Origin of the sequence: Novosphingobium oxfordense (assembly GCF_044029435.1) — a bacterium.
GTDB lineage: Bacteria > Pseudomonadota > Alphaproteobacteria > Sphingomonadales > Sphingomonadaceae > Novosphingobium.
Window position 1 is genome coordinate 2,078,472 of the sequence record NZ_CP147008.1, and the last position, 115,343, is coordinate 2,193,814.

89 protein-coding genes and 1 pseudogene (2 of these 90 cut by a window edge) are annotated in these 115,343 nt (G+C 64.6%); 35 read left to right on the plus strand and 55 right to left on the minus strand.

Features of this window, described 5'->3' with window-relative positions:
• The 9 genes from WBP07_RS31655 to WBP07_RS31695 all read right to left on the minus strand — a co-directional run.
• Window positions 1–311, minus strand: the 5' portion of a protein-coding gene (locus tag WBP07_RS31655; RefSeq protein ID WP_395397218.1) for a sugar phosphate isomerase/epimerase family protein. The gene continues 703 nt to the left of window position 1, outside the view; only the first 311 of its 1,014 coding nucleotides appear in the window; its start codon is at window positions 309–311; its stop codon lies beyond the left edge, outside the window.
• A 111-nt stretch (window positions 312–422) separates the two neighbouring features.
• Window positions 423–1,766 (minus strand): family 1 glycosylhydrolase, encoded by a 1,344-nt coding sequence (locus tag WBP07_RS31660; protein WP_395397219.1) that lies wholly within the window; start codon window positions 1,764–1,766, stop codon window positions 423–425.
• 62 nt (window positions 1,767–1,828) lie between these two features.
• Window positions 1,829–2,839, minus strand: coding sequence for a phosphatase PAP2 family protein (locus tag WBP07_RS31665; RefSeq protein WP_395397220.1), 1,011 nt, complete (start codon window positions 2,837–2,839; stop codon window positions 1,829–1,831).
• A gap of 181 nt (window positions 2,840–3,020) precedes the next feature.
• A complete protein-coding gene (locus WBP07_RS31670; RefSeq protein ID WP_395397221.1) occupies window positions 3,021–7,151 on the minus strand; it encodes a molybdopterin-dependent oxidoreductase in 4,131 nt (1,376 codons plus the stop codon).
• A 237-nt stretch (window positions 7,152–7,388) separates the two neighbouring features.
• Window positions 7,389–8,891: a tryptophan halogenase family protein gene (locus WBP07_RS31675; protein WP_395397222.1), complete on the minus strand. Its 1,503-nt coding sequence runs from the start codon at window positions 8,889–8,891 to the stop codon at window positions 7,389–7,391.
• A complete protein-coding gene (locus tag WBP07_RS31680; protein ID WP_395397223.1) occupies window positions 8,888–9,907 on the minus strand; it encodes a cupin-like domain-containing protein in 1,020 nt (339 codons plus the stop codon). Before WBP07_RS31680 ends, WBP07_RS31675 begins: the two co-directional genes overlap by 4 nt.
• A 25-nt stretch (window positions 9,908–9,932) precedes the next feature.
• Window positions 9,933–10,649, minus strand: coding sequence for a SapC family protein (locus WBP07_RS31685; protein WP_395397224.1), 717 nt, complete (start codon window positions 10,647–10,649; stop codon window positions 9,933–9,935).
• Between the two features lie 90 nt (window positions 10,650–10,739).
• Window positions 10,740–13,880 (minus strand): TonB-dependent receptor, encoded by a 3,141-nt coding sequence (locus WBP07_RS31690; protein WP_395397225.1) that lies wholly within the window; start codon window positions 13,878–13,880, stop codon window positions 10,740–10,742.
• Between the two features lie 137 nt (window positions 13,881–14,017).
• Complete coding sequence (locus WBP07_RS31695; RefSeq protein ID WP_395398290.1) at window positions 14,018–16,333, minus strand: beta-glucosidase; 2,316 nt, start codon at window positions 16,331–16,333, stop codon at window positions 14,018–14,020.
• A 332-nt stretch (window positions 16,334–16,665) separates the two neighbouring features.
• On the opposite strand from WBP07_RS31695, the gene WBP07_RS31700 reads away from it, so the two are divergent.
• A complete protein-coding gene (locus WBP07_RS31700; protein ID WP_395397226.1) occupies window positions 16,666–17,865 on the plus strand; it encodes an MFS transporter in 1,200 nt (399 codons plus the stop codon).
• Window positions 17,862–18,881 carry a LacI family DNA-binding transcriptional regulator gene (locus WBP07_RS31705; protein WP_395397227.1) on the plus strand — a complete coding sequence of 340 codons (1,020 nt, stop codon included), beginning with the start codon at window positions 17,862–17,864 and terminating at the stop codon, window positions 18,879–18,881. Before WBP07_RS31700 ends, WBP07_RS31705 begins: the two co-directional genes overlap by 4 nt.
• 57 nt (window positions 18,882–18,938) lie before the next feature.
• On the opposite strand, the gene WBP07_RS31710 is transcribed toward WBP07_RS31705, so the two are convergent.
• Window positions 18,939–20,834, minus strand: coding sequence for a putative bifunctional diguanylate cyclase/phosphodiesterase (locus WBP07_RS31710; protein ID WP_395397228.1), 1,896 nt, complete (start codon window positions 20,832–20,834; stop codon window positions 18,939–18,941).
• A 420-nt stretch (window positions 20,835–21,254) separates the two neighbouring features.
• Here WBP07_RS31710 and WBP07_RS31715 point away from each other — a divergent pair, with 420 nt between their 5' ends.
• The 6 genes and pseudogenes from WBP07_RS31715 to WBP07_RS31740 all read left to right on the plus strand — a co-directional run bounded on the left by WBP07_RS31715 (window position 21,255) and on the right by WBP07_RS31740 (window position 31,843).
• Entirely contained in the window at window positions 21,255–21,644 is a 390-nt protein-coding gene (locus WBP07_RS31715; protein ID WP_395397229.1) for a hypothetical protein, read from the plus strand.
• Window positions 21,644–22,378 carry a cellulose synthase operon protein YhjQ/BcsQ gene (locus WBP07_RS31720; protein ID WP_395397230.1) on the plus strand — a complete coding sequence of 245 codons (735 nt, stop codon included), beginning with the start codon at window positions 21,644–21,646 and terminating at the stop codon, window positions 22,376–22,378. The genes WBP07_RS31715 and WBP07_RS31720 overlap by 1 nt, the downstream gene beginning before the upstream one ends.
• Window positions 22,375–26,876, plus strand: a pseudogene (gene bcsA, locus WBP07_RS31725) (UDP-forming cellulose synthase catalytic subunit). The gene WBP07_RS31720 and the pseudogene bcsA overlap by 4 nt, the downstream one beginning before the upstream one ends.
• Window positions 26,873–30,334 (plus strand): cellulose synthase subunit BcsC-related outer membrane protein, encoded by a 3,462-nt coding sequence (locus tag WBP07_RS31730; RefSeq protein WP_395397231.1) that lies wholly within the window; start codon window positions 26,873–26,875, stop codon window positions 30,332–30,334. The pseudogene bcsA and the gene WBP07_RS31730 overlap by 4 nt, the downstream one beginning before the upstream one ends.
• The gene (bcsD, locus tag WBP07_RS31735; RefSeq protein ID WP_395397232.1) at window positions 30,331–30,792 is read left to right on the plus strand and encodes a cellulose biosynthesis protein BcsD; all 462 of its coding nucleotides are present in this window, start codon (window positions 30,331–30,333) and stop codon (window positions 30,790–30,792) included. Before WBP07_RS31730 ends, bcsD begins: the two co-directional genes overlap by 4 nt.
• Window positions 30,793–30,811: 19 nt before the next feature.
• Window positions 30,812–31,843, plus strand: a complete 1,032-nt coding sequence (locus WBP07_RS31740) for a glycosyl hydrolase family 8 (protein ID WP_395397233.1) — start codon at window positions 30,812–30,814, stop codon at window positions 31,841–31,843.
• A 76-nt stretch (window positions 31,844–31,919) separates the two neighbouring features.
• Here WBP07_RS31740 and WBP07_RS31745 read toward each other — a convergent pair whose 3' ends face one another.
• Window positions 31,920–32,348 carry an organic hydroperoxide resistance protein gene (locus tag WBP07_RS31745; protein ID WP_395397234.1) on the minus strand — a complete coding sequence of 143 codons (429 nt, stop codon included), beginning with the start codon at window positions 32,346–32,348 and terminating at the stop codon, window positions 31,920–31,922.
• A 129-nt stretch (window positions 32,349–32,477) separates the two neighbouring features.
• On the opposite strand from WBP07_RS31745, the gene WBP07_RS31750 reads away from it, so the two are divergent.
• Window positions 32,478–32,945 (plus strand): MarR family winged helix-turn-helix transcriptional regulator, encoded by a 468-nt coding sequence (locus WBP07_RS31750; protein WP_395397236.1) that lies wholly within the window; start codon window positions 32,478–32,480, stop codon window positions 32,943–32,945.
• A gap of 12 nt (window positions 32,946–32,957) precedes the next feature.
• Here WBP07_RS31750 and WBP07_RS31755 read toward each other — a convergent pair whose 3' ends face one another.
• From WBP07_RS31755 to WBP07_RS31775, 5 genes are all read right to left on the minus strand, one after another.
• The gene (locus WBP07_RS31755; protein WP_395397237.1) at window positions 32,958–33,575 is read right to left on the minus strand and encodes a TetR/AcrR family transcriptional regulator; all 618 of its coding nucleotides are present in this window, start codon (window positions 33,573–33,575) and stop codon (window positions 32,958–32,960) included.
• A 38-nt stretch (window positions 33,576–33,613) separates the two neighbouring features.
• Entirely contained in the window at window positions 33,614–34,960 is a 1,347-nt protein-coding gene (locus tag WBP07_RS31760; protein WP_395397238.1) for a carbohydrate porin, read from the minus strand.
• 125 nt (window positions 34,961–35,085) lie between these two features.
• A complete protein-coding gene (locus tag WBP07_RS31765; protein WP_395397239.1) occupies window positions 35,086–37,515 on the minus strand; it encodes a glucose/quinate/shikimate family membrane-bound PQQ-dependent dehydrogenase in 2,430 nt (809 codons plus the stop codon).
• Window positions 37,516–37,800: 285 nt separating this feature from the next.
• Window positions 37,801–39,372: an EAL domain-containing protein gene (locus tag WBP07_RS31770; RefSeq protein ID WP_395397240.1), complete on the minus strand. Its 1,572-nt coding sequence runs from the start codon at window positions 39,370–39,372 to the stop codon at window positions 37,801–37,803.
• Window positions 39,373–39,460: 88 nt separating this feature from the next.
• Window positions 39,461–41,269: a diguanylate cyclase gene (locus WBP07_RS31775; RefSeq protein ID WP_395397241.1), complete on the minus strand. Its 1,809-nt coding sequence runs from the start codon at window positions 41,267–41,269 to the stop codon at window positions 39,461–39,463.
• A gap of 298 nt (window positions 41,270–41,567) precedes the next feature.
• On the opposite strand from WBP07_RS31775, the gene poxB reads away from it, so the two are divergent.
• Window positions 41,568–43,307 carry a ubiquinone-dependent pyruvate dehydrogenase gene (poxB, locus tag WBP07_RS31780; RefSeq protein ID WP_395397242.1) on the plus strand — a complete coding sequence of 580 codons (1,740 nt, stop codon included), beginning with the start codon at window positions 41,568–41,570 and terminating at the stop codon, window positions 43,305–43,307.
• Here poxB and WBP07_RS31785 read toward each other — a convergent pair.
• Entirely contained in the window at window positions 43,302–43,817 is a 516-nt protein-coding gene (locus WBP07_RS31785) for a hypothetical protein (protein ID WP_395397243.1), read from the minus strand. The genes poxB and WBP07_RS31785 overlap by 6 nt on opposite strands.
• The gene (locus tag WBP07_RS31790) at window positions 43,814–44,731 is read right to left on the minus strand and encodes a LysR family transcriptional regulator (RefSeq protein ID WP_395397244.1); all 918 of its coding nucleotides are present in this window, start codon (window positions 44,729–44,731) and stop codon (window positions 43,814–43,816) included. The genes WBP07_RS31785 and WBP07_RS31790 overlap by 4 nt, the downstream gene beginning before the upstream one ends.
• Window positions 44,732–44,831: 100 nt before the next feature.
• Between WBP07_RS31790 and WBP07_RS31795 the strand changes: the two genes are divergently transcribed.
• Window positions 44,832–45,707 carry an aldo/keto reductase family oxidoreductase gene (locus tag WBP07_RS31795; RefSeq protein ID WP_395397245.1) on the plus strand — a complete coding sequence of 292 codons (876 nt, stop codon included), beginning with the start codon at window positions 44,832–44,834 and terminating at the stop codon, window positions 45,705–45,707.
• Between the two features lie 57 nt (window positions 45,708–45,764).
• Here the strand turns inward: WBP07_RS31795 and WBP07_RS31800 are convergent, their stop codons facing one another.
• Window positions 45,765–46,562, minus strand: a complete 798-nt coding sequence (locus WBP07_RS31800) for an SDR family NAD(P)-dependent oxidoreductase (RefSeq protein WP_395397246.1) — start codon at window positions 46,560–46,562, stop codon at window positions 45,765–45,767.
• A 124-nt stretch (window positions 46,563–46,686) separates the two neighbouring features.
• Between WBP07_RS31800 and WBP07_RS31805 the strand changes: the two genes are divergently transcribed.
• A complete protein-coding gene (locus tag WBP07_RS31805; RefSeq protein ID WP_395397247.1) occupies window positions 46,687–47,580 on the plus strand; it encodes a LysR family transcriptional regulator in 894 nt (297 codons plus the stop codon).
• Window positions 47,581–47,635: 55 nt separating this feature from the next.
• Here the strand turns inward: WBP07_RS31805 and WBP07_RS31810 are convergent, their stop codons facing one another.
• The gene (locus WBP07_RS31810) at window positions 47,636–49,999 is read right to left on the minus strand and encodes a TonB-dependent receptor (protein WP_395397248.1); all 2,364 of its coding nucleotides are present in this window, start codon (window positions 49,997–49,999) and stop codon (window positions 47,636–47,638) included.
• Between the two features lie 600 nt (window positions 50,000–50,599).
• On the opposite strand from WBP07_RS31810, the gene WBP07_RS31815 reads away from it, so the two are divergent.
• From WBP07_RS31815 to WBP07_RS31825, 3 genes are all read left to right on the plus strand, one after another.
• Complete coding sequence (locus tag WBP07_RS31815) at window positions 50,600–52,855, plus strand: fused MFS/spermidine synthase (RefSeq protein ID WP_395397249.1); 2,256 nt, start codon at window positions 50,600–50,602, stop codon at window positions 52,853–52,855.
• A 320-nt stretch (window positions 52,856–53,175) separates the two neighbouring features.
• Window positions 53,176–53,409: a hypothetical protein gene (locus tag WBP07_RS31820; RefSeq protein WP_395397250.1), complete on the plus strand. Its 234-nt coding sequence runs from the start codon at window positions 53,176–53,178 to the stop codon at window positions 53,407–53,409.
• Between the two features lie 45 nt (window positions 53,410–53,454).
• Window positions 53,455–53,823: a DUF6356 family protein gene (locus tag WBP07_RS31825; protein ID WP_395397251.1), complete on the plus strand. Its 369-nt coding sequence runs from the start codon at window positions 53,455–53,457 to the stop codon at window positions 53,821–53,823.
• Between the two features lie 25 nt (window positions 53,824–53,848).
• Here the strand turns inward: WBP07_RS31825 and WBP07_RS31830 are convergent, their stop codons facing one another.
• The 9 genes from WBP07_RS31830 to WBP07_RS31870 form a co-directional block, all read right to left on the minus strand.
• Window positions 53,849–54,769: a diguanylate cyclase gene (locus WBP07_RS31830; protein WP_395397252.1), complete on the minus strand. Its 921-nt coding sequence runs from the start codon at window positions 54,767–54,769 to the stop codon at window positions 53,849–53,851.
• Entirely contained in the window at window positions 54,766–57,672 is a 2,907-nt protein-coding gene (locus tag WBP07_RS31835; protein WP_395397253.1) for a response regulator, read from the minus strand. The genes WBP07_RS31830 and WBP07_RS31835 overlap by 4 nt, the downstream gene beginning before the upstream one ends.
• On the minus strand, window positions 57,669–57,989 hold the full coding sequence (locus WBP07_RS31840; protein WP_395397254.1) for a hypothetical protein: 321 nt from the start codon (window positions 57,987–57,989) through the stop codon (window positions 57,669–57,671). The genes WBP07_RS31835 and WBP07_RS31840 overlap by 4 nt, the downstream gene beginning before the upstream one ends.
• Before the next feature lie 209 nt (window positions 57,990–58,198).
• Window positions 58,199–59,458 (minus strand): MFS transporter, encoded by a 1,260-nt coding sequence (locus WBP07_RS31845; RefSeq protein WP_395397255.1) that lies wholly within the window; start codon window positions 59,456–59,458, stop codon window positions 58,199–58,201.
• 150 nt (window positions 59,459–59,608) lie between these two features.
• On the minus strand, window positions 59,609–61,030 hold the full coding sequence (locus tag WBP07_RS31850) for a methyl-accepting chemotaxis protein (RefSeq protein ID WP_395397256.1): 1,422 nt from the start codon (window positions 61,028–61,030) through the stop codon (window positions 59,609–59,611).
• 142 nt (window positions 61,031–61,172) lie between these two features.
• Window positions 61,173–61,586, minus strand: a complete 414-nt coding sequence (locus WBP07_RS31855; RefSeq protein WP_395397257.1) for a nuclear transport factor 2 family protein — start codon at window positions 61,584–61,586, stop codon at window positions 61,173–61,175.
• Window positions 61,583–62,152 carry a CoxG family protein gene (locus WBP07_RS31860; protein WP_395397258.1) on the minus strand — a complete coding sequence of 190 codons (570 nt, stop codon included), beginning with the start codon at window positions 62,150–62,152 and terminating at the stop codon, window positions 61,583–61,585. Before WBP07_RS31860 ends, WBP07_RS31855 begins: the two co-directional genes overlap by 4 nt.
• On the minus strand, window positions 62,149–63,864 hold the full coding sequence (locus WBP07_RS31865) for an FAD-binding protein (RefSeq protein ID WP_395397259.1): 1,716 nt from the start codon (window positions 63,862–63,864) through the stop codon (window positions 62,149–62,151). The genes WBP07_RS31860 and WBP07_RS31865 overlap by 4 nt, the downstream gene beginning before the upstream one ends.
• 213 nt (window positions 63,865–64,077) lie before the next feature.
• Window positions 64,078–64,728, minus strand: a complete 651-nt coding sequence (locus WBP07_RS31870) for a TetR/AcrR family transcriptional regulator (RefSeq protein ID WP_395397260.1) — start codon at window positions 64,726–64,728, stop codon at window positions 64,078–64,080.
• Between the two features lie 230 nt (window positions 64,729–64,958).
• On the opposite strand from WBP07_RS31870, the gene WBP07_RS31875 reads away from it, so the two are divergent.
• Window positions 64,959–67,253, plus strand: coding sequence for a TonB-dependent receptor (locus WBP07_RS31875; protein ID WP_395397261.1), 2,295 nt, complete (start codon window positions 64,959–64,961; stop codon window positions 67,251–67,253).
• Between the two features lie 106 nt (window positions 67,254–67,359).
• On the plus strand, window positions 67,360–68,247 hold the full coding sequence (locus tag WBP07_RS31880; RefSeq protein ID WP_395397262.1) for an exonuclease domain-containing protein: 888 nt from the start codon (window positions 67,360–67,362) through the stop codon (window positions 68,245–68,247).
• A 45-nt stretch (window positions 68,248–68,292) separates the two neighbouring features.
• Here WBP07_RS31880 and WBP07_RS31885 read toward each other — a convergent pair whose 3' ends face one another.
• Complete coding sequence (locus WBP07_RS31885; RefSeq protein ID WP_395397263.1) at window positions 68,293–68,748, minus strand: pyridoxamine 5'-phosphate oxidase family protein; 456 nt, start codon at window positions 68,746–68,748, stop codon at window positions 68,293–68,295.
• 201 nt (window positions 68,749–68,949) lie between these two features.
• Here WBP07_RS31885 and WBP07_RS31890 point away from each other — a divergent pair, with 201 nt between their 5' ends.
• A complete protein-coding gene (locus WBP07_RS31890; RefSeq protein ID WP_395397264.1) occupies window positions 68,950–69,156 on the plus strand; it encodes a DUF2945 domain-containing protein in 207 nt (68 codons plus the stop codon).
• Window positions 69,157–69,210: 54 nt separating this feature from the next.
• On the opposite strand, the gene WBP07_RS31895 is transcribed toward WBP07_RS31890, so the two are convergent.
• The 6 genes from WBP07_RS31895 to WBP07_RS31920 form a co-directional block, all read right to left on the minus strand.
• A complete protein-coding gene (locus WBP07_RS31895) occupies window positions 69,211–69,582 on the minus strand; it encodes a response regulator (RefSeq protein WP_395397265.1) in 372 nt (123 codons plus the stop codon).
• Window positions 69,582–70,856, minus strand: a complete 1,275-nt coding sequence (locus WBP07_RS31900; RefSeq protein WP_395397266.1) for a sensor histidine kinase — start codon at window positions 70,854–70,856, stop codon at window positions 69,582–69,584. The genes WBP07_RS31895 and WBP07_RS31900 overlap by 1 nt, the downstream gene beginning before the upstream one ends.
• Window positions 70,857–71,239: 383 nt before the next feature.
• The gene (locus WBP07_RS31905) at window positions 71,240–71,443 is read right to left on the minus strand and encodes a hypothetical protein (RefSeq protein WP_395398291.1); all 204 of its coding nucleotides are present in this window, start codon (window positions 71,441–71,443) and stop codon (window positions 71,240–71,242) included.
• Between the two features lie 124 nt (window positions 71,444–71,567).
• The gene (locus WBP07_RS31910) at window positions 71,568–72,809 is read right to left on the minus strand and encodes an NAD(P)/FAD-dependent oxidoreductase (protein WP_395397267.1); all 1,242 of its coding nucleotides are present in this window, start codon (window positions 72,807–72,809) and stop codon (window positions 71,568–71,570) included.
• Window positions 72,806–74,968 carry a catalase gene (locus WBP07_RS31915; RefSeq protein ID WP_395397268.1) on the minus strand — a complete coding sequence of 721 codons (2,163 nt, stop codon included), beginning with the start codon at window positions 74,966–74,968 and terminating at the stop codon, window positions 72,806–72,808. Before WBP07_RS31915 ends, WBP07_RS31910 begins: the two co-directional genes overlap by 4 nt.
• A 175-nt stretch (window positions 74,969–75,143) precedes the next feature.
• A complete protein-coding gene (locus tag WBP07_RS31920) occupies window positions 75,144–75,902 on the minus strand; it encodes an SDR family oxidoreductase (protein ID WP_395397269.1) in 759 nt (252 codons plus the stop codon).
• 252 nt (window positions 75,903–76,154) lie between these two features.
• On the opposite strand from WBP07_RS31920, the gene WBP07_RS31925 reads away from it, so the two are divergent.
• Window positions 76,155–77,093 (plus strand): magnesium transporter CorA family protein, encoded by a 939-nt coding sequence (locus tag WBP07_RS31925; RefSeq protein ID WP_395397270.1) that lies wholly within the window; start codon window positions 76,155–76,157, stop codon window positions 77,091–77,093.
• Between the two features lie 98 nt (window positions 77,094–77,191).
• Here WBP07_RS31925 and WBP07_RS31930 read toward each other — a convergent pair whose 3' ends face one another.
• Window positions 77,192–78,475 (minus strand): hypothetical protein, encoded by a 1,284-nt coding sequence (locus WBP07_RS31930; protein WP_395397271.1) that lies wholly within the window; start codon window positions 78,473–78,475, stop codon window positions 77,192–77,194.
• A 300-nt stretch (window positions 78,476–78,775) separates the two neighbouring features.
• Between WBP07_RS31930 and WBP07_RS31935 the strand changes: the two genes are divergently transcribed.
• Window positions 78,776–80,308, plus strand: a complete 1,533-nt coding sequence (locus WBP07_RS31935; protein WP_395398292.1) for a catalase — start codon at window positions 78,776–78,778, stop codon at window positions 80,306–80,308.
• 138 nt (window positions 80,309–80,446) lie between these two features.
• Window positions 80,447–80,884, plus strand: coding sequence for a hypothetical protein (locus tag WBP07_RS31940; protein WP_395397272.1), 438 nt, complete (start codon window positions 80,447–80,449; stop codon window positions 80,882–80,884).
• A 127-nt stretch (window positions 80,885–81,011) separates the two neighbouring features.
• Here the strand turns inward: WBP07_RS31940 and gor are convergent, their stop codons facing one another.
• From gor to WBP07_RS31955, 3 genes are all read right to left on the minus strand, one after another.
• Window positions 81,012–82,358, minus strand: a complete 1,347-nt coding sequence (gene gor, locus WBP07_RS31945; RefSeq protein ID WP_395397273.1) for a glutathione-disulfide reductase — start codon at window positions 82,356–82,358, stop codon at window positions 81,012–81,014.
• Window positions 82,359–82,495: 137 nt separating this feature from the next.
• Window positions 82,496–83,389 (minus strand): SDR family NAD(P)-dependent oxidoreductase, encoded by an 894-nt coding sequence (locus tag WBP07_RS31950; RefSeq protein ID WP_395397274.1) that lies wholly within the window; start codon window positions 83,387–83,389, stop codon window positions 82,496–82,498.
• Window positions 83,390–83,399: 10 nt separating this feature from the next.
• Window positions 83,400–84,326: an SDR family NAD(P)-dependent oxidoreductase gene (locus tag WBP07_RS31955; protein ID WP_395397275.1), complete on the minus strand. Its 927-nt coding sequence runs from the start codon at window positions 84,324–84,326 to the stop codon at window positions 83,400–83,402.
• A 147-nt stretch (window positions 84,327–84,473) separates the two neighbouring features.
• On the opposite strand from WBP07_RS31955, the gene WBP07_RS31960 reads away from it, so the two are divergent.
• The 5 genes from WBP07_RS31960 (at window position 84,474) to WBP07_RS31980 (ending at window position 90,922) form a co-directional block, all read left to right on the plus strand.
• Entirely contained in the window at window positions 84,474–85,889 is a 1,416-nt protein-coding gene (locus WBP07_RS31960; protein WP_395397276.1) for an MFS transporter, read from the plus strand.
• Window positions 85,890–85,934: 45 nt separating this feature from the next.
• Complete coding sequence (locus WBP07_RS31965; protein ID WP_395397277.1) at window positions 85,935–86,699, plus strand: nuclear transport factor 2 family protein; 765 nt, start codon at window positions 85,935–85,937, stop codon at window positions 86,697–86,699.
• An 82-nt stretch (window positions 86,700–86,781) separates the two neighbouring features.
• Window positions 86,782–88,212, plus strand: coding sequence for an NAD-dependent succinate-semialdehyde dehydrogenase (locus WBP07_RS31970; RefSeq protein WP_395397278.1), 1,431 nt, complete (start codon window positions 86,782–86,784; stop codon window positions 88,210–88,212).
• A gap of 17 nt (window positions 88,213–88,229) precedes the next feature.
• Window positions 88,230–89,315 (plus strand): amidohydrolase family protein, encoded by a 1,086-nt coding sequence (locus WBP07_RS31975; RefSeq protein WP_395397279.1) that lies wholly within the window; start codon window positions 88,230–88,232, stop codon window positions 89,313–89,315.
• Window positions 89,312–90,922, plus strand: a complete 1,611-nt coding sequence (locus tag WBP07_RS31980; protein ID WP_395397280.1) for an MFS transporter — start codon at window positions 89,312–89,314, stop codon at window positions 90,920–90,922. The genes WBP07_RS31975 and WBP07_RS31980 overlap by 4 nt, the downstream gene beginning before the upstream one ends.
• A 102-nt stretch (window positions 90,923–91,024) precedes the next feature.
• On the opposite strand, the gene WBP07_RS31985 is transcribed toward WBP07_RS31980, so the two are convergent.
• Window positions 91,025–92,494 (minus strand): carotenoid oxygenase family protein, encoded by a 1,470-nt coding sequence (locus WBP07_RS31985; protein ID WP_395397281.1) that lies wholly within the window; start codon window positions 92,492–92,494, stop codon window positions 91,025–91,027.
• Window positions 92,495–92,599: 105 nt separating this feature from the next.
• Between WBP07_RS31985 and WBP07_RS31990 the strand changes: the two genes are divergently transcribed.
• Window positions 92,600–93,067 (plus strand): MarR family winged helix-turn-helix transcriptional regulator, encoded by a 468-nt coding sequence (locus WBP07_RS31990; protein WP_395397282.1) that lies wholly within the window; start codon window positions 92,600–92,602, stop codon window positions 93,065–93,067.
• 25 nt (window positions 93,068–93,092) lie between these two features.
• Here the strand turns inward: WBP07_RS31990 and WBP07_RS31995 are convergent, their stop codons facing one another.
• Genes WBP07_RS31995 through WBP07_RS32005 form a run of 3 tightly spaced genes read right to left on the minus strand, consistent with a single transcriptional unit; the run spans window position 93,093 to window position 96,882 of the window.
• The gene (locus WBP07_RS31995) at window positions 93,093–94,790 is read right to left on the minus strand and encodes an acyl-CoA dehydrogenase family protein (protein WP_395397283.1); all 1,698 of its coding nucleotides are present in this window, start codon (window positions 94,788–94,790) and stop codon (window positions 93,093–93,095) included.
• Between the two features lie 13 nt (window positions 94,791–94,803).
• A complete protein-coding gene (locus tag WBP07_RS32000) occupies window positions 94,804–96,111 on the minus strand; it encodes an MFS transporter (protein WP_395397284.1) in 1,308 nt (435 codons plus the stop codon).
• 45 nt (window positions 96,112–96,156) lie between these two features.
• Window positions 96,157–96,882: a nuclear transport factor 2 family protein gene (locus WBP07_RS32005; protein ID WP_395397285.1), complete on the minus strand. Its 726-nt coding sequence runs from the start codon at window positions 96,880–96,882 to the stop codon at window positions 96,157–96,159.
• 66 nt (window positions 96,883–96,948) lie between these two features.
• On the opposite strand from WBP07_RS32005, the gene WBP07_RS32010 reads away from it, so the two are divergent.
• Entirely contained in the window at window positions 96,949–97,863 is a 915-nt protein-coding gene (locus WBP07_RS32010) for an SDR family NAD(P)-dependent oxidoreductase (protein WP_395397286.1), read from the plus strand.
• 199 nt (window positions 97,864–98,062) lie between these two features.
• On the opposite strand, the gene WBP07_RS32015 is transcribed toward WBP07_RS32010, so the two are convergent.
• Genes WBP07_RS32015 through WBP07_RS32030 form a run of 4 tightly spaced genes read right to left on the minus strand, consistent with a single transcriptional unit; the run spans window position 98,063 to window position 101,964 of the window.
• A complete protein-coding gene (locus WBP07_RS32015) occupies window positions 98,063–99,499 on the minus strand; it encodes an aldehyde dehydrogenase family protein (RefSeq protein WP_395397287.1) in 1,437 nt (478 codons plus the stop codon).
• 40 nt (window positions 99,500–99,539) lie between these two features.
• Window positions 99,540–100,361, minus strand: coding sequence for a glutathione S-transferase family protein (locus WBP07_RS32020; RefSeq protein ID WP_395397288.1), 822 nt, complete (start codon window positions 100,359–100,361; stop codon window positions 99,540–99,542).
• A 14-nt stretch (window positions 100,362–100,375) separates the two neighbouring features.
• A complete protein-coding gene (locus tag WBP07_RS32025) occupies window positions 100,376–101,197 on the minus strand; it encodes a beta-etherase (protein WP_395397289.1) in 822 nt (273 codons plus the stop codon).
• A gap of 14 nt (window positions 101,198–101,211) precedes the next feature.
• Window positions 101,212–101,964: a glutathione S-transferase family protein gene (locus WBP07_RS32030; protein ID WP_395397290.1), complete on the minus strand. Its 753-nt coding sequence runs from the start codon at window positions 101,962–101,964 to the stop codon at window positions 101,212–101,214.
• A 514-nt stretch (window positions 101,965–102,478) separates the two neighbouring features.
• On the opposite strand from WBP07_RS32030, the gene WBP07_RS32035 reads away from it, so the two are divergent.
• The 4 genes from WBP07_RS32035 (at window position 102,479) to WBP07_RS32050 (ending at window position 106,227) form a co-directional block, all read left to right on the plus strand.
• The gene (locus WBP07_RS32035; protein ID WP_395397291.1) at window positions 102,479–103,159 is read left to right on the plus strand and encodes a glutathione S-transferase family protein; all 681 of its coding nucleotides are present in this window, start codon (window positions 102,479–102,481) and stop codon (window positions 103,157–103,159) included.
• A 3-nt stretch (window positions 103,160–103,162) separates the two neighbouring features.
• A complete protein-coding gene (locus WBP07_RS32040) occupies window positions 103,163–103,585 on the plus strand; it encodes an acyl-CoA thioesterase (RefSeq protein ID WP_395397292.1) in 423 nt (140 codons plus the stop codon).
• A 55-nt stretch (window positions 103,586–103,640) separates the two neighbouring features.
• Window positions 103,641–104,510 carry a CmcJ/NvfI family oxidoreductase gene (locus WBP07_RS32045; RefSeq protein WP_395397293.1) on the plus strand — a complete coding sequence of 290 codons (870 nt, stop codon included), beginning with the start codon at window positions 103,641–103,643 and terminating at the stop codon, window positions 104,508–104,510.
• Between the two features lie 238 nt (window positions 104,511–104,748).
• The gene (locus WBP07_RS32050) at window positions 104,749–106,227 is read left to right on the plus strand and encodes an MFS transporter (RefSeq protein ID WP_395397294.1); all 1,479 of its coding nucleotides are present in this window, start codon (window positions 104,749–104,751) and stop codon (window positions 106,225–106,227) included.
• On the opposite strand, the gene WBP07_RS32055 is transcribed toward WBP07_RS32050, so the two are convergent.
• Complete coding sequence (locus WBP07_RS32055) at window positions 106,187–107,038, minus strand: helix-turn-helix transcriptional regulator (RefSeq protein WP_395397295.1); 852 nt, start codon at window positions 107,036–107,038, stop codon at window positions 106,187–106,189. The two genes, WBP07_RS32050 and WBP07_RS32055, sit on opposite strands and share 41 nt — an antisense overlap.
• Before the next feature lie 147 nt (window positions 107,039–107,185).
• On the opposite strand from WBP07_RS32055, the gene WBP07_RS32060 reads away from it, so the two are divergent.
• Genes WBP07_RS32060 through WBP07_RS32070 form a run of 3 tightly spaced genes read left to right on the plus strand, consistent with a single transcriptional unit; the run spans window position 107,186 to window position 109,437 of the window.
• Window positions 107,186–108,073, plus strand: coding sequence for a 3-keto-5-aminohexanoate cleavage protein (locus tag WBP07_RS32060; protein ID WP_395397296.1), 888 nt, complete (start codon window positions 107,186–107,188; stop codon window positions 108,071–108,073).
• A gap of 36 nt (window positions 108,074–108,109) precedes the next feature.
• Entirely contained in the window at window positions 108,110–109,003 is an 894-nt protein-coding gene (locus tag WBP07_RS32065) for an SDR family NAD(P)-dependent oxidoreductase (RefSeq protein ID WP_395397297.1), read from the plus strand.
• Window positions 109,000–109,437 (plus strand): VOC family protein, encoded by a 438-nt coding sequence (locus WBP07_RS32070; RefSeq protein WP_395397298.1) that lies wholly within the window; start codon window positions 109,000–109,002, stop codon window positions 109,435–109,437. The genes WBP07_RS32065 and WBP07_RS32070 overlap by 4 nt, the downstream gene beginning before the upstream one ends.
• 200 nt (window positions 109,438–109,637) lie before the next feature.
• Here the strand turns inward: WBP07_RS32070 and WBP07_RS32075 are convergent, their stop codons facing one another.
• The 6 genes from WBP07_RS32075 to WBP07_RS32100 form a co-directional block, all read right to left on the minus strand.
• Complete coding sequence (locus WBP07_RS32075; RefSeq protein ID WP_395397299.1) at window positions 109,638–110,384, minus strand: SDR family NAD(P)-dependent oxidoreductase; 747 nt, start codon at window positions 110,382–110,384, stop codon at window positions 109,638–109,640.
• Between the two features lie 11 nt (window positions 110,385–110,395).
• On the minus strand, window positions 110,396–111,268 hold the full coding sequence (locus tag WBP07_RS32080) for an amidohydrolase family protein (RefSeq protein WP_395397300.1): 873 nt from the start codon (window positions 111,266–111,268) through the stop codon (window positions 110,396–110,398).
• Entirely contained in the window at window positions 111,265–113,409 is a 2,145-nt protein-coding gene (locus WBP07_RS32085; RefSeq protein ID WP_395397301.1) for a PQQ-dependent dehydrogenase, methanol/ethanol family, read from the minus strand. The genes WBP07_RS32080 and WBP07_RS32085 overlap by 4 nt, the downstream gene beginning before the upstream one ends.
• 74 nt (window positions 113,410–113,483) lie before the next feature.
• Window positions 113,484–114,266, minus strand: a complete 783-nt coding sequence (locus WBP07_RS32090) for a glutathione S-transferase family protein (protein ID WP_395397302.1) — start codon at window positions 114,264–114,266, stop codon at window positions 113,484–113,486.
• Window positions 114,266–115,033 (minus strand): glutathione S-transferase family protein, encoded by a 768-nt coding sequence (locus WBP07_RS32095; RefSeq protein WP_395397303.1) that lies wholly within the window; start codon window positions 115,031–115,033, stop codon window positions 114,266–114,268. Before WBP07_RS32095 ends, WBP07_RS32090 begins: the two co-directional genes overlap by 1 nt.
• A gap of 85 nt (window positions 115,034–115,118) precedes the next feature.
• On the minus strand, window positions 115,119–115,343 hold the 3' end of the coding sequence (locus tag WBP07_RS32100) for a TonB-dependent receptor (protein WP_395397304.1). 2,154 nt of this gene lie beyond the right edge of the window; the window shows 225 of its 2,379 coding nt (coding positions 2,155–2,379); its start codon lies beyond the right edge, outside the window; the stop codon is at window positions 115,119–115,121.

A 115,343-nucleotide genomic window follows, 5' to 3' on the forward strand; every position in this document is an offset into this window, starting at 1 on the left:
AGCACCAGATCGCGGCGGATGCTTTCCACCTGCTCCTCATCCGACATGGTCTCGCCCTTGCGCAGCTTGGTGTCGAGGAACATGTCGTAGCAGGTGAAATGCGCGCCATGGCGTGCCAGCATGTCCTGCCAGCGGGCTACTTCGGCATCGTCGATATGCGGGAAGCACGGCATGTTCTGCTCGGGCAGGATCTCGATGCCTTTGGCGCCGATGGAGCTGGCAAAGGCCACGCAATCCTCCACCGACATCTGCCCCAGGAACATCTCCTCCTGAAAACTGTAGAGGCTGACGCCGCGCTGAATCTTCGACATGGAAACCCTTCTCCCCGGTCGTCCAAGCGGACGACCATTATTAGAATTACAATTCTTGTTTATGAGATCGCGGGCGCCGCTGTCAACGGTCTTGCGGCGCCCCTTGAAGGGTTAGAGGGAATTGCGTCGGGCGATGCCGCCAAGCACGGCGGCGCTGGGTTTGGCGGTGCGGGCGAAGGTGGTGCGGTCCAGCGTATGCAGGCCGAACTGCGGCTTGTAGCCGAACACCCATTCGAAGTTGTCGACCAGCGACCAGTGGCAGTAGCCCAGCACCGGCACGCCGTCCTCCATCGCCAACCGCAGGTCGGCAAGGGCAGCGGGGATCAGGCGGGCGCGCTTGGTGTCGTCGGCCGAGTTGATGCCATGCTCGGTCACGATCACCGGCACGCCGCTGACCTCATGCGCATGGCGCACTGCCCCGGCGAGCGAGGCCGGATAGACTTCCGAACCCACGTCGTTGATTTCGGCGCTGGCAGGGGCGGGCAGGCGGCCCTTGTCGTTCCACACCGCACGCTCGTAGTTCTGCACGCCGACGAATTCGTTGCCGCGCGCTGCTTCCAGCCAGGGCCGATAGAGCTTGGCGCGCATCGCATCGCGCAGGCTGTTCTTGCCCACGGCCTGATCGTCGATGATCGCCAGGCTTACGCCGACCGGCAGATCGCTGCGGACGGCCTTGATCGCCTCTCGCCCCGCCTTGTGCCCCGCCAGCAGATGCCCCTGAACCACATCCGGATCGGCGACGTAGAGCGGATTGCCGGGCAGGAAGCGCGCTACCCCATGTTCGCGCGCGGCAGCCTCCTGCATCGCCTTGTCCGCATCGAGCAGGCGCTTGCCGATATCTCCGGGCAGCACGATGTCGAGCAGGCCGCTGAGGTTCGGCTCGTTCAGCGTGGTGGCATAGCCGATCCCGCCGGCAAGATGGCGCGCCGCCCTGTCGCAATAGCGCGCGAAGAGGGAGGGCGCTTCCGCATTAGACCAGCCGCCTTGTGCCGCGAACCAGGCCGGCGTGGTGAAGTGGTTGAACGTCACCATCGGCACCAGTCCACGCGCGTGGCAGCCGTCGATCATCGCCTTGTAGTGATCGAGCATCGCCAGGGAGAACAGGCCCTTCGCCGGCTCGATCCGCGCCCATTCCAGGCTGAAGCGGTAGGTGTTCAGCCCCATGCCCTTCACCAGATCCAGGTCGGTGGGCCAGAGCGCGAAGCTGTTGGCCGCATCGCCGGAAGGCTCGGCATAGACCGTGGGATTGGCGTGCTCCATGGCCCAGACGTCGCTGTTGACGTTGTTGCCTTCCACCTGATGTGCGGCCGTGGCGGCGCCCCACAGGAAGCCTTGCGGGAACTTCGGATCGGCGGGCCTGCGTGAAGCAGCCAAGGCCGGGCTGACAAGCGCGGATCCCGCCAGCGCGGCGGCAGTCATGCCGGCGGCTGCCAGTACGGAACGGCGATCGGTCATGCGTCTCTCCCACAATGCCGGCTGCGGTTTACCGGCTTGCGGGATTTATTGGAATTTATGTTCTAAATGTAAAGGCCGGTCCGGGCATCGGTGTGTCGCAGCGCCAGAACGCGGTCGTAGGCGCGGATCAGCGCCAGCGAGACGGTCGCCACCGAGGCGCCGAGGATCATGTCGATGAAGTAATGCGTGCCTTCCACCGGCGTGGAGAGCAGCATCGCCGCATCGAGAGCAACGATAGGCCACCGCAGCAAGGGCGTGCGCCATGCCGCGACAATGTAGAGAACCGCCGCAGCAGTATGGAAACTGGGCGCGGAGACGATGCCCCGCAACTGGCCCAGATCGACCACATGCACTGCATGCGCGCGGAGCGCCGGAATCAGGCCGGGCTGCCACAGTTCGCTTTCCGGCATATAGGGGATCGATCCATGCCAGAGGTGCGAGAAGGGGCCGACGGCCGGCATCAGGCTGAACAGGGCCAGTGTGATGAGCGCGGCCACCAGAAAAGCGGCAAGGAAGCGATACGCCCGGTCATGTTCACCGGCGCGGGCGGCGGACCACAGCAGGATCGCGGGCGTGAGGTAGATGCTGCGATAGGCGGTCGTGCCCAGCACCTGAAGCACCGGATGCGCCGCCACCAGTCGATACCAGGCCAGCCAGTCGAACCCCAGCGCGACATCGACGCGTTGAAGGGTCGCATCGGCATAGCCATGGGTCAGCGCGGCAACGGGATAGCTGGCGGTGGCGCCCATCAGCGAAATGATCGTGAACAGCGCGGCATATTCGCTGAAATGCGCAACCGCTGCCGCGTGCCGCCAGGTCGTGCGCGGCAGGCCGAACCGCAGGGCCAATGCCAGCAGGCCCGCAGCGTAGAACGGCAGGTTGCTCGCCCGCAAGGGATCGACGTGCAGCCCGGCCCGATGCATCAGCGCGGAGAGCGCGCAAAGGCACAGCAGCAGTGCCGCCAGCATGTGCCGTCGGATCAGCGGGCCGGACTTCTGTACTGTAACAAGCGCGGGAGAAATCAGCTCGTCGGCCAGTGCCGATCCGGCCGCCATGCCGGATGAAGACGGCATGGGCCAGGACGGCTGCATTTGTGTCATTACGGTATTTCCAAGCGTGGGCGAGAATCAGGTAGGATGGCGAACAGCCAGATTCTCGCTTAAGCACGGATGAACTGGAAAGCCAAAGGGTGGGACGTTCAACCTTGAACCGTGGCGCCTGCGCGCCCCGCCGATCGTCGCTGCCGTGCCTGGCTCAATATACGTCCCGAAGATATCGCCGATCGGCCTGCATCTGGGCGACGTAGTCCGCCGCCTTGTCCGCGCTCATCCCGCCGTGTGTGGCCACGATCTGGCGCAGTGTGCCTTCGACATCGCGCGCCATGCGCTTGGCATCGCCGCAGACGTAGAAATTCGCGCCTCCGTCGATCCAGCGCCACAGGTCGGCCCCTTCCTCCATCATGCGGTGCTGGACATAGACCTTTTCCGCCTGATCGCGCGAAAATGCCAGGCTCAAGCGGTCCAGGTGCCCACCGCGCCGCCACCCCTCGATCTCATCACGATAGTAGAAGTCGCTGGCTTGATGCTGATCGCCAAAGAAAAGCCAGTTAGCGCCGGTTGCTCCAGTTTCGCGCCGATCGTGCAGGAAGCCGCGGAATGGCGCCACTCCGGTTCCCGGGCCCACCATGATGATCGGCCGCTCAGGATCGACCGGCGGACGGAAGTGGGACGAGGCTTGCAGGAAAATGCCGATATCTCCCGCCTCCCCTCGGTCCGCCAGAAACGCGGAACAGACGCCATGCCGCCGCCTTTCGCCGCAATCGTAGCGGACGACCGAAACGGTCAGTTGCACTTCATCGGGCTGAGCGTGCGGGCTGGACGCGATCGAATAGAAGCGCGGCTGCAGTGGTCGCATGACCTGGGCCAGGTCGCCGGGGCTGAGCCGAACCGCGCTCTCATGCAGCACATCCGCAATCTGCCGCCCCCACATCCACCGGTCGAGTTCACTCTTGCGATCGGGATCGAGCAGCAGGGCAAAGGGCGCATCCGGCCGGCGTCCCGCGATCAGTTCCAGAATGCTTCGGTTCAGCCGCGCGATGTCCCAATGGTGGATGAGGGCCTCGGAAATGGCCATTTCTCCCGCCTGCTTGACGGCGACGGGCGCATCCGGAGAGAGGTCCAGCACATCCAGGATCTCGGTGGCGAGCGCCGGGCAGTTGATCGGCCAGACGCCCAGCGAATCCCCGGCACGATACGCGAAATCATGCCCGGCGATGTCGAACCCGAATTGCCGCACTTCCTTGTGCCTGCCGCCGCCCAGCAGGATGTTGCGCGTCATCGCCGTGCGAAGCGGTGCCTTGCGGCTATAGGGTGCGCCTTCCGCCGTCTGCTGATTGGTAGCAGGCACGGCGGCCGGAACTGAAACAGGCACCTCCGGTGCCGCTGCCGGACGCATTTCGCCGGCAAGCGCCGTTATGACGGCACCCAGCCATGACGCCACGGGCTCTTCGTAATCCGGCTCGCAATCGATGCGCGGTGCAATCCGCGTGGCACCCAGTTCTTCCAGGCGGGCATCGAGTTTACGACCGAAACCGCAGAACTGATCGTAACTGGAATCGCCGAAGGCCAGCACTGAATAGCGCGTCCCTTCAAGGCGTGGTGCTGCCGCATCCGTCAGGGCAGACCAGAATTGGCCGCCATTGTCGGGCGCATCGCCATCGCCGAACGTGCTGGCGAAGAACAGGACGTCTCCCGCCTCGGCCAGATCGCCGGGCCCGGCGGCATCCATCGCCACGATCCTGACGCCGTGGGACTGGCCTGTCAGCGCCTTGGCGCATTGCCCGGCGACTTCCTCCGCATTGCCGGTCTGCGAGGCCCAGAGCAGGAGAATGTCCCGCTTTTGCTCCTCCGGCTGCTCTATCGCGGAAAGGGCTGGTGCGGCGGCTACCTGTTCGCGCGCGAAAAGCCCGGCGAGCAGGCCGTTCACATAGTGCCGGATCTGCGGCTCAAACGGCGCGGCATGCGGCAGCAGCGGAACTCCGCCCGCCTGCCGCCCTTCGGGGGAGCGCAGCGCGGTGGTGAAGCCGGCCAGATAGGCCTGCTCGTCACCCGAAAGTGAGGGAGGCTGGCCGCCCTGCAATCCCATGACCCGGGCGAAGGCATCGATCGCGGCCAGTTGAAGCGGCGAACAATCGGAAAATGCCGGAGTGACGGATGGCGATGAAGGCACGATTTCTTCCTGAACGGGCGCTGGGTCGGGTTCGGTGATCGGGCCCGAAACACGGGTGACCGCCACGGCGGAGAACTTGAATTCGGGCTGCATCGAAAGCGGGTCGACCGCGTCGCTGGTCACGGCATTGACGGCCAGATCGTCACCGAACACGTCGTTCCAGTGGAACGGCGCAAAGCAGTTGCCCGGGCGGACGCGGTCGGTGACGACCGCCGGCAGGACGGCGCGCCCCCGGCGTGAGCGTACCTCCACGCGGTCCTTGTCCGCGATGCCCAGCGCCTGCGCGTCCTCATCATGGATTTCCAAAAATGGGCCGGGGTTGAGCTTGTTGAGCGTCGGCACTTTCCCGGTCTTGGTCAGCGTGTGCCATTGGTGCTGAAGCCGGCCGGTATTGAGTACCATCGGGAAGTCCGCATCGGGCATTTCGGCCGGCGGCATGTGCGGGCGCGGCAGGAAGTATGCCTTTCCCTGCGCGGTGGGGAAGCGGATGGCCGGGCCGTCATCAAGATAGCGGATCGGATTGCGGTCTGACGCGGCCTCAGGCGGGCAGGGCCATTGCAGCGGGGTTTCACGCAGGCGTTCATGGCTGGCGCCGCGAATGTCGTAGCCGGTGCGGGGGTTGGAGAACCGGCGGATTTCCTCGAACACTTCGGCGGCGGAGCCGTAAGTGAAGGCAGGGGCGTATCCCATTTCGCAGGCGACGCGGGCGATGATCTCCCAATCGGCCATGGCTTCGCCGGGCGGTGCCACCGCCTGCTGCATCAGCGTCAGGTTGCGTTCCGAATTGATCATCACGCCTTCCGCTTCGGACCACAAGGCGCCGGGCAGGATCACATCGGCATAGCGGTTGGTTTCGGTATCGACATAGGCGTCCTGCGCAATCACCAGTTCGGCAGCTTCGAGCCCGGCGATCACGGTTTTCCGATTGGACACGCTGGCGACCGGATTGGTGCAGATGATCCAGCAGGCCTTGATCGTGCCGGCGGCCATCTCCTCGAACATGGCGATGGTGCCGCCGCCGGCCTCGGCACGCAGGGTTCCAAGCGGAATGCCCCAGATATCTTCCACGAAGGCGCGGTCCGCCTCGCTACTGGTGGCGCGCTGCCCGGGGAGGCCGGGGCCCATGTAGCCCATCTCGCGCCCGCCCATGGCATTGGGCTGTCCGGTCAGGGAAAACGGCCCGCTGCCGGGGCGGCAGATCGCGCCGGTGGCCAGGTGCAGGTTGCAGATCGCGTTGGTGTTCCAGGTTCCGTGGGTGCTTTGGTTCAGCCCCATGGTCCAGCAGCTCATCCATTCAGGCGCGGCGGCGATCCACTGCGCCGCCTTGCGCAGATCGGCTTCGGCCAGCCCGGTGATCTCCGCCACTTTTGCCGGCGGGTAGTCCTCCAGAAAGGCGGGCATGGCGTCCCAACCCTCGGTATGGGCGGCGATGAAGTCGGCATCGATGGCGCCTTCCATCACCAGCAGGTGGAGCAGGCCATTGAGCAGGGCAAGATCGGTGCCCGGGTTCACCTGAAGAAACAGGTCCGCCTTGTCCGCCGTGGCATTGCGCCGCGGATCGACCACGATCAGACGGGCGCCGGCCTTCACCCGGTCCATCATCCGCAGGAACAGGATCGGATGGCAATCCGCCATGTTGGCGCCGATCACGAAGAACAAGTCGGCCTTGTCGAAGTCCTGATAGGAGCCGGGCGGCCCGTCCGCTCCTAGCGAGAGCTTGTATCCCGTCGCCGCGCTGGCCATGCAGAGCCGGGAATTGCTTTCGATGTTGTTGGTGCCGATGAAGCCCTTGCACAGCTTGTTGGCCAGATATTGCGCCTCCAGCGACATCTGGCCGGACACGTAGAAGGAAACGGCATCGGGGCCATCGCGGTCGATGATCGTCCGCAGGCCGGCGGCGGTCCGGCTGATCGCCTCTGCCATGGGAATGCACCCCTGATCGCGGCTGCCGGGAATTCGCGCATAGGCGGTTTCGGCACGGCCGGGCGCGGTGACCGGAACGTGACAACTGCTGCCCTTTGTGCAGAGGCGGCCGAAGTTCGTGGGGTGTGACTTGTCGCCCGTCACTTTGACGATCGTGTTGTCGGCCACTTCCATCACGATGCCGCATCCGACGCCGCAGTAGGGACACACGCTCTTGACGGTTCGTTTCGTCACGCCGGTCTTTCCAAACAAAAAACGGCGCCATCAGCCGGACCCTTGCGAGTCCGGCTGATGGCGCCGTTGCCAATTCCTTCAGGCTCTGGTGAGCCGGGTTAGCCCTTCCGCTGCGTTGCGGACCGGGCGCGATTTCGAACTACATCCTGTCAAATCGCCTCATGTTGCGCAAGTCGCGATTTTGCGATGCAACATGGCTTAGCGATGGACGGTATGGAGGGCGCGGCCGCAGCGCGCTCAGATGGTTTCCCGGATGCGCGCGGCGTTGGCGATCTGCGCCAGGCGTTGGGCATGCGATGGCATTTGCCCAACCGCACCGGCAATGTTGCGCCGCAAATCGCCCAGGGCACCTTGCAACTGCTGGGGCGGCAGCGTCGCGGGAAGCAGATGATGCGCGCGCGGCATTAGTCCTTGGCCGATCAGAACCGATACCCAGGAATCCACGCGGAACAGATCGTCCTGCCCTTGATAGGCGATGGCCGCTTCGCGGAACAACTCGATCCGCGCAGCCAGACTATCGGGAATGCCGGCTTCCGCGCGGGCCCGCCAGAAGGCGGTGTCGTCACGCTCGGTCGCGGCATAGTGCAGGACGATGAAATCGCGCACATGCTCCCATTCGTGGCGGGAACGGGCGTTGAACCATTCGGCGACTGCTGTGTTGTCCGGGCCGAACGGGAAGTTCTGGATCAGCCAGGTGACGGCGATCATCACCAGATGGATGCTGGTCGATTCCAGCGGCTCCACAAACCCGCTGGCAAGGCCGAGCGAGATGCAATTGCGGTTCCACACGCGCTTGCGCATGCCGGCGGTAAACCGCAACAGGCGCGGCTCGAACAGGGCAGGGCCGTCCAGCGCGTCGACCAGCCGATCGCGCGCTTCGTCGTCGGACAGGAAGGCGCTGGAATAGACGATGCCATTGCCGGCACGGTGCTGGAGCGGGATGCGCCAACGCCAGCCTTCGCCATGCGCAATGGCGCGGGTATAGGGAACGGGCTCGCTCGTCGCTTCGCTCTGTACCGCGAAGGCGCGATCGGTTGGCAGCCAGTGGCTCCAGTCGTCAAAGCCGGTTTTCAGGGTCTGTTCGATCAGCAGCGCGCCGAAGCCGGTGCAGTCGATGAACAGGTCACCTTCAACGCGCGTGCCCGATTCCAGCACGAGCGCGGCGATATCTCCGCTTTCCGCATGCTGCTCGACGCTGACGATGCGCCCTTCGACGCGGCGCGCACCCGCCTGCTCTGCCACGCCGCGCAGGAAGCGGACATAGGCAGTGGCGTCGAGATGATAGGCGTAGGCGAGCGAGGCATCGCCGGCGGCGGCAAACCGGCCGGCCATCGCCGCATGCTGCTCCAGCGAGTAGTCGCCATAGTCCCCGCCGAAACCCCGCTTGCGCGCTTCGAGCCAGAAATGCTGGAAATCGGCCACGAAAGTGGATCGGCCTACCGATCCGAACGGGTGGAAATAGCGATCGTCGATCCGCCCCCAGTTCTCGAACGAAATGCCCAGCTTGAACGTCGCGTTGGTGGCGCGAATGAAATCGTCCTCCGCCACGCCGATGAACTCGTGAAAAGTGCGGATAGTCGGGATCGTCGATTCCCCGACGCCGACGGTGCCGATCTCGTCGGATTCCACCAGGGTAACGTCCACCAGCCCTGTCAATTGGCGGATGATGGCAGTGGCGGCGATCCACCCGGCCGTACCGCCACCTGCCACGACAACCCGTTTACGCGTAGGAGCGTTCATCGATTGATCCTGTTGCCGATCAGCGCGCGGAGACGACGCGCTATCATGGGGTCTAGCGGCGCCAGCGGCCCGCGAACGGCCGGGGGCAGATGGGCGGCGGCGTTTTCCGCCGGTCCAAAGATGTAGTGTTCGAACATGCTGCGCCAGGCTTCCTTCTCGTGCACGGGGCGGTCCCGAAGGCTGAGCAGGGCATGCAGCAGCGTGGTCATCGGATCGTCCAGGAAGTTCGGAGCCGCGTTCCACCAGAAGTTGATCAGGATATTGAAATCGTCCAGCGCTTCCACCCGGTGCCACCACAGCGCGGGATAGATCAGCACATCGCCGGGTTCGAGTTCGGCCGCCTCGCCCGCTTCCAACGCTTGGGCAAAGCGCGGAAAACGCGCAAGATCCGGATGGCTGGCATCGACCATGCTGACGATCTGTCCGGCCGGTGTCGGCTCGATGGGGCCGGGGTAAAGGTTGCCGGTCTGATCGGGCGGGAAAAGCGTGAACCGGCGCCTGCCGGCAACGCAGACGGCCAGATTGTTGGACATGTCCCAATGCGCTTCGGCAATGGTGCGGTTGCCGATCCAGATACTTGCGATCGGGGCATGGCGTTCGAAAGTTCCGTCAGCCGGCGTTACATCGTGCAAGGTGCGCAGGCCGGGAAGATACGTGCCCAGATCGGTCGATCCGAGGTAGATCGACTGCGCTTCGGGATCGTCGCGCAATGCCAGCAACCGGTCGAGGAAATCGGAAAGCGTGCCGCGTTCCGCCCGGAAGTTCAGCCCGGTGAGATCGGAATTGTAGTGGAAGCGCCCGTTGATGGCCGGTTCGCCGACATAGGCGACGGCGGGCAGGCCAGCGTCATGCCGGCGAAGCAGGTCCACCGCTGCATCCGCCGAGGCAAGGCCGGCTTGGACGAGCGGCCAATGGGCTGCGGCGCCCTTCAATATCGCTGGCCGTCCCGCTTCGATCAGGGCGGTCAGGGGTAATGTGTCGAGCGTGTGGCCGTCCAGAACCTGGGTGCATCGCATCGACCGCGCGCTGCCGATAGCTTGGTCAGCTTCCGCCATCGCGCGCCAGCTTGCGGTCCAGAAGCGTCGAAAGATTGCCGAGCGAGGACATCAGCCAGACCGCGCAGCGCAGGAAATCCCCCTCGTTAAGGCGTGCCAGTTGCGCGCCATCCAACGCCGCGAACCGCGCCTGCGAGATGACCCAAACATCCGGAACGGTGAAGCTGCGCCCATCGGGCGCATCGAGCTGCAAGGTTGCAGGCTCCAGCAAATCGGCGGCGTCGAACGCTTCGATCATGGCTGGGCCGATCTTGGTTCCCGCGTAGATCGATCGCAGCATTCCGGCCACGTAATCGAGGTAAGGCGCATTGCCGCCGTGATCGAGGAAGATACGCCGGCCTTTATCCCGCGAAACGCGTGGATGATCCAGCGCAACATGGATCATCGGCTCTCCGGCATCGCCGGACTTGGGCACTCCGATGGAAAACGGCCCACGCGCGACAAGCGCGGGGATCGTCCGCGCGTCCCACGACTGGCCCTGAAGATAGAGATTTTCGTCGCGCGCAAATCCCAGCAGGACAACCGCGCGAAAGGCGCCCGCGGCATCGCGGCGGAATACGATGACATATTCGCGGGATAGGGCCTCGAACTCGGTGACGAATACCGTCATCTGGTTGACGGCATCACCCAGCTCCGGACCGTATTCCGTGGATATACGCAGATCGTGATGATCAACATTGTTGAGAAGTACAGGGTCGGACATGTGAGTTGCCAGCATCGTGTAAAGAAATTCCATCCCACACGAAGAAGACCGTAGCAAGGCGGCCTTCCTCGCGGGGATGGGTTTTCAGTCTTAGAACTTGTAGCTGGCGCCCAGCAGATAGCGGGCAGAGCCCTCGGCTTCGTACCAGGTGTTCATCTTGTCGCGGCCGTAAGTCCTGACGCCTTCTTCGAAGATGTTGATACCTTCGAAGCTGACCGTGATCTTCGGCGTGATGTCATAGCTCACACTCAAGTCCACCTGGCTGTAAGGCGCAGTGAAGACCGGGTTGTGATAGCTATCACGGTTCAGCTGGCTCAGGAACTTGTCGCGCCAGTTCCACGCCACACGGGCCGAAACGCCGTACTTTTCGTAGATCAGCGTAACGTTGGCAGTGTCCGAAAGACCGACCAGCGCGAACTGATCGACGCTCGGATCGGCCGCCACGTCGATGCCGACGTTACCGCGCACCATCGTGTAGCTGCCAGCGATGCCGAAGCCCGTCTCGCCCAGGAAGTACTGGCCGGCGAGTTCGAAGCCATAGATTTCGGCATCCTTGTTGTTGATCGGCGTGTTGACGGAGAAGTTGAACGCCGGATCGTTCGCATCCGCTACGATATCCACGGCCGCCAGCGTGCTGTCGACGAAGCCCTGATCCAGAGCACGCGTCTGCGTGTTGTAGTGCTGCGCGAACTGCGCGTTGGCTGCGTTGACGTCACCATTGTTCTGCTGAAGCAGCGCCGTGTACGTGAACAGGTTCACGTCGGTGATGTCCGCCCCGAAGGTGGACTGCAACTGCGTCTTGGCCGTGCCCGAACGGGATCCGGCAGCGCCCGAGGTGGGATCAGCCAATCCGAACAGCGGACGGTTCACCAGCGTATTGCCGATGAAGTTGTGGACGCGCTTGTCGAAGAACCCGACCGAAAGATAGACATCCTTGTGCGGATACCATTCGAGCGAGAGATCGAAGTTGTCCGAGCTCAACGGATCCAGATCGGTGTCGTTCGCGTTGCCGGTTGCGACGCCGCCGATTGCGGTGGGGCGCGGCGGCGGGCCGACCGTCGTGGAGGCGAAGAGGTTGCTGTACGGTGCACGTGCGATCGACTTGCCGTAGGAGAAGCGGCCCTTCAGCTTCGGCGTGAAATCGATCGAGAAGTCGAACGCCGGCAGCAGGTTGGTATACTTGCCGCGATCCTTAACTTCCTGACGGTCCGCCGAATACTGGACGTTGAAGTCGTTGTCCGCCTGCCACACGATCGCCAGCGGGATCTGCTGCAGCGAGACCGCCTTGACCTTGGTGCTTTCGAAGCGGGCGCCGGCCACCAGTTGCGCATCGAAATTACCGATCTGGCCGTTCCAGGTCACCTGACCGTAGACGGACCAGATGTCTTCCTGAACGCGGTTGTCGGCGTTCGAATCGATGTTGAGGTTATGCTTTACGCCATCCGTCGTGATGCCGCTGTAGTAGTCATAAAGCGAGTTGTAGAGCTTCGTTGCATCCTCCGTGCGCCATGCGACTTGCGTGTTGGCATCGGCGTTCGGATTGTTGTGATGGAACTGACAGGCCGTGCAGAACTGGAAGACCTGGCCCGGTGCAACCGCGGCGATTTCCGGCGGCAGCGAGTTGCCCCAGTCGCCCAGCACCTGACGCGTGTTGTACTGTGTCTGGCGCGTCTTCGTGGTGCGATAGTTCGCACCGAAGTCGAAGTGGCTATCGCCGCCCAGATCGTACTTGCCGTCGAGGCGAAGTTCCTTGACCCGCTGGGTCTGGGCAGAGTCGAACTGGCGCTGAACGGCACCGGCCAGATCGCCTTCGTCCAGCTTGCCGTCGCAGTTGCCCTTGGTGAAGGCCACTCCAGTGGGGGTGGTGCTGCCGACGCAGTCGTTGAAGGTGAAGGCCTGCTGCGGGAAGCCGCCCTTGGTCCAGTTGAGCGACTGCGACGTCACCACCGGCATGTTGAAGGCAACCGTGGTCGAGGTCTGGCCGTTCGGGTTGTCACCGAAGCTTTCGGCCTTGCCGAAGTGGCCGTCCAGCGTGAACGACAGCTCGTCAGTCGCCTGCCAGGCGACATTGGCGCCAATGTCATAGAGGCGGTTCTTCTGGGCGCGATAGGCCTGTTCGAACGCGGTATCCTTGGCGCCGTTGATCGTCTCATGCAGGAACTGCGTGGTAGCGATGCCGTCCGAAGCGTCGTCGAAGCCCACCTGGTCGAACGGACGGTTGAACCAGTTCGACTGGGTGGAGCGGCGTTCAGATTCCCGCATCTGCGCGAACAGACCATCCACCGTCAGCGACAGGGTGTCGGTGGGCCTGTACTGGATCACGGCCTGGCCGTTGATGCGTTCGCGGCTGTCTTCCGAGAAGTGATAGCGGCTGTCGTTGGGAACAGCCACCAGCACGTTCGGATCGCTCGGCAGGTTGGTATACTTGGTATTGGCGTTGACGAAGCCATTGGCTGGATTGAGGAAATCCGAAAGAGTGCGGATATTCCAGTCGTCGTTCGCCTGGCTCGGCATGCTGAAATTACGCTTCTGATAGCTGCCCAGCAACGTCACGCCGAAACGCTGTTCCGGATCGCTCCAGCTGGCGATGCCGGAAAATTCCGGCGTCACGTGCGCGCCGCAGCTGATGCAATCGTCCGCACTGGTATCGTAGTTGGCCTTGGCGCCGATCGAACCCTTGAAGCCGCTTTCATTGTTGTCCAGCGGACGGCGGCTGCGGATGTCGATCGTTGCGCCGATACCGCCCGAGGGCACCGCCGCGCGGGCGGTCTTGTAGACCAGAAGCGTCTGGACGCCTTCCGATGCCAGATTCGAAAAGTCGAACGAACGGGAGGTGCCGATAGCGCCGTCGCCGCCCTGGTCGCCGCCGACCACCACGATGTTTGAAGTCGCCAACTGGCGGCCGTTCAGCGTTACGAGGTTGTACTGCGCGCCGAAGCCGCGCACCGTGACGGTCGAACCTTCACCGTTCCTGCGGTCGATCGAGACGCCGGGAATACGCTGGAGCAATTCGGCAAGGTTGCTGTTCGGGAACTTGCCGATATCCTCGGCCGAAATGGCGTCGACGACGCCGTTCGAATTGCGCTTGATTTCAGCCGAACGCTCCAGCGATGCACGTACGCCGGTAACGATGATTTCGTTGGTTTCGGCACTGTCCGGCGCCGCAGACGGCGTGGCGGCATCTTGTGCAACGGCGATCCCTGGTGCGACCAGACCCGCCAGCAATGCCATTGCAGATGTCGATCGCGCAAACGACGACACTAGGCGTGAACCCCTCATCATACTCTCCCTGTTACTGCGATTGTTCAGCAGTCATCGCGGCATTCACGCCGTCTGATGACCGATAGCTATCATTACCGACATCGATGTCAATGTGTCTTCTTTTTTGCAGCTTTATTGCCGCGTATTTCATTCGAGTTAGACGCGGCCACCGAGCCGACCAAATTAACATTTGTTTCGGCAATGGCATGTTCGGCATCGGTCGCCAGCGTCAGCTTGTAGCTGCCGGCGGGGATGCGCCATCCTTGCGCAGTCCACCGGGCGAGCAGGCGCGGGTCCGCGTCGATCGTCAGCGAAGCGGATTCGCCGGGCTTCAATTCACGGCGCGCCCAGCCGACAAGGCGGGGGGTCTGCGTGCCAGGAACCGTTGCGTAAAGCTGCGGAACTACGGTCACCGTCCGCTTCCCATCGTTGCGGACCTGCACGCTTGAACGCGCACTGTCACCGCCGGTGAAGTGTGCGCCGGCGAATGTGGCGTGGCCGTAGCTGAGGCCGTAACCGAACGGGAAAAGCGGCTTTTGCTTGCTGGCTGCATACCAGCGGTAGCCGACATCGGCACCTTCCCGATAGTTTACCGGATAAGGCGGAAGCTTTGCGGCATCGCCGAGCGCGGCATTGGCTGCAGCACCTTCAGTAGAGGCGCCGGAAGCGGCCTGAACGGGTTCCGATCGGGGCAATTGGCTTGCCGAGCGGGGGAAGCTGATCGGCAGGCGGCCCGAAGCGTCGACCTCACCGAACAAAACGCGCGCAATGGCCTGCCCGCCGCGTTGGCCGGGATACCAGGCTGCAACGACAGCCGGCACGCGATCGATCCAGGGCATCAGCACCGGTCCGCCGGTTTCAAGGACCACGACGGTGCGGGGATTGGCCCCGGCCACCGCGCCGACCAGCGCGTCCTGCCCATCCGGCAGCGACAGCGAAGGCGCGTCCTGCGCTTCGGTTTGCCACTGAGTGGCGAAAACGATGGCGATATCGGCCTTTTTCGCGGCTTCCGCAGCGACTGCCGGGTTCGTGCCGTCCACGAAGGTCACACTGGCCTGCGGCGCCATCGCCTGGATCGCGCGCAGCGGTGACGACGCATGATAGGTCACCCGCGCAAACGATGCCGCCGCGCCGCTGGTGAGGGGGATTTCGACCGGAGCCCCGCCCACGGACCGTACTTGCGACGATCCGCCGCCCGACAGCACGCCGACATCCGCATGGCCGCCGATCACGACGATGGATTTCGCCTCGCGCGCCAGTGGAAGCAGATTGCTCTCGTTCTTCAGAAGGACGATCCCCGCTTCGGCTACACGCTGCGCGACATCGGCGTGGGCGTTGTAGTCGATGGGAAGGGCGGCGGTCGGCGTGGGGTGGTCATAAGTGCCGGTGGCGATCATGCCGGTCAGTATCCGGTGCACCATCTCGTCAAGCCGCGCATTCGAGACGCGGCCGGCTGCGACCGCATCGGCCAGGGGCGCGCCGAAGAAGATGCTGGAATCCAGTTCTTGTCCCGATTCCTGGTCCAGGCCGGCGTTGGCCGCCTTTTCGGTCGAATGGACGGCGCCCCAGTCGGACATCACGAAGCCCGGGTAGTGCCATTCTCCACGCAGGACGTCGGTCAGCAGGAAGCGGTTCTCGCACGCGTAGTCACCGTTGATCCGGTTGTACGCGCACATCACCGAGCCGGGCTTTCCTTCGGCAATGGCGATTTCGAAGGCGAGCAGGTCGCTTTCGCGCAGCGCCGTCTCGTCAATCCGTGCATCCAGGATCGTGCGCCCGGTCTCCTGGCTGTTGAGCGCATAGTGCTTCACGGTCGCCACGATGTTGTTCGATTGAACGCCGCGCACTGCCGCGCCAGCCATGCGGCCCGAAAGCAGCGGATCCTCACCGAAATATTCGAAATTGCGGCCGTTCCAGGCATCGCGCGTCAGATTCACGCCGCCTGCCAGCAGGACGTTGAAAGTCTTTGCGCGCGCTTCCGCGCCGATCATCGCGCCGCCGGCATAAGCCAGGTCAGGGTCGAACCCGGCGGCCATGGCGAGGGCCGAAGGCAGGGCCGTCGCCACGTCGCCCTTGCGCTGCTCCACCTGATTGGCGACGCCCAGCGAGGCATCGCTTTCGCGCAGGGTTGGAATGCCAAGGCGCGGCACGCCGGGAACGTATCCTGCTGATGGGATCATGTCCGCCGGTGGGGATTTGGTCTGCGGCGGGAAAAGGCCGTGAACCAGGGCCAGCTTCTCTTCCAGCGTCATCGCCTTGACCAGAGCGTCGGCCCGCTCGCTGGCGGAGCGCGCAGTGTCCCGCCAGACTTCCGTTCCGCTCGACCGCGCGCCGGCCTGTTCGGTTGCGGGAGCGGACTGTGCCGCCGCCGGCGACGACACTGCCGCTGCCGTCAGGGCAAGGACGAAACCGTCCAGCAGCATGGATTGACGGATGGCACGCAGGCGGGCGCGCCGCTGCCGGGCTTGTGATGACGTTTTCATGATCCTCCCCGCCGTATCCTCGTCGGCTTGCGACGCTGATCGCAAAGTCTGACATCGATGTCAATTCGGGTCAGGATGATAATTTGGCATGCGAGCGAATTATGTCGATAGTGCGGGAAGGGGGCGCGCGGCGGCGCGCAAAATTGGTTATGATCGGCGGAAAATAATAAATCGAGGGTGCCACCATGATTTCACGGTCCCGCGTTGCAGGGGAATTCGCGCAGACCCAAGTTCAGACGGAGCTATTGACCGCGCGTTCGCGCGCCACGCGGATGTTCAACCTTTCGATCGGAACCTACTTCATGGGTGGTTTCGTCGTATCGCTGGTCAGTCTGCTCGTGCCGCGACTCAAGCTATTGATGGGGCTGGATTATACGCAGGCATCGCTGGTGCAGGCGGCGTTTCATTCCAGTTACCTGCTTTTCGCCTTGCCGGTGACGGCATGGCTCGTGCGAATCGGCTACATGCGATTGATTGCCGCCGGATGTGCGGTGATGGCTGCGGGCAGCCTGGGCGTTGTCGGCGCCGCAGCCCTGCATAACTATCCGCTCGTGCTGGTGGCCTTGCTTACGTTGGCGGGCGGCATCACGTTTCTTCAGATCGCCGGCAATATCGTCATCACCCTGGTGGAATGCACCGAACGGGCGATTCCCAGGATGACCTTGCTTCAGGGCTTCAACTCCTGCGGCACTGTGCTGGCCCCGCTGCTTTGCGCGTCCTTCCTGCTCAGCGATCGCAGCGTCGGCAACGGCGCGGAGGCCTGGCTGATGGTCGCGCTGCCGTTCATCGCCTGCGTAGCCGTTCTGGTGCCGATGGCGTGGTCCTATGCACGCAACCGCAACCTTCTGGACGGGACCACTCCGCCGCAACGGGTGCCGCTGTCCGGCCTGCTGGATGTCCTGAGCACGCCGCGCCTGATGACGGGCTGCATCGCGATGTTCGGCTATGTCGGCGCGGAAGTCACGATCGGCACGTTGCTGACGAACTACCTCGTGCTTCCGGAAACCATCGGCGCAACACCGGTAGTCGCCGGCCGTCTGGTCAGCCTCTACTGGGGAGGGGCGATGGCAGGGCGCTTTGCCGGCTCGCTGGCATTGAGCCGCTGGCCCGCATCGCGCGTGCTGGCGGCAACCGCGCTGGTGGCGACGGTTCTGGTGGCCTTTGCCGCGCTTGGAAACGGGATGGCAGGGGCGGCAGCGCTGATCGCGGTCGGCCTGTTCAACTCGATCATGTATCCGACCCTGTTCGCGCTGTCGCTGCCGGACGATCAGTCTTCGGTACCCTATGCATCGATGGCCTTGTGCATGGCGGTGGTGGGCGGCGCGGTCGTTCCGATGGTGACGGCGACGCTTGCAGACGGTATCGGCCTCTTGCCGTCGCTTGCGGTTCCCGGCATCTGCTACGTCGTGATCGCAATGTTCGCCCTGGTTCGTGGCGGCTATCCTGCGGCGTTGGCGTGGAGAATGGCTTGAAGGCGATTACGATCAAGGACGTTGCAGCGCGGGCAGGGGTATCGCCCAAGACGGTTTCGCGCGTGATCAATGGCGAACAGCACGTCCGCAGCGAAATTCGAGAGCATGTGCTGCGCATCGTCGAGGAAATGGCCTACAAGCCGAATGCCTTCGCGCGCGGATTGTCCAGTTCGCGGTCATTCCTGATCGGCCTGTTCGTGGACGATCCGGTTTCCGGCTATGCCGCCGGCCTTCAGCGCGGCGCGCTCGAACAATGCCGCACGTACAGCCACCACCTTGTGGTTGAGGCCGTGGAGCGGGATCGGCCGGACTGGCTGGCCCAGATCGACGCGACGCTGCGCGAACTCTCGCTGTCGGGCGCGATCGTGGCGTCGCCGGTCTGCGACTGGAGCGAATTGCTGGATCTCTTCGACAGCCATGGCATTCCGGTGGTGCGACTGGCGCCGGCCACGGAGCCTGACCGGCAGATGCAGGTCCGGATCGACGACCGCGCGGCCGCCCGCGAAATGACCGAGCGCCTGATCGCGCTGGGCCATCGCGACATTGCGTTCGTGCTGGGGCATCCCGGCCACGGTGCTTCGGCATTGCGCTGGCAGGGCTTTGCAGAGGCCTGTGCCGCCGCCGGCATCGACGTTCCCACGCGGCGCGTTCTGCAGGGCGACTTCAGTTTCAAATCGGGCCTTGCCGCCGCAGAGGCGATCTTTGCCGATAAGAAACGGCCTACCGCGATCTTCGCCAGCAACGACAAGATGGCGTTCGCCGTGCTCGTCGTTGCCATGCGCCACGGTATTTCCGTTCCGGGCGAACTGTCGATCTGCGGTTTCGACGATGACGAGATCTCGCGCATGGCTTGGCCGCAGCTGACGACGGTGAACCAGCCCAACGCGGAGATGGCGGCGACGGCGGTTGACCTGCTGGTGGGAAACAATCCGCGGGAGCGAGCGGAGGCGGATGAAAGCGTAGAGCTGGCCTATTCGCTGATCGAGCGGGAAAGTTCGGGGGCGGCGGCAAGGTGATCCGGCCCCGCCGGGCCTGAAGGAGTGGAGTGATAATATATCTTATGTTAAATTAAATCAAACCTCGACGAGCCCCGCCACATCCCCAAGCGGAATTGGCGGCGCAAGATGGAAACCCTGCACGAACCGAAATCCCAGCGCGCGCACAGCGCGGAGCTGCTCCTCGTTCTCGACGCCTTCGATCACGCAATTGAGCGACATCGATGCCGCCAGCGAGCGGATGCCGTTGAGCACCCGCCGGCAGGCAAGATCCGTGACCCGATCGGCAAAGCTCTTGTCGATCTTCAGAATGTCCAAAGGAAGCCGCTGCAACGAATTGAAGGTTGAGAAGCCGGTGCCGAAATCGTCCAGCGCGATCCTGGCGCCGCAATCGCGAAGGCGCTGCAGCTCGCGCACGGCAGCATCGAAATTGGAGATCAGCGAATTCTCCGTGACTTCGAAGACCAGTCTGTGCGGATCGATCCCGCTTTGGTCGATCCGTTCGAGAATGCCGCTTACGGTCTGCGGATTGGTCAGATCCCCGGCGGACAAATTGAAGGACATGCGCAAGTGCCGTGGCAGGACATCGGCCGACGCCACAGCCTGATCGAACAAGTGCAGCGTCAGCAGGCGCAGGATGCCCAGCTTCTCCGCGCAGGACATCAGGACCTCTGGCGTGACCCTGCCAGCAACGGGCGAACGCCACCGTGCCAGTGCCTCCACGGCCACCGGTACCATCTGCTCGATGTCGTAGATCGGTTGGAACGCCAGCGTTACTTCGGATTGCAGGTCTGCCGTCTGCAAGGCGGCGGCAACCAGATGGTCCGCACGAATAAGCTTTTCGAATTCCTGCGAAAACTTCAGGCAGTTGCCACGTGCATGGCGTTTGGCGTGATAGAGCGCGAAATCTGCCCGATCGAACAGGTCGTTCGCGTTCTGGCCGGACTCCGGATAGGCCGCAACGCCGGCCGAGGCGCCTACGGAAACGACTGTATCGCCCAGTTCGACCGGCTCCTGAACGGCAAGGCAGACCTGCTGCATAAGCGTCTGGGCCATGTCGATCCCGGCAGGAACGATGACGCCGAATTCGTCGCCCCCCAGGCGTGAGACGGCCCCCTTCCCTTCGCAGACCGCCGCTATGCGCGTGCCGATCGCCTGCAGCAGACGGTCCCCCTGCGCATGGCCGTGCGTGTCGTTGATCGGCTTGAATCCGTCCAGATCGAGCAGTCCGATCGAAAACGGCGATGCCTGGCCGGGGCTTTCGAGGCGGCGGGCCATGTCTTCGAAGAACTGCCGGCGATTAGGCAACTGCGTAAGTGCATCGGTGCGGGCGAGGCTGGCGCTTTCGGCCTCAAGCCGCTCCGCCTGATATCTCCCCACGATCAGGGCGCTGCGCGATTCCTCAAGATGGACGAAGGACGCGAAGGAATCGCGGATGACGAACAGGATCAGCGCCGTTACCGGAGCGATCGAAAACGCCATCGCGATCCGCTCTTCGCCGCCCTCCGCCACGCAATAGAGCGTGAACAGGCCGACCACGACAACGCCGATCGCGGTGGCCGCGCTTGGCAGGTGGGTCAGGCAGAAAATGCAGGCGAGGACGGTCGCAGCGATGAAGACGACCACGTGCCCCTTCTGCTCCGCCGTGCCGTACTGGTCCAGCACGAGCGCCCATATCAGGAATCCCAGTGCCATCGCGATGCCCAGCCAGGTGGTTCGCCGCATGATCCGCCGCGCGTAAGCCACGGGAATCGCTTCCGGGTCCATCGGGCGTGCCCAGACATGGATTCGCTGCAGGCAGGCCAGCACCAGCAGGCAGGGAATCGTAAGCGTCAGGAACAGAGGCGCGGTATGGCGATGGGTGAAGGCCAGCGCGGCGGCATTGACGGCAAGCACGCCGTAGAGCGGCGGAATGTGCCGTCTCAGGCGCAGATACTGCGCTACCGGAAATTCGACCTGTTCGTCCTGCTCCACCAGCCCGATCCTCTGCCGCGGCGGGTTATGCCCTGGCCTGCGTGTTCGGCGCTTTCTTTTATCAGTCCAGTTCGGGATTGTTCCAGTTATAGGAACCGCCCCGGTTGTTGGAACCGCAACGAGAACACTGCGTTGCCAGTTGGCTCACAATATGATCGAAAAGGCAAATTGCGATCCGTGAGCGGGGAGAATCGAGGGGAGGCAAGTCCGCCATGAGGGTGCGGAAGGCTCGCATGAATGCGCTGGCAAACCGGGCGGAGCGGGCTTCGCCCGTGCGATACGTACTTTTCCTTAATCGTACTTATGCTGCAATGCACAAGAAATCGCCGGGCATCGGCGATTTCAACTTTCCGTTATATGCAAACTCGATATTAACTATTTTTAATCACGCTGCCGAACGGAAAAACTAGGAATCGCATTATGCGCATCGATGCCCGCAACTTGCTGGACCGCCTCGGCAGAAGCGATTTCGCGTACAAGGAATTCGAGGATCGCTTCACCGACCTCGAACTCTGGCCTATCATGGAAGCCTTGCTGCGCGATCCGCGTCTTCAGGCGCTGGATCCTGCGCTTCGGCAGAAAGCGCAGGCGGTGAACACCCCATCGGCAGAGCGTTCGGCGCCGGATCCCACGGGTGAGCCTTCGGCCGAACCGCTCAAGGCGCTGTTCAGCCGGTACGAGCAGGACGTTAGCCCTGCCGTCGAGCCCGAAGTTTCGCCAGCCAGCCCGCCGTCGCCGAATGTTCGCGGGCTGCTGCGCCGGCTATCGGGGCAAGACGGGACCGGAACGGAAGGGCAGGGAGAAGACTGATGCCGATGGTCCTTTGCCATGCCCCGAAAGGCGGCACCGGAACCACGTTCGTTGCCGCCCATGTCGCAATGGGGCTGGCTGCCGAAGGTGCTGACGTCACCGTGCTGACGATGGCACCGCGCGACACGATGGCGCTCCATTTCGGTCTGTCGCAGGCGATCTCGCTTCCCTCGCTGACCGCGCCGGCGGACGAAGCGGTGCTGGTTGGCGGTATCAACCTGCGTCACTGGCACCGATCGCCGGAAGACGTCGATCTCATCCCGATGCTGGACGATCTCGGCTATCTCACGCCGGGGCGCGACCGGGTCATGGTGATCGACATGCCTTCGGGCGAGTACCGCGCCGCGCTGCGCCTCGGTGAACGCGCCTGCGCCCATGTCTGCACGCTGACGGCCCAGCCGGACACGCTGGCGCTACTGCCGCAGATGTTCGGTGAAACCGGCAGCGACGGCCTGCTGCGCACGGCGTTCGTCATCAATGCACTGGACGAGACGCGGCGCCTTTCGCGGCACGGCGCCGCCTTCGTGCGCGAACTGGCGGGCCCCCGCCTGATCGGCCGCATCCGACTGGACGAGGCGGTTCCCGAAGCGATGGCGATGTTGCAGCCGCTGTCCCGCTATGCCCCCGCGAGTGCGGCGCTGCACGATGCGCGCGCGATCGCCACGGCATTGCTGCCCGCGCTCGAGTCCACCGCCGCCTCCTGGATCGCCCCGATTGCGAGCCGCGCTGCATGATCGCTGACGGTTTGCCCCGTAGGGCCTTCAAATACCTTGCCATCGTGCCGATCGTGCTGGTGGCGGGGATGGTCGTCGGCGTCCCGCTCGACACCAATGCGCAATGGATTTTCGCGGCGGTGACCATCGCCGGTACGCTGGTGCTGCGCCGCTGGGCGGGCCGCAAGGGCGCGCTGGCGCTTGGCCTGCTGGCGGTGCTGATATCGACCCGCTATCTGTTCTGGCGGACCACGCAGACGCTGGCTTTCGGCTCGCTTCCCGAACTGCTGCTGGGCGGCGGCCTCTATCTGGCAGAGCTTTACGCCTGGGTTATCCTGATCCTGGGCTTCATCCAGACAAGCTGGCCGCTCGACCGGCCGGTGATCGAACCGGTCGGCCCGGCGGAAAACTGGCCGACGGTCGACATCTACATCCCGACGTATAACGAGAGCCTGGACATCGTGCGCAACACGGTGTTCGCGGCGATGGACCTCGACTATCCGGCGGACCGCTACCGCGTTTTCATCCTGGACGATGGCAAACGCGCCGAATTCCGGGCTTTCGCGCGGGAAGCCGGCTGCGGCTACATCACGCGCGACAACAACCTGCACGCCAAGGCGGGCAACCTGAACGCGGCGATGGGCAAGACCGATGGCGAACTGATCGCCATCTTCGACTGCGACCACGTGCCCACCCGCGCCTTCCTGCAATTGACCGTGGGCTGGTTCCAGAAGGACCCCCGCCTCGCCCTGCTGCAAACGCCGCATCACATGTATTCGCCCGACCCCGTGCAGCGCAATCTCGCCGGCGTGATCGAGGGTATGCCTGGCGAGGGCGACCTGTTCTACGGCCCGTCCAAGGCGGCAACGACTTGTGGAATGCCGCTTTCTTCTGCGGCTCCTGCGCGATCATCCGCCGCGAAGCACTGATGGAAACCAACGGTTTCGCCGGCGAAACGGTGACGGAGGACGCGCACACCGCATTGAAGCTTCAGCGTACCGGGTGGAACACCGCCTATGTCAGCGCGCGCCTTTCGGCGGGCCTCGCCACGGAGCGCCTTGTCCTCCACGTCGGGCAGCGCATCCGCTGGGCGCGCGGGATGACGCAGATCCTGCGCATCGACAATCCGCTGTTCGGGCCCGGACTGACCTGGCAGCAGCGGCTTTGCTACCTGAACGCGATGCTGCACTTCCAGTATCCGCTGCCACGCATCGCGTTCCTGACCAGCCCGCTTGCCTATCTGATCTTCGGTTTGAACATCATCCAGGCCTCGGCATCGCTGATCTTCGCCTATGCCATGCCGCACCTGTTCTGCGCCGCCGCCGCGAACCTGCGCACGCAAGGCGGCGATCGCCGGCCGTTCTGGGGCGAAGTCTACGAGACTATCCTGGCGTTCCATCTGGTGAAGCCGACGATCGTGACACTGTTCCAGCCCCGCAAGGGCAAGTTCAACGTCACCGACAAGGGCAGCCTGCTGGACCGCACGTATTTCGACTGGGCGATCGTGCGGCCGCACCTGATCTGCATCGGCATTCTGGTGCTGGGCATCGCACTGTCGGTCGTGAAATGGCTGTTCTTTCCCTACATGTTCAACGTCCAGACCGATACGCTGGTGCTGAACGTAGCCTGGGCTTGCTTCAGCCTGGTGATCCTTGTTGCCGCCGTATCCGTGGCGCGAGAGACGCGTCAGGCGCGCAAGGACATCCGCATCCCGGTGGAATTGCCGGTGACCGCCTATCTGGCATCCGGTCACGTGCTGTCCGCGCGCACCATCGATATCTCGATGGGTGGCGCGGCGCTTTCGCTGCCGGCTGGGCAGCCGGTGCGCGACCTAGACGTCAGCCACATCACGATGGCGATGGGCGACGAAGTCCTGTCTATCCCGGTCGAGACGGTGCGCACCAGCGGCACCAACGTCTATTGCCGCTTCGATCAACTCGACGTCCTGGCCGGACGTCACCTCGTCCGCGCGGTCATGGGCCGTGCCGATGCCTGGCAACCCACCGGACCGCATGAGCAGGTCCAGGGGATCCGCTCTCTCGCCGATATCATTCTTGTCGACATGGTGACCATCAAGCGCATGCTCCGCCTCAACTTCGCCGAGCGACGCGCCATGCGCGATCAGGCCGCCCTCCTCGCCCCGGTGGCGCCCACCGATCCGTTCCTGCCAACGCCGAATGGCCCCGGAAAGGACTCCATGTCCGGAAAGCTGTCCTTCGGGCGCGCTGCCAAGGCGGCGGCGCTGATCGGCGCCTTGGCGCTGGGCCTTGCCACCATGGTAATCGGCACGCGCGAAGTTCACGCGGCAACGGTGCCGGCAGCCGCCGCGCGGCCAGCCAAGGCTGCCACGCCGGCCGCCGCAAGCCCCGCCGCCAATGCGCCCGCTCCGGCCGGCGGGATTGGTGAGCGCATCACCCTGAAGGACATGCGCATCAATCGCCCGATCCGCCTGCAAGGCACGTCGGGTGAAATCGGCATTCCCTTCGGCATCCGGCAGGACCGCGTCGTCACTTCGGCCGTGCTGACCCTGCAGCTTTCCTGGTCGCCGCAGATGCTGGACGATCTCAGCCAGCTGGTCGTGATCGTCAATGGAGAGGCGGTACAGGCCGTCCAGCTTACCCGCGGCGACGCGGGCGGTCAGGCGCTGCGCATCCCGATCAACCCCGCACTGTTCCTGCCGGGCGACAACCAGCTCAACATCCGGTTCCTGGGCCACTACGCACACGATTGCGAAGATCCGTTCAATTCGGTGCTCTGGGCCAATATCAGCAACGTGCGGTCCTGGATCGACTTCGAATACCAGCCCCTGCCCTTCGCGCCCGACCTCGCTCGCTTGCCGCTGCCGTTCTTCGACAAGGGCCAGAACGCGCAGTTGAAAGTGCCGTTCGTCTTCGCCGGTCAGCCCCGCAAGGGCGAACTGGAGGCGGCCGCCGCCACGGCATCGTGGCTGGGCGCGATGGCCAGCTATCGCGGTTTCTCGTTCAAACCGGTCTATGCGGCGCTGCCCAAGGGCAATGCCGTGGTCTTCCTGAAGGCAGGCCAATCGATCCCGGGCCTTTCCATGGGCCCGATGTCCGGTCCTTCCGCCGCCGTCGTCCGCAACCCCATCGATCCAACGGGAACGCTGCTGGTGCTGATGGGCCGCAGCGACGGTGAGCTTCGCCTGGCGGCCGGCGCGGTGGCACTGGGCCGCGGCGTCTTCGGAGGCCAGCGTATGGGCTTCGACGATGTGCGCATCCCCGCATGGCCGCGCTACGGCGCGCTGCGCTGGGTCACGACCGATCAACCGGTGAAGCTGGGCAAGATCATGCCGGCCTATGCGCTGGAGGGCATGGGATTCCGCCCCGGACCACTCAGCGCCAGCTTCCGCGTCGCGCCGGACTTGTTCTTCTGGCCCCGTGAAGGCGGGAAGCTGAGCCTGGGCTATCGCTACCCCGTCGCCCAATGGCTGGACAAGCGGGCCTCGCGGCTCGACGTGTCGCTGAACGGGCAGTACCTCAAGTCCCTGCCGATGGGCTCCAAGTGGTGGGAGGAACTGTTCGGCCAAAGCGGCGCGAAAAGCCAGGATTCGACCGCAAGCATCATCCTGCCGCGCTATAACCTGTTCGGTCAGAACGAACTGACGTTCGACTACAACATGGTCATTGCCGACAAGAAGAAGTGCACCGGCACCCTGCCCGAAAACGTGCGCACGTCGATCGATCCGGAAAGCACGATCGACTTCTCGTCCGCCTATCACGCGATCCTGATGCCGGACCTTGCCACTTTCGCCGGCGCCGGCTTCCCCTTCACGGTGGCGCCTGACCTGGCGGAGACCACCGTGGTGATGGCGCAGAACCCCTCGCCCTCCTCGGTCGAGGCGTTTCTTGACCTGATGGGCCGCTTCGGGGATTCCACCGGTGTGCCGGTCACCGCCGTCACCGTCACCTCCTCGGTCGATGCCGGGCAACTGGCGGATCAGGACGTGCTCGTCGTCGGCGGCGTCGAACTGGCAGGCGCCGGATCGCTGTTCAACCGGGCGCCCGTCCGTTACGTGAACGGGCACCTCGAAGTGGCCGAACGCTCTCCGCTTCAGTACCTGACCGCGTTCTTCGGCGGCACCCAGCGTGACGATCCGATGGCCGCCGCGCCGCTGGTGTACAATTCGCGCGGTTTTTCGGGCATCGTCAGCTTCCGTTCGCCCTTCGCTTCAGACCGGACAGTGGTGGCCCTGCTGTCGGACAATGGCGCCGCCCTGCCCGAACTGGTCGAAGGCATGGCCGACGTGAAGGTCAACGCATCGATCCAGGGCGACCTTGCCGTGACGCGCGGTGACGGCATGAGCAGCTTTGCCATCGGCGATCGCTACTGGACCGGATCCTTGCCGATCTGGATGAAGCTGGCCTACTGGTTCAGCCAGCGGCCGATGCTGATGGCGCTGGGCGCACTGGCGCTGGCGGTGATCCTTGCCGGGCCGACCTACCTCTACTTCCGCCGGCAGGCCAAGCGCCGCCTCGGCAACCTGGACGAAACGGCATGACCATCGCGACCAAGCGCCTTCGCCTGGCCGGCCTCGCCCTGCTGCTGACCGCCGCGCCGATCGGGTTGAGCGTGGGGGCCGGCACAGCCGTTGCCCAAGCCGCGGGCGTCGATGCCCTGCTGCAGCAGGCGCGGTACTGGCGCTCCAAGGGGCGTGAGGATCTGGCCCAGCAAGCCCTGCGCCGCGCCCGCGCGCTCGATCCCAACAACGCAGCAGTGAACGCCGCGCTTCGGGGCGCGCCGGCCCGTCCGGCGCCGGCAACCCAACCCGCTGCGCCTCCCAAGGCGGCCATTCCGACGCCGCCGCGCGCGACGCCCGCGACGGCGAAGCCCGCCACGCCGCCCCCGGCGCCACGCAAGCCCGCTCCCGCCCAGCCCAGCGCCGTCACCACGGCCTCCAACCGCGGCGGGCAGGCCCGCGTCGCTGGTTATTCGGCACTGAACCGCGGCGATCTTGCCGAGGCGTCCAGCCAGTTCGAACGCGCGCTGGGCATCAACGCGCGCGACCCCGATGCCCTCGGCGGCCTTGGCATCGTCCGCCTGCGGCAGAGTCGCTTTGCCGAATCCGCCAATCTTCTGGATCAGGCCTCGCGCCTTGGCCGTGCCGACCAGTGGGCCGAAGGGCTTGCCTCGGCGCGGTTCTTCGCCGGCATGGACGATGCGCGTACGGCGCTGGCGCAAGGCCAACTCGCCGTTGCACAGCAGAAGGCGGAGGCTCTGGTCCGCTCGGGTTACTCGCAGACCGGCCCCGCGCTGGAACTGCTGGCCGATATCTATGAGCGGCAGGGCCGCCACGCGGACGCGGCCGATCTCTACCGGCAGGCCGGCCAGAGCCCGGGAACCAGCGGTGCCGCGCAGGACAAGCGCCTGCAGATGCGCGCCGCGCGCAGCCGGGCGCTCGCCGCCGCCGCCAATGGCGACGATCTGGGTGCCACGCGGGAGTTTCAGCAAGGCCTCGTGCTCGATCCCGAAGACCCGTGGATCCGTTACGAATTCGCCGAATTCAATCTGAAGCGCGGCCGCATTCCGGAAACGGAGGCGCTGCTGCGCTCGCTGGTCGCCAAGGGCCAGCCCGATGCGCTTTACGCCGCGGCGCTGATCAATGCCGATCTCGGGCGCCCGGGCGACGCTTCCCGCCTGATCGACATGATCCCGGAAACCCAGCGCACCGCACCGATGCGCAGTTTCGCCGTGGGAGTGAAGACGGACGAAGCGATCGCGCGGGCCAAGGCACTGGCCGCCACCGGCCAGACTGCGCAGGCCCTTGCGGCATTGCGCCAATTGGGCACGATGAGCGGCATCCCGGTCAGCAAGCAGGCGGCGATCGCCAATGCGCTCTACGATCTGGGAGACACGGCCGGGGCCGGCGCCATGGCGGAGAATGCGCTGCATGGCGAAGTGGCCGGCATCGGCGACTACGAAAGCCTGATCGGCACACTGGCCCGCGTGGGGCGTGACGATCTGGCGCAGGAAACGCTCCAGCGCGCCAGCGCGATGGCCGGCACTTCGCCCGAAGGGCAGCAGGCCTATGCACGGATGAACGCGGCGCTGATGGTGTCGCAAGCGGATCGTGCGCGGCTTGAGGGCCGCTATGCCGATTCGTTCGACATGCTCCAGTCGGCATGGACTTCCTCGCCCGACAATATGGACGTGCTTGCCGGTCTTGCCCGGCTCTACCAGAGCGGCGGGATGTCCGCGCGCGCGGCGCAGACCTGGCAACTGGTGCTGGCCCGCAAGCCGGGCGATCGCGACGCGCTGCTCGGGCTGGCCGAAACCGCGCAGGCGGCGGGCGATTCCGAGCTTTCGCGCAAGGCCCAGGCCGATGTGCTGCGCGCTTTCCCGCAGGACTACGAAGTACGCATGACCTTGGCCCGCGTGGAGCAATCGCGCGGCAACGATCGCGCCGCCGCGCGGCTGCTGCGGGACGCACGCGATCTTTACGCCGCGCGTCAGGGCGGCACCTCGATCGACGGTCTGGCCGGCGACAATCCCTTCGCCGCCATGAGCCCGGCGGGCGGTGCCAATCCGTTCCGCAATCAGGCGGTGGCGGCGCCGCAGCCGGTCAACCCCTTCGCGCTGGGATCGGGTACGCGCCTGCCGTACGCTTCGCGAACGGCCGCTCAGGCTGCGGTTTCGCAAGCGCCGATGTCGCAGCAGCCGATGGCTCAGCCGTCGGTCGCCGGCGTGGCCTATGCGGCCCCGTCCTACGGAGCGGGCTCGGCCCCCAGCGCGCCTTCGGCCTATCCGGTGACGGCAATGCCGTCCGACGCGCCCAGCACGCGCTATTCGGCCGATCCGGTCATGGCGCAGATCCAGTCCCAATTGGCCAGCCTGACGCAGGAAACCGGCCCCCGCGTCGACGTGGAAACGGGCTATCGCCAGCGGACCGGCGAAAAGGGCCTCAGCCAGTTGGACGAGATCAAGGGATCGGTTCGCGTCTCCACCGATGCCCCCGGCGGCCGCGTCTTCGCCAGGGCGGAAGCGGTGGTGATCGATGCCGGCGCGCCCAACAAGTCCGGCCAGGCCCGCTTCGGCCAGAACGCCACGATCGAGGCGAACAATATCGTCGCCCAGACCGAAGCGCAGTTCAGCGGCCCGGGCAGCGTCAACGCATCGGGCGTCGCATTCTCCGGCGGGTATGAGAGCGACACGGTGCAGGCCGAAGTCGGCACCACCCCGATCGGCATGGGCAAGACCAACGTCGCCTTCCACGGCGCGGTTACGCCCAAGGTGACGGAGCACTTGCGCGCCACCGCCATGGTGGAGCGCAAGCCGGTAACGGACAGTGTCATCTCCTATGCCGGCGCGCGGGATCCTGTCAGCGGGCGGACCTGGGGCCAGGTGATGCGCACGGCGGGCGGCGCCGGCCTTTCCTATGACGAGGATGGCAGCGGCGTTTACGGCGAAGGCCGCTACTATCGCTTCCGCGGCACCAATGTCGCGCATAATAACGGGTTCGAGGCCAATGTCGGCGGCTATCTGCGCGCCTATGCCACCCCGCATGCCACGCTGACGGTGGGCCTGAACGTCAACTATCAGGCCTATGACAAGAGCCAGAACTACTTCACCTGGGGCAACGGCGGCTACTTCAGCCCGCAGAGCTTCATTTCGGTAGGGTTCCCGGTCAACTACGCCATGCAGGACGATCGTTTCGACCTGCACGCCACCTTCACACCGGGCTTCCAGAGCTACAGCCAGGATGCCAGCCCGCTCTACCCGATCGACCCCGTGCTTCAGGCCCAGCTCGACGCGGACAAGCTGGCCGATAACGACGTGCGTTCCTACTACGACGAAACCAGCAAGACAGGCTTCGCGCTTTCGGCGCTGCTCTCGCTCTACTACAAGATTACGCCCTCCACGCGGATCGGCGGCGAAGCGAGCTATAATACGTTCGGCAACTATAATGAGTTTCGCAGCTTGTTCGGCGTAAGGCAGAACTTCGGGAGCACGGGCAGATGAAGTTCCAGGCATTTCCACCGCCCCGTAACGAGGGGGACCTGACCGGCGCCGGGGGCATCGCCCTGATGGCGACGATGACGGCCGCCGAAATCGGCGAAAACCTTCCCCCTGATCAGGCGCGCGGGTTTTTCGGCGCGATCGGGCGGCGCATGGCCACGCTGGTGCCGCTGGAGGATGTGAACGAAGCCAGCGCGCTTCAGGATCGGATCAACGGTTTCTGGCAGGATCTCGACTGGGGCGATATCGAGCTTGCCGTGGGCGAGGATGCCATTACCGTGCGCCATCATCGCCTGCCGGAGCCGGTAGTGCCGGATTTGCGCAGTTCCTGGCAGGCCATGTTGCTTGGCGTGCTGGAAGGGGCGTATGACGCATGGTTCCGCGCGCTTGGCAGCGGCCCTGCGCTGCGCACCGTCGCGCAGTGGAAGGACGATCTTCTGGAAGTCCGCCACGGACGCTGAACTGGGATTTGATGCAAAGATGACGAGCGACGGAGCAGGTATCGATCGCCGGAAATTCACCCTTGGTGCCGCCATTCTGGCCATGACCACAGCCTGCAACGGCGGCGCCCAGAGCAGGACGCCCGGCCGCGCCGTCACCTGGAACAACTATCGCGAACTCTACCTCGCGCAGGACGGCCGCATCGTCGATACCGGCAACAAGGGCGTCAGCCACAGCGAAGGGCAGAGCTATGGCCTGATCTTCGCGCTCGATGCCGGGGACCGTCAGGCCTTCGACCGCATCGCCCGCTGGACGCGCGAGAAGATCGCGCGCAGCGACATGGCGCTCCACGCCTGGCGCTACGATCCCAGCGCGTCCGATCCCGTTGCAGATCACAACAATGCCACCGATGGCGATATCGTCATCGCCTGGGCCCTTGGCCTTGCCGGCCAGCGTTGGAACCGGCCCGACTATCTGGCCCGCGCTGCGGAAATTCGCGCCGCGATCCGCAAGCAATGCGTGCAGGACCGCTATGGCCGGCAACTTCTGCTGCCCGGCGTGCAGGGTTTCGTGACCGATGCCGGGGTGACGCTGAACCTCTCCTACTACGTCTGGCCCGCGCTTGATGCGTTCGCCAGGCTCGACGGGCAGCAGGTCTGGGGCAAAGTGATCGAGGATGGGCAGACCTTCGCCGGTCTCGCCCGTTTCGGCGCGCGTCATCTGCCGGTGGACTGGATGGCGGTTTCCGGACCGTCACAAGTCGCGCCTGCGCCCGACAAGCCGCCGCGCTTCGGCTACGACGCCATCCGCGTGCCGCTCTGGGCCGCTCTGGCCGGAAAGCAGGTGCTGGCCGCAGATGTTGCAGCCTACTGGCGATCGTGCATTTCGGCCGGGAAGGCGATCCCGGCCTGGGTGGACGTCAACACCGGGCAGGAGGCGGACTACGCGCTATCCAGCGGCGGCGCGGCTGTCGCGGGCCTTTTACTGGGCACGCAGCAGCCCGGCCTGCTGGCGGACGACTACTACGCCGCCTCGCTCCAGCTTCTGGCGCGGCTGCGCCTCAACGGCTGAAAAGTTCAGGCCAATTGGGAAAAAGGGCGCAGACTCGATTGAGTCCGCGCCCTTTTTCGTTGTGCAGATCGCCCGGTCAGGCGACCGAGAGCGAAACCTCCACATTGCCGCGGATCGCGTGGCTGTAGGGGCAGATGGTGTCCGCTTCGGCCACCAGCGCTTCCGCCGCATCACGATCGACGCCGGGCAACGTGACCTGCAGGGCGACGGTCAGGCCAAAGCCCTTGTCGCTGCGCGCACCGATGCCGACCGTGGCATTGACGCTGGCATCGGCGGGAACGCGGGGCAGCGCCTTGTCCTGCGATGCGGCGAACTTCATCGCGCCCAGGAAGCAGGCTGCATAGCCCGAAGCAAAGAGCTGCTCAGGGTTGTTACCCTGCCCGTTGCCGCCAAGTTCGGTGGGCGTGCCCAGCGTAACGGCGAAGCTGCCATCATCGGTCTTGGCCTGGCCGTCGCGGCCGCCGGTTGCCGTTGCGCTGGTCTTATAGAGGGGCTTGATGGACATGATGCTTTCCTTTCGTGGCTTGGACTGATTTTGTATCGTTAGTGATTAAATCGTGTGCGATCTAAATGCATCGAGTTTGAGTCGGAGTCAACCCTTGCGATTAAATCGCGTGCGATTTATATTCCTGACATGACCGAGACTGCTCCCCTTCCTTCTGACCTGCCCGCTTCCGCATCCGTCGATCCCTTCGCGGATTTGCTTTGCTTTTCGGTCTATTCGACCGGGCTGGCGTTCAACCGGATCTACAAGCCGCTGCTGGACAAGCTGGGTCTGACATATGTGCAGTATCTGGCGCTGATCGCCCTCACCCGGCGCGACGATCAGACGGTGAGCGAACTGGGGGAGAGCCTGTTCCTCGAATCGAACACGCTGACGCCGCTGATCAAGAGGCTTGAGGCAGCCGGGTTCGTTACCCGCAGGCGTGATACCGCCGACGAGCGCGTGGTGCGCGTGGCCCTGACCGAGAAGGGTCGCGAGACGATGAAGGAAGCTCGCTGCGTGCCGCAGGAAGTGCTGGCGGCAACCGGGATGACGATTCCCGAACTTAAGCACCTGAACGAAACGATGAAGGCGCTTCGCGGCAACTTGCGTGCCTGATTGCCCGCTGGCCTACACCGCCTGACAGTAGGCTCGCACGATGGCCACCGCCTGATCCCGGCGGTGCGCAGCGGCGGCCTCGCTCGTCATGTCGACATCGAAGATCGCGCTGAAGGTATAGCGGTTGGAGATGAAATAGAACGCCAGCGCGCTGATCGTCATGTGCAGGTCCACCGGATCGATGCCCGCGCGGAACGTGCCTTCGGCAACCCCGCGTTCGATCAGGGCGGCCGTCTTGGGCAGGACCAGTTCGTTGCGCGCTTCCACAACCATGGCGATATGCGGGCCGTGGCGCATGTTCTCATCCATCACCAGTCGCACCAGTTCGGGGTGGCGGAAGTGATAGTCGAACGTCAGCGCAGTCAGTCGCTCCAGCGCGTCGAGCGGTGACAACCGGTCCAGCCCAGCGTCGAGTTCGGCGGAGCGAATGCCGCGATAGGCTTCGGTCAGGACGGCGCGATAGAGGCCCTCCTTGCTCCCGAAGTGGTAATAGATCATCCGCTTCGAGGTAGCCGTGGCAGCCGCAATCTCATCCACGCGCGCGCCGGCAAAGCCCTTGTCCGAGAAATGGGCGGTGGCGATTCCAATGATCTCGCGCCGATTGCGCTCGGTGAAGCCGGTATCCTGCATGGCCCGCGCTATGGGCGGTCGGCTTCCCGAGGGCAACGTCAGAACTGCATCCTGACTTGCGCGCCGATCGCCAGCGCATTGGGCGTGCGGCGATAGCTGAAGGCGCCCGGGTCGATGATGTACTGCACATCGGGCCGGATCAGCAGCCAGCGGTTGGCCTGGAAGCCGTAGCTCATTTCGATCGCCGTCTCGCCCACCGGCAGCGAGGCATAGCTGCCCGGCACCGGCGCGACATCGACATGGGCACGGCGCAGGCGCGGATCGACTTCGGCATAGACGAAGCCCAGCCCCACCGTATCGGTGTCACGGCCCTTGAACGTGCCGTTCTTGACCAGGCCGGCCGCGTACCAGCGGGTGATCTGGCCCGTCTCCTGCGGATTGAACGTAGCCTGCCCGAACAGGGACAGTCCGCGCGGTCCCTTGCCGTCGCGCCAGATCATCTGGTCCGCCAGCAGGTAGACCCCGTGGCGCCCCTTCACGGTGCCGCCGCCACCCTGCATGGTGACGCGCGAGGTATCGTAATAGAAGCCCAGCTTGTAATGGCCGGGCAGCACGCGGCTGTCCTTCCCGGCACCGGGATCGTATTCCACCTCCAGCGGCAGCACCACGCCGGTCGTCCCACCGGCAAAGGGATGCCAGGCATTGTCCTCATCATTCAGGCGCGGGTTCACCTGATAGACGCCGGTGCGGATCGTCACGTCCGGCCGCAGCTTGAAGCGCACCGCCGCGCCCCAGCGGGCGTTGGGGTAGTTGTACCAGCCACTGTCGCCGGACATCGAGAGCGGATGGGCGCAGAATGCCGCATTCACGAATGTGCAGCCGATCGCCATGCCGCCCAGATCGTTGCCCATCGCGAAGTAGCCGAGCCGCAAGTTGAGGCGCCCGGCCATCAGGCTCTGTTCCCAGCTGAACTCCGTCAGCCGCGCATAGTAGCCGCCGGCCGCTTCCTGGATCGGCAGGCGATTGCCCACGAAATCGGACGAGAGGCCGATCCCGCGCCGGTCGTTGACGGTGACGTGGATCGTCGCCCCATCCACCCCGGCCAGTCGATCCATGTCGAAATCCGCGCCGAGGCGCACTTGCTGGACGTAGGTCGTACCCTTGCGCAACCCGCCGTCCACGGCGGACAGCGTTTCCGAAACGTAGTCGCCCCGAAACGTCACGCCCGCCTGCTTCAGATCCGTGCGCAGCCCGCCCCAGTCGCCGGTGAGCGTATCCCTGCCCCCGGACGGAGCAGGCGCAGCGGCCTGGGGTTTCGCAGGTTCAGATGCAGCCGTCGTCGCAGCGGCCTGTTCTTCGGCCGCTTCACCGTCTTCCGCACGAGCGTCGGTGGCCGCGAACGGCGCAGCGATCATCAGGCCATATCCCGTCAGTCGGGCGGTCATGCGCGTGATATTTCGAATGCGTTGGGCCAAGGCCCCCTCCTCCCCGGCGCCTTCACGGGCCCGGGTTTGCTATCTGTTGAAAGGAATGTCCGGGGGCGGAGTTGGGAATCCGCCCCCGGAGGCCGTCACGGCAAAGTGTAAGCGATCACGTAATCGCCACGGTCGGGCGACTGGCGCGCGCCGCCGGCGGTGATCACCACATATTGCTTGCCGGTTTTCGGCGATTTGTAGCTCATCGGGCCGCCCTGGCTGCCCACCGGCAGGCGGGCCTTCCAGACTTCCTTGCCGTTCGCCGAGTTGAACGCGCGCAGGTAGTAATCCTGCGTGCCGGCGATGAAGACCAGGCCGCCCTGCGTCGCCAGCGTGCCACCCAGCGTGGGCAGGCCGATCGGGATCGGTAGACCCATCTTGATGCCCATCGGACCAGTATCGCGCACGGTGCCGACCGGGACCTGCCACTTGATCTGGCGGGTCTTCATGTCGATCGCCGTCAGTGTGCCGAACGGCGGGGCCTGACAGGGAACGCCCAGCGCGGAGAGGAAGCGGTCCTTCACCACCGAATAGGGCGTGCCCTTCAGCGGAACGCTGCCCATGCCGGTGTTCACCGCTTCACCCGCTGCGCCAGATTTACCCAGCTGAGCCTTGGTCTGCGGGAACATCTGCACCCAAAGGCCCAGGCGCATGTCGTTGGCGAAGATCGTGCCGGTGGTCGGGTCGGTCGAAAGGCCGCCCCAGTTCATGCCGCCCAGCGATCCGGGGAAGCTCAGCGACTTGTCCGTGCCGGGCGCGGTGTAGAGCCCTTCGTAGCGCATGCCCTTGAAGGCGATACGGCACAGCAGCTGGTCGAACGGCGTCGCGCCCCACATGTCCGCCTCGGTCAGCGGGCCGACACCGATCTGCGGCATGCCGACGGAGCGCGGCTGCGTGAGCGAATAGGGCTCGTTCGGGATGTTCGCCGCCTTCACCTTGACGTTCGCCACTTCGGTCAGCGGCTTGCCGGTCGCGCGGTCCAGCACGTAGAGCTGGCCTGCCTTGGTGCCGAAGACCAGCGCGGGCACGGTCTTTCCGCCGCCCACCGCGAAGTCCACGAAGCTGGGCTGCATCGGCAGGTCGAAGTCCCACAGGTCGTTATGGACCGTCTGGAAGTGCCACTTCTCCTTGCCCGTCGTCGCATCCAGCGCGAGCATGGAGGCGCCGTACTTGTGGTCGAGTTCGCTGCGGGTAACGCCGTAAAGGTCGACCGAGGCGCTGCCCACCGGCATGAACACGGTGTTGGAAGCGGGATCGTAGGACATGGCCGCCCAGACGTTCGGGGTCGACCGCGTATAGGTCTGGCCCGGCGCCGGCATCTGGGTGATCGCCGGATTGCCCGGATCGAAAGCCCAGCGCAGCTTGCCGGTGATCACATCGAAGCCGCGCATCACGCCGCCCGGCATGTCCACCTGGACATTGTCCGCCACGCGCCCGCCGACGACCACGGTGGTCCCCGCCATCGTCGGTGCCGAGGTCAACTGGTACTGCGGATCGGGCGCATTGCCGAGCCCGGCCTTCAGATCCACGCGGCCGCCATTGCCGAAGTCCGTGCAGAACTTGCCGGTATCGGCATCCAGCGCGATCAGTTCGGCATTGATCGTGTTCATCAGGATGCGGCGCTGGCACGGCGCACCGTCAGGCACGGTTGCGGCCGTGACCGGCGTGGAGCCCGGCATGTTCGGCTGCTGGAGCGGTGCCTTCGCATCGAAATAGGCAAGACCGCGGCAACGCATCCATACCGACGCGCGCGCATTGATCCGGGCCTTCCATTTCTCACGCCCGCTATCGGCATTCAGCGCGATGACGTTGTTGTGCGGAGTGCAGATGTAGACGGTGTCGCCCACCTGCAGCGGGGTATCCTGATCCTCTGCGCCGTTGCCATCGCTGACCGCGATGTCCCCGGTGCGGTAGGTCCAGGCGACCTTCAAATTCTTCACATTGTCGCGCGTGATCTGGTCCAGCGCGACGAAGCGGCTGCCGCCCGGCGTATTGCCATAGGCTTCCCAGTTCTTCTGCTCATGCGCGGGATCGACCGGGGTCAGCCCCGCCATCTGGCCGGAAAACGCCACGGTCGGGTGCGGCACGAACATGCCCGCGAAACCGATGGCGGAAGCCAGGCCCACCACGGCGGCCACCGCCAGGGAGGGCCTCCAGGCCGGATTGCGGCCGACGGCGCGGCGCAGCAGCGGATAGGACAGCGCGATCACGGTCGCGCCGACGCCCATCGCCAGCAGGCGGGAAATCAGCGGCCAGAAGGCCAGGCCCACTTCCCACAGCGCCCAGACGATCGTCAGCAGGAAGGTTGCCCCGAACAATAGGGCGCCCGCCGGGCGCTGGCGAACGATCAGGAAACCGGACACCAGCAAGGCAAGGCCGGCAATCGCGAAGTAGAGGCTGCCGCCAAGACTGGCGAGCTTCACGCCGCCCAGCGTGAAGAACAGGCCGGCCAGCAGCACGACGGCCCCGATCAGGACGAGCCAGGCCTTGGCCAGAAAGCCATTTGCGTTTTTCGTGCCGGGCATGCGGCACCTCCTTTATCGTCTTCAGTTGCGCCGGATTTGCCCCGGCTCGCAAAGTCGGAGCGCTCAGGTCCGCGCAGAATGCAATGGAAACGAAGCGGCAGCAATGCCGCTCCAAACCTGTGTACCAACTAGTACATAGCTTTGCGCAGGGCAAGCCATGGCGTTATCGCCCGGCAGTCACGGATATTCCGCTTATGATCAGTGGGATAATGCGCCAGCTTCAGAAAGCGTGCGAAGAAAAGGAATACGCAATCGGACTTGAGATAAATGGACGACTCTTCGCGGTCAGGCGGTAACCGGCCGGAAGGACGGCGACACGCGGCCACGGTTCGTCTTTTCGAAGAATGCCCTGAATTCCGGTGCAGAAAGCGCCCGGGCGTAAAGCCATCCCTGCACGTACTCGACGCCAGCCTCGCGCAGATAGGCTTCCTGTTCCTTCGTCTCCACGCCTTCGGCGATGATGTGCAGGCCCAGTCCGTGCGCCATCTCGATCACATGGGGCACCACCACGCTGGTCGCGGCGCCCTTGCCGATGGCCTCCACGAACGACTTGTCGATCTTGAGGGCATCGAGAGGAAGCCGTTCCAGCAGCGAAAGACTGGAATAGCCGGTGCCGAAATCGTCGATGGCGACCAGATGTCCCCTTGCCCTTGCGGCATCGACGGTCCGCCGTGCGGCGGATGCATTCATGAATCCGCGTTCGGTCGCCTCCAGCCAGATCTGGGCCGGCGACACCCCGGTCACGGCGATGGCGCGATCCAGCACGGGCAGGAAACGCCCGCTTTGCATGTCGGCCGCGGATATGTTGATGGCGATATGCAGGCCCTGCTCACGCCGCAGCATCTCTGCAAGATCGGTCACCACGCCGTCGATCATCAGGTCGGTCAACCGGTCCATGACACCGTGATATTCCGCCAGCGGAATGAAGAAGTCCGGATGCACCGCGGATCCGTCCGGCCGCTGCCAGCGCAGCAGCGCCTCCGCGCCTACGCACAATCCGGACGAAAGCTCGATGATCGGCTGATAGAACACGCGGAATTCCCGCTGCCGGATGCTGAGGGACAGTTCCCGTTCCAGCGAAAGGCGCTGCTGGGAAACCCAGAAGATCAGCCCCAACAGGATCGCGGAGATCACCAGACCGAACGGGATCAGCAACCACACCTCGCGATCGACGCGCGCCTCCACCAGCGACCGGTCCGTTATCGCAAAGGCGCGCAGCATCGCGTCGCGCTTCGAAGCGGAGACATAGGGTTCCGACCGGGCGAACTTGCCGCCCCGCGCGATCCTGTCGGCAATGCCCGGATCGAGATGCCCGTTGATGGCGATCACCCGGCCATCCAGCGTCGCCACGCCAATGATCATGGAAGTGTCGGTCAGCACGTCGACAAGCCGCTCCGGCCTCATCAGCACCTGATAGTCGCCCCGCGAAACCGCCAGCATGCGTGAGGCACCCGCCACGGCGGGACGCACGTCGAGATGGAGGCCGAGGCCACCCGGCAGGATCGTATCGGGAACGCCTTTGGGAACGCGAAATTGCGCCGCGACCGGGCCCGATCCGGTGCAGGCCAGCCTGCCGTCGATGAAAAAGCCGATATCGTCTACGGAAGCCGCCTCGATAGTGAGCAGCCGCAGCCGGGCGACATGCGCCGGAGAGCAATCGTGCCAACCTTCCGATTGCAACTTGCCCAACACGTCACGCGCCTGATCGATACTGTGATCGGCCCGCTTCAGCGTCCAGTCGCCATATTCCAGCAGATGGGCCTGCTCGGCCTTCATCGCCCGGATTCGTGCATATCCCGCAATCGCGACGAGCGGAACCAGGGCAGCCAGAACCGCCAGAAGACCTGCGATAATCACGATCCGGCGGCGTTGCATAATCGGCACTATGTCAGAATTGCCGCGCCTTGCTACATGGAGTTTCGTTAGCTATTTCGCGCGGACATTTTTACGCATCGACAAAGGCTTCGCCTTGCCGGTCGGCAGCGATGACGACGCGGTCCCGCCCGGTCGCTTTCGCTCGCAAAAGGGCGGCATCGGCAGTTGGAATCAGGCTGCGCGCGTTGCCCTGACGGGGATAGATCGCCAACCCGATGGAAAGGGTCACCGCCTCCACGGAATGGCCGTGGTCCACCGGATTCATCTGGGCCAGCCTGTCCTGGATCAGCGCGACGCGTTCGAGGGCCTGCGCTTCGTCCAGGCCGGGCAGCAGCATCAGGAATTCCTCTCCGCCATAGCGGAACACAAGGTCCTCGTCGCGCAGCACCCCTGCCAGCACACCGGCCACCGACCGGATTACGAGATCGCCGGTATCATGGCCAAACTTGTCGTTCAGGCGTTTGAAATGGTCGATATCCAGCATCATGCAGCACAGCGTGCTGCCCGCGGCGTCCGCCTCAGCGATCAGGCGCGCGAGGGTTTCGTCCAGGTCATGACGGTTGCGCAGGCCGGTCAGCGGGTCGAACAGCGCCTTGGCGCGCAGTTCCTGACGTAGATTGAGGTTGGCCAGCGCCAGGCCGATCGTTTCCGACATCAGTTCGATGTAGGTCAGCATGGCCTCGTCCGGCTCATGTGCGCCGGTGAGATTCTGGAGAACCAGCAGCCCGATGGTTTCACCCTGCGCGGCCAGCGGCACGCAGATCGTCGCGCTCACGGCTTCCGGCGCGACGTGCCGGCAAGGCACATCGGTAAGCTTGCTGCCCGGAATGTGCACTTGCCCGCGCCGCAGCGCCCAGCAATCGTCCGGAACGAAGCTGGTTTCTCCCTTCAGCGGCCCCTGCCATTCGGCGGCGCAGACCATGACCGCGCGGCGCATATCCAGAACATGGAGGCGGCCGGCGAATTCCGGCGCGATTTTGGGAACGAACAGGCGAACGATGTCGAGCAAATCGTTGACCGACTCGCAGCCCTGCAACCGCTGGGCCATGCGGGCCAGCAGTTCGCGCACGGCCCAGTCGGCATCGCGCTGCTTTTCAAGCTTCTGCCGCTCCAGCCCGTTTTCCCGGAAGATGCGGATGGCGTGGGCCATGTCGCCGATCTCGTCCACTTGCGAGAACAGCGGCGGTTCCACTTCGTAATCCTGTTCGGCCAGTCTGTTCACCACGTCGCTCAGACTGACGACGGGCTTTAGGATGCGCCGCTTCAGGATGAACCACAGGACGAACAGGAACAGCGCGGCGGTGATCCCGACCATGATCTCGGAGAAAGTCCGCAGGCGCTGTGAGGCCACGGCCGCCTGATCGACCGCCTGATCAGACCGTTGATCGAGCAAATAGCGGAATCGGCCCAGCTGGAAATGCGTGCGTTCTAGTTCGCGCTCGTACTCCGGCCCGAACACGATCTTGCGGGCGGTCTCGTTGTCGCCGGTTTTGGTGGCCGTGATCGCGGCCCGCTGCTCATCCTCCAGGCTTGCCGCCTGAATGAGCGCGTCCTTCAGGGCGTGAAGCTCCTGCTCGTTGGCGCCGTTGTCCCGCAGGCGGCGAACGCGCTGCTCCACCGGGCCAATGCTCTCAAGCGTCCGGTTGTAGACGATTTCGTGGCTGGGATCGCCGGAGACGGCATAGAGCCGGGCCTGATCGGTCTGCTCCGAAAGGTCCGTCTCTATCTCGGCGGCAAGTTCGTCGAACAGGCCCCGCTGCCGTACCGCATCGCGTTCGACGCGGTCGGCATTGGAGGCCAGGATCATCGTGACACCCGCTGCAAGAGTCAGGCAGACCGTTGCGGCATAAGCCCAGTTCGTGATCGTCGCGATACGCATGGCCCGAGGCTAAACGCACATGGTTATCAATTCGTGCCCATTTATGGTGTACGATCACGCAAGTTCATGAGTTTCTCGGGTAAAGGGAGCAGCGCCATCGCCGAAGTTCCGCCCGGCAGGCAATCCCGACCGTGGCGATGAACTTCGACCCGGCTCATGCGTTAGGGTCGGCACGGCGCCCGGTGAAGCGTCGCCCGGCCAACGAACCGTCCTTTACCGGCAGAGGCCGTGATGTCCTCGCCCTGGACCTAAGACTACTGGCCCCGAATCTGCCGTCCCTGCATCTGGAGACTCGTGCATGCCCAACATGACCGCCAACATGACCATCGCCGATCTGATCGCCCGAACGCTTGCCGCCGCCGGGGTGGAACGCATCTGGGGCGTTACCGGGGACAGTCTCAACGGCCTGAACGAAAGCCTGCGCAAACTCGGCAGCATCCGCTGGATGATGACCCGTCATGAAGAAGTCGCCGCTTTCGCCGCCGGGGCCGATGCGTCAATGACGGGCCGGCTTGGCGTCTGCGCGGGATCGTGCGGGCCGGGCAACCTCCACCTGATCAACGGCCTGTTCGATTGCCACCGCAACCGCACCCCGGTTCTGGCCATCGCCGCGCATATCCCCTCATCGGAGATCGGGCTAGGCTACTTTCAGGAGACCCACCCGCAGGAACTGTTCCGCGAATGCAGTCACTTCGTGGAACTTGTTACCAATCCAAGGCAAATGCCTGAAATTCTTCATAGAGCAATGCGCGCTGCGATCGGACAGCAAGGTGTCGCGGTTGTGGTAGTGCCGGGCGATGTGGCACTGGCAGATGCACCCGCCGGCGCGAACGCGGCCTTTCCGGCGCTCCATCCCCCGCGCATCGTCCCGCGTGATGAGGGGATCGACCGGCTCGTCTCCGGCTTGGCCGAAGCGAAGGCGGTCACCCTGCTGTGCGGCGCAGGCTGCGCCGGCGCACATGAGGAAGTGATCGCGTTAGCTGAAACCCTAGGCGCGCCCATCGTCCACGCCCTGCGCGGCAAGGAGCATGTCGAGTGGGACAATCCCTTCGACGTCGGCATGACCGGCCTGATCGGCTTCTCCTCCGGCTATCACGCGATGGAGAATTGCGACACGCTGCTGATGCTGGGCACCGACTTTCCCTATCGCAACTTCTATCCCGCCGGCGCCCGGATCATCCAGGTGGACCGCGATCCCGGGCAGCTTGGCAAGCGCGCGCCGCTGATGCTGGGCATTGTGGGAGACGTGCGCGAGACGCTGGCCGCGGCCCTGCCCCGCATCGCCCGAAAGGAAGACCGGCGCTTTGTGAATGCGGCGCGCAAGCACTACCTCGATACCCGCAAGAGCCTTGACGAACTGGCCGTGCCGGACAAGCCCGGCCGCCCGGTCCATCCGCAATATCTGGCCAGCCTCATCAGCGAGTTGGCGGATGAGGACGCGATCTTTTCCGCCGATGTCGGCACCCCCACGGTCTGGGCGGCACGCTACCTGAAGATGACCGGCAAGCGGCGCCTGCTGTTCTCCGCCAACCATGGATCGATGGCCAACGCGATGCCGCAAGCGCTGGGCGCACAGGCGGCGAACCCCGGCCGTCAGGTAATCTCCCTCTCCGGCGATGGCGGTTTCGCGATGTCGATGGGGGATCTGCTGTCGGTCCGCCAACTCGACCTGCCGATCAAGATCGTGATCTTCAACAATAGCCTGCTCGGGTTTGTTGCGCTGGAGCAGAAGGCCGGCGGCTTCCTCGACGTCAACGTACAACTGGAAAATCCGGACTTTGCCGCCATTGCAGAAGCCTCTGGAATCAAGGGCTTTGACGTACAAAGTTCAGAAACCCTGCGAGATACGCTGATCGCCGCCTTTGCCCATGCCGGGCCTGCCCTCATCAACGTGCGCACCGCCGCGCAGGAACTGGTCATGCCGCCCGCGATCAAGCTGGAACAGGCCAAGGGCTTCAGCCTTTACATGCTCAAGGCCGTGCTCAATGGCAGAGGCGACGAAGTGGCCGAACTCGCCCGAACCAACCTGAGGTTATAGGGCGCGCTGGACCGGGGCCGCCTGCCGCTTTCGATCCTTCGCGAAGTATTCCTCAATGACACGCCGGAATTCAAATTCTTCAGGCGTCCAGCAACGGCCGTTCGAAAGCACGTTTCTGCCCCATACGATTTTCAACCGGGGCACGCTGGATACAGGCATCAATTCATCGCACCCGCCCTTGTGCGTGTGCCCGCCTTTCCATGTGGAGATCGTTCTGGCGGCAATCGAGCGAATGCGTTGGAGCATCTCGCCCGTCAGAACGCCGTCCTCGGGTGGAGGCACGGGTACGCCGGCCGGGAGACCTCCCGCGCGCCAGATCTTCGAGTAACGCCCCGATCGCGTGTCCAATCGCAAAGTCGACGATGCCGCCCACTCGTACATATCGACATCGGTGATGATGATCGGCTGGATAGCTCCCCCGGACGAAGCGGTAGCAGGTGCCACGCCAACCAGAGCGCCCCCGATCATGGACGCCAACAACGCGTTGCGTTGAACGGAATTCAATCTCATCCTGACATTCTCTCAAAATCGGTAGGGGTCGATCGCACGAAATCGACGAAGGCTCGCAAAGCCGGCGGCAAATGGCGGCGGCCCGAATAGTAGAGCATCGGGCCCGAGAAGGACTGCGCCCAGTCGTCCAACACCGTAACCAGCGTGCCGTCATCCAGGCGGGGCCGCAGCCAATCCTCGAACAGGTGGACCACGCCCAACCCAGCCACTGCCGCCTCCACGATCAGGTCGGACGCCGAACCCGGCTTTATCAGCAGCGGGCCCTGCGGATCGACCAGCACGACATCGCCGTCCTTCTCGAACTCCCATACCGCCAGTACGCCGCTGGAGAAGCGCAGGCGCAGGCAGGCATGATCGAGCAGGTCCTGCGGATGCATGGGGCTGCCATGCGCCGCGAGGTACGCCGGCGCCGCCGCCGTGACGATCCGCTGCGTGCGCGGGCCGATGGGCACGGCTATCATGTCCTGCTCCAGACGTTCCTCATAACGGATGCCGGCATCGGCGCCGGAAGCGAGGATATCGACGAAGCTGTCCTCCACGGTGACTTCCATCCGTATATGCGGATAGGCCTTGAGGAAGTCCGGCACGATGGCCGGAAGCACCGTCCGCGCGACATTGGCCGGCACATTCAGGCGCAGGGTTCCGGCGGGTTCGTCAGTCTGCGCCTGCACCGCGTCCAGCGCAGCGCCGATTTCCGCAAATGCGGGCGAAAGTCGCTCGAAAAGCTGGCTCCCTGCCTCGGTGGGGGAAACGCTGCGCGTACTGCGATGGAGCAGGCGCACGCCAAGCCGCGCTTCAAGCCGGCGGAGCGCTTCGCTCAGCCCGGAGGCGGAAAGGCCCGATATCCGCGCTGCCTCCCGAAACCCGCCCGCACGCACGACCGCGACGAAGGCTGAGAGGTCGTCCAGTTCCATGGGGATTGTACAATTTTCCGTACAGGCTGTGCCGAATGACCCGGCTTATCGATCGCTGCCGGGAAGTCCATATCCCGGTCGTTCCTTCAGGAGATGGCACATGAACGACCTTGCCGCCGCCGGCACCTTCCGGATGGGAGACCTCATCATCAACCGCATGGGCTATGGCGCCATGCAACTGGCCGGGCCCGGCGTGTTCGGGCCGCCGAAAGACCGGGATGCCGCCCTTGCCGTCCTGCGCGCGGCGGTGGAGGCCGGCGTCAATCATATCGACACCAGCGATTTCTATGGCCCCCACGTCACCAACCAGATCATCCGGGAGGCCTTGCATCCTTACCGCGAAGACCTCGTCATCGTAACCAAGGTGGGCGCGGTGCGCGGCGCCGATGCGTCCTGGCTGCCCGCGCAGAGCCCCGCCGAGCTGACGCAGGCGGTGCACGACAACTTGCGCAATCTGGGGCTGGAACGGCTCGACGTCGTGAACCTGCGACTGATGGGCGATGTCCATGCCCCGGCGGACGGCCCACTGGAGGAGCAGTTCTCGGCTCTCGCGAAGCTCCGTGAGCAGGGGCTGATCCGTCACCTCGGCCTCAGCAATGTGACTGCCAGGCAGATCGATGCGGCGCGCAAGATCGCGCCGGTGGTGACGGTGCAGAACCAGTACAACCTCGTCCACCGGCACGACGATGCGCTGGTGGACAGCCTGGCGCGGGAAGGCATTGCCTATGTGCCGTTCTTCCCGCTGGGCGGGTTCACGCCGATCCAGTCGGACGCGCTTGGGGATATCGCTGCCGGGCTTGGCGCCACGCCGATGCAAGTGGCGCTGGCGTGGCTACTGGCGCGTTCGCCCAACCTGCTGCTGATACCTGGGACCTCCAGCCTTGCCCATCTGACCGAGAATCTGGCGGCTGCGGAACTGGAACTGCCCGAAACGGTCAAGGCGCAGCTCGATGCCATAGCTGAGGCTGCGGCATAAGCCGATGCTCCGGCGCGCGATCGGGCGCGCCGGAGCATGCGTTTTCAGGCGCCAGTTTCAGGCAATCGTGGGAACGATCCCGCCTTCGACGCGGATTGCCGCGCCATTGGTGATCGCACCCAGCGGGCTGGCCAGCAGCGCCACTTGCGCGGCGATTTCGTCGGCCTCGATCAGGCGGCGGATCAGCGAGAGCGGGCGCATCTTGGCGAAGAATTCCGCCTCACGCTCGGCCTCGGGGGCGTCCTTGTTGTCCACTACCGAACGGATGAACTCCACGATCCCTTCCGAACGCGTCGGCCCGGGCATCACCGAATTGACCGTAACGCCGGTGCCGCGCGTCTGTTCGGCAAGACCGCGGGCGATGGCCAGCTGCGCGGTCTTGGTCATGCCGTAGTGGATCATCTCACCCGGGATCACCAGTGCGCTTTCGCTGGCAATGAAGATCACGCGGCCCCAGTTCTTTTCCAGCATCTTCGGGAAATAGTGGCGGGCAAGGCGCGCGCCGCTGACCACGTTGACCTCGAAGAAGTGGTGCCAATCGGCATCGGTGATCTCGGTGAAGGGCTTGGCTTCATAGATGCCGAGGTTGTTGACCAGGATGTCGACCTCTGGAACGGCGGCGATCAGCGTTTCCGCGCCTTCCGCCGTCGCCGGATCGGCCAGCACGGCGCGCACTTTGCCGCCGTTGGCGCTTGCTGTACCAACCTGCGCGGCGGCCGCATCCAGCTTCTCCTGATTGCGGCCAGAGATGACGACATCGACGCCTTCGGCGGCCAGTCGCTCGGCAATGGCAAGACCGATCCCGGCGGTCGATCCGGTAACGAGCGCGGTCTTGCCGTTCAATTTCAGATCCATGCGGGAATTCCTTAGAATGAATTGAGGTTTGGGAGGGAGGAGACCGGAAGATAGGCGGATCGGCAATTGATGATTAGAGCGGAGTGAGGCATCTCAGAATTGCATTTGAATCACGAGTATCGCGATGGACAACCGCTTCGGCGAAATGCAGATCTTCCTTGCCGTGGCGGAGACCGGCAGTCTGGCCGGTGCCGCGCGGGCGCTGCGCATAACACCCTCTGCCGTCAGCCGCGCGATCGCCCGTCTGGAAGCACGGCTCGGCGTCCTGCTGATCACCCGCACCACCCGCGCGCTGTCGCTTACTGCGGAGGGTGAGGTCTATCGCGAACGCGTGGCGGGGCTGATCGCCGAAGTGGACGAAGTGGAGCGCGGCTTTGCCGGACCCTCCGATGCCCCACGCGGGCCGTTGCGGATCAACAGTTCGGTGCCGTTCGGCACGCAATGCCTGTTGCCGATCCTCCCCCGGTTCATGGCGCGGCACCCTTCTGTTCAGGTCAATCTCTCGCTCTCCGACGAACTGGTCGATCTGGTGGAGGCCCGCGCGGACGTTGCCATTCGCATCGGTCCTCTGCGCGATACCGGGCTGAAGGCAAAGAAACTGGGCCGCAGCGCCATGGTCCTTGTCGCCAGCCCCGGCTATCTTGCGACGCGCGGCCTGCCGGACCATCCGCGCGCGCTTGCCGGCCATTCCTGCCTGCAATTCAGCTTCCGCCGCTCGCTCGATACCTGGCCCTTCCGTATCGATGGTGCGCTGGTCCAACGGCCGGTCGAGGGGGCATTCCACGGCAATTCGGGCGAAGTGGTGCGGCTGATGGCCGTCGCGGGCGGAGGGATTGCCCGCCTCGGCCGCTTTCACGTCGCTGCCGATCTGGCTGCGGGCCGGTTGGTCGAAGTGCTGAGCGATTACAATCCGGGCGATCACGAGGACATCCACGCCCTCTTCGTCGGCCATCAGCGACTGGCCTCACGCATCCGCGCCTTCCTCGATTTCCTGGAAACCGAATTGCGCCTGCCCTGACAGATACGAAAAGGGCCCGCCGCCGCAGCGACGGGCCCCGATCGGATCGCGGGCCTTAGAAGCCGCGGCGCAGGGTCACGAACCACTGGCGCGGTGCGCCGGTGAGCAGGGTCTGCGAGTCCCCGGTGTTGGTGAAGCCGTTCGACCCCACGGTGGAGACATACTTCTTGTCGGTCAGGTTGGTCACCGAAACCTCCAGCGCCACGCCCGAGAGATAGCCGTGGCCTGCCGGCACCTTGGCGCCCAGCGAGGCGTCCAGCAGGAAGCGGCCGCCGACAGACACGTCGTTGGTATAGCTGTAGTAGCGCTTAGACATGTAGTTGCCGCCGATCCGGCCGAACAGGATATCGCCGGTATAGGCGAGTTCGGCCGAGGCGATGTTACGCGGGCTATCCGGCACCATTTTGCCATCGGTAGGGATCACGATGGGTTTGCCCTCGTCGTCAAGCCCACCTTCAGCCACGTCGTCCTGATATTTGGACACGTTGTAGGCATAGGATGCCGTCGCGCTGAACCCGGCCGGCAGGCGCATCGTTGCCGCCGCCTCGAACCCATAAGTATGGACCGATCCGACATTGGCCAGGACGCTGGGATTGCCCTGGATGCCGGGGCCCGAAGTGATCGCCAGCAGGCGATTGTTGAAATTGACGTAGTAGCCCGCGAGCGAGCCCTGGAACGGCCCTGAACGGAAGCGCGCGCCGCCTTCGAAGGTCTGCGACGTCTCTGGCTTGAGATTGTCACGGATCGAGTCGAAGCCCGCCTGCGTGGTCGAGAACGGACCGGAGGTTACGGCCGAAACGAAGGCACGCATGTTCTCGGTATAGCTGGCGAAGAGTTCGGCCTGGCCGGTCACTCGGTAAACCGCGCCGATTTGCGGCAGGAACATGTCGTTGGCCTTGATCCTGCCGGCCGGGTAGGTGGACTGGACGATCGGGTTCGCCTTGTTGACGACGTCGATGCCCTTCCAGCCACCGCTGATCGTCAGCGCATCGCCAATGTCCACGGTGTCGGACACGTGGTAGACGAACGTGTTGGTCTGGAACTTGTAATCCCACTGCGTGGCGAAGGGATTGGTCTGGAATTCCAGCGAATCCCGCGAACTGCCGTCCAGCGTATTGTCCAGCGAATAGAAGCGGCGGGCCTGACGGAAATCGTTGCTTTCGTACCAGGCGCCCAGCTCCAGCTTGTTGAAGCTGACGTCCCAGTTCATCGTCGCGATCGCGCCGGCGCGGTTGATGTCGTACTCGGTCGTGCGGACCGAGAGCGGCGCGCCGGTCGGGCTGGGAACGTAAGGCGTCCACCAGAGGCCCTGCCCGTGGTTGTCATGGTAATATGTCTGGAGCGAGAAGCGCAGCGGACGGTCCAGCGGCGTTTCGAACTTCACGCTGCCCAGCCAGTCGCGGCGCAGGCCGGCGGCGTTGTAATAGGCATCGTCCACCGTCTCGACAGGCTGGGTGAACGTGGTGCCGTAAGTGGGAAAAGGCAGCGTTCCACCGGCTGCCACTTGCTGGTTCTGGTAGACGGCGGCGGCGGTATAGGCCGCCTTCCAGTCCGGCGCGAAGTTGTCCCAGTTGTAGCCGAGGCGATCGATCATCGCCTTCGACATGTCCTGATAGTCGTTCTCGCGGCGGTCGGAATAGTTGACCCAGGCGGTCAGGCGGCCAAAGCCCAGATCGCCCACCAGCTTGGCGTTGACCTGGTCCTGCTTCTGCGCGCCATCGCCCTTCCACTTGCCGGCATCCATGTGGGCATAGGAGACGGAGGCGCGGAACGGGCCGAAATCGCCGCTGTCCACGCGCACGAAGGCACGCACGGTGTCCTCGCTGCCGTACGTGCCGCTGGCGGCGATATCCATCGTGTGGCCGGGATCGCGTGAGGTGAACAGCAGCGTGCCGCCCAGGTTGGACGTCGATGCCGTGCCCAGCGCACCCGCGCCCTGGCTGACCGTCACGGCGCCCAGGTCTTCGGAGATGATCGCGCGGCTGATGTGGAGGCCGTTGTAATTGCCATAGCTCATGTCGCCCAGCGGCACGCCGTCCAGCGTGAAGCCAAGCTGGTTCTGGTTGAACCCGCGCAGTGAGATGCGGGCGGACCATTCGTAGCTGCCGAAAGCATCGGCCGACTGGAAGTTCACGCCCGGAAGCTTCGAAATCGCCTTCAACGGCGATGTGCCGGGCGTCAGCAGGGAGATATCCTCGGCACTGACGGTCTGCGTCTGGCGGGTTTCGCCGAAGCCGAGGACGACGATTTCGCCGCCCGATCCGTCCGCGCCGGTTGCGGCGGCATCGGCTGCGGGATCGGCCGCACCCGTAGTGACACCCGCAGCAGTATCGTCGGCCGCGAAAGCCGGTGCGGCGATAGTGAAGGCAAGAAGCGAGACACCTGCTGCAAGCAGGCGAGAGGTCTGGACTGTCTTCATTGGGAAAGAACTCCACCCTGGAACCGTGCGGGGTGGTCCTCCTGTTCGGAGGCAATCCGATGACATTCCCATGTCATTTCAAAGAATATGAATAGATTGCCGACATTTCGCGCCCCAGTGATATAGATACAACACCATTCGCGGTGAATACTTGGCGGCGATATGGCAGGGCCATGGCAGCGACATGGAACGACATCGGGGGCTAGCTTGAGAAGCTGGCGCGGTCTTGGGAAACAGGAGGTGGAGGAAACGCGACGACGCTTCTGCCGCGATGATTTTGCAATCCGCCGCGCAAGTCTGGCATCCCGTGCTGACGTTTTCTGCCCAGCCCGAACGGCAGCGGCAGCACGCCGGCTGTTTGAGGACCCTGCCGGGTTGGAGGCCCTTCACCCGCATGTTTCAGGGCTGGATGACAATAAAGACATTGCCATCACGATGGACGGCGTGACCTACCGCCTGGATGCGGACAGCGCGCCGCCGTCCGGCAATGGCCGGCTTGGAGACATGTTGGAAACCGATCCCACCGGATCGTTGAACCACCCGGGTCGGCCTAACAGGCGGCGGCTTTATCCCCTCCCCGCAATGCGATAGACAGCCCCGATGCCCCTCGCCGACAGCAGCCTTGCCCCCGGCCGCATCTCCGCTCCGAAAGGCCCGGCGCGCGGCCTGTTCGTCACTACGATCCTGCTCGGCAGTTTCCTGCTGTTCCTTATCCAGCCGATGATCGCGCGCATGGCGCTGCCCCGGCTGGGCGGCGCCCCCAACGTGTGGAACAGCGCGATGCTGGTCTATCAGGCGCTGCTGCTGGCAGGCTATGCCTATGCGGACTGGCTGGGCCGGTTCTCCCTGAGGCGGCAGGCCACGATCCATATCGCCCTGCTGGCGCTGGCGGGCCTGACGCTGCCGGTGGGACTTGCCGGCATGACGCGGGTTTCCGGTTTGCCGGAGGAACTGTGGGTGCCGCTGCTGCTGGGCCTTTCCATCGGCCCGGTGTTCTTCGCCGTTTCCGCGCAGGCCCCGCTCATGCAGCGCTGGTTCGCCGCCGATCCGCAGGCTGGGGCGCCGTGGGCGCTCTATGCCGCGTCGAACCTCGGCAGCTTTGCCGGGCTGCTGGCCTATCCGCTGGTGGCGGAGCCCCTGCTCAGCCTGCGCCGGCAGAGCCTTGTCTGGTCGGCGGGGTTCATGCTGCTGGTCGTGCTCGTGGCGCTGGCCGGCGCCAGTCGCTTTGCCTTGCCGGTGCGATCGGGTGCGCGCGAACGCGGAATGACCGCCGGGCCGATAGGCTGGCGCAGGATCGTGCTGTGGCTGGCGCTTTCGGCCGTTCCCTCCGGCCTGATGCTTTCCACCACCACGCATCTGACGACCGACATCTTCGCGATGCCGCTGCTCTGGGTGATCCCGCTGGGCCTCTACCTGCTCAGCTTCGTGATCGCCTTTGCGGACCGGCGCGGCGGTGCCCTTGCGGTGAGCCGCATCGCGCCGGTCGTGGTGCTGTTCGCGGGCAGCTATGCGATGGTGTCCAACGGATCGGGCGGGTTGTGGATGGCAGGGGCGACCTGCCTGCTGCTGTTCTGCGTGGCCACTGCGCTGCATGCCCGCCTCTACGACGCGCGCCCCGGTCCGGCGCAGCTGACGCGGTTCTACCTCGTACTATCGGCGGGAGGCGCGCTGGGCGGCGTTTTCACCGCCCTCGCCGCGCCGCTGCTGTTCGACTGGGCGTGGGAACACCCGCTGCTGACACTTGCAGGGGCGCTGCTGATGCCGCTCGACCCGCTGCTGCGCTGGAGCGAGAACGGCGGAGCCGATCGCGGCCCGGTTCGGATCGCGCTGGCCCTGCTCCTGGCCTTCGCCGGGTTCCTGGCCTGGCAACTCTACCAATATGCCCTGCACACCGATGGCGAACTGGTCGCGCTGGTGCTGACGGTGTTCCTTGTCGGCACCGGCATCATGGTCATGGCATGGCGCTGGGCCTTCGTGGCGGTGCTGGCGCTGGCCATGGTCGCGCAAGGTGGCATCTGGACCATCCGCGCCAGCCTGAACGGCGAACGCACGCGCAGCTATTTCGGCATCTACACGGTCCACGATCGCCCGGAAGAGCGGATGCGCACGCTGGCCCACGGCACCACCCTGCATGGCGAACAGTCGCTGGACCCCACGCACGCGCATGACGCGCTGACGTATTACGGCCCCGGCTCCGGCGTTTCGCTGGCGCTCGCGGCCGCGCCGGCGGCGATCGGAACGCAGGCCCGGGTGGGCGTGGTCGGCCTCGGCACCGGATCGCTGGCCTGCCAGTCGCATCCCGGCCAGCACTGGACGTTCTTCGAGATCGATCCCGTCGTCCTGCGCTTCTCCACCTCCGGCCGCTTCACTTACCTGCGCGATTGCACGCCCGATGCGCGCGTGGTGATCGGCGATGCGCGAATCGAGCTGGCACGGCTTCCCGCCGATTCGTTCGACGTCCTGGTGATCGACGCCTTCTCCTCGGACGCGATCCCGATGCATCTGCTGACGCGGGAGGCCATGCGCGTCTATCTCAAGGCCTTGGGCCCGCATGGCCTGCTGCTGCTCCACATTTCCAACCGCTATATCGACCTTGCGCCCGTGGTCGCCGCCAATGCCCGCGCCGAAGGACTGGCGGCGCTATCGCGGCTGGACATCCCCGACGACACGGAGCGCTACACCCCCTCGCGCTGGATCGCCCTCTCCGAGGACGGAACCATGCTGGACCGGATGGCCCGCGCCCGGCCGGACATGCCATGGACCGTGCCGCACGAGGGGTCGGCGCAGCCCTGGACCGATGACCATGCATCGATCTTGCCCTATATTCGGTGGGACCGGCTCGCGGGGAGCTGGTAACGGGGCACCCTCCTTCGTCGAAAGCCGCAAACGTCGTGCCGATGACCTGTTTACGGCGCGCGACAAGCGGCAGGAAGGCCCCCCTCAGGCCCCGCGAATCCTATTGACAGCACATTGTCCACCAGTATGGTTGACAATGTGGAGCAGGGATCTCCCAAGCTCCGACAAACCTGACGTGCAAGTCGACAACGGCAGCACCATGTCGAGACTACGAAACCCTATCGGCGCCGGCAAAAGGCCAAGGCTTTCCGGTATCATGGCAAGGGAAATGCAAGTTTCCGCCATAGGATCGGCGCTGATGCGAAAAGGAGAAACGGCACATGGCACAGAACGACTATCACGTCTCCCCGCAGGGCGATAACTGGGCGGTGACTCTCCATGGCGTGGCCCTTGCGGTCTTCGCCGACATGAAGGCCGCACTCAATCGCGCCATCGATGCGGCACACCAGGCTGGAATGGCCGGGCACGACGCCCGCGTCCTGCTGGCAGACCGCGCGCAGGAACTGCGCGCCAAATGGGTCTTCGGCCTGCATCCCTATCCGCCGACCGCCTGAACGGTCGGCCCCGCCATGCCGGTCGTCCAGACGGCCGGCTAAACCATGCCGACGGCGGTGCGGGCTTTCCGCAACCCGCGCCGCCGCCGGTACCGGCGATCCCCTTGGCGATCCCCTTCCGGACAGGAGATGGCAATGCTCGGGAAACTGTTCCTGGATCATCCCCGCACCGTGAACGAAACTTATGGCGAGCATTGGTACGTCGCCAATCGCTTCGGCCTGCTGATGATCGTGGCCGGATTGGGAACGATGCTGCATGGCTTCGTTCCCGGGCTGATGACCCGCACCGGCAGCAACATGGTCAAAAAGTTGCACGGTGAAATGGCCCATCGCCAACCGGCCAACCTTCGACCGCCCTCATCGGACGCTCATTCAGTCCCACCGCAGGGTTGGCATCTCGAATACGAAATCTGACGCCTGGTGGAGTATCGGCCGCCCCTCAGTGTGAGGCGGCGCCCTCGAAGCAATCCAGCGTCACCCGGTCGCGCCCATAGGACTTGCTCTTGTAGAGCTGCGCATCGGCTTCTGCGATCCAGTGATCCGGTGCCATGCCGTCCACGCAACGCGCACAGGCAACGCCGATGCTCACCGTCACCTGCGGGCCGATCCGCGATGTCTTGTGGGGGATGCACAGGGCATCGACCTGCCGCTTGATCTCCAACGCCACTTCACCGGCCGATTGCGGATCGACGCCCGGCAGCGCGCAAAGGAACTCCTCTCCGCCATAGCGTGCCGCCTTCCCGCTCAACTGCCGGATCGCGCGGGTGAGCGCGGATGCAATCATCATGATGCACCGGTCTCCGGCCTGATGCCCGTAGGTATCGTTGAATTGCTTGAAGAAATCGATGTCGATCATGATGACGGAAAGCCATTCCCCCGTCCGGGCCAGACGCCCGCAATCCGCCGCAAGGTCGATTTCCAGATGGCGGCGGTTGCTCAGCCCCGTCAGCGCATCGGTAACCGCCATTTGCGCCAGACGGTCGCGCATCCGCTTCAGTTCGACATGGTTGGCCACCCGCGCGCGCAGCAGCGCCGGCTGCACCGGCTTGGTGATGTAGTCGATCGCGCCCATCGATAGCCCGCGCATCTCCGCCTCGGCATCGCCCAGCCCGGTGGTGAAGATCACCGGCACGTCCGCCAGCAGCGGATCGGTCTTGAGCTTGCGGCAGGCCTCGAAGCCGTCGATCCCGGGCATCACTACGTCCAGCAGGACAAGATCGGGCTGCACCGCGCGCGCCACATCCAGCGCATCCTCACCCGAACTCGCAAAGCAGACGTCGTATTCGTCTTCCAGCACGGCATTCATGATTTCGATATTGGCCAGATCGTCATCGACAATCAGGATCGTCGCCTTGTTCACGAATTATTCCTTTGCGCGACGAAGTTGACGGCAGGTGCATCCGGATCAAATCCATCGCCGAATGACTCGGCTTCCGCGCGGCCGTCGATCCGGTCCACGATATCGAGCGCCGCGGCGTAATCGAGGCGGAGCACCGCCGCACAGAGCGGGTGTTGATTGCGCTCGGCCACCGGCACGCCCGATGCGCTGGCGAATTTGTCATAGGCCTCACGCGCGCGCAGGCTTCGGCGCAAGAGCAGGCCGCGCAGTTCCGCCAGCGCCTGCGCGGCCCGTTCCGGATCGGCGGCAGCCGCGTCATGAGCGATCTCCGCGCCCGCGCCCGGTACTTCCAGCGTCCTTGCCGCGGCAACGGCGGACCGCAAGGCTGCATCAAGTGCGGCGATTTCCGTGTCGATGGCCGCCCGGCCGCTGCTGGGCAGGAGCAGCAATTGCTCCAGATCGGTCGCGCGCGACTGGACTTCGTGGAGGCCAAGCGAGCCGGCCACGCTGCGCAATCCATGGGCGCGCCTTCTGGCATCCTCGGGCTCACCCCGCGCCAGCGCATCGTTCATGGCCGTGGCAACCTCTCCATAGTCCTTTCCGAAGCTGACGATCAGGCGGCGCAGCAGTGCGGCCTTGCCCCCCACGCGTTCCAGCGCGGTAGCGAGATCGAACGGCGCAAGCTCTGCGGGAAGCAGCAGCGCCGGATCGGCCGCTGCCGTGCGGCTGCCCAGACCCGCCGCGCCGGTTTCGGGCACCACGGGTTTCAGCCAGCGGTTCAGCAGCGCGACCAGCGCGGCGGGCGAGACCGGCTTGGCGATATGATCGTCCATCCCGGCATCGAGGCACTTGTTCTTCTCTTCCTCGAAGGCATGCGCGGTCATCGCCAGGATCGGCAGGGTGCCCAGCGGGCGGCTGCCGCGAATGTGGCGCGTGGCTTCCAGCCCGTCCATCTCCGGCATCTGCACGTCCATCAGCACGGCGGCGTAAGTGTCTCCGCGTCGCGCCACCAGATCGCAGGCAATGCGCCCGTTGACGGCGGGGTCGACCACCAGCCCGGCCTGCGTCAGCAGTTCGGTCGCGATCTCCAGATTGATCTCGTTATCCTCTACCAGCAGCACGCGTTGCCCCCGCAAGTGCGGATCGACCTGGTTGCGGCGCACTTCCTCGCGCGGCATCGCCTCTACCGTCGCATCCTTGTGCGCGAACAGCATGGTGATCGTGTCCAGCAGGGCCTGCGGATCAATCGGCTTCGCCAGAACGGCCGAAATCGGGATGCCCTGCGCCTCCGCCATGGCCTCGTCCACGCTGTAGGCCGTTAGGATCAGGGTTACCGGCATCGGGCCATCGCCGGCCCGCTGCTGCAGGATGCGGGCCAATTCGATGCCATCCATGCCCGGCATCTTCCAGTCGATCAGCACCAGGTCGAACGGCACGTCGCGCGCACTGGCATCGGTGCAGGCGGCCAGGGCCTCCTCGCCCGAAGCGGCAAGGTCGATGCGCATGCCCCAATGACCGAAGATGCCCTGCACGATCTCGCGCGAAGCAGCGTTATCGTCCGTCGCCAGCACGCGCAGCGAACGGATCTGGTCGAACGAAAGGGTGCGGCTCGTCGGCAGAGCGCCCGCTTCCGCCATCTCGAACCGGCAAGTGAAGGTGCTGCCCTTGCCCGGCGCGCTCCGCACCGAGATGGAGCCGCCCATCTGTTCCAATATCTGCTTGCAGATCGCCAGCCCCAGCCCGGTTCCGCCAAATCGCCGCGTGGTGGAATTGTCCGCCTGAGAGAACGGCTTGTAGAGCGCGGCCTGCTGCTGGAGGGTCATGCCGATGCCGTCGTCGGCCACCACCAGTTCCAGCACGGCCCGCTCGCCCTCCGGCCCGCTGCGCCTTTCGACGACTTCCAGCCCGATCTCCACACGCCCGCCTGCGGAGAACTTGACCGCATTGCTGAGCAAGTTGATCGCCACTTGCGCCAGTCGCAGGGGATCGCCGCAGACCGCCGCCGGCACGTCCGGACCGATATGCGTGAACACGCGCACGCCCTTCGCCTGCGCGTCGAACGAAACCAGCTGGACCTGATCGGCGATCGTCGACCGCAAGTCGAAGTCGTGCATTTCCAGCACCAGCTTGCCGGCCTCGTTCTTCGAAAAGTCGAGGATGTCGTTGATCAGTCGCAGCAGTGAGGAGCCTGCGCCCTTGATCTTCTCCACATAGTCGCGCTGGCGATCGTCGAGATTGGTGTGGCCGATTAGATGGCCATAGCCCAGAATCGCGTTCATCGGTGTGCGGATTTCATGACTCATGTTCGCAAGGAACATGCTCTTCACCCGCGTCGCCTCTTCCGCCTCGTGCGTGCGTTCTTCCAGCGCGACGTTCTTCTGGATGATCTCGTCGCTCATCCGGCCGATCCGCTGGAAACTGGCGATCAGCATGCCGTTCAGCCAGACCAGCACCGCCGTCTGGAACGCCACGATCCCGGCGTGAAGCAACACGCGCTCCACCGTGCCGGCCTGCGAAAACACGGCGTAGGGCAGGATATAGAGCAGGATCAGGTGATGCAGCGAGACGGCCAGGGCCGCAACGATGATCGCCTGCCTGTCAAGCCAGGCGATGGTCAGCGCCAGCATCGCGAAGAAGTACATGTGCATGTCCATCTGCCAGGGATGGCCCCGCAGAAGGAACAGAAGGATCGCCGCCTCACCCATCAAGGCAACGGCGGAAAGGTAGCGGGTGGCCGGCGCCGGCCCCTGCAGCGCCCACATCAGATGGTAGGAGGCGGCCAGCACCGTTCCGGCCAGCGCGGCGTAGAGCGGGGATTCGCCCTGGATCAGCGCGACCAGCGCATGGAGCGGCACGTGAAGCCAGAACAGGAATACCAGAAAGCGGCCGAACCTGCCGCGAAGCGCCTCGATCTCGTCGTTCATGATGCCTTGCCCCCCTTGCTCGGCACGGTGCAGCCCAGCGGGCCCGGAACCCGGCGGGCAAGCAGCGCGCCGGAGCCTTTCAGGGACTGGCTGAAATGAGGATCGGCCGATGCGGCGATCACCACGTTGGAAAATCCGCCGGGCCTGACCAGTCGTCCGCCGGAAGCCCGGACCAGGTCCGCGGTGCGGCCCAGCGTCCAGCCCGGCGGGGCGACGACGAGGTAGCCCTGCCCCTGCGCGGCACCGCCCAGCGACGCGACCAGCAGCCCCACCATCAGGGCGCCCAGCATCAGGAAGGCCGGGAACAGGTCGCGCAAGCGCGGCCGGCTATTCGGCCTTGGCGCTTCCATCCCGTGATTCCCGTGCTTTTGCAACTGCATGGCCCTGCCAATCCCCCCGGATGTTAGAGCTTAGCTAAGTAACGGTGTTACAATCGTAAATATAGTAGGATCGCGTATTCCCCAGTCGGAGAAAAATATATTTTATCCTTCCCCCGCCAAAAGGGGGCAAGCGTTGAACCGGCCGGTTATTTCCGCGCCGGAACGAAGGGACGGATGTCAAAGGTGTGCGCCCGGCGCAAAGCCGGGAACAGCCGCGACCAGATCAGCGTCACCGCGATGGCCCCCGCCCCGCCGACGATGACGGTGGCCACCGGGCCGATCAGCGCCGCGACGAAGCCCGATTCCGCCTCTCCCAACTCGTTCGAGGCGGAAACGAACAGCGAGGATACCGCCCCCACTCGCCCGCGCATGTCCTGCGGGGTGGAAAGCTGGATCAGCGACTGGCGGACATAGACAGAGAACATGTCCGCCGCGCCGGACACCGTCAGGCACAGCAGCGAAAGCGGCAGCCAGCGCGAGAGGCCGAAAACCAGGATCGCCACGCCATAGATGGCCACAGCCGCCAGCATCTTCGTCCCCACCCCGCGATCGAGCGGTTTCCACGAGAACCAGAACGCCGCCAGCATCGCCCCCAGCGCCGGCGCCGCGCGCAAGGTGCCAAGCCCGCTCGGCCCGATGCCCAGGATGTCGTGCGCGAAGACCGGCAGCAGCGCCGTCGCCCCGCCCAGCAACACCGCCATCAGGTCCAGCGAGATCGCGCCCAGGATCAGCGGATGGTGGCGGACATAGGCAACCCCTTCGATCATCTGCTGCCAGGGATTGACCCCTTGGTTTCTCCGGGTCAGCGGCACCGGCCCGATGCCCATCAGGCAGACCAGCGCCAACGCGAACAGGGCCGAGGAGAAGGCATAGGGTGTCACCGGCCCGGCCGCGTAGAGGAAGCCGACCGATGCCGGTCCGACGATGGCGCCCAGCCTGCTGGCGATGGAATTGGTGGCGATGGCCTTGGGCAGCACGTCGGCCGGCACCAAATCGGGCGCCAGCGCGCCCAGGGCCGGTGCAGAAAACGCGCGGACCACGCCGAACAGCGCGGCCACCCCGAACAGCGCCCCCAGCGTCACGCCTTGCGTCAGGTTCAGCCAGCCCAGCAGCAGCGCGCAGCCAAGCTGCACCACGCTGCACAGGCGCGCGATCTGCCGCCGGTCCACATGATCGGCGGTCCATCCTGTCACCAGCACCAGCAGGAACAGCGGAATGAACTGCACCAGCCCGACTATGCCGAGCTGGAACGCCGCCTCCTTTATGCTGCGGGTTTGCCGGGCGACCTCATAGACCTGCCAGCCCAGCACCACGACCATGCCGCCTTGCGCCATCGTCGTGCACATCCGTGCCACCCAGAACAGCCGAAAGGCGGGATACGACAGGGGATGCCTGGGCCGGGTCAATGTGCGCTCCGTCGGGGATGTCCGCCGCTGCTGCCGGGTCAGGGCGCGCGTGACAAGTGCCGGAACGGCAAAACAATCGCTTCGGGCGGGTTTCGAAGACGCGCCGGTTGCCGGGAAAGTGCCCGGAAACCGGCGCGAGACGGCCGAGGTCTAGAATTCCGACCAATCCTCGCCGGAATGCGCGGGATTGATCGCCAGGTTTCCGCTCACCGGCAGCGGCATGTGGCGGGGCGGGGCGATAGCCGGCACCGGCGCGCCCCGCCGGGACAGCAGCCGCACGGGGGCGTTGCCACCGGACTTCAGCCGGAAGCGCGTCGTCAGTTCGGCCAGTTCTTCCGCCTCGGAGGCCAGGCCGCGCGCGGCGGCGGCGGTCTGCTCCACCATCGCGGCGTTCTGCTGGACCATCTGGTCCATGCTGACCACGCCCCCGCCGATCTCGGTCAAATTCTCGGACTGCACCTCGGCGCCTTGCGCGATGGCATCGACCAGGGTGTTGATCTCGGCGATCTTCGTGCCGATCCGCTCCAGCATGCGCCCGGTCTGGCCGACAAGATCGACGCCTTGGGCCACTTGCGTGGACGATGTGGTGATCAGCGCACGAATTTCGCGCGCGGCATCGGACGATCGCTGCGCCAGCGCCCGCACTTCGTTGGCGACCACGGCAAATCCCTTGCCGGCATCGCCCGCCCGCGCGGCCTCCACGCCTGCATTCAGCGCCAGCAGATTGGTCTGGAAGGCGATGCCGTCGATCAGGTCGATGATCTGGTTGATCTGCATCGAACTCTTTTCGATCGCGTCCATCGCGGTAACCGCATTGCGCACGACTTGCGCGCCATCGTCGGCATCGCCGCGCGCCGCGCCAACCGCGATGCGCACTTCGCCGGCGCTGCGTGCCGTCACTTCCACCATTCCGGTCACGTGCTTCATCGAAGCGGACGTCCGCTCCAGCGTCGCCGCCTGGGTTGCTGTCCGCTGTGCCAGATCGTCCGATGCAGAGCGGATTTCGGCTGAGCCCGTGCGCACGGATTCGGCGGAAGTCACGACCTGCGCGATGCTCGCCTCCAGCCCGACGATGGTGCGGTTGAAACTGGCGCGCAGGCTCTCGTATTCCTCCGCAAAGGCCGTTTCCAGCTTGACGGTCATGTCTCCGCCTTCAAGCGCGAGCAGGCCCTGCTGCAGCGCCTCCACCATCTCTTCGCGGGTGGAGTTGAGCTGAATTTGCACGGCATTGTCCCGGAACACCGCCATGGCCTTGGTCATCCGGCCCACGCAGTCGCTGTGGTCGGTGAACCGGATCGGGCTGGCGAGATCGCCTGCCGCCAGACCTTCCATGCGCACTACGGTCTCAACATAGGGGTCGCAGATCAGCTTGCCGCTGACCTTCACGGTCAACAGCGACGCGACCAGCGCCGCAGCCGCCAGCCCGATCCCGAACGTGCTGAAATGTCGCGCGGCAAGCACCGCGCCGCCTGTCGAGAGCAGGCCCCACAGCCCATGCAGATAGAACAGGGTGCGGAACTTGGCCCTGATCGGCGCATATTTCTCGAACCAGTTGAACATCGTCGGCCTCACTGACCCATTTCCCCACGAGGACGGAATGCCTCGGGCGAGCCAGCGATCTACCGGGGATTTGCGAAGGATTGCCGCTATGGCCGATACGGGCATTCAAGTAGTCGGCGGCCGCGCATGGTTACGATTCTGCAAGGAAGGCGCGTCAACCGGCGCCCATCGCCTCCACCAGCGGCCAGAGCACCTGGTCCGCATGGATCGTGCAGAAATACTCGTTGACCTGCCGGATCAGCCCGTCGCTCAGGAAGAACACCATGCAATACTGGTTGCGATAGGCAGTGCCCGCGCTGGTCACGGCGTCGCCCTCCCATTCCACGATCACGCGGTCCGCTTCGGCGGTCACGGTCTTGATCGTCGGGCGCAGGCCGGTGGGGACCATGCTGTTGAATGCCTCGATCGTGCCGATCATCACGTCCCGGTCGCGGCGACCGGCGAACTTCGTATAGCCCTTGGCAATGGTGAAGGCATCGGGTGCAAGGCAGGCTTCGGCCTCTGCCGCCCTTCCCGCGCCCATCGCCGCGATGAAGCGCAGTACGACGGCCTTATTGTCCTCTGTCATTTCGCCTCTCCCTCGATCATCGGTTTCGACCGGCCGGTCAGCCGCTGCCAAAGTGCGCGCAGCCAGCCCGTAAGGCCGCCGTGCCGGGCCGGCTCGGGCTGGGAAATGACCTCGACCGCCGCGGTATCGCCAGCTTCGATCCGGGCCTTGAGCTGCGCTGCGAAACTGCGCGCGAATTGCGGCAGCAGCGGCTTGCCCAGCGCCTCCCACATCGGCGCCATCGGCCCGCTACCGATAACCTGCACGTGCAGCACAACCTCGGTCTCGCCCCCGGCAAGCGCCCGCGCTCTATAAGTGCCGCCGCCCTCCACCGGATCGCCGTCCAGCCGATAGCGAAACCGGACGAGGCCGGGCCCGGACCACTCGTCCACTTCGACCATGACTTTCACCGTGCGCACCAGCCCGCCCGCGCCCACTTTCAGCGTCCAGCGAGAGCGGTCCTCATCCAGTACCTCGCAAGACTGAAGGCCGGGCATCAGGCTGGCCCAGCCCTCGATATCGCGGACATGGCGCCAGACCTTTTCGATCGGGCGAAGGATCGCGACGCTCTGCTCGGTCTCGATCATGCCGGCTGCGCTTCGGCCGGAGTCTCGCCGGAAATGACGCGTTCGAACAGGTCGCTGGGATTTCCGGCGGCGTGGCGCCCGGCAAGGTAGCCGTGGGTCATCCCGCGCGCATTGGTCATGCCGCTCTGCATCACTGCGCCGTTATCGAAGCGGACCATCGAGTTTCCGGCGACGTAGAGCCCGTCGATCACATCGCCGTTCCAGTCGACCGCGCGGCAGTGATGGTCGGCGACAAGGCCGGTGCCGGCGATCCCGCCCCCGCCCATGCGTTTCAGTTCCACCGCGTAATAGGGCCCCTCGCGCAAGGGGCCGAGGTTGGCATTGGGTTTCTGGTGGATGTCGCCGATCATCACCGATGCCCAGGGGTAAGTGCCGCGCGCGAAGAGGGTATCCTCGCCCCCTTCGCAATCGCGGTTGAAGCGGGCGACGGTTTCCGCAAGGCCGCCGGGATCCACGCCGATGCGAAGCGCCAGTTCCTCCAGCGTGTCCGCGCTGACGGCCAGCCCTTCGGGAAGGTCGGCGCCCGGCGGAACCGATCCGAATGGGTATTTGGCCCGCGCCTGCGCGTCGAACACCACCCAGCAGGGGAAGTTCGGGTGCGTCTGGCTGGCGCCATCGATCACGTCCACCGCGTAATAGAGCGCGCGGTAGAAGGATTCGTCCGCAAAGCGCTGGCCCGCGCGGTTGACGACGATGGTGTGCGGCAGGCCCAGAAACGGCAGCGATCCGCGCCAGAGCGGCACGCCGTCCTCCAGTTCCTCGCCCGGAATGTGGATGCCCAGGTTGGTGGGATCGGGAACGCGGGCGATCCGTGCGCCCACTTGCCCCGCCATGCGCAAATGCGCGCCATCGACCGACGGCATTACCATGGAAACGGGATCGATCTGGTTGGACAGCGTCTTCGCGAGTTCCGGATTGCGTTCATAGCTGCTGACCGCGATCACCACCCCGCGATGCGCGCGCACGAACAGGTCCTGCCCATCGCGCCGCGCACGGACGCCGACCACGCGGTGGCCGTCGCCGATCAGTTCCACCACCTCAACCCCGGTTTCCAGCGGAATGCCGCGATCGAGCGCCCCCTTCACGAAGTAGGCAGCCAGACCGGGCCCAAGGCAACGCTCATCCTTGCCCAGACGCTCTGCCATCAGGCCATAGTCCCACTGGACCATGTTGGCAGTGCCGCCGCCCTTGAAGATATCCTCGTGCGTGAAGGCATAAGGCACTTGCGCGGAAACCCGCGTGCGGGATTGCCATTCGCCCAGCGTCTCGGCCGGGAACGGCACGACTTCCAGATAACGCCCTTCGCTGATCGCATCGTTGTTATGGCGAAAATAGTAATCGGGGCAGCCGTGGATCACGGCCATCTTCAGCCCGATCTGCTCCTCGAACCAGCGCAACGCGACCGGGCCGTGCAGCGACTGGTTCAGGATGGCCGCATCGTTGCCGTATCCCATCGACAGGGTCTGGACATAGCGGAAGCCGCTTTCCGCCGAGTCTGCGATGCCAGCCTCAGCCGCAAGGTGGTTGCCCGGGATCCAGACCTCCCCCATCGACAGCGCGGTCACCCCGCCGACCTGATCGGCCCGCTCCAGCACGAGCGCACTGATACCATGATCGTGCCCGGTGATCGCGGCGGCAAGACCACCCCCGCCAGAGCCGATGGCGACCAGATCCGCTTCCATGTCCCATCGGGGTGGAAGGTTTTCGATCATGCTGTTCTCCTCTCCCGTGGCGGACGCCTACCGGCGCCTTCGTCCAGCATTCTTCCGAGCCGCTTGGGGCCGGCAAAGTCATCGCAATGTCGTTCTAGGTGTCGTTCGGGTGCGCTTTGGTGGAAGCGCCGATTTATAAGGCCGGATGGTTCTTTTAAGCGCGTTGCAAGTCAAGCGGTTTGGGCGGGCAACGCCGGGGCGATGGGCAGCGGGTCACCATTCTGCGCGTCCGGCGGTCAGGATGCGCGTGGCCTGCCTGGCCCATGCGCGGCGCTCCTCTTCGGCGACCGGGCGATTGTCCAGCATGACGTTCACATACCAGCCCCGCAGCATCAGGATGAAACCCCGCGCGATGGCCACAGGATCGCGGCATGGAATGCCGTCGGCATCGGCGCGCTGGCGGATGAACCATGCGATCTGCGCAACGCCCAGTTCGGTGCGCTCCGCCGCCGCCGCGCCCAGTTCGGGGAAGCGATGCGCTTCGGCATGGATAAGGCGGTTGACCATCAGGCCGTCGCCTTCAAGGCTGATCGCAAGGCTGCGGTCCGCGTAGCTTTCCAGCCCCTCTTCCAGCCCAAGCACGCCATTGGCGGTGGAGAGCGCGGCGAAGGCCGAAAGCCGTTCGATCTGCCGCTGCATGATCGCGCGAAACAGCGCCTCCTTAGACGGGTATCGGGCATAGAGCGTGGTGCGCGACATCTGCGCCGCCCGAACAATCTGCCGCATCGATGCCCCGCCATATCCGTGGGCCAGAAACTCGGCGAGAGCGACATCCAGAAGCCGTTCCTCGATCGCCGCTGCATCTTCCAGGCGCGGCCGTCCCCGCGCGCGTTTCGTATCCTTCGCCCCCGCCTGAACCGCCACTTTCGCCAAAATCGGAAACCTCTCTCGCTTCACCTTCGCCACTCACAGGACGCGCCAGGGCGAATAACAATCCATATGGTACATTTAATACCCGAAATTGGTACGTCAAAGCATCCGTAAAAGCGCTGTGACGATATGGCCGTCGTGAAATTTTGCCCTCGCCGCGGCTAGTGCGAAACTGATGTTCAGCACCGGCGGGAAGCCGGGCGAGGGAGAGAGGGGAGGATACGATGTCCAACAATTTCCGGCGAACTGCGCCATCGGCATTCGCATTGACGGTCGCGCTGCTCGCGCACCCGGCCATCGCGCAGGACAGTAGCGCGAAGACGGCTGCGGATGCCGTAAATGCACCGCAGGCCGCAAACGAACCGACCCAGACAAGCGAAATCTACGTCACTGCGCAGCGCCGCTCCGAACGCCAGCTGGACGTGCCGATCACGATCACCTCGGTCACCGATCAGGCGCTGACCAATGCCGGCGTCCGCCAGCTTTCGGACCTCTCCAAAGTCGTTCCCGCGCTTCGTTTCGACAAGTCGGGCGTCTACACCCAGCCCACCATCCGCGGTGTCGGCACCGCCATCACGACATCGGGCGGCGGCCCGAACGTCGCGACTTACGTGGACGGTTTCTTCTCCCCCAGCGCGGCGGCAACGGACTTCCAGTTGATGAAAGTCCAGTCGGTGCAGGTGCTGAAAGGCCCGCAGGGCACGTTGTTCGGCCGCAACACCACCGGCGGCGCGATCCTGGTCACCACCGCCGATCCCAGTGAGACGCCGGGCGGCGAGATGAAGATTTCCTATGGCCGCTTCAACACCGTGGAAGTGCAGGGATACGCCACCTCCGGCCTCGCACCCGGCCTCGCGTTCGATGTCGAGGGTCTCTACCGCCGGAGCGACAGTTTCCAGACGAACATCATCGACGACAACGACCATGTCGGCAAATACAACCGCTGGTCGGTCCGTACCGGCCTGAAATGGGAAGTTTCACCCGACGTCAGCGTGCTGCTGCGCTACATGCATTCGAAGACCGACGATCCTTCGGCGCTGATGCACAACGCCTTCGTGGATGAGGACGGAACGCGCTGGATATACCAGTACACGCCCACCGGCTATTACGCGACCAAGCCCAATCAGGTCGCGCTTCAGCCCAGCGACGGCATTGGCGCCCAAAGCAATTCGGACATCATCCAGGGCACGATCAAGGCCGATCTGGGCTTCGCCAACCTCACGTCCTACACGCAGTACCGCGATGAACGGGTGACCAGTGTGCAGGATCTGGACGCGACGGCGCTGCCGATCTTCACCATCCGCATCGGATCGAACAGCAAGACCTTCACGCAGGAACTGCTGCTGAACTCCAAGGCCGGTTCGCCGCTGCAGTGGACCACCGGCGTCTACTATTTCCGCAACCGCGATACCTGGCCCACGGACGCCAAGCTGGGCACCGCGCCGTTCGTTCGCAACGGTGAATCCGGCACGCTAACGCAGTCGATCGCCGTCTTCGCCGACGCCACTTACGAAATCACCCCGCAGCTCTTCCTGACAGCAGGCGCCCGCTACAGCCATGACTGGGTGGACGATGCTTACTTCCTCAAGGCGCTGACCGCAGCGGTTTATGAAGATGCCAATGGCAACCCGGTGCCGTTCCCGGCAAACGTGCCGCTCTACACGCGCTTTGACGTGCCTAAGCTGACCAACGATCGCGTTACCCCGCGCGTCGTGCTGCGCTTCAAGCCCAACGACGAATCCAGCATCTATGCGTCCTTCACGCAAGGCTACAAAGCCGGCCTGCTGAACGTCGGCGGATATTCGTATCGCCCGGTTAAGCCGGAAACGATCAACGCCTACGAACTGGGCTACAAGTACGCAAAGGGCGGGATTTCCGCTGAGCTTTCCGGATTCTACTATGATTATAAGAACCTGCAGGTTTCCAGCTTCCAGGCCGGAACCGCGCGGATCACCAATGCGGCAAGCTCCGAAATCTACGGTATCGAAGGACAGGTCAGCGCCCGCGTGACTTCAGACTTCACGGTCTCCGCCGGCGCGGCTTGGACTCATGCGCGGTACAAGAACTTCCCGAACGCGCCGTTCTACCAGTTCTGCGACCCCACCGTGACTGACAAAACTTCGCCGGTGATCTGCGGCGCCCTCGGGCCCGGTTCGTTGGTGGAAACGACCACCGACGCCAGCGGCTTCAAGATGCAGCGTTCGCCTGAGTTTACCGCCAATCTGGCGGCGTCCTACGGCCTCGATCTTGCCAACGGACGGCTCACCCTGTCGGGCAATCTCTACTATACCTCCTCGTTCTATTTCGGCATTGCCGAGCAGTTCAAGCAGAGCGACTACGCCCTGCTCGGCCTGCGGGCAGAGTGGACCGACGCAAGCGACAAGTATTCGATCGCGATCTTCGGCGAGAACGTGACCGATAAGCGCTATCGCTCGGCGGTGAACTACGCCTCGCTTGGCATCGGCAGCGTCTGGGCCGGTCCGGCCACTTACGGGGCGACATTCGGCGTCAAGTTCTGAGGGAAATCGCGGCGCGGGGCTTCGAAGCCCCGCGCCGTTCCTCCGCCTGCACGACAGAAACCCCGCCACCTCGCCCTTGGCGGTCCAAGCTGCTACGGCAGCTGCCATGAAATTCCCGGTCTCGCATCCGCTTCCCTCCTCCGCCGACATAACGCCCTGCGAAGAACCGGATTTCGTGGTGGTAGACGTCGAAACCGCCTGTTCGCGGGTCAGCAGCATCTGCCAGATCGGCATCGTCGGCTTCCGGCAGGGAAGTGAGGTCTTTGCCTACGAAACGCTCATCGATCCGTGTGACGAGTTTTCCACCTTCAACATCCGCATCCACGGCATTTCACCCGAACACGTAGCTGGAAAGCCCACTTTCAGCGACGTCCACTCGGTAATCGCAGGCTATCTCGGCGGACGCATCACTGTCGCACACTCGGCGTTCGACAAGGGCGCGCTGGGAGCAGCCTGCCGGCTGAATGGGCTCGCGGCGATCGAGACGACCTGGCTCGATAGCGTGCGCGTCGCCAAGCGGGCCTGGCCGCAACTTTCCAGCCACCGCCTCAACGTGCTTTCCCGCCACCTGAAGATCCGGCATCGCCACCATGACGCCCTCAGCGACGCGCGCGCAGCGGGCATGGTGATCGTCAGGGCCATGGAAGAGACGGGGATCGATCTGCAAGGCTGGATGGCCAAGCCCGGCAAGCAGGGCAAGGCGCCGCCCGCCGCCGAGCAAGGCCCGCTCAAGGGCCAGCGCATCGCCATCCTGGGCGCTGGCCGCGATGGCACGCTGGCACAATTCCTGGCCGGTGCGGGCGCGCGCATCGTGTCCTCCGTCGGCGCGACCACGACGATGCTGGTGATCGGCACGCTTCAGCCGTTCGGGCGATGGGTCGCCGCAGAGGAGCAATACCGCAAGGCGGAAGAGCTGCGCGATGCGGGCGGCCGGATCGAGATCGTCACCGAGGCGGAACTGCGCCTGCGGCTGGAAGCGATCCGCCCCCTTTGAGGCGCACCTCAGCCGTCAACGGAGACGGCACAGCTCCCCCTGCGATCATGCGAGCGATGCACTGGCGGCAGGAAGGGAAACCTCGCCCTGATCCTCGCCATCCCAGTAATGCGCCCGCTCGCCAACCACCTGGATCAGCACGATCCCGGGCGTATCGATGCCCTGCGGCCACCAGCGCTCCAGCCCCTTGGTCCAGTGCTCGGCAAAACGGGTCTTGTCTCGCACCAGCAGTGCACGGCCCTCCACCGCCAGGAAGAACGGCCGCATGCCCAGCAATCCGGACTTACCCTGATAGCTGAGGGTCACGTGGGGGTCGGCGTCAATATCCGAAACCATCAGGGCGGAATCGTCGGTGAAGAACCAGGCTTGGCCGCCGTAGTCGACCTCGCGGTTGTTGCTCATCGGCCTTGCCGCAATAGCGCCGCCGCTGGTGTGGGTTGCGAGCATCGCGAAATCGATGTCCTTCATCTTTTCGGAAATCTGCTCAAGCGTCATGGTCATGGCATCCTCCTTGATCGATACCTTGACGAAACGTTCGAGCGCACGATTTCGGCCACCCCGCTCGATCACTCCACACCGTGCCGGCACCCGGCTCGTCGCAAAGTCGCGCATCTTCACGCTTCTGCCCCCACCTCGCGGAGAACCATTCGCCCGCGCGTCGGTTTTCGTCAGCAGGACGCAGGCATTTTGCGAGAGGACGGCATGGCAAAATCACTGAGGAAGGGCGATGCGGTGAGCTGGAGCAGCCATGGCGGCAAGGCCCATGGCAAGGTCGTCAAGAAGCTGACCGAACCGACGCGGATCAAGGGCCACAAAGTCGCCGCATCGAAGGACAATGTGGAATACCTTGTCGAGACGGACGACGGCAAACAGGCTGCACACAAGCCGGGTTCGCTCGATCGGACCTGAACGGCATCATGCCGATGCATGGCTGGACAACGGCCGTTTACCGACTTCCGCAGGCTAGGCGGGGGGCGAAATCAGGCTTTCCAGCGCTCGCTCCAGCGATGCGCGGGTGAACGGTTTCTGCACGACCGGTTGGCGGCGGTAGGCAGCCTCGATCCCGGCCTCTCCATAGCCCGTAACGAACATGTACGGCACGCCGCGCGCAGCAAGCGCGTCCGCAATCGGATAGCTCCATTCGCCGGCCAGATTGACGTCGAGTATGGCTGCATCGACCCTATCGGCCTCCAGCGCCGCAAGGGCGTGGGCCACTTTCGAGACCGGGCCGACGATCGTGCAGCCGATTTCCTCGACGATGTCCTCAAGCAGGATCGCGACGATTGCCTCGTCCTCGACGATCAGGACGTGTTGCCCTGTAAGAAGCGAAGCCATCAGCCCAGTTCCTCAATGCTCATGTCGACCGAACACACCAGCCCCCTCTCCCGATAATCGAGTTTCACCTCGCCATCGAGTTCGCGTGCCAGCGCATGCTGCAGCAAGCGCGTGCCAAAGCCCCGATGTATCGGCGTGGAGACGGAGGGCCCATCCTTTTCCGTCCATTCCAGATGCAGCCGCCCGGCCCTGCTCGCCCAGACCACTTCCACGCTGCCGCTGGCATTCGACCACGCGCCATACTTGACCGCGTTCGATGCAAGTTCGTGCAACGCCATGGCAATCGCGAGTGACAATTGCGGACGGAGCGTCTTGTCGGGCCCAGCGATCGTCAGCCTTTCCTGCGTCATGCCGTCATCGAACGGTGCAAGCGCCTGCGTGACGATTTCGCGAAGGTTGGCGCCTTCCCAGTTGGCGCGCGTGAGCACGGTGTGCACGTCCGACAGCGCGATCAGCCGGCCTTCGAACGCGGCGCGCGCGTTCGGGCTGGCTGCGTCGCCGCGAAAGGTCTGGCTGGCGATCGACTGGATCGTCGCCAGCGTGTTCTTGACCCGGTGGTTGAGTTCGTTGACCAGCAGCTTCAGGTGTTCCTCGGCCCGCTTGATGTCGGTTATGTCGCGGGTCGTACCGGCGATCGATTCCACCTCGCCGGCTTCGTTCAGGATCGGCATGAAAATGTAGTCGTAAGTGCGCCAGCCAAGCGTCGCATGGGGGAACCCGACTTCGCCGCGGATGCCCTCCTTGGTGGCAATCACCCGATCGATCTCACGCTCGTGCATCTCGGCATGCCACTGTTCGTAGCCGACTTCGATCAGTCGTTTACCGATCGATTCTTCCAGCGTGCGCCCCCACATGGTCAGTAGGGCGCGATTGGCGAAGGTGAAGTGATAGTCCGTGTCGAACGCGTAGACGAGGTCCGGCGTCGCCGATATCAGCGCTTCGTACGAGCGTTTCTGCCGGTCCAGTTCGCTGGTCACGCGGGCAAGGGCGTCCTGCGTCTCGCGGCGGTCGGTCACGTCGCTGGCGGCGCCGAACCACTCGGCGATCTCGCCCGCCTCGTCAAACAGCGGCACCGCGCGCGAGAGCGTCCATCCGATCGAACCGTCTACGCGCCAGACGCGATGCTCCAGCTCGAACATGCGCTTGCTGCGAATGGCCTCCCCTATCGCGGCGCGGACTTGCGGCTGATCTTCGGGAATTATGTAGTCTTCGATCCAGGATCGTCGGCTTGCATCCGTATCCGCTACGAAGCCCCGTCCATCAAGTTCGCGCATTTCGGCCCAATCGGGGCTTACGCGGTAAACGACGTCAGTGCTGGCATTCACGAAAGCGCGAAACCGCGCCTCGCTCTCCCTCAGCGCTGCCTCGGTCGACCGGCCACTGTCACCATGAGACGGCATTGCCGACCCGTCGCCCATAGAGAAAATCCTTGCTTATCTTCCAATACCTAGCAACGCCGTGAGAGGAAGATCGCTCCCTCTTCCAGCGCCCGCTACGAAGAATACCGATAGCTTGTCGCGTCACGATCCTTCGTTGAACTCACGGATATTGCCGCGAGGGGCCGCTTCGGCGGGACGACCCTCATGGCAGTTCTCCTTCGATGCTTATCCAACGCTAACTAGCTGAATGCCCATCGCGTTCCCGCGCGCGGAAATGCTCAGGCATCCTTGCGTGGAGATGAGCCGAGACAGCGCCAGACGCCGACCGCGTTGATGACAAGCAGGACAAGGTTCTGCCATCCGATCCCTTCGCTATCCGGATTGAGAAAGCCCCAGGCGATGAGTGCCAGCGAACTGGATACGAAGATCACCATGGCCGCGCCTGCCCCGTAGGACTGAAGCACATTCCGCACGCCATCCATGGCCCCTCGCCACCTTGCGCCACCGCGCAAGCCCTTCATCAGATCGGCCGTACTGATGTCATGCTGGGGCATTGCCTGCTTATCGAGGGTCGGCGCGGCGTCGGCCCGACCGGCCAATCCGCGATCAATGCTCGAAGCGATAGGGATCGAAGCACTGCGCATCGTCGTCCGGCACCCCATCGAGTGCGGCTTGGAGGAGTTCGGCGGCCAGTGCGGCAAAGGCGATGCCGTTGCCGCCGAAACCTGCGGCGATCCAGACGTGTTCCATCGACTGCGCACGCCCGATGGCAGGCAGGCCATCGGGGGAATTTCCGAAAGTGGCGGTCCAGGAACGATCCCAGTCGATCTTGTCCCGGTTCAACAGCCGGGCGAGTTTTGCAGCGATCGCGCCGGCCTTGCCTGCCAACAGGTGATCGCGTGCAGCGGCGTCGGACAATTCCACATCCTCTCCGCCCGCGATGATCGTGCCGTCGCCGGCAGCGCGGACATAGAGGTAAGGATCGCTTGCCTCCCAGATCATCGCCTGCTCCTTCCAGAGCGGTGCAACTCCCGGCGCCGTGGCGATCGCATATGTCGAAAGCAGCGAAAAGGCGGGAGGCAGGAACAGGCGCGCGCGTTCGTAGCCGGTCGCCAGGACGACGTCGCCTGCCGTGACGGTCCGGCCGTCCGCAGCCTCCAGCGTGATACCATCGGGCGTGGGGTGAAGCGCAACGATGTCCACCGGATAGGCCAGTTGCGCACCGCGCTGGCAGGCGCGTGACAGAAGGGCATGACAGGTTCGCACCGGATCGATCGAAAAGGTTCCGCCCGAAACTATACCGGCCTTTGGCGTTATCCCGAAGCGCGCGGCAACCGCTTCGGCCGGCAGGAATTCGGAGGGCAAGCCATGCCGCCGATGCAGGGCGGCCTTCCGCTCCAGCCCCTGCGGGTCAAGCAGGTCGCCGGCGAGATAGAGCGTGGGAACGTCCTGCCGCGCCGCGCCTTCGACATGATCGAGCCGTTGGCCAAAACGCTCCATGGCGGCGAATACGCGCAGCCACCGGCGCGCCGCTTCGGCCTCGCCCAATCGGCCTGCAAGCGTGGTCAGGGGCACGTCCATCGCCCACATCAGTTGCGCGGTCGACGCCGCGGTGCTGCCGGTTCCCGGCGGGCGCCGGTCGCAGATCGCGACACTTCGCCCGCCTTCGCTCAGCCGATCCGCCAGAACGGCGCCCATGATCCCGCCGCCAAGGATTGCAACGTCCACCTTGCCGCCCGGGAACTTCGACGACACCGGAGGAACCCAGTCGGCTTCGCGCCACGGGACGTGGCCGGTTCTGAGATCGCGCGATTCCGTAAGCGGTATCGTCCGCTCGCCATCGCTCACGCCAGATCACGCACTTTGGGTTCGCGCGCCCAGTGCCGCTTGGCGCCGACCTTGGTGAAATCCTCCACCGGGACCACGCCCTCGTCCTTCTCCACGCCGGCCTTGTCGAGGATCACTTGCGTGCCGGGGCAGTGGGCGATGGTCTTGCAATGGCCGAAGGCGTCCATGAACCACTGAACCGCCGCACCTTGCGCCGCCAGTTTCTGCGCCGCTTCAGGCATCAGGATCGAGGCGACCGCGTCGAACAGGATCGAGGGGGAGCCCGCCAGTTGGCCGTCCGCCTCCAGCGTGCCGCCCTTCACGGCGATGCCGCCCACTTTCGGCGCGACCAGGAAAGGAGTGCCTCCTGCATCCTCGATCTGCTTGCGCAGCTTGTCGATCGCGGCCTTGTCCGATCCTTCGGCGAACAGGATGCCGACCTTTCGGCCGCTCAAGGTGTCCACCGCCTTCTTCTGGATCGAGAGGGCATCGGATGGCGCCATCTTGACCGGCGCGCGCGCGGCCTTGGCCTTTTCGGGCAAGCCGATCGCCAGTCCTGCGGCGACGCGTTTTGCCAGTGTCTCATCGACATTGCGCAGGCGCGAGACGACCCGTTCGCGCACATGCTTCAGCGCAACTTTCGACAGTTCGAACACGATGGCAGAGGCGATGTGCGCCTGTTCGCTGTCCGTTTGCGAGTGATAGAACAGTGCCGCCTGGCTGTAGTGATCGGCGAAAAGTTCCGCCCTGATCCGCAGCTTTTCGCCCGGATCGTTGCGCTCCGCATTTTCCGGGAAGGTGGTAAAACCCGTCTCCGGGCAGGCGCGCGGGCCGTTGCTCTCTCCGGCTTCGGAAAGGCTGTTGGGCTCGTAGTTGGCGCGGCCGGTGGGAACCAGCGTCTGCATCAGCCCGTCACGCTGGAAGTTGTGGAACGGGCACTTGGGCGCGTTGATCGGGATCTGGTGGAAGTTGGTGGTGCCGAGCCGCGACTTCTGGGTGTCTAGGTAGGAGAACAAACGGCCCTGCAACAGCGGGTCGTTGGTGAAATCGATGCCCGGGATCACGTTGCTGGGCAGGAAGGCGACCTGTTCGGTTTCCGCGAAGAAATTGTCGACATTGCGGTTGAGCGTCAGGCGGCCAACGGTGTCTAGCGGGATCTCCTCCTCCGGAATCAGCTTGGTCGCGTCCAGCACGTCATAGGGCTGCTTCGCCGCCCATGCCTCATCGAAAACCTGAACGCCAAGGTCCCAGGCAGGGAAGTCGCCGGCGGCAATCGCCTCGAACAAGTCGCGCCGGTGAAAGTCCGGATCCGCGCCCGCGATCTTCACCGCCTCGTCCCAGATCAGCGATTCCATGCCCAGCACCGGGCGCCAGTGGAATTTGACGAACTTGCCCTCGCCCGCCTCGTTGACAAGGCGAAAGGTGTGGACGCCGAAGCCTTCCATCATCCGGAGAGAGCGGGGGATTGCGCGATCGGACATGGCCCACATGATCATGTGCAGCGTTTCCGGCATCAGCGACACGAAATCCCAGAAGGTATCGTGCGCGGAGGCCGCCTGCGGATAGCCGCGATCAGCTTCCATCTTCACGGAGTGAACCAGGTCCGGGAACTTGATGGCATCCTGGATGAAAAAGACCGGGATGTTGTTGCCGACGAGATCCCAGTTTCCGGCCTCGGTATAGAACTTGACCGCGAAGCCGCGCACGTCGCGCGGGGTGTCCACCGACCCGGCGCCGCCGGCCACGGTGGAGAAACGAACGAAAACCGGACAGGTCTTGCCCGCCTTCTGGAAGATCGCCGCCTTGGTCAGTTCCGGTATCGCCTTTGTACACTCGAAGACGCCATGCGCGCCTGTCCCACGGGCGTGGACGATGCGTTCCGGGATGCGCTCGTGGTCGAAATGGAAGATCTTTTCGCGCAGGACGAAGTCTTCCAGCAGCGTCGGCCCACGTTCGCCCGCCCTCAAGCTGTTCTGATTGTCGGCAATGCGATGGCCGAAGTTGTCGGTCAGGAAAGCATCCGGTTCGGCTGCCTTGCCGCCCACGTCCTGATGGAGTTCGCCGCCGTTGCCGGGGCTCTCCTTGGCGGTCGTCTTGCCAGCTCCGGGGCTGATTTCATCCAGGGCGTTGTTGGTGGCCGGGCTGCGATCTTCGTGGCGGCTTTCCTTGGAGGCGGGCATCGGGAAGTCTCCTGGCAATCGATAAACGGGCAGGGATATGCCGGCGCGTATGCGCGGGCACGTTGGCGCGGGCATGGTGGCCTTCGCGCTTGCCAATCAAATCCGCAGCGGCAGGTGCACGTTCCCCGCCTTGCCCTCGCCTCGTCGCGCGGCCGGGGTCATTGGGCGCTGGACCTCACTCGCTTTCCTGTTCGCGCGGCGCGATCGTGATCTGCTGGACGACGGCGCGCCTTGGCTGCGTGAGCAGATAATGCACAGCAACTGCGATATCCTCGGCACGCAGCATGGTTTCCTTCCCGATCATTTCGCGCTGCTTCTCCGCAGGAATGTCCGGATACTGAAAGTCCGCGCCCGTCTTGCCCGGCTCTATCAGGCCGACCTTGATGTCCTGCGGCCCCAGTTCCCGGCGAAGCGCCTCTGCAAAGCCGGCAATCCCGGCCTTCATCCCCGCATAGACGGTGGAACCGGGGCCAAGCACATGGGCGGACATCGAACCGATCAGCACGATGTCGCCCTTGTCGACAAGCATGCGCTGGGCGGCGCTGGCGCTGAGAATATAGGCGGTGAAATCTACCGCGACCGCATAGCGGATCTCTTCCATGGTCATGCTGGTCAGCGCGCCTGCAGGGACCGCCGCATTGATGATGACGATGTCCGGATCGCCAAGGTAGGCCCGGGCCTGCGCGAAGAAGCTTTCAAGCTGGTCGGGGTCCGCCAGGTCGAGGCTGACGCCATCGCCTTTTCCGACTTCCTCTATGCGTTGCAGCGCATCGGCCAGATGATCGGGAGAACGCCCGCAGACGAACACCTCCACCCCCTCGCTGGCGAGCAGAACGGCGATGGCCCGGCCGATCCCGGTGGTGCCGCCGGTGATGATCGCCTTCCGTCCGCGAAGGGGAGTGACGGCGGTGTGTGCGTCGGACAGGTCGGTCATGCCACAACAAACCTTGCAGTATGGCAGGTGTTCCCTCGGCCGATGACGGGAACGCCCATCGCGCGTCCGTTCCGCTACAGTGAAGACGGAACGTTGCCGCGCATGGACGGTTATTCGCGGGTATGACGGCTTCCATCTCCAAGACTGCGCCAAGACAGCAGATATCCCGATCGCGGGCGTTCGCCGCCGCCTCGTGGCACAGGATCTCTCACGACAAGAACCGGACGCATCGAACGTGAGTGGGAAGCCGATATGTTGAGGTCATTTCCGAGAGGCGAGACTGAAGCCAGCGCCGCCTGGATCGATCTGATGTCGCCCGACGAGGACGAGAAATCCAGGGTCGAGAAACGCTACGGCATCCATATCCCGGACCTTGAGACGCTTCGCGAAATCGAAACGTCAAGCCGCCTGCGGGTGAATGGGAATGCCCTCTATATGACCGCGCCGCTGATCGCGGGGACCACTACGAACCACTGGAAGCTGGCGCCGACGGGCTTCATCCTCACCCCCGACGTGCTCGTCACCATCCACTATTCGGATCTCGCGCCGTTCGACGATGTCGCCGGCGCGCTGCACGATGTCAGCGACCTGACGCCGCCCAGTGCCCTGCTCGCACTGCTGGAAGATGTGGTTGACCGCGCCGCGGATCACCTGGAACACGCCTCCGAAATACTCTCCCGCGCGGCACAATCTTTGTTCTTCGAGGAAGAGGAGCGCCCGGGGCTTCGCCGGGAAACGCGCAAGATTCGGGAAATCATCCGGAACATGGGCCAGGCAAGCGACCGCGCCTCGCGCGTGAGGTATGCGTTCCTGAGCATCGGACGGATGGTAAGCTTCGTGCTGGATCGCTGCACGCCCAAGCTCGATCAGGACCTTCGCGAGCGGTTCGAGGCGATCCGCCACGACATCAATTCGCTGGACGAATTCGAGGTCAGCCTGGGCGGCCGCATCCAGCTCCAGCAGGATGCGGCAACGGCCTTCATCAGCATCGAACAGAACGACGTCGTGAAAGTGCTGACGGTCGCATCGGTCGTCGGCATTCCGCCCGTGCTGGTGGTGGGCGTCTACGGCATGAACTTCCACATGATGCCTGAACTCAGCTGGCCGCTTGGCTATCCCTTCGCCCTGCTGCTGTGCCTGCTATCGACAGTCATCCCCTATCTCTGGTTCAAGTGGCGCGGATGGATTTAGCAGGCTTCGTCGAACGGCAGACGGAGGGCAAAAGCCGAAACCCGCCGACGGCTGAAACGCATTTGCGCCGTGCGCCGTAGCTTGCCGGACATCCGGATCTACCAAAGGGGCCGTTGCTGCAGGGTCGCGCGGCGCGCCCGGATCTGCGCGTCGCGTTGCTCCGGTGTAATGTGCGGGGTGCCCTTTGGCAGAAGCTTCGGCAGTTCCGACAGAGCCACCTTGCGTACGGTCGGGATGGGCTGGCTGGAACACTCCATCCACCGGCCCTGGATCACCCCGGTGTCATAACCGGCAGTATCCAGCCAATTCGGCACCCCGGGATCCTTGCCCGATACGACGACGCGCAACGTGCCGTCACTGTCGATCGACGACTGCCCGCCGTTCAGGCTGCTCTGGTTGTTGTACCAATCGGTCGTTTCATAGATGTCGTTGGTCAGGATCAGCGAGTGATAGGTGCATTTCGCCGGAACCGCCGTTTCGATCAGCAATGCCTCGTCCTTCTTCAACGCATAAGCGCCTTCGAAATAAAACTGGCCGGCAAGCCCGCCAAGCTGGGTGAGATCCACCGCCTTCAGCTTGTTGACGTAGCCTTCGGCCCGAAGCTTCCCGGGCCTGTCTACCAGCAGCGGCGCAATAAACCCGGCCGAGGCTGGAATTCCGCGCAGTGCGGCCTCCAGCTTGTCCGCGTTCGGGCGGGGGCGCGGCGCCGGCCTATCGACGCGCTCGATCGACAGCGAAGGCTCCTTCTTATGCTCCCAATCGGAGCCAACCATTCGGACCAGCAGCATATTTGTAGCAGGGTCGGATTGCCACCAGTCGCCCGTATAGCCCTCGGGACGGGTGGGGCTGAGGATCACATCGAAACGTCCCTGCTCATCGGTGTGCAGGGCATTGATGTCGTGCACGGGCCGTGGCTGTGTGCGCCCTTCCCCGCCGGACTTTGGCGGGCCAGCCTCGGCGACGCGAACCTGGTTCATCGAACCGCGAACGCCGCGCAAGCGGTAGACGCCGCCGGGCGCTATCTTGGCTGACCTGTAATTGGTGTCGGCGTTCGGTTGACCGACGGTGAGGTAATTGTTGAGTTGAGGAACGAACGCCGGATGGTCGGGATCGCTTGCCAGGGCATCGATGCCCGCCGCTGTGACAGCCGACAGTGCAAGCCGCCCGACCTCCTGCCTGACCTGCGGATCGTCTCGCTGTTCCGGCGGCAGCTTAGCGAGAATTCTATCCGGAAGATCGCGAACGCCGTCCAGAAATTCGGTCCACCCCGGCACCGCGCCGGGTGAGGATGGCGCGTCTGCCCACACCCCGGTCGCCTTCGACAGCAGGCCAATACCGAGAGCAACCGCCCCCACACTCCGCAGAATCCGGGAAATCCGCATGTCTCTCTCCTTGGTGCGTTCATCCGATGCGCATTCTCTATCAAATTGATTGAGATGGTTTGATGGGCCGCACAAGATGGCTCACGACGAGGTGACCGGTTATCGCAGAGGCGAAGTCGGCGGGGCCATCACGCCCGGTCACGGACGGGCTACGACGTTCGCCATCTCGATTGTCGAGCAGGCGACTAATCGCCTCAGTCGATCACAATCATATCATCGTATAGTTTAGCCAATCCGGATCATCGCGCTAGACAAGGCCCGTAACCCCTTGCGGGGAAATCACATTCAAGGAGCGACATGATGACCGGATCGAACCCAGACGGCGGAAAGTGCCCATTCGGCCATGGTGCCGCCCCCGGCGCGACGCCGCTCACCACGGCCTTCGGCGCGCCGGTCGTCGACAATTCCAACTCGCTGACGGCCGGCCCGCGCGGCCCGCTGCTGATGCAGGACGTGTGGCTGCTGGAGAAGCTGGCCAACCTCAACCGCGAAGTCATTCCGGAGCGGCGCATGCACGCCAAGGGCTCCGGCGCGTTCGGCACCTTCACCGTCACCGGAGACGTCTCCAAATACACCCGCGCCAAGTTCCTGGGCGATGTCGGCAAACAGACCGAACTCTTTGCCCGCTTCACCACCGTTGCCGGTGAGCGCGGCGCCGCCGATGCCGAGCGCGACATTCGCGGCTTCGCGGTGAAGTTCTATACCGAGGAAGGCAACTGGGACATGGTCGGCAACAATACGCCGGTGTTCTTCGTGCGTGATCCGCGCAAGTTCGCCGATCTCAACAAGGCGGTGAAGCGCGATCCGCGCACCAACATGCGCAGCGCCACCAACAACTGGGACTTCTGGACCCTGCTGCCGGAGGCGTTCCACCAAGTCACCTACGTCATGGGCGATCGCGGTATCCCCAAGAGCTATCGCCACATGAACGGCTATTCCAGCCACACCTACTCGTTCTGGAACGATGAGGGTGAACGCTTCTGGGTGAAGTTCCACTTCAAGACCCAGCAGGGCGTCGAATTCCTGACCGATGCCGAAGCGGCGGATGTCGTCGCCAAAGACCGCGAATCCAACCAGCGGGACCTCTACGACGCCATCGAGCGCGGCGATTTCCCCAAGTGGACCGTGCAAGTCCAGATCATGCCCGAAGTAGAGGCCGCGACCTGCGGGTTCCCCCCCTTCGATCTCACCAAGGTCTGGCCCCATGCCGACTATCCGCTGATCGAGATCGGCGTGATGGAACTCAACCGCAATCCGGAGAACTTCTTCGCCGATGTCGAGCAGAGCGCCTTTGCGCCCTCCAACCTCGTCCCCGGCATCGGCGTGTCGCCGGACAAGATGCTGCAGGCACGACTGTTCGCCTATTCGGACGCGCAGCGCTATCGCCTTGGTGTGAACCACCACCAGATCCCGGTGAATGCCGCGCGCTGCCCGGTCTTCACCAACCACCGCGATGGTCAGGGCCGTGTTGACGGCAACTATGGCGGGCTGCCCCACTATCACCCGAACTCGTTCGGCCAGTGGCAGGGGCAACCGGAATACCGCGAACCGCCACTGAAGATCGACGGTAACGCCGATTTCTGGAACTTCCGCGAGGACGATTACGACTACTACAGCCAGCCACGCGCTCTGTTCGAGCTCTACAGCGCCGATGAAAAGCAGCGCCTGTTCGATAATACGGCCCGCGCGATGGGCGATGCGCCGGACTTCATCAAGCAGCGGCACATCGACAACTGCACCCGCTGCCACCCGGCCTATGGCGAAGGCGTAGCCAAGGCCCTTGGCATGAGCATCAATCCGGTCCTCTCACCGGAACCCGAAACCGCCGACTGATAGACGCGGACCATCTGGATTGAGGGCGCGACGAACCCGTCACGCCCTCAATCCCGCCTGACCGAATTTCAGGTATTAGCTGTAAATTGATCAATCGCGCCTAGGGTCAAATCCGACCATTCTGCGCGGAAATCCCACATGCTGCTATTTGCCTTCGCACTGCTCGCCAGTGCCACGCCCTCACCGGCAAGTTCAGACGAAGTAGATCGCAAATTGGCGGCCTTCTTTTACAAGGCACGCGGAGGCTGGGTTCTGCATCCTCTAACCCACTATGTGTGCGCCGATGGCGAGCGTGCGCGCCAAAATCGGGAGATCTTTAGAGAGTACCGGAGACTGGAGCAGCGGTATCTGGAGATGGATGGAAAGTTTGCTCCAGACAGCGAACAGGAAATTTCTCTAGAGCCTTACCATTCAAATTGCCCGCAGGAGGCAGAAGAACGGTACTTATCGGCGCAAACTTGGGAGGAAATTGCCAACTCTGCAGAGACCGAATTGGCAGACGTCCGTAAATTGCTGGATCTGAAGCGCAGGAATTTACGGCAAGGGGCCGGGCACTCCAACGGACAAGCTATTTAGATCCGACTTGTACGGATCGCGGCTGTCCTCCTCCCCGAATATTCTCTGTTGTACTGGTTGCCCCGCTACCTTGGCTCTCCGTCGGGGTAGAGGTTGGGCACAGTTCGGTAAGAAGTGCGCCTCCCGATCACTTCATCAGCACAAGCTCTTCCGACATGGTCGGGTGAACGGCGACGGTGGCGTCGAAATCGGCCTTGGTCAGCCCAGCCTTCACCGCGATGGCGGCGGCCTGGATGATCTCCGGCGAATCCGGGCCGATCATGTGCAGGCCCAGCACGCGGCCGGTGTGCGCCTCGCAGACCATCTTGTAGAGCGAACGTTCGTTGCGATGGGCAACCACGTTCTTCATCGGGCGGAAATCGCTCGTGTAGATTTCCACCTCGCCATACCGCTGGCGCGCCTGCGCCTCGGTCAGCCCCACCGCGCCGATCGGCGGATGGCTGAACACGGCCGAGGGGATGCACGAATAGTCCACCGTCGTCGGCTTGCCGCCGAACACGGTATCGGCAAAGGCATGGCCTTCGCGGATCGCCACCGGGGTCAGCTGCACGCGGTTGGTCACGTCGCCCACGGCGTAGATGTGCTCGACGCTGGTCTTCGAATATTCGTCGACCACGATCGCGTTCTTGTCGTCCAGTTCGACGCCGACGTTGTCCAGCCCCAGCCCTTCGACATTGGGCACGCGGCCGGTCGCGAACATCACGCAGTCCACTTCCAGCGGATCGTGATTGGTCATCGAGACCGTCAGCAAGCCGTCGGCGTTCTTCTCGATCCCGCGGAAGTCCGCGTTGAAGCGGAAGTCGATGCCCTTGGCGAGCGAGATCTGCAGCAGGCGGTCGCGCAGCTGCTCGTCATAGCCGCGCAGCAGCGCGTCGGAGCGGTTGATCAGCGTCACCTTGGCGCCGAATTCGTTGAAGATGCCGGCGAACTCGTTGGCGATATAGCCGGCGCCGGCGATCAGGATGCGCTTGGGGATCGCGTCGAGGTGGAACGCCTCGTTCGAGGTGATGCCCAGTTCGTGGCCCGGGCAGCTCGGTATCAGCGGACGCGCACCGGTGGCGATCAGGATCACCTTGGCGGTCTTCTTCTCACCGCTGGACAGCGTGATCTCGTGCGGGCCGGTGATCACGGCGCGCTCGTGGAAGATCTCCACCTTGTTGTTCGAAAGCGTCTGCGTGTAGAGGCCGTTCAGCCGGTCCACATCGCCCAGCACGTTGTCGCGCAGCTTCAGCCAGTCGAACTTCGCTTCCGGAATGTCCCAGCCGAAGTGCTTGGCGTCTTCCAGATCCTCGGCAAAGTGCGCGCCGTAGACCAGCATCTTCTTGGGCACGCAGCCGCGGATCACGCATGTGCCGCCGACCCGGAACTCCTCCGCCACCGCCACGCGCGCACCGTGCGCCGCCGCGATCCGGCTCGCACGCACGCCGCCCGATCCGGCGCCGATGGTGAAGAGGTCGTAGTCGAATTCGGACATGCGGCTTGCTCCAGCCATGGGGGCAGGTTCCCTACCGTGGCACCGGCATGACGGGTGCCACGGTCGGATCTGCAAAACGGGTTTCCGGATTGGCGGCGCGGCCGCCGCCTGCTTAGTCGCGCGTATCGACCATCCACCTAGCGCGCCGCTTCCCGCGCTTCCTTGTAGCGGGCGCGGCGGCCTTCCTCGATCTTCATCCGCTCATCGAAGCCGGGATCGGGCGGGTACTGCCGGAATTGCTCGATCACTTCCGCAAACACCTCCGCCAGTTCCTCGCGGAATTCGGGATGCGAGAACACATAGAAGCGGTTCTCCCGGATTGCATCGATCGTGCGCCGGGCGATTACTTCGGGTTCCATGCCCGCCTGATGGACTTGTTCCAGTTGGCCGACGAAGGCCGTGTTCACCGCCTTCGCGCCCGCCTTCAGGGCCTCGGGCCGGATTTCATCGCTGGCGTAGATATGCGTCTTCACCAGCCCCGGACAGAGCATCGACACCCCTATCCCGTGCGGCGCGAGGCTGTAGCGTAGGGACTCGCTGAGCCCGCGCACCGCGAACTTGGTGGTATTGTAGATGCCGGGCACGCCGCTGCCCAGAAACGCCGCCATCGACGCCGTGTTGCAGACATGGCCGCCCTGCCCGCGCTCCTTCATGCGCGGCACGAAAGTAGCAATGCCGTTTATCACGCCGTGCAGGTTGACGCCCAGCAACCAGTCCCAGTCGTCATAAGAAGATTCGTCTATCGACTGGAAGAGGTTCACGCCTGCGTTGTTGAACAGCAGACTTACCGGCCCCAATTCCCGCTCCACCCGGTCCGCCGCTTCCGCAAATCCCTCTCGCGATGACACGTCCAGCGGCACGCCGATGACCGGCTGGTTCTCCAGCGTCTTCAGGGCTTCCGCGATCGCATCCTCGCGAACGTCCGCGATGGCGACCTTGCAGCCTTCCGCCAGCAGCGTCTTGGCCAGACCGAGGCCGACGCCGTTGGCCCCGCCGGTGACGAATGCGGTTCTTCCCGCCAGATCCTTCATCGAAGCCTCCTCAGGCTTCCGCGCGCTGGTCGGCGCGGAGGCGGTTCTGGCGCTCGATTTCATCGGTGATCGCCGGATTCCGGAACAGAATTGCGAAGGTACGCTTATATTCTTCGTTGTCCGGAAGCTGGGTCTGGACCGCCGCCGTGGTCGCTTCGCCGCGCTCGCGCACGCCCACCAGGAACTCGCCATGAGTGAGGATGTAAAGCTCGTCATTGAGCACGCCCTGGAGCACGCGCTGGCCCACTTCTTCCTTGGTCTGGTAGAGGTGGAAGAATTGCCCGCCGGCTTGCCGCCCCTTGTCGGCCTCGGCATAGCCGGTGGCCCCGAGTGCATCCGGGCGCGTCTTGCTGGCCTCGGCAATGTTGGACTGGACGGCGCCCGGGCAGAAGGCCGAGCAGATCACTCCGCGCGATTCCAGTTCGGGCCTCATGCACTCCATCATCGAGGCGACGGCGGCCTTGCCGGACGAGTAGATCGTCGTCCCCGGGGCCGGCACGAGCGCCGACATCGAGGCGGTGTTGACGATGTGCCCGCCTTCTCCATGTGACAGGATTCGCGGCAAAATCGTGACGATTCCGTTGATCGTGCCGCCCACATTGACGCCCATCACCCAGTCCCAATCGGCAAAGGTGGCGACGTCCGTAGGCCCCACCACGGCGACGCCCGCATTGTTGCAGAGCAAGTGAATCTTGCCGAACCTGGCCTCCACCACATCGGCGGCGGCGGCGAAGGCGGCGCGGTCGGTCACGTCCAGCCGGATAGCCAGAACTCGATCGCCACCGTCCAGTTCGGCCACGGCTTCATCCAGGTGGTCCTGACGAATGTCGGCAATGGTCACGTTCATGCCGGCACCCAGCAGGGCCTTGGCAATACCCAACCCGATGCCGCTGGCACCGCCGGTGACGAACGCGGTCTTCCCGGGAAGATCCTGCATGCCCTCTCTCCTCTTCCGATGTGTTTTTTCGTGCTGGAAACGAATCTGATCTCTTTTGTTCACTATCGAGAGATTGTATGCAAGGCTAACAATCACGAATGAGCCTATGCCGAACACGGCAGGGACAGAGGATGGATGGGAGAGGCCATGGCCGTAGCAACCGCCAGTATCGCGCCGATGGACGAACGAGTCCCCGCAATCGAGCCGAAAGGCCCGGATGAACGCAGTTGGCCCAGTTCCGCATCTGCCTATTGGGCGCTGGCGGTGATCGTCCTTGCGACGTTCCTGACCTTCTTCGACCAGGTCGTGTTCGGCATGCTGGCAGAGCGAATCAAGACCGACTTCGGCCTGACCGATTCGCAGCTCGGCTTCCTGGCCGGCCCCGCCAGCATCATCTGCTATCTCTTCGTGGGCATCCCGCTGGCGCGTCTGGCGGATATCTGGCCGCGCAAATACGTGCTTGCGGGCGGCGTCTCGGTGATCGGCTTCGTCACCATGCTGGGCGGCGTGGCGCAGACCTTCACCCAGTTCGTGGGCAGCCGCGTGTTTCTGGCGGCGGGCGGATCGGCCCACGCGCCGGCCTCCTACTCGCTGATCGCGGACATGTTCCCGCCGAAGAAGATCACGCGTGCCTTCGCGATCCTGCAGTTCGGCTTCATCGGCGGAACGACGCTGGGACCATTGGTGGGTGGCCAGCTTATCGCCCTTACCGGACACTGGGCGCCAACCGAACTCGGCCCGCTGCACATTCTCGGCTGGCAGTGGATCCTGATCTGGACGGGCATGCCCGCATTCCTTTTCGCGCTGCTGTTTCTGACCGTCCGCGAACCGCAGCGGCTGGCGCGTCCTGACGCGACCTCGCTGGTGCCGGAACATCCAACGCTCGGCCGCCGACTGCTCACGTTCACCGGACTGGACGCGGCCAAGGCGATCCGTGCCAATCGCAAGGTCTATTACCCGCTGTTCCTTGGCCTTGCGCTCAGCGCGCTGGAAAGCTTCGGCCTCGCCTTCTGGCGCGTGCCGTTCCTGATCCGCACTTATGGCTGGAACGAAGCGCAAATCGGTGCGGTAACGTCCGTTAGCGTGCTGATCTCCTCGCTGCTGGGCCTGCTGCTGGGCGGCACTTTCGTCGAATGGCTGGCCAAGCGCCACAAGGACGCCAACGTGCGCGCCGCCTTCATCTGCTTTGCGGTGGTGACGGTCTGTTCGATCGTTTCGCCGCTGATGCCCACGGGCCTGGGTGCGATCCTAGTCTCATCGGTGGGCGCCATGTTCGGCATTGCCGGCGCAGTACCGCAGAACGCCGCGATCCAGCGCGTGGCACCCAACGCGATGCGCGGGCAGGTGACGGCTATCTACCTGTTCATGTTCACGTTCTTCGGGGCGATGGGCAGCTTCCTGATCGGCCTCGTCGCGCAGTTCGTGGTGGTCGATCCGGCCAAGCTCTGGCTGGCGCTGGAAATCACCGCGGTAGCGCTGCTGCCGCTGGCCACGCTGTGCATCTACCGCGCCATCCGCCCCTATCGCGAGGAGATCGAGCGGCTCGAAGCGCTTGGAATGTAACGATCCCACAAACCGAAAATCAACGGGACCAAGGAGAGAACCGAAATGGCCGAAACCGACAAGATTGCCGCATTGGAAGCCCAAGTGGCGGACCTCGCCCGCCGCCTGACCGTGCGTGAGGACGAGCTGGACGTGCGCAAGCTTCAGCACCTCTACGGCTACCTGATCGACAAGTGCATGTATAACGAAGTGATCGACCTCTTCACCAACGATGGCGAAGTGCGCTTCTTCGGCGGCGTGTGGAAGGGCAAGGAGGGCGTGCGCCGCCTCTATGTCGAACGCTTCCAGAAGCGCTTCACGCATGGCAACAACGGCCCGATCGACGGCTTCCTGTTGGACCATCCGCAGTTGCAGGACATCGTCACCATTGAGGCGGACGGCGTTACCGCCCATGCCCGCGCCCGCTCGATGATGCAGGCGGGGCGCCATCACGAGTACACCGATCCGTCGAACCCGCTCACCGCTAATGCGCGCCAGTGGTGGGAAGGCGGCATTTACGAAAACACCTACAAGAAGGTGGACGGCGTCTGGCGCATCCACGTGCTCAATTACTTCCCGCACTGGCACGCCGATTTCGACAAGGGCTGGGCCTATACTCCGGCCGAATACGTGCCCTTCCCCAAGGTGCTCTATCCGGAAGACCCCAGCGGCCCGGATTCTCTGATCGATGACCACTGGCTCTGGCCCACGCACAAGCTGCTGCCCTTCCACCTGCCCCATCCCGTCACCGGCAAGCCAATGGTGGCCGAACGCTGGCAGGGCGATATCGACCGCGAGAACGCGCGCAACACCGCCGTTCCCGCCGAGTAAAAACGCGCCGTGCGCGTCCGTCTGTCCGCCGGGGCTCCCTCCCCGGCGGACAGGCTTCCCCTTCCCCCGGTTCAGGTGAGGCATGATCCAGTACCCCGCGCTTTCCATGATTATCGACGGCGAACGCGTGTCCGGCGGCAGCCGCCGCACCCACGCCGTGCTCAATCCCGCCACCGGCGAAGTGCTGGGCCAGTTGCCGCTGGCCGGCACCGCCGATCTCGACCGCGCGCTGGAGGCCGCCGCCGCCGGTTTCCGCCTCTGGCGCAAGTCCACGCCGCAACAGCGCGCCGATGTACTGCAAGGCGCCGCCCGGCTGATGCGCGAGCGTGTTGACGAGATCGCGCATGTCGCCGTGCTCGAACAGGGCAAGACGCTGGCAGAAGCCCGCATCGAAGTGGGCATGAACATCGGCCTCTTCGAATTCTACGCCGGCGAATGCTTCCGCCTCTATGGCCGCGCGCTGGTGCGCCCCGAAGGCATGCGATCGACCGTGCAGTACGAGCCGGTCGGCCCGGTCGCCGCTTTCGCGCCGTGGAATTTCCCGATCGGCAATCCCGGCCGCAAACTGGGCGCGCCGATTGCGGCGGGCTGCTCGGTGATCATGAAGGCGGCCGAGGAAACGCCCGCCTCGGCCCTTGCCGTACTGCAATGTTTGCTCGACGCGGGGCTGCCACCATCAGTGGGTCAAGCTGTGTTCGGCGTACCGGACGAAGTGAGCCGCCACTTGTTGGCGAGCCCGGTGATCCGCAAGCTGTCCTTCACCGGATCGACCACGGTGGGCCGCCACTTGGCCAAGCTCGCCGCCGAGGACCTGAAGCGCACGACGATGGAACTGGGCGGCCACGGCCCGGTGCTGGTCTTCGCGGACGTGGACCTGGACCGCGTGCTCGATACCGTGGTCGGCCACAAGTACCGCAATGCCGGGCAAGTCTGCGTCTCGCCCACGCGCTTCATCGTCGAGGACGCGGTATTCGACGACTTCCGCGAAGGCTTCGCCCGGCGTGCGAAGAACCTGCACGTCGGAGACGGGCTCGATCCGCAGAGCCAGGTCGGCCCCCTAGCCAACCCGCGCCGGGTCGAGGCCATCGATGCGCTCATTCGCGAGGCAGTGGCGGCCGGAGCCCGGCTGGAGACAGGCGGGGAGCGCATCGGCAATCGCGGCTTCTTCTACGCGCCTACCGTGCTGTCCGACGTGCCGCTGTCGGCGCGGATCATGAACGAAGAGCCGTTCGGACCCGTCGCCCTGATCAACCGCTTCGCGGGCGAGGAGGCGATGATCGCGGAGGCCAACCGCCTGCCCTACGGCCTTGCCGCCTATGCCTGGACCGGAGACGCGGCCCGGCAGAAGCGCCTCGCCGCTCAGCTCGAAACGGGAATGCTGGGTATCAACACGACAATGATCGGCGGTGCCGACGCACCGTTCGGCGGGGTCAAGTGGTCTGGCCACGGGCATGAGGACGGGCCCGAAGGCGTCATGGCCTGCCTCGTCACCAAAGCCGTTCACGAAGGATAACCAGGAGGGGATCGCACATGATCGACGCATTGCAGGCGCCACAAACGGGCACGGGCGAACTGAGGACCGGCGGCAAGCAAGGCTACTTGCGCATCGCCACGGAAGAGGCCTTCGCCACCCGGCAACAGATCGACGTCTACTTGCGCATGGTGCGGGACGGCACGGCCGACCGCGGCATGAATTCGCTCTGGGGCTTCTACGCCCAGAGCCCCAGTGAACGCGCGATGCAGATCATCGAACGCCTGCTGGACCTTGGCGAACGCCGCATCGCGGACATGGACGCCACCGGCATCGACAGGGCCGTGCTGGCGCTTACCTCGCCCGGGGTTCAGCCGCTGACCGATCTTGACGAGGCGAAGAGCATCGCCCGTTCCGCCAACGACCTTCTGGCCGAGCGGTGCGAGGCCTATCCGGATCGCTTCATCGGCATGACGGCCGTCGCCCCGCAGGACCCTGAATGGTCCGCCCATGAAATCCGGCGCGGCGCGTTCGAACTGGGCTTCCGCGGCGTGCAGATCAACAGCCACACGCAAGGCCACTACCTTGACGAACCGGCCTTCGATCCGATCTTCCGCGCGCTGGCCGATACCGACCAGCCGCTCTACATCCATCCCGGCACGCCGCCCGATGCGATGATCGGCCCGCTGCTCGAATCCGGGCTGGACGGTGCGATCTACGGCTTCGGGGTGGAGACCGGCATGCACCTGCTGCGCCTGATCACCATCGGCATCTTCGATCGCTATCCGGAGCTTCAGATCATGGTCGGCCACATGGGCGAGGCATTGCCCTACTGGCTCTACCGGCTGGACTACATGCACCAGGCCGGCATCCGCGCGCAGCGCTACGAGCGGATGAAGCCCTTGCAGAAGACCATCGCCGAATACTTCCGCAGCAATGTGCTGGTGACGTGCAGCGGCATGGCCTGGGAACCGGCGATCCGCTTTGCCCAGCAGGTCATGGGTGAAGATCGGGTGATGTACGCGATGGACTACCCCTACCAGTACGAAGCGGCCGAAGTGCGCACGCTGGACGCCATGGAAATGTCGCCCGAACTGAAACGCAAGTTCTTCCAGACCAACGCCGAACGCTGGTTCTGTCTGTGAAAGCCGATGTGAAGCAGCCGGTGCGCCATATCGCGCGCGGCGGATGGTATGCGCTGGGGCTGATCGCGCTGACCAATGCGATGAGCCTGCTGGACCGCCAGATCCTTGCGATCCTGGCCCCCGCGATCAAGCACGACCTGGGCGTCGGCGATGCCGAGATGGGGCTGCTGTTCGGCACTGTCTTCGCACTGTTCTACGCCTTGTTCTCGCTGCCGGTGGGCCGCCTTGCGGATGGCTGGCTGCGCGGGCGGCTGCTCTCGCTGAGCATCCTGTTCTGGTCAGCCGCCACCGCCATGGCCGGAATGACATCCAGCTTCGCCATGCTCGCCGCCTCACGATTATGCGTCGGCATTGGCGAGGCGGCGACGCAGCCGGCGGGAACCTCGCTGATCTACGATTACTGGCCGCGCCATCGCCGGGGCTTCGTGATGGCGGTAATGGCATCGGCCATCGCGTTGGGTTTGGGCGGATCGCTGGTCCTGGGCGGGCTTGCGGCACAGATGTGGAGCGATGCCTTTCCGCCCGAAACCGCTCCGCTCGGCCTTCGCGGGTGGCAATTCGCGTTCCTTGTCGCGGCGGCGCCGGGCTTCGTGCTCTCGGCCTTCCTTTGGCGCCTTAGAGAGCCCGAGCGCGGCGCTATGGACGGCATCGCCACTCCGCCAGATCCGCATCCCTTCCGCGCCAGCCTCTCGCTGCTGGGAGCAGTAACCCCAGGTTCGCATTGGGTGGCCATGGCCCTGCGCCGGGCAAATCTGCGCAGCCTGGCGATCAACCTTGCGGCACTGGCCGTAATCGTTATCGCCATGGTCATGCTAGCGCGCATCGGCATGGCGAAGTCGCCGCGCCCGGCGCTTGGTTTCGGCGCCCTCGCCATCGATCCCCATGTCCTGCAATGGCTGGTTATCGGCGTGGGCCTGCTGGTCGTCGTCAATCTGCTGCAAGGAATAAGGGCGCGCGACGAACAGGCCTTCCGCGTGATCGCCGGATCGCCCACGCTGATCATGGCGATCGCCGTGGGTACGCTGCAATCCACGATCAACTACGGCATGATGGCCTTCAACCCCAGCTTCCTGATCCGCACCTACCACCTCTCGCTGGCGGATACGGCCTTGCAGTTCGGGCTGCTTTCGGCGGCGACGGGGATCGTCGGCCCGCTTATCTGGGGGCCGCTGTCCGACCGGCTGCACCAGCGCTTTCCCGGCGGCGGCCGCGCGGGGATCGCGCTGATGTCGATGGGTATCTCTCCCTTACTGTCGTTCTGGGTTTACTGGGCGCCAGTGCCGGGAGAGTTCTACATGCGCTTCGTGGTCTACAGCCTGCTGCTGACCGGGTGGATGCCTCCGCTCTACGCCATTCTCTACGATCAGGTCCTGCCGCGCATGCGGGGGCTCACCGCTAGCCTCTACCTGCTGGTCATGACCATCCTGGGCATGGGAGTGGGGCCGTATGTCGTCGGCCTGATCTCCGACGCGACGGGGGACCTGCGCACCGCGATGCTGAGCATCAACGTGGTGGCCGTGCCGATTGTCGTGCTGCTCCTGTTCATCGCCCGCCGCGCCGCGCGTGACGAGGCGAACCTGAAGGCCCGCGCCGGTATCGAGGACTGAATTCCGCCAGATCCGACTTCCGGCTCGCAACCGTCGGAAGCCTGGGAGAAGCCGGTCACTCCGGAATCGGCTTCTCCCCTTTTTCCTTCACGCCGCGTTCCTTCAGGCTGCCAGGCCGATCGCGCCTGCGCCGGCCCAGTTGCCGTGAAGCCCGAAGCGCAGCCGGATCGGCACATGGATGGTCGCCACCGGCCCTTTCTCGATATCCAGCGCCTCGAAAATCAGCAGGTCGCTGCAATGCTCCTCCAGCCGGTTGCACACCTGCACGATCCAGCCGTCTCCCTCCGCCGCATCGGCCGACCGGGGGATAAAGCACGGCTCCTGAAGGCTGGAGACCGGGCCGCACCACCAGTGCTGTTCACGCCCGGTTTCCAGGTCCTTCAGGAACAGGCAGTTCATCAGCAGCCCGCCTGCACTGCCGCCGCGCAGTTCCACCGGGCGGCGCATGTCCATCTCCAACATCCAGCCATAGCGCGTCTTCCTGCCGGTGAAGCGGTCATCGATGCGGGGGAATTCGGCGGCGGTCTCGGTCAGCCGGGTGACCGCCTCGAATGCTTCGCCGTTGGAGGCCATGTCCACGGTCCAGTCGGTCAGGTAGCTCATCGCCTCCATCCCGTTGAACGGCGCGCCATGAACGTCCGGGAAGAACGGAAACATGTTGTTCTTCGCCTCGGCCGTGAGGAAGTGGACTTTGGATCCCTCCTGCCATGCATTCAGCACATGGCTGGCAAAGCAGTTATCACGCCGGAACCAGCGGATCTCTTCACCCGTCACACCCTCCCGGCGCGGCAGCACGCCCAGATAGACCGGCATGGTCGTATCGAAGCCGAAGTGCGGCAGGCCCCTTTCCAACCGCTCCCAACTGCCGATGGACGGCACGATGTGGATCACGAGGTAATCCTCGGTGATCGCGAAGTCGTGCATCATGCAATAGTAGGGCGCCTTGAACCACACCTCGCGCAGCAAAGTGCCTTGGGGGCTCACCTCGTAATAGGCCACATCGTCTGTGCAGAGGCCGGAGGCGGCGTAGCCGATCGCCACCATGTTGCCGGTGACGGGATCGACCTTGGGATGCGCGGTGAAAGTCTGCCCGCGCATGGTGCCGCCAAACGTCTCGAACCCGATCGTTTCCATCGTCGCCGGATCCATCAGCAGCGCCGGGCTATCCTCCTTCATCGCCCAGAGCTTGCCCGCGTAGATCCAGGCATTGGTGTTGGCGGTGGAGCGGAACTGCCCCTCCACGGAAGGATCGTCGGTCAGCGGATTGCGATAGGCGCCGAACAGGCCGTGCCCGGCCTCATGCTCCAGCTTCCACTTGTCGGTATGGGCCCAACGCTGGCGAAAGTCACACTGGCCGTCATGGATATGGAAGCGCGTGATCATTCCGTCGCCGTTGAAGGCGATATCGTCGCCCAGGCGCGGCGGGAACTGCGGATCGGGCTGCACACGGAAGAACGCGCCGTCGAGTTCGAGTGGAATGGTGCCTTCGTGAGCGAGATCGGCGATGTCCGCCTCTATCCGGGAAGGCGTGTTGAAGCCGGTGAAGCTCGGGGTATCGGGGAAATGCGCCATATCCTCTCCAATGTTATAATGCCCTTGCGATATTGTATGCTTCACTGACAATTATTTTCCAAGCCATCGCTTGACGATTCCCGCAAACGCTCGCAACAGAACGAAATGAAAGATGCCGAAACATTCGCTGGACTGACAGCCGGCCGCACGCTCGATCACGTTCTGGACTTGCACTTGCGACTGGCACAAAGCGCCACGCAGCGCCGTTTTTCGGAAATTTTCAGTGATCTGGGCATCACCCAGACGCAGCTTACGGCCATGCTGCTGATCGCCGAGAATCCCGGCACGTCTCAGGCCGACATCGGCCGCACGCTGCAAATGGACCGAGCGACGGTGATGGGTATCATCAACCGTCTGGAAGGGCGCGGCCTGATCGTGCGCGGCCAATCCAGCGAAGATCGCCGCCGCCAGACGCTGGATATTACCGAGCAGGGCGTCGCCATGCTGTCCGCCGCCCACGAACGTAGCGGCGAACTGGGCCAATGGCTGCGCGAGCGTTTTTCCGACGCTGAGTTCCATATGCTCGCCGCCCTGCTGAAGCGCATTCACGAAGTCGATATCGGCGGGGTCTGATCGTCCCCAAAGGGATGGGCGCATCCTATTCGAGCAGGGCCGCGATGCCATCGAGCCGATCGGCGCCCAGCACCGCCAGTCCCGCCTGCGCCTTGATCCGCGCCGGTAGTTCCGCAAGGTAGAAGCGCGCGGCCGCCTTCATCCGCGCACCTACGACATCATCGCCGGCGCCGTGCACCACGCGCAGCGCGATCCAGCCGCAAGCCGCCATGCCGCACATATCTAGAAACGCACTCGCCCCTGACTCGGCATCGCGGGCCGCCCCGCGCATTGCGGAAAGATCCGCCGCCGTCCGCTCCAGCAAGTCGAGCGCCCCCGCCAATTCGCATGAGGGTTCGTCATCCCGCAGTTCGGCAAAGGCCAGAACCAGGAAGCGCGCCAGGCCTGCGCCTTCCTCGCGCCAGAGGCGGCGATGGAGCATGTCAATGGCCTGGATGCCGCTCGTCCCCTCGAAAACCGCAAAGACGCGCGCATCGCGCAATCGCTGCTCGACCGGCCATTCGCGCGTGTAGCCCGCGCCGCCGAGCACTTGCAGCGCCCCGCTCGCCACGTCGAAGGCGAGCCGCGCGGAACCGTCCTTGACGACCGGCAGCAGGAACTGCGCCAGCGAGAGCCAGCCCGCACGCGCCTCGGCATCCGCCGCCCGACCGGCAAGGTCCAGCGCCGCCGCGCAGGCCAGTGCCAGTCCGCGCGCGGTCTCCACCCTGCCTGCCATGCGCAGCAGCATGCGTTGCACATCGGCATGCTCTGCGATCGACACCGGCGGCGCGTCGGGCGCACCGCCCTGCCGCCGTTCCTGCGCATAGCGCAGCGCCGTCTGATAAGCCCCGCTGGCCACGCCAATGCCTTGCGGGCCGCACGACAGGCGCATGCGCAACATCATGTGGAACAGGGTCTGGAGCCCTCGGCCCTCCTGCCCGATCAGGCTGGCGCGTGCCCCTTCAAAGCCGAGCACGCATGTCGGCGAGCCGTGAAGGCCGAGCTTTTCCTCGATCCGCCGGACGAACACGCCGTTGCGCGCGCCCGTCCCATCCCCGTCGGGCACGAGAAACAGGCTGAGCCCGCGCACGCCCTGCTCCCTGCCTGAACGCGCCAGCATGAAGTGGCCGATCCGCGCGGTAAGGTCATGATCGCCGTAGGAAATCCAGCACTTCTCGCCCGTGACGCGCCATTCGTCGTTCTCGTCCTTCACCGCCCGCGTGCGGATGCGGCCGACGTCGGACCCGGCATCGGGCTCGGAAATGCAGATCGTCGCACCCCATTCGCCCGAAAGCAGGCGCGGAACCCATTCGTCCGCCAGTTCACCCGGCGCGCTTTCCACCAGCAGTTCCGCCGCCGTGCGCCCCGGCGTCGTCAGCATGGCGAAGGCGGGGGAGGCGCGGTTCAGCAATTCCTCGCAGGCTCCCTGCAGGACCAGCGGCAGCCCCATGCCGCCCAGCGCTTCCGGCAGCGGCAAGCCCAGCCAGCCACCGTCCGCAAAGCGCGTCCATGCCTCGCGGTGCCCCGGCGCGGTCTGCACGCGGCCGTCCACCACGCGCGCGCCAACCCGGTCCAGCACGGGATCGAGCGGGGCGACAAGTTCCTCCGCCATGCGCCCTGCCTGCGCCACGACATGGGCCCAGGTATCGAGATCGACGTCCGCGCCTACATCCCTCAAGTCCGAAAGAAACGGCGTGATCTCCAGATGCCGGACAAGAGCATCCACATGCGATTGATATTCCAAGACGAACCTCCGCTCAGCCGCGCACGCGCAGCTTCAGGCAAAACAGGGCGATCGCGGCAAGCAGGGAGCCGCTGGCGATAAGCGTCGAAACCATCGCCAGTGGGAGGCCCGCCTGGAACAGCATTCCCGCCGCGATCGGCGAAAGCGCCGCCCCGCCGCGCCCCACGCCGATGGCAAAGCCGGTGCCGGTCGCGCGGACGTGGGTGGGAAAGGCCCTCGCAAAGATGGTGTAGAGCCCGGAAACCGCGCTGTTGGTGAACAGCCCCGATGCGAAGGCCAGCGCCGAAAGGCCGGACAGCGTGTTCACGCCCAACGCGCCGAACAGCGCGACCATCACCGACGATCCCAGCAGGACGGCCACCGTCATCCCTTTCAGCGGCAACCGCTGCACGATCAGCCCGAACAGCGCCCCGCCGATCGCGCCGCCAAGGTTGGCCCAGACCAGCACGCCCGCCGCCTCGGGCGGAGGAAAGCCGATATCGACGACGATCTTCGGCACCCATTTCAGAATGAAATAGAAGCTCACCACATGGGCAAAATAGGCGAAGGTGATCAGCAGCGTCGTCCCGATCAGGCCCGGTCGCAGGATATCCGCAAGGGAGGCAGATGCTTCCTCCACGGTGGGCGGCGGCAGCTCCGAAACCGGCAGATGGCCGCAACGGGCGAGCAATGCGTTGATCCGCTCCTCAGCGTCGGGCCCGCGCCGCACCAGCAGGAACGGCATAGGTTCCGGCACGAAGAACCACACCAGCGGAATGAACGCCGCCGTCACCAGACAACCGAACCAGAAGATCGCGTGCCAGTGGAACACGGCGAGCAGCCATGCCGAAACCAGGCCGCCGATCACCGCGCCCAGCGGATAGCCGATCACCATGATCGCCAAGGCCAGGTTGCGGCGGCGGGCATTGGCGAATTCGGCCGTCACCGCATTGATTGCCGCCAGCATGCCGCCAATGCCCAGCCCGGTCAGCACGCGCCAGCAGGAGAGCGTCAGCACGTCGTCCGCCTGCGTCGCCATCGCCATGCCCAGCGCCATCACGCAGAGGCAGCCCAGGATCGTGCGCCGCCGCCCGATCCGATCCGCGACGCCGCCCAGCACCACCGACCCGACGGCCATGCCGATCAGTTCCATCGACAGGACCACGCCCAGCGCCACGCGGTCGATCCCCCAGTCGGCAGCGATGCCGGGCGAGGCGAAGCTGATCGACAGCACGTCGAAGCCATCCAGCGCGTTGAGCCCGACCATGATCGCCACCGCCGCAATTTGCGCCCGTGACATCGGCGCATACTCGATGATCTCTCGCGGATCTCTTGCCGGCACGCTTTCCCTTTCCTTACATCGATTGCCGGACGCCGCGGCGGGAGTTCAGGCGTTTTCGCGCCCTGCCAGCACATTGCCGAACTTCGGATGCGCGAAGTGCATCGGCACGTCGTGGCGATAGGGCCAGGTCGGCCGGTGCCCGTTCTTGGGCAACAGGCGGTCGGGGCCGATCGGGTCTTCAGGGAAAGTCTGCGTCGCGGGCTGCAGGTGCGAGGTCGTGTGCGCCCAGCCTTGCTCGTAATCGCCCTGCCACTGCATCATGTAGTCCAGCCGCTTGATCTTCCACACGCCGTTCTCACGGACGTAATCGTTCTCGTAGATCCCGGCCTCCATGAACTGCTGCGGCATGATCGCCTCGCGCGTGTCCTGGAAATCGTCGTGCCATCCACCGAACAGCATGCCGCGGAAACGGCCCTTGGCGGTCTGCCGATCGGGCGCGACGGTGATCACGTCCTGCATCTGGAAATGGTCCAGCAGCAGCCCGTTGACCGGCCCCGGCTTGCCCCCGGTGAAACGCTGTTGGATCCAGTCGCCATAGAGCCGCTTCACCCCCGCATGGCCGACATATTCGCCGGAGAGGAACACCACCACGCCGTCCTCGGCGAAGAGTTCCGCCACTTCGTCAGGCAGGTTGAAGTCGATGTAATAGCCGTAAGCCCAGTGGAGGCGGCGGATGGCGTTGACATCCTCCAACTCGCCCACGCGGTGCTCCAGCGCATCGAGGCGGCGCCCCAGATCGGCAGGAGGACGGTTCGAATCAGGCTCTGGCATCTCGATCTCTCCTCGATTATTGTTTGCCATACTAACAAATAAAATCATCTTGCCGAGAGGATTGTCATGAAAAGCAACGAACGCGTCGCCTTCATCACCGGCGGGGTCTCCGGCCTCGGCTTCGGGATCGCGCGCGCCTTTTCCAACGCTGGATTCCGGCTTGCCCTTAGCTATCGGAACGAAGCCTACCGCGCCGAAGCAGAGCAATGGTTCGCGGACAATGGCCGGGAATTACCGCTTTTCCTGAAGCTCGACGTGACCGACCGCGCGCGGTTCGGCGAAGTCGCGATGGAAATCGATGCGCATTTCGGCCGGTTGGACGTGCTGGTGAACAATGCCGGCGTTTCCGTGTTCGGCCCGACCGATGAGGCAAGCTATGCCGATTACGACTGGATCATGGGCGTCAATTTTGGAGGTGTCGTAAACGGTCTCGTGTCGATGCTTCCCCTTCTCAAGCGTACCGGCCCGGGTGGCCATGTCGTCAACGTCGCCTCGATGGCGGCTTATCTTTCCGGGCCGCAGGCCGGGATCTACACCGCCAGCAAGTTCGCGGTGCGCGGGCTCACGGAATCGCTGCGCTACAACCTTGCGCCGCAGGGCATCGGCGTTTCGCTGCTCTGCCCCGGACTGACCCGCACCAATGCGTGGGACAGTGCCTTCCGCCGCCCCGAAGCCTTCGGAGACAGCGGCTTCGGCGAACTCGACCGTGCGGCGCTCACCCAGTTCGGCACGGCCTTCGACCTTGGCATGGACCCGCTGGAAGTGGGCGAAAAAACCCTGCGCGGGATCGAGGCGAATGCCGGGCTGATCTTCTCTCACCCCGAATATGCCGAGGATTTCCGCGAGATCTACGAAGCCTCGCTGGCCGCGCTGCCCGACGAACCGGCACCCGAAGGTCGGCTGGAGATCGAACGCCTGCGCCGCGAAGGCAACCGCGCGGCGGCGAGCGGGCGAACGATCTCGATTGCGGACCTTACCTGAGGATATCGGCAGGACCCGTGCCCCCACCTCGTCATTACGAGCGGAGCAAAGCAATCCAGGGACAATCTTGCGCCGCTCTGGATTGCTTCGTCGGCTTCGCCTTCTCGCAATGGCGAAGGGAGGGGAGTTGGTTTACGAATGGGCAGTTGGTTATCGCGGTTTGTCAGCAATATGGGGCCGGGTCATAGCGGCCCCATCCTTACGCCTCGACCGGCTGATACTGGCCGATCACCGCCTTGACCTCGAGGAACTCCTCGATGCCGAACTTGCCGAATTCGCGGCCGTTGCCGGACTGCTTGTACCCGCCGAACGGCATGTCGAACGCCAACCCGCCCGAGTTCACGAAGACCGCACCGGCGCGCAGCTTGCCCACCAACCGGCTCGCCTTGCCCGGATCGCCGGCGATATAGGCGCCAAGGCCGTAAGGCGTGTCGTTTGCGATGCGCACGGCGTCGGCCTCATCCTCGTAAGGCATGATGACCAGGACCGGGCCGAAGATCTCCTCCTGCGCGATCGTCATGTCCGGCGTCACGTCTGCGAACACGGTGGGGCGCACGTAGTAGCCCTTGTCCAGCCCCTCCGGCCGCCCCAGCCCGCCGGTCACCAGCGTCGCGCCTTCATCGATGCCCTTCTGGATCAGGCCCTGGATCTTCTCGTACTGGGCCTTGTTCACCACCGGGCCGATGTGCGGCCCTTCGCTCAGCGGATCGCCTACCGGCTTGGCGGCGAACATCTCACCCACCTTCTCCGCCGCCTCGTCATGCTGCGAGCGGTGGACCAGCATGCGCGTGGGCGCGACGCAGCTCTGGCCGGAATTGAGCAGCACCCCGCCCACGCCGCCTGGCAACGCCACGTCGAGCGGCGTGCCTTCCAGGATGATGTTCGGAGACTTGCCGCCCAGTTCCTGCGAGACGCGCTTCACCGTGTCGGCGGCGTTCTTGGCCACCATGATCCCGGCGCGGGTCGATCCGGTGAAGCTGATCATGTCGATTCCCGGATGACGCGCCAGCGCGGTGCCCACTTCCGCTCCGTCTCCCTGCACGAGATTGAATACGCCCGCCGGAACGCCCGCCGCTTCCATCACTTCCGCGAAGATCGCGGCCGAGCTGGGCGCCTCCTCGCTCGGCTTCAGGATCATCGTGCACCCGGCGGCAAGGCAAGGGCCGACTTTGGCGACGATCTGGTTCATCGGCCAGTTCCACGGCGTGATCAGCGCGACGACGCCGATCGGTTCGCGCACCACGGTATTGTCGCCGATCTTCTCGGAGAATTCGAACTGTGAAAGCGCGGCCAGCGCCTGCCCCAGATGGCCCAGCCCCGATCCCGCCTGCGCGGTAGAGGCCGTGGAGATCGGGCAGCCCATTTCGGTGGCGATCGCCTCGGCAATGTCGGGAATGCGGGCCTTGTAGGCCTCCATCACTTTCTCGATCAGCGCCGCGCGTTCCTGCCGGGTGGTCTGCGAGAATGTCTCGAAGGCCCGGCGCGCGGCTTCGACGGCAAGGTCCACGTCGGCGGCGGTGCCCAGCACGACCTCGCTGGCCTGCCCCTCCGTGGCCGGATTGACCACCGAATGACGGCGGCCGCCGCGACTGTCGACCCAGCGGCCATCGATATAGTTCTGCGGATAGCTCTTCATGATCCTGCTCCCATTGGAGAATTGCATTCGTCGATGATGATCAGGCCGCGACCAGCCCCAGTTCGGCGTCGGTCGCCGGGCGACCCCACTTGTCGCGCGGAGGCATCGGGCGCGTGTCCCAGGCGGGATCGAGCGTAAAGCTCGATACCGCACGGCCTTCCGGCAGACGGCCGTTGCCGCCGCCTTGCGCGTAGTCGTAATAGAGCGTCATCAGTTCGCGGTGACCATGATGGCGCTCCACCACCGGGTGCGAGAGGCAGGCATCCCGCCAGCGCAAAACGCGGGTGAGATGCTGCGGCACTTCGTATTCCTCGTAGTATTCCAGGAACCACAACCGCTTGAACATCGGCGCAAAGGCCACTTCCGCCCAGCCGAACCGGTCGAACAGGTAGTCTCCATCCGGCGCGTAATGCCGCAGGAAATCGTCCAGCCGGGCATATTGCGCATCGACTTCGGCCCGGTGCTCCTCGCGCTTCGCCGCATCGCGGTTGAGGATCATGCGATAACCGGCGCCGGTGAACTGCCCGTCGGTGGCGCAGAGCATGGCCTCCACCGCATGTTCGAACGGATCGGCCCGCGCCACCGGCACTTCGGGAAAGCGATCCTCGAAGTAGCGCAGGATCACCATGCTTTCCTTCAGCGTTTCCCCGTTTTCCAGTCCCAGCGCCGGTAACGAAGTCGTGCCCCGCGTCTTGGCGAGCAGCCAATCGGGCCGGGGCTTGGAAATGTCGATCTCGTGATCGGCCATCAGCCCGGACAGCCCTTTCAGATCGAGCAGAAGCTCGACCCGTTCGGAAAAGGGGCAGCCCGGTATATGGTACATCCGCAAGGTGCCGCCCGGCGGCTCGTCATGCCATGCCATTGCCTGCGCTCCGCTCACTCGGCCGGTTCGGGCTGCGGCGTGGCGCCGCGATTGACCGGCGCCACCTCGATCCCCGCGCCGCCCCGCTCGAACGGTTCGGGATCGCCGGGGCGCAGCTGGAGCCCGAACAGCGTATGCATGCCCGGATGGCGGCCCAGCCCGCCGAAAAGGTCGAAGCCCCGGTCCAGCCAGTCGCGCAGCGGATCGTCCTCAGTCAGCGGCGGCGTGGTCGCGACGGAGGCCGTCCAGAGGAACACCGCCAGCGCCGTGTAGTCCGCGAAGTTGGGCTCGTCCCCGCCCAGCCACGGCGTGTCGCGCAGCAGCTTGCGGAACGGTTCCAGCGTCGGCGGCACCAGCGGCAGCCGATCCTCGCGCCCGGCCTGCACGTCCTCCAGCTTGCGCCCGCCGAGGAACATCGTCTCGCGCGAGTGCCGAACATAAGCGTGGTCCTGCGGCAGCGAGAGATCGTGGTAATCGAGGATATAGCACGAGAACCACGGCCCGATCGCCGTCTTCCAGAGCCAGGCATCGAGGAACTTGGTCAATTCCTTCATCGACGGCCCTTCGAACAGCTTGGGCCGGTCAGGATACTTCTCGTCGAGATATTCAGCGATCTTCCAGCTATCGAGCACCCATTCGCCATCGTCGACGATCACCGGTACGCGCTCGCTGCGTCCGCCGGTCCGCTCGGCAATACCGGTGAAGCCACCGGGCACGAGGTCCACGTCGAAACCCTTGTGCGCCAACGCATACTTGGTGCGCCACACGAAGGGACTGATCGTGCAGCCCGAGGCGAGCTGCAGATCATAGAGAGTAATGCGGTTGTCCTTGGCCATCGCCGTTCTCCCTCTCAGACCGTGACCTTGCGGCCGCGATCCCCGAATTCGCTCTTCGAATTGGCGAACATCGCCTGGCAGGCGGGGCGGGCGTTGATCCGCTCGATCCAGGAGACGAGATGCGGTGTCGCCTCGCGGTTCACGATCTCGGCAAAGCCGTTCTGCATACCGTTGGCGATGGCGAAGTTGCACACGTCCGCCAGCGTGAACTGCTCGCCCGCCAGCCAGGTGCTTTCGGAAAGGCGCTTTTCAAGACGATCCACCGAAACGCGGATCTTGCGCATTTCCTCCTCCAGCACGTCCTTGGGGAAGCCCGCGCGGGCGGTGCGCCACTTGGTGCGCTGCTCCGGGATCGGGATCCGGGCGACCTTTGCCTCGAACTCCTCGTCCGAAAGCGCGCGGGCCATCGGGCCGATCCCGCGCTCCCAGCCCAGCGTGGAGACGCACCAGCAGAAGTATTCGTCCACCCACTTGGTCCAGACGCGCATTTCGGCGATCTGCACAGGGTCGGTCGGGCGCAGTTTCGGCGCATCCGGAAAGGCGTCTTCCAGGTATTCGCAGATCACCGTCGATTCGGTGATCACATGCCCATCATGGTCGAGTGCGGGCACCTGGCCGCGCGGATTGATCTTCTTAAACCAGTCCTCGTGGTGTTCGAAACGGGTCGGATCGACGAAGCGAGGAGTGAATTCCAGCCCCTTTTCATAGAGCGCGAGCAGCGGCTTGAGCGAATTGGCCGCAGGGCCAAAGCTGTAGAGCGTCAACATGTATCGGCAGTCCCTCTCCGTTCGTCCTTGCGGATCTGGAAGGCAGACTGCTTCGGGAAAACCGGCAGGGGAAGCCCAGCATCTATACTATTAGAAACGCCAACTGGTTGAGGCGTTGTGTTGGCCTTGCGATTGTTAGCTCTGCGGCACCGACCACAAGTCAAATGCTCCAGCATAACGACACCGTCGCCCCCGCGAAGGCGGAGGTCCCGCTTCCTGGAGTTCACGCGGAAGCGCGGAGAGACTGTGGATTGCCGCACAGTCTCTCCGCGTACCTGAAAAAAGAACAAGCGGGATCCCCGCCTTCGCGGGGATGACGAAAGTTGGGTTGGTCACCGTCCGAGGGCACGAAGCAACCCATCCGCGCAGAGCAGCGGGCAGAGCAGTGGCGCACCCGGCAAAACTACCTGTCACTCCCAGTGATACTGTTTGCGCTATTCTAGACCCGCCTCCGCCCTTCTGCTCTGTCTCGCCCAAAGCGCGTCGAATCGCGCGACGAACGTGGGAGAGACGCTTGCTCGAACTGCTGACTTCGGAAACGCCCAACGGCTGGAAGACCACGATCATGCTGGAGGAGCTGGGCGTGCCCTACACGCTGCGCGCCATCTCGCTGACGAATCGCGAGCAGAAGGAAGACTGGTACGTCCGTCTCAATCCCAACGGCCGCATCCCGACGCTGATCGACCATGATGTGGAGACCGAAAACAACGGCTTTGCGGTGTTCGAATCCGGCGCGATCCTGATCTACCTTGCCGAGAAATTCGGCCGCTTCCTGCCTGCCGATGTCGCCGGGCGCAGCCGGGTGATCCAGTGGGTCATGTGGCAGATGTCCGGCCTGGGCCCGATGATGGGGCAGGCCACGGTGTTCAACCGCTATTTCGAGGAAAAGCTGCCGGCCGTGATCGACCGCTACACGCGCGAAAGCCGCCGCCTGTTCGAAGTGATGGATGCGCGGCTGGCGACAAGCGAATACCTTGCCGGGGACTATTCGATCGCCGATATCGCCTGCTTTCCATGGGTGCGCGGGCATGACTGGGCCTGCATCGACATGGCGGGATTGCCACATCTCCAGCGCTGGTTCGATGCCGTCGGCGCCCGCCCGGCCGTGCAGCGCGGCCTCCTGCTGCCTGAGCCGCCGTCCGCCGCCGAAATGGCCGAGAAGACGACCCGTCAGGGCAAGAACATTCTGGCCTGATCGATGACAGCTTTCCTCACGCGCGAACACCGCATCGAATGGGGCCAGTGCGATCCGGCCGGGATCGTCTTCGCCCCCCGTTTCATCGACATGTTCGCGGAAAGCACCATCCTGCTGTTCGAAGCCGCCGGCCTGCCTCGCAAGCGCGACATGCTCGCGCAGTTGGGCGTCGTCGGCTTCCCGCTGGTGGACCTTTCCGCGCGCTTCGGCTTTCCCGCCAGCTATGGCGACGTGGTGACGATCGAGGCTGACGCACCGCAATTCGGCGGCAGCAGTTTCACCATCGCCCACCGCATCCTTCTTGGTGAGCGGGTCTGCGTGGAAGGCACCGAAAAGCGCGTATGGACCGTACCCGCGCCGGACAGGCCCGGCGGCCTTCAGTCCGCACGTGTACCGGACGAAGTGAGAAGCCGCTTCATCTGCTGACCGCCTGCCGTCCGCACCGGCGCAAAGCCGGGCGGCGCATCATGGGAGAGAGAGCATGACCAATTCCGCCACGCGCAGCCGCCCCGGCGCGCAAGTCGAGACGACGATCGATTACCTGCTGCCCACCTCACGCATCAACCGGCGCTTCTGGGCGCCAGGCAAGGAGTTCAACACCGGCGTCTACCAACCCTATCCGGTAACGATCCGCAACGCCCGGCTGGCCGAACGCCCCTTCACGCTGGACGAGCACGGCTTCTGCATTTCGCGCCATGTAAGCAGCGTGCAGGACTTCGCAGACGCCGACCAGCTCGCCGCCTATCCGCAGGAAGTGGCGGAAGTGGCCAAGGCGCTGACCGGTTGCGACTATGTATTCTGCATGAGCGGGCAGCTGCGCTCACCAGTGATCGCGGGCGAAGGCTACCAGCCGCCCGCCGCCGAGGCGCACGTCGATTTCAATTCGCGCACCGCGCAAAAGGTGGCCGAGGCGCTCTATGAGAAGGGTCGGCCGGACGGGCCCGGCTATGACCGCTTCATCGCCTTCAGCCTGTGGCGCACCTTCTCGCCCGCGCCGCAGGACTGGCCGCTGGCGCTCTGCGAAGGCCCGTCCGTGGGCGACGAGGACAGCGTGGCCAATGTCAAGGTGGACGTGGACGAAATTCCGGAAGGCGACGCGCTCTACGCCCCGATCGAGGGCGAGGAGGACATGGTCGCCGCCACCATCTTCAAGCACAGCCCCGGCCATCGCTGGTGGTACTTCCCGGACATGACGCGGGACGAGGTGATCTTCATCAAGTTCCACGACAGCGACCACGACCGCGCATGGCGGGCGCCCCACACCGCCTTCCACGATACCAGCCGCCCGGACGCGCAAGTCCGCGAAAGCTACGAATTCCGGGCGATTGCCTACTTCGAAAAGCGCCGGTGAGCCGGGGCGGGATCATTATTCGGACACGCTGAAGCACCCTCGCCTCGATCCCACCGCCCACGCCACACTCTCGTCATTGCGAGCGGAGCGAAGCAATCCAGGGCGGTTTACGCCGCTCTGGATTGCCGCGTCTGCTTCGCCTCCTCGCAATGACGAGGAGGTCGGAGGGGGGACAGGTGCGCGACAGAGGCGAGCTTTCCACCCTGACCAATATCAACCGGCATAAAAGGGACGGCAAATGAGGGAACATGAGACCGCGCCCATGGCCGCGCCGGTCCCGCAATCCGGGGACACCGAAACCGCAGGCGATCCGCGCGCGGTGGCGGTGATGGTCGCTTTCGTGATGTTCCTCTCGATCCTGGAGGCGACGGTGATCGCCACAGCCCTGCCCGCCATGGCGCGCGATTTCGGCGTGGCGCCCAGCGAGCTGGGCATCGGCATCACCGCCTATCTGCTGGTTTCCACCGCGTTCCTGCCGCTGAGCAGCTGGGCGGCCCAGCGCATCGGCCCGCGCCGGGTGCTGGCCACTTCGGTGCTGGGCTTCGGCATGGCCTCGCTGCTCTGCTCGCTCAGCACCAGCCTGGCGTTCTTCGTGGCAGCGCGCGCCTTGCAGGCCTTGTGCTCCAGCCTGATGACGCCGGTGGGCAATCTCGTGCTGCTGCGGGTTACGCCCAAGCATCGGCTGGTGGAGATGCTGGCGATCAGCACGACGCCCGCGCTGATCGCCCCCGTCATCGGCCCGCCGCTGGGCGGATTCCTGACGCAGACGCTGGGCTGGCAATCGATCTTCCTGATCAACCTGCCGCTCACCCTGATCGGCGCGATTCTTGCCCGCAAGCTGATCCCGCGCATCGCACCGCAGCCCGCGCCGTTCGATCCGATCGGCTTCGTGTTGATCGCCTGTGCTCTTGCCCTGCTGATCTACGGGTTCGACCGGCTGGGGGCCAACCCGGGGCGCATGGCCGGGCCCGCCGCAATGATCGCACTCGGGGCGCTCGCCGCCGTGCTGGCCTATCGCTACCTGCAGGCCCGACCGCACGGTCTCGTGCCGCTGGGCGCGCTGCGACATCGCACGTTTCGCTCGATCGCCTTCGGCGCGGGCATGCTCCTGCGGATCCCGCACATGGGGCAAGCGCTTGTCCTGCCGCTCTATTTCCAGCTCGCCTTCGGGCTCTCGCCCGGCATGACCGGCCTGCTCCTGCTCGCCAACAACCTGGGAGACCTTGCGCTGAAACCCGTGGTCGGTCGGGTGATCCGCGCCACCGGCTTTCGCGCGGCGCTCTCAGTCGGAACGGCGATGACGATGGCCTCACTCACGGGCGTGGCCGCCTTCACGGAAGACATGCCGTTGTGGGCAATGGCGGGGGCGATGTTGCTGGTCGGCATGGCGCGATCGGTGCCGTTCACCGGCATGGTTTCGCTCGCCTTCGCGGACGTGGGGCAGGAGGAACTGCCCGGCGCCATCGTGCTCAACAGCATCGGTAACGCCCTCTCCGCTGCCGTCGGCATCTCTCTGGGCGCACTGATCCTCAACATGCCCTTCGTGCATGACAACTGGGGGGGCGCCGGAGCCGCAGACGCCGCGCCCTACCGCCTCGCCCTGGTGGCGCTGGCCCTGATCGGTCTCTGCGCCGTGCCGCTGTTCGCGCGGCTGCCCGCCGAAGCGGGTGCCCGCATCACGGGGAGGCCGGCTCGCCCGAGTGAAGCTCCGGCCTGATCTTGCGCAACCGTTCGAGCAACATCGCATCCCGCTCCTCGTTCGGGGCGAAAACGATCAGCCGCTGGCTGGGCACTTCCTCGATCGCGTAGGAGGTGTGGCGGAACCAGATTTCGCCGATCTCCGGAAAGAAGCTGGAATTGATCCCCTCGAAGTGGGAGCGAATTTCGCTGCGTGCCCAGCATTCCCGGAACAGGGCGGAGCGCTCGGTCAGTTCCGCGATGATATCGTCGAAGATTTCCGGCTGCGCCGTCTGGCTGTAATCCCACTTGAAGCGCGCGGTAAGGCGCTGGCCCATCTCGCGATAGAACTCCGGATCGCCCTGATACCGCTCATTGAGCATCAGGATCTTGAACAGGTTGCGCTCTCCGCGCGGCATCGCTCCATAGTCCCGGAAGGCCACCGAAACGTACCGGTTCCAGCCCACCACCGTCCAATCCTCCACGATCACCAGCGCCGGCGTCGCAAGGCTGTCCAACAAGTGCCGGGTGCCCGGCCTGATCTCTTCGTCCAGCCGGGAAACCAGCGGCGGCGGTCGGTGCTGTGCCAGCGCGAACAGATATTCGCGCTCCGTGCCCGAAAGGCGCAGGGTCCGCCCCAGCCGCTCGATCATCGGGGCGGAAAGCTGGATTTCGCGGCCCTGTTCGAACCAGGTGTACCAGGTGACGCTCATCCCAGCGAGCGCGGCCACTTCCTCGCGCCGCAGGCCCTTCGCGCGGCGACGCTCCCCACTGGGCAGGCCGACCTCGCTGGGCATCAGCCGCCCGCGTGCCGACTTCAGAAAAAGCGAAAGCTCTTCTCTATGCGACATGGATTCTCCATCTCCCCCCATCACGCCCAGAAGGCACGCCCTGAAACAGTTACCTGACGTGATAGGATATGCGCTGGCCTGTTCCGACCACTTCGAATTTGCGATCTCGCTCAAATCAACAAGAGACACAAGGCGAGGAGAGCGAGATTGGCGCAGAAAGTCTACATTACTTGCGCGGTGACGGGCAGTTCGCCGATGCCGAGCCATCCCAACTTCCCGTTCCGCCCCGATCACGTGGCGAACGAGGCGCTGGCCGCCGCTGAAGCCGGCGCATCGATCATCCACGTTCATGTGCGCGACGGCCAGACCGGCGCCCCTTCGCAGGCGCTGGACGACTATCGCGAAGTGGTGGGCCTGATTCGCGAAAAGAACCGCGAAGTGATCCTCAACGTCACCACCGGGCCGGGCTGCACCTGGATGCAGAGCGATGAGGATCCCTCGGTCTGCGGCGAAGGCACGCTGATGTTCACGGCCGAGCGGCGGCTGGAGCACATTCTCGACCTGAGGCCCGACATGTGCACGCTGGATATCTGCACCATGCAGCTCTGGGGCGGCGTGGCCATCAACCTCGATCCGATGATCACCCGCATGGGCCACATGATCCAGGAAGCGGGCGTGCTGCCCGAGATCGAATGCTTCGAGGCGGGCGACTTCGTCTTCGCGGACGACCTCATGGCCAAGGGCGCCATTCCGAAGAACGCGCCGTTCTCTTTCGTGCTGGGCACCAAGTACGGCCTGCCCGCCACGGCGGAGGCGATGCTCTATTCCGCCAACCAGATCCCGCGCGGCGCGGCCTTCACCGGCTTCGGCGTCAGCCGCCACTCCTACCCGATGGCCGCACAATCGGTGCTGCTGGGCGGGCACGTGCGCGTCGGCTTCGAAGACACGATCTTCCTGCGCAAGGGCGTGATGGCGCCCGACAATGCCGCCCACGTCCGCTGGGCCATCGAACTGATCGAGCACATGGGCGCCGAAGTATCGAGCGCGGGAGAGACGCGCGACCTTCTCGGACTGGAGAACCACGCCTACGCCTAAACAAGAGCGAAAAATCGCTACGGAGGGAGAGACAAGATGACAGAAGTGGCAGGACGCACGGCATTCATCACCGGCGGCGGCTCGGGCGTTGCGCTCGGGCAGGCCAAGGTCTTCGCGAAGGCCGGCTGCAAGGTCGCCATCGCCGACATCCGGCAGGACCATCTCGACGAAGCCATGGCCTATTTCTCCGGCACCGGAGCGGAGGTCATGCCCGTCCACCTCGACATTACCGACCGCGATGCCTACCGCCGCGCGGCGGACGAGGTGGAAGCCCGCCTCGGCCCGGTAGAACTGCTGTTCAACACCGCGGGCGTCTCTCACTTCGGCGCGATCCAGGACGCCACCTTCGACGACTGGGACTGGCAGATCGACGTCAACTTGCGCGGCGTCATCAACGGCGTCCGCACCTTCCTGCCGCGCATGATCGAGCGCGGCAACGGCGGGCACATCGTCAACACCGCCTCGATGTCCGCCTTCGTCGCGCTGAAGGGCACCGGCATCTACTGCACCACCAAGATGGCGGTGCGCGGGCTTACAGAGTCGCTGGCGCTGGACCTTGAAGGCACTGGCATCGGCGTCTCGCTGCTCTGCCCCGGCGCGGTGAACACCAATATCCACGAGGCCCTACTCACCCGCCCGGCACACCTTTCGGACACCGGCTACTATCAGGCCGGGCCGGAGATGTTCGGCCACCTCAAGAAAGTGATCGAGATCGGCATGGAACCGGAAACGCTGGCCGGCCACGTGCTGAACGGCGTGCGGGAAAACCGGCTCTACATCCTGCCCTATGCCGAATTCCGGGGCACGCTGGAAGAAATCCACGAGCGGGTCATGGCCGCCGTGGCGCATCCCGAAGACGATCCCGACTACGCACGCCGCGTGGCGCACGGCGTACCCGGCGGAGAGCGGAAAGAGGAGGAAACGGCATGAACAGCCCTTTCATGGCCTTCGACACGCGGGTGCGCGCCCGCGTCGTCGCGCTGGACCATTTCAACGTGGTGGTGGCGGATCTCGACCGCAGCGAGGCGTTCTATCGCGAGGTGCTTTCGCTGGAGAGCTGCGCCCCGCCGCTTCCGCTCACCCGCGAGACCGCGCGTTGGATCTATGATGGCAGCGAACGGCCGATCCTGCACCTCAACAGCCACGACGCGCCCCGCGCGATGGACCGCGACATGCACGGCGGGCCGACCGGCGCGCTGCACCACATCGCCCTGCGCTGCGAAGGCTTCGAGGAAATCCGTGATCGGATCGAGGATCGCGGACTGCGTTACGAAAGCAACGTGATCCACGCGATCGGGCTGCGGCAGATCTTCGTGCACGATCCGGACGGGGTGCTGCTGGAACTGAATTTCTTCGACGATTGAGCAGGGGTGGTGCTGTGATGGCCCACCCCGCTGCGACTAGGTTCACTACGTTCACCAAGTCTCGCGGCCCTCCCGCTTGCGGGAGGGCGAAAACGGGGCACTTTGCTCTCCCCTCCCGCAAGCGGGAGGGGCAGCGAGACTTGGCAGCTTTGCTGCCTAGTCGCAGCGGGGTGGGCCCTCGCAACGCCCGCAAATTCCCCCTAAACCGCCAGCGTCCCCAAGACCCCGCCATCCACCGCAATACTCTCCCCGGTCACATGCGAAGCCGCGTCCGACAGCAGGAACGCAGCCACCGCCGCCAGCTCATCCGCGCCGCCGGTCCGCCCCTGCGGCACTTTGGCGGCAAGCGCCTTAAGCGCCTCGTCCGGCAGCGCGGCAAACATCTCGGTCTCGATGAACCCCGGCACCACGCAATTGCAGCGCACCCCGAACGGCGCCGCCTCCAACGCCACCGCGCGCGCCAGCCCCAGAACGGCGTGCTTCGAGGCGACATAGGCCACGTTGTTCGCCATCCCCCGCTCACTGGCCAGACTGCCGGTCACCAGGATCGCCCCGCGCCGCCGCGCCTTCATTGCGGGCAGCACTTGCGCCACCGCCCGGAACGGCGCGGTGAGGTTTACGGCAAGCACTTGCGCGAAGTCCGCCTCTGCATAGTCCTCCACCGGCGCGAAAGTCCCGCCCGTCCCTGCATTGAGGAACAGCCCGTCGATCGGCCCACACTCCTCCACCGCAGCGCCCAGCGCGCCCGCAAGCGCCGCTGCATCGGCCACGTCCACCGCATGCCAGCGCGCGCCCTCGCCCAGACTAGCGGCCAGTTCCGCCAGCCGATCCCTCCGCCGTGCCAGCAGGGTGACACGCCCGCCCAGCGCCACGATACGCTCCGCCGTCGCGCGGCCAATGCCGCTGGACGCGCCGGTGATGACCAGATGCCGGTCCGTAAAGTCCATCCCGAGCCCTCTCATAGAAGCCCCAGCACGCGCGCGGCGTTGCCCTTCATGATCCCGGGCATCACCTCGTCCTTGAAGCCGATGCCGCGCGCCGCCTCGATCCACTTGTCTGGGCGGATCAGCGGAAAGTCCGATCCGAACATCATCTTGTCCGCCAGTTGGCCGTTGGCATAGCGCACGATCTGCGGTGGGAAGTAGCGCGGGCTCCAGCCCGAAAGGTCGATGAAAACGTTCTCCTTGTGGAGTGCCATCGACAGGCTCTCATCCACCCAGGGCCAGCTCGGGTGGGCGAGAATGATTTTCATGTCCGGAAAATCGACCGCAACGTCGTCCACCAGCATCGGCCGCCCGTACTTGAGCCGCAGCCCGCCGCCGCCGCGCATGCCGGTGCCCATGCCGGAATGGCCGGTGTGGAAGATCGCGGGCAGTCCGTATTCGGCGATCACCTCGTAGATCGGATAGCCGACGCGGTCGCCGGGGTGGCAATCCTGCACGATGTGGTGGAACTTGAACCCGCGCACGCCGTGGTTCTCGATCAGGTCCCGCGCCTCCCGCGCTCCCAGCCTGCCCTTGCGCGGGTCGATGGAGGCGAAAGGGATGCAGATATCGGCATGGGCGGCAGCGAATTCCGCCACTTCGTAGTTCGACACCCGCTTCGCGCCCATGCCGCTTTCGGCATCCACCGTGAACAGGCAGAAGGCGATGTTCTGCGCGCGGTAGATCTCGGCGATCTCCGGCATCTTCGGCCTTTCGCGCGGAGCCTTGAAATAGGCCGAGGCGGCATCGAAGAACTGCGCCATGACCGGGTCCTCCGGATCATGGCACGAGACTTCTGCGTGGACGTGAACGTCGATCGCCGCCAGCGCGGCGAGGTCGATCGTCACTTGCCGCCTGCCTTTCCGGCCTGCTCCAGCGCCTTGTCCTCATTGGCGCGGTGGATCACGTATTGGCGGATCGCCTCGATTTCCTCAGGCTTCATCACGTCAGACCAGCCGACCATGCCATTGCTCTTCAGCGCACCGTCATGCACGACGGTCTGGAACGCGGCCTTGTCCGCAATCAGGCCGGAGCGGCGCAAGTCGGGCAGCAGCCCACCGCCCACCGCCGCGTCGCCGTGGCAGGTGCCGCAATAGCGACCATAGCGATAGGCCCCCGTCGCCACCTGTTCCGCCGTGCCGGTGAAGGCGGGGGGATCGAGCGGCAGTTCCTCCAGCTTCGGCGCGGGCGGCAGTTTCGCGGTGCCGCCCAGCCTGAACACCAGGAGCCGGCTGATGTTGCGCACCGGCCCGCCGGACTGCGAGATCACCCCGCCCGGCGCCAGCGCCCAGATGCCGCCCCAACCGGCGACAACTGCAACGTACTGGGTACCGCCGACCTTGTAAGTCACGGGCGGTGCCACCACGCCGGTCTGCACCGGATAGGACCACAGCTTTGCCCCCGTGTCGGTGGCATAGGCGGCCATCTCGCTTTTCATATTGCCCTGGAACACCAGCCCGCCACCGGTCGCCAGCAACCCGCCGTTGTTGGCGCTGGGGAACGTCACGCGCCAGCGCTCCTTCTGCGCCACCGGATCCCAGGCGATGAGCACGCCCTTGGTCGCCTTTTCCGCGCCGGCGCGCACTTTCGCGTCGGCGGGCATCGAGCCGGCAGACATGTCCACGCCGGTATTGAAGCCCTTCGCCTCATGCTTCCAGTTCTTGTCCGGGAAGTATGGGAAAGCGGCGATCTGCGCGGGGATGAAGACCAGCTTCTCCTTGGGATCGAACGCCATCGGATGCCATGAATGCGCCCCGCCCGCGCCGGGCGATCCGATGAACGGCTCGCCCGTCTTGTAATAGCGCGATTCCGGGTTCTCGATCGGCCGCCCGGTCTTGGGATCGAGCCCCGTCGCCCAGTTCACCGGCACGAAATTCTTGCCCGAGATGAACTCGCCCGTCTTGCGGTCGATCACGTAGAAGAAGCCGTTCTTCGGCGCCTGCATCAACACCTTGCGCACTTTGCCGCCGATCTCGAGATCGGCCAGCATGATGTGCTGCGTCGCCGTGAAGTCCCAGGTTTCGCCGGGCGTCGTCTGGAAGTGCCAGACATATTCGCCGGTCTTGGGCCGGATCGCGACGATGGACGAGAGGTAGAGATTGTCCCCCTTGCCCTCCGAACGGATGCCCTGGTTCCACGGGCTGCCATTGCCAACGCCGATGTAGAGCAGATCCAGCTCCGGATCGTAGGCCATGGAGTCCCACACGGTGCCGCCGCCGCCCTGCTTCCAGTACTCGCCGTGCCAGGTCTTCTCGGCATCCTTCAGGTATTGTTCGGCATTCTTGCCCGGCGCGTCCGGCACCGTGTAGAAGCGCCAGAGCTGCTTGCCGGTATCCGCGTCGTAGGCGGTGATATAGCCGCGCACGCCCATTTCCGCGCCGCCGTTGCCGATGATCACCTTCCCGTCGATCACACGCGGCGCGCCGGTGATGGTATAAGGCTTGGAACGATCTACCGTGACCGCGCTCCAGACCTCCTTGCCGGTCTTGCGGTCCAGCGCGATCAGGCGGCCGTCGAAAGTGCCGAGGTAGAGCTTGTTGCCCCAGGCGCCCAGCCCGCGATTGACCACGTCGCAGCAGCCCTTCACGCCGCTTTCGCCGGGAACTTCGGGATCGAAGGCCCAAAGCTCCTTGCCGGTCACCGCGTCATAGGCGCGGACTTTGGACCAGGCCGTGGTGATGTAGATCGTGCCGTCGATGACGAGCGGCGTCGATTCCTGCCCGCGCGCGGTGTCGAGGTCCGAAAACCACGCGAGGCCCAGGTTCTTCACGTTATCCCGGTTGATGTCCGAAAGCGGGGAGAAGCGCTGTTCGTCATAGGTGCGTCCATAGGAAAGCCATCCGCTGTCCGGCCCCTTGACGATCAAGGAGCCGTTCACGCCATCGGCACCGACCTTGCCGCCGTCATCCGTCCTGCCGCCGCACCCCGCCAGCACCAGACATGCGCCGGCCGTGACCGCAAGCCAAACCTTGGAACGCTTCGCAACCATTCTTTCTCTTCCCGTTTCCGGCCTCGTTTCGGACCGCTTTCACTGTGTCTGAGATGCTTTTCGGCAGGGGCGCGTCACCCCCAGCGATTGATTTCCGGCCCCGGCGCCCAGAAGCGCGCCGGGTCGCCGCCAGCCCCTGCCAAAGCAGCGGCCACGCTCGGTCTGGCACGCACGCGGGCCAGCCATGCAGCGGTCAACGGCTTGTCCGCAAAAGCCTCCGGCACCAGTGGCTCCATGCCCGCCAGCCAGGCGTAAGTCTCGAAATCGGCGATGGTCAGTTCACCCATCAGCCATTCGCGGCCATCGCCCAACTTGCCTTCGCAGCGCTCCACGGCCTGCGAAACCTTGGCGCGGCTGTCCTCCACTTGCGCGGGATCGGCCGCTCCATCGCGCAGCACCTCCCAGCGCGCGCGCAAGTCGGCGCTGGCAATCCGATCGGTCAGCGCAGAGAACGCATCGTCCGGCATGGCCGCCAGCGTCTCGCGCGAGAACGCCAGATTGCCCAGCAGCGCCGCCGCCGGAGACAGGCGTTCGGTGATCTGGCGGCACCACATCATCATTTCCCAGTGGGCGTAGGGATCGCTGGGCTGGAGGGAGGAGTGGTCCGAAAGCTCATCGAAGAACTGGGCCAGGAAAACGGACTCCGTCATCGCCTCCCCGTCGATCACCAGCACCGGGCCTTCGCCCTCTATCCCCATGTCGCGCGCGATCGGCTCGCTAACGCCGGGCAGCGCGTGACGCTCTCCCGCAAGCAGGTCGATCGACCGGCGTTCCACCTCCACGCCCGATTCCGCCAGCGCCGCAAGCACGGCCAGCGAGGGACCATTGGGCGCACCGTGATAGAGCACCATCGCCATCAGATCCGCTCCTGCTCAAGAATGGAAACCCGCTTCACCATGTCGGTCCGCCCCAGAGCCCAGCACTGTTTCACCGCCGGACGGGCATAGACCGCGCGCAGCCAGCGCAGCAGGTTCGGCGTCTTCTCGTCATTGGAAAGCGCGGGCTGCGACAGCGGGATGGCATAGGCCAGGTTGAAACCGTTGATATCGGCCAGGCTGTAAGTGTCGCTGGCCAGCCATTCGCGCTTGCCCAGTTCGGCTTCGAGCAGTTCGATGCCCAGCGCGACACGGCGCTGGCTCTCGGCCATTTCCGCCTCGGAAAACGTACCGTGGATCGCCTTGCGCCACGAAACCCGCCGCTCCGGCAGGGGAATGCGCTCGATCGCGGCTTCCAGTTCGGCGGGATCGCGCTGACGCACCATCGGCCCGACGAAAACGCTCCAGCCGATCATGGAAAAGCTGGGTGCCAGCCACTGGTCCATGAACTTCATCCACCAGCGCACCCGCCAGCGATCCTGCGCGCTGCCCGGCATCAGGCTGGGCCCGGCGAATTCCTCGTTCACGTATTCCATGATCGCGGTGCTTTCCACCAGCACGCGCGAACCGTGGGTCATGGCCGGGATAGTCCCCTGCGGATTGATCGCCAGGTATTCGGGCCGATGCTGGTCGAATTGCAGCATGTCGATGTAATGGCTGTCGAAGGCGACGCCCTTTTCCATCAAGGCCAGCATGGGCTTGCCCGAATTGGCATTGGGCTCCCAGTGGTAAAGTGTCACGTCTGCCATGCGGCCCGTCTCCGTTTCACCGTTTTCGTGGCGGCCAGGCGTCGGGATCGGCCTTCCCGCGAAGGCCGATCCCGACGCGCCCCCGTCAGAACTTCTTCTGTACGCTGACGGCCCATTCGCGCGGACGGCCGACATTCGAGTAGGTCGTCCCCGCGCTGGCATAGAGCGCGGCGAACCGGATCGGCAGCAGATAGTACTTGTCGAACAGGTTCTGGACTTCGAACGAGATCGACAGGTCCTCACCCTCGTTGCGCCAGGTCAGGCGGGCATTGCCGATGGCGCGCGCGGGGTTGTAATCCAGCGTGCTGCT

Coding starts and splice junctions, on each gene's coding strand:
- WBP07_RS31860 (WP_395397258.1), bottom strand. CDS start 62,152: ATGATCGAGACCGAGCAGAGCGTCGCGATCCTTCGCCCGATCGAAAAG.
- WBP07_RS31900 (WP_395397266.1), bottom strand. CDS start 70,856: ATGCGCGAACTTGATGGACGGGGCTTCGTAGCGGATACGGATGCAAGC.
- WBP07_RS32090 (WP_395397302.1), bottom strand. CDS start 114,266: ATGGCGATGGTGCTCTATCACGGTGCGCCCAATGGTCCCTCGCTGGCC.
- WBP07_RS32075 (WP_395397299.1), bottom strand. CDS start 110,384: ATGGACTTTACGGACCGGCATCTGGTCATCACCGGCGCGTCCAGCGGC.
- WBP07_RS32095 (WP_395397303.1), bottom strand. CDS start 115,033: ATGGCAGACGTGACACTTTACCACTGGGAGCCCAATGCCAATTCGGGC.
- WBP07_RS31905 (WP_395398291.1), bottom strand. CDS start 71,443: ATGGATGGCGTGCGGAATGTGCTTCAGTCCTACGGGGCAGGCGCGGCC.
- WBP07_RS31930 (WP_395397271.1), bottom strand. CDS start 78,475: ATGCGGATTTCCCGGATTCTGCGGAGTGTGGGGGCGGTTGCTCTCGGT.
- WBP07_RS31785 (WP_395397243.1), bottom strand. CDS start 43,817: ATGAGATTGAATTCCGTTCAACGCAACGCGTTGTTGGCGTCCATGATC.
- WBP07_RS32045 (WP_395397293.1), top strand. CDS start 103,641: ATGACCAATTCCGCCACGCGCAGCCGCCCCGGCGCGCAAGTCGAGACG.
- WBP07_RS31915 (WP_395397268.1), bottom strand. CDS start 74,968: ATGCCCGCCTCCAAGGAAAGCCGCCACGAAGATCGCAGCCCGGCCACC.
- WBP07_RS31730 (WP_395397231.1), top strand. CDS start 26,873: ATGACCATCGCGACCAAGCGCCTTCGCCTGGCCGGCCTCGCCCTGCTG.
- WBP07_RS31685 (WP_395397224.1), bottom strand. CDS start 10,649: ATGTCCGACCCTGTACTTCTCAACAATGTTGATCATCACGATCTGCGT.
- WBP07_RS31890 (WP_395397264.1), top strand. CDS start 68,950: ATGGCAAAATCACTGAGGAAGGGCGATGCGGTGAGCTGGAGCAGCCAT.
- WBP07_RS31680 (WP_395397223.1), bottom strand. CDS start 9,907: ATGCGATGCACCCAGGTTCTGGACGGCCACACGCTCGACACATTACCC.
- WBP07_RS31790 (WP_395397244.1), bottom strand. CDS start 44,731: ATGGAACTGGACGACCTCTCAGCCTTCGTCGCGGTCGTGCGTGCGGGC.
- WBP07_RS31920 (WP_395397269.1), bottom strand. CDS start 75,902: ATGACCGACCTGTCCGACGCACACACCGCCGTCACTCCCCTTCGCGGA.
- WBP07_RS31755 (WP_395397237.1), bottom strand. CDS start 33,575: ATGCAGGATACCGGCTTCACCGAGCGCAATCGGCGCGAGATCATTGGA.
- WBP07_RS32010 (WP_395397286.1), top strand. CDS start 96,949: ATGAAAAGCAACGAACGCGTCGCCTTCATCACCGGCGGGGTCTCCGGC.
- WBP07_RS31690 (WP_395397225.1), bottom strand. CDS start 13,880: ATGGCATTGCTGGCGGGTCTGGTCGCACCAGGGATCGCCGTTGCACAA.
- gor (WP_395397273.1), bottom strand. CDS start 82,358: ATGTCCGAATTCGACTACGACCTCTTCACCATCGGCGCCGGATCGGGC.
- WBP07_RS31820 (WP_395397250.1), top strand. CDS start 53,176: ATGGCACAGAACGACTATCACGTCTCCCCGCAGGGCGATAACTGGGCG.
- WBP07_RS31880 (WP_395397262.1), top strand. CDS start 67,360: ATGAAATTCCCGGTCTCGCATCCGCTTCCCTCCTCCGCCGACATAACG.
- WBP07_RS31965 (WP_395397277.1), top strand. CDS start 85,935: ATGGCCGAAACCGACAAGATTGCCGCATTGGAAGCCCAAGTGGCGGAC.
- WBP07_RS31855 (WP_395397257.1), bottom strand. CDS start 61,586: ATGACAGAGGACAATAAGGCCGTCGTACTGCGCTTCATCGCGGCGATG.
- poxB (WP_395397242.1), top strand. CDS start 41,568: ATGCCCAACATGACCGCCAACATGACCATCGCCGATCTGATCGCCCGA.
- WBP07_RS31745 (WP_395397234.1), bottom strand. CDS start 32,348: ATGTCCATCAAGCCCCTCTATAAGACCAGCGCAACGGCAACCGGCGGC.
- WBP07_RS32025 (WP_395397289.1), bottom strand. CDS start 101,197: ATGGCCAAGGACAACCGCATTACTCTCTATGATCTGCAGCTCGCCTCG.
- WBP07_RS31795 (WP_395397245.1), top strand. CDS start 44,832: ATGAACGACCTTGCCGCCGCCGGCACCTTCCGGATGGGAGACCTCATC.
- WBP07_RS31695 (WP_395398290.1), bottom strand. CDS start 16,333: ATGCTGCTGGACGGTTTCGTCCTTGCCCTGACGGCAGCGGCAGTGTCG.
- WBP07_RS32005 (WP_395397285.1), bottom strand. CDS start 96,882: ATGCCAGAGCCTGATTCGAACCGTCCTCCTGCCGATCTGGGGCGCCGC.
- WBP07_RS31865 (WP_395397259.1), bottom strand. CDS start 63,864: ATGATCGAAAACCTTCCACCCCGATGGGACATGGAAGCGGATCTGGTC.
- WBP07_RS31775 (WP_395397241.1), bottom strand. CDS start 41,269: ATGCGTATCGCGACGATCACGAACTGGGCTTATGCCGCAACGGTCTGC.
- WBP07_RS31800 (WP_395397246.1), bottom strand. CDS start 46,562: ATGGATCTGAAATTGAACGGCAAGACCGCGCTCGTTACCGGATCGACC.
- WBP07_RS32065 (WP_395397297.1), top strand. CDS start 108,110: ATGACAGAAGTGGCAGGACGCACGGCATTCATCACCGGCGGCGGCTCG.
- WBP07_RS32055 (WP_395397295.1), bottom strand. CDS start 107,038: ATGTCGCATAGAGAAGAGCTTTCGCTTTTTCTGAAGTCGGCACGCGGG.
- WBP07_RS31875 (WP_395397261.1), top strand. CDS start 64,959: ATGTCCAACAATTTCCGGCGAACTGCGCCATCGGCATTCGCATTGACG.
- WBP07_RS32020 (WP_395397288.1), bottom strand. CDS start 100,361: ATGGCATGGCATGACGAGCCGCCGGGCGGCACCTTGCGGATGTACCAT.
- WBP07_RS31660 (WP_395397219.1), bottom strand. CDS start 1,766: ATGACCGATCGCCGTTCCGTACTGGCAGCCGCCGGCATGACTGCCGCC.
- WBP07_RS31885 (WP_395397263.1), bottom strand. CDS start 68,748: ATGACCATGACGCTTGAGCAGATTTCCGAAAAGATGAAGGACATCGAT.
- WBP07_RS31985 (WP_395397281.1), bottom strand. CDS start 92,494: ATGGCGCATTTCCCCGATACCCCGAGCTTCACCGGCTTCAACACGCCT.
- WBP07_RS31810 (WP_395397248.1), bottom strand. CDS start 49,999: ATGAAGACAGTCCAGACCTCTCGCCTGCTTGCAGCAGGTGTCTCGCTT.
- WBP07_RS31700 (WP_395397226.1), top strand. CDS start 16,666: ATGTTCAACCTTTCGATCGGAACCTACTTCATGGGTGGTTTCGTCGTA.
- WBP07_RS31715 (WP_395397229.1), top strand. CDS start 21,255: ATGCGCATCGATGCCCGCAACTTGCTGGACCGCCTCGGCAGAAGCGAT.
- WBP07_RS31760 (WP_395397238.1), bottom strand. CDS start 34,960: ATGACCGCCCGACTGACGGGATATGGCCTGATGATCGCTGCGCCGTTC.
- WBP07_RS32050 (WP_395397294.1), top strand. CDS start 104,749: ATGAGGGAACATGAGACCGCGCCCATGGCCGCGCCGGTCCCGCAATCC.
- WBP07_RS31815 (WP_395397249.1), top strand. CDS start 50,600: ATGCCCCTCGCCGACAGCAGCCTTGCCCCCGGCCGCATCTCCGCTCCG.
- bcsD (WP_395397232.1), top strand. CDS start 30,331: ATGAAGTTCCAGGCATTTCCACCGCCCCGTAACGAGGGGGACCTGACC.
- WBP07_RS31675 (WP_395397222.1), bottom strand. CDS start 8,891: ATGAACGCTCCTACGCGTAAACGGGTTGTCGTGGCAGGTGGCGGTACG.
- WBP07_RS31805 (WP_395397247.1), top strand. CDS start 46,687: ATGGACAACCGCTTCGGCGAAATGCAGATCTTCCTTGCCGTGGCGGAG.
- WBP07_RS31740 (WP_395397233.1), top strand. CDS start 30,812: ATGACGAGCGACGGAGCAGGTATCGATCGCCGGAAATTCACCCTTGGT.
- WBP07_RS31835 (WP_395397253.1), bottom strand. CDS start 57,672: ATGAACGACGAGATCGAGGCGCTTCGCGGCAGGTTCGGCCGCTTTCTG.
- WBP07_RS32085 (WP_395397301.1), bottom strand. CDS start 113,409: ATGGTTGCGAAGCGTTCCAAGGTTTGGCTTGCGGTCACGGCCGGCGCA.
- WBP07_RS31665 (WP_395397220.1), bottom strand. CDS start 2,839: ATGCCGTCTTCATCCGGCATGGCGGCCGGATCGGCACTGGCCGACGAG.
- WBP07_RS31955 (WP_395397275.1), bottom strand. CDS start 84,326: ATGCAGGATCTTCCCGGGAAGACCGCGTTCGTCACCGGCGGTGCCAGC.
- WBP07_RS31750 (WP_395397236.1), top strand. CDS start 32,478: ATGACCGAGACTGCTCCCCTTCCTTCTGACCTGCCCGCTTCCGCATCC.
- WBP07_RS31895 (WP_395397265.1), bottom strand. CDS start 69,582: ATGGCTTCGCTTCTTACAGGGCAACACGTCCTGATCGTCGAGGACGAG.
- WBP07_RS31825 (WP_395397251.1), top strand. CDS start 53,455: ATGCCGACGGCGGTGCGGGCTTTCCGCAACCCGCGCCGCCGCCGGTAC.
- WBP07_RS32030 (WP_395397290.1), bottom strand. CDS start 101,964: ATGTTGACGCTCTACAGCTTTGGCCCTGCGGCCAATTCGCTCAAGCCG.
- WBP07_RS31990 (WP_395397282.1), top strand. CDS start 92,600: ATGAAAGATGCCGAAACATTCGCTGGACTGACAGCCGGCCGCACGCTC.
- WBP07_RS31925 (WP_395397270.1), top strand. CDS start 76,155: ATGTTGAGGTCATTTCCGAGAGGCGAGACTGAAGCCAGCGCCGCCTGG.
- WBP07_RS31935 (WP_395398292.1), top strand. CDS start 78,776: ATGACCGGATCGAACCCAGACGGCGGAAAGTGCCCATTCGGCCATGGT.
- WBP07_RS31950 (WP_395397274.1), bottom strand. CDS start 83,389: ATGAAGGATCTGGCGGGAAGAACCGCATTCGTCACCGGCGGGGCCAAC.
- WBP07_RS32040 (WP_395397292.1), top strand. CDS start 103,163: ATGACAGCTTTCCTCACGCGCGAACACCGCATCGAATGGGGCCAGTGC.
- WBP07_RS31940 (WP_395397272.1), top strand. CDS start 80,447: ATGCTGCTATTTGCCTTCGCACTGCTCGCCAGTGCCACGCCCTCACCG.
- WBP07_RS32015 (WP_395397287.1), bottom strand. CDS start 99,499: ATGAAGAGCTATCCGCAGAACTATATCGATGGCCGCTGGGTCGACAGT.
- WBP07_RS32070 (WP_395397298.1), top strand. CDS start 109,000: ATGAACAGCCCTTTCATGGCCTTCGACACGCGGGTGCGCGCCCGCGTC.
- WBP07_RS31765 (WP_395397239.1), bottom strand. CDS start 37,515: ATGCCCGGCACGAAAAACGCAAATGGCTTTCTGGCCAAGGCCTGGCTC.
- WBP07_RS31975 (WP_395397279.1), top strand. CDS start 88,230: ATGATCGACGCATTGCAGGCGCCACAAACGGGCACGGGCGAACTGAGG.
- WBP07_RS31720 (WP_395397230.1), top strand. CDS start 21,644: ATGCCGATGGTCCTTTGCCATGCCCCGAAAGGCGGCACCGGAACCACG.
- WBP07_RS31970 (WP_395397278.1), top strand. CDS start 86,782: ATGATCCAGTACCCCGCGCTTTCCATGATTATCGACGGCGAACGCGTG.
- WBP07_RS31960 (WP_395397276.1), top strand. CDS start 84,474: ATGGCCGTAGCAACCGCCAGTATCGCGCCGATGGACGAACGAGTCCCC.